Below are 111,240 nucleotides of genomic sequence, written 5' to 3'. Positions count from 1 at the left end.
GAAGGACCGGGGCACCACGGGTTCTGCATGCGGGCTCAGCCGGACCAGCGCCTCCACCGCGTCGGCCACGTTCCGGTTCTTCAGCCTCACATACCTGTGCCGCCCCTGGCGGACGTCCTCGACCAACCCCGCGTCAGTGAGTTTGTTAAGGTGCACCGTGGCGGTCCCGCGGGTGATGCCGGCGCTCTCCGCCAGTTCCGCCGCGGTCCATGCCCGCGCGTCCATGAGGGAGATCAGCATCCTGGCCCTCGACTCCTCAGCCATGGCCCGTGCCGTCAAAGCCAAGTCATCTGCCCAGAGTGGTGCCATGCTCCAATAGTTCCACGGAGATGGTTTGACCGGCACCAAACTGTTGAGGGGCGACTATTGGGGCATGTTCACCGCCATCACCCCGGGCGCCCACTACTTTGGCTCCCTCGTTGTCCTTTTGACCACCGCGAACCCCGATGGCAGCACGAACATCACACCCATATCCTCTGCATGGTCCCTGGGGGACCACTACGTCCTGGGGCTCGGCACCGCCAACCAGGGCCACGCGAATTTGATGCGGAGCCGCGAAGTTGTACTCAACCTTCCGGAGGCGCGCCTGGCCGGGAAAATAGAGCAGATTGCCATGACTACTGGAATGGACCCGGTACCGCCCCAGAAGAAGCGGCTGTACCGGTACGTACCCGACAAATGGGCCCTTACCGGCTGGACGAGCCTTCCGAGCATGGAAGTTTCGCCGCTCCGGATCGCCGAATGCCCCGTCCACATTGAGGCAACGCTGGAAAACAGTCTGGCCCTGGACACGGATATGGAGGCCATGCACGTCCGGGTGCGCAAAGTCCACGTCAGGGAGGACCTTGCCCTCGACGCACGACATGTGGACGTCGGCGCATGGCAACCGCTGTTCTATACGTTCCGCCACTATTTCGGGCAGGGCCACCACTTTGGATCCAACACCAGGGCGGAGCAGCGGCTGCCGGAGCCGGCCGGACGTCCAGGGCAGCGCCCTGCGGCCGCCCTTACCAGGTACTAGGCAAGGCCAAGCTCGTCCTTGCCAAACGCGAACAGGTAGGGAACACCCGTTTCAGCCTCGATCTTCTCCTTGGCGCCGGTGTCGCGGTCAACGATCACGGCAACGGCCACTACGTTCCCCCCAGCCTTCCGCACGCCTTCCACTGCCGTCAGCGCCGACCCTCCGGTGGTGGACGTATCCTCCAGGACCAGCACCTTCCGACCTTCGACGGACGGGCCCTCCACCTGGCGGCCCATGCCGTAAGACTTCTGGGCTTTGCGGACCACGAAAGCGTCAACGGACCGGCCTGCGTCAACCGCGGCGTGCATCACCGCGGTACCGACCGGGTCTGCGCCCATAGTGAGCCCGCCTGCGCACTCAAAGTCGATCCCGGCGTCGTCAGCCAGGGCCAACATCACCTGGCCCACCAGCTTGGAGGCTTCGTGGTGCAGGGTGATCCTGCGCAGGTCGATGTAGTAGTCGGCCTCGGCCCCGCTGGAAAGGATCACCTTGCCGCGGACAACCGCGAGTTCCTTGATCAGTTCGAGCAGTCGGGCGCGGGCAGCGGCAGCGTCAGGCGCAGCGTGAGTGGGCGAAGTCATGGGCTCCAGTTTAGTGGGTGAGCGGGCGGGCAAAGCCTGGCGCGTGCTCCGGAAGCGGACCGAAAGCGATGACCCGGGGCAGGATCCGCCTCAAGACCGGGTTGTGCCTGATAGCGAACAGCAGCGCCTGGCGGAGCCTGGACGTGTTTCCGGCTGCATCGGCTGAAGGAAATTTCCCGGCGAACAACGGAACGAACACGGCCCGGTGCATGATCCGCTGCACGGTTTGCACCACCACGGTGGGCATCCAGCGGCGGCGCTGGACCGCAGCAAGGGTGGCGGTGCGCACCTGTCCGCGGCGCAGGTCCGGCGCCAGCCGCTTCGCCGCTGCCACCGCGTCCTGGATGGCCAGGTTGATTCCTACGCCCCCGGCCGGGGACATGGCATGCGCGGCATCCCCGATGCAGAGGAAACCGCCGGCATACCACCGGCGCAGGCGGTTCAGCCTGACATCGAGCCAGTGCAGGTCTTCCACACTGCTGATCGAACCGACGGTGTCCGCCAGGTCGGGTCGGAGTGCGGCCACCCGTCGGCGGAACCGCTCCACACCTTCGGCCCGGATCCTGGCGTCCGCGCCCTTCGGGGCGAGGTAGCCCATCTGGTAGTAGTCAGTGCGGTTCAGTGCAATCATCGCTTCCCGGTCACCTATGGCCGGGACCACCCCGGCCGCCCCAGTCCTTCCTGGCGTCCGGCGCGGAAGTTTGAACCACCACACATCAAACGGCACCGGATACTCCTTCGGGGACAACCCCGCGGCCCGGCGCAGCACCGACTGCCGGCCATCAGCCGCCACCACTACGTCGGCGTGAAGCACCTGCTCCCCGCCGGCCGCGGTATCGCCGGCGGACCGGTAGCGCACCGCGGTGACGCGTCCGCCGTCGTCGAACTCCAATCCCGTGGCTTCGCATTCCATCAGGAGGGTGAATCTCGGTTCAGCCTTGGCGGCGGATGCAAGGAAATCCAGGAAGTCCCACTGCGGCATCATGGCCACATAGTTGTACGGGGGTTTCAAGGAGTCGAAGTCAGCCAGGGTAACCAGGCCGGCGCCCGGCACCGGGAATGCCACATTTTGCAGGCGGCTCTGCGGCAGGGCACGGAATCCGGGGCCAAGGCCCAGCTCGTCCATCAGCCGGATCGTGGAAGCATGCACCGTGTCGCCGCGGAAATCCCGCAGGAAGTCGCCGTGTTTTTCCAGGACAACCACGTCCACCCCGGCCCTGGCCAGCAACAGGCCGAGCATCATTCCCGCCGGGCCACCGCCTACCACTGCACACCCCGTCCGTTCCATGCAGTTACGCTACGCCGGGCGCCGCGCGTCCGGAACAGTTGAGGGTTGTTGACAGCGCTGGCTAGGCTGGACCACATGCGCGAACTCCAGGCCAAGATCATTGAAGAAATGGGCGTTCTGCCCCGGATCGACCCCGCAGGGGAGGTGCGCAAGCGCGTCACATTCCTGAAGGAATACCTGAAGGCAACGCATACCAAGGGCTTCGTCCTGGGCATTTCCGGCGGGCTGGATTCCTCCTTGGCCGGGCGCCTTGCGCAGCTGGCGGTGGAGGAACTCCAGGCCGAGGGCGTGGAAGCGAACTTCGTGGCTGTACGGCTGCCGTACGGCGTGCAGCATGATGAGGATGACGCGCAGGCAGCCCTGGACTTCATCAAGGCCAAGACCGAGTGGACCTTCAACATCTCCGCAGCGGTTGACGGTTTCGAGGACGAGTTCGAAAAAACGGTGGGCTCGGAGATTTCCGATTTCCACAAGGGCAACACGAAGGCCCGCACCCGCATGATCGCCCAGTACGCACTGGCTGGGGAATTCAACTACCTGGTGATCGGCACAGACCACGGCGCCGAATCCGTGACCGGCTTCTTCACCAAGTACGGCGACGGCGGCGCGGACATCCTGCCCCTGTTCGGCCTCAACAAGCGGCAGAACAGGGCCCTGTTGGCCGAACTGGGAGCGCCGGCCCGCATCTGGGAGAAGGTGCCCACCGCCGACCTCCTCGATGACCGTCCTGGCCGTACTGACGAAGACGAACTCGGCATCAGCTACGACCAGATCGACGACTACCTCGAAGGCCGCGACGTTCCGGAAACAGTGGCCGAATCGATCGAACAGAAGTTCCTCCGCACCCGGCACAAGCGCACGGTTCCGGTGACCATCTTTGACACCTGGTGGAAGGACCAGGGCCCGGAGGAGCCCCGCGCCGGACTCTAGCGGGTACGCCGCCTGTCCGCGCCGCCCAGCTGCTGCGTAATCCGGTGCGCCTCCGCCATCAGCAGGCCACCAAGTTCCTCCTGCCGTTCGGGTTTGAAGCGCGGCTCGATGCCGGTCAACGACAAAGCCCAGGCCGGCTTGCCGGATCGGTCGAACACCGCCGCACCCATCCCCCAGCTTCCCTCCAGGACCAGCCCGGGGTTTACCGAGTAGCCGGCCAGCCGTGTGCGGGCAAGGTTTTTCCGGACCAAGGCGGCGGTGTGGTTTGCCGCGAATGCCCCCGCGTGGTCAGTCCACCGGTCCAGCAGTTCCTCCTGCTCGCTTTCCGGCAGGAAGGCCAGGATGGCCGTGCCGGCCGACGCAACACCCAGCGGGAACCGCACGCCCTCGTGCAGGACGAAGGAACGCACGGGGAAACTTCCTTCCTCGCGCAGCAGGCAGACCGTCTCAGCGCCGCGCCGGATCGAAAAGAAGGCGCTCTCTCCCGTGGCCTCGGCAAGTCGTCGAAGGCTGGGGCGGGCAATGTCCTCCATCGGAAAGCGTGCCGCGGCCACGGACCCCATGAGCAGCACCTCCGGGCCGAGCACCCAGTTGCCGGTGGTGGGATCGTGGTCCAGCAGGCCTTCAGCGGCAAGGGAGGAAAGGAGTCGGTGGACCGTGGGGCGGGTGAGTCCTGATTCGCGCACCAGCCCGGCCAGCGGCATGCCCTCCGCGCTTCGACCTACCAGCCGCAGCAGCCCGGCAATCCGCGTCACCACCTGGGCGCCCTGCACCGGCGTCATGGTCACAAACCCTCCTAATGTCCACAATATGGATACGTTTGAGCATATCGTCCACACTGTAATTCCCTGGCATTGTTTCCTTGACAGGTTCAATGAGCCGCCCGTAGTCTCCGGAAGCAGATCCTGCGTCCACTAAGTGGACGTTTACTGCTCTCAACGAGGAGACGTCATGAACAAACTCCAGCCTTCTGCCATCGCAGCCCTGGCGGGCGCGCTTCGGGACGGGATGACCCTCGCCGTGGGCGGCTTTGGCCTCAGCGGCATCCCCACTGACCTGATCGAAGCCGTGCGCGGCTCCGGCGTCAAGGACCTCACCGTCGTCTCGAACAACATGGGCGTGGACGGCAAGGGCCTGGGCATCCTGATCGAAGCCGGCCAGGTCCGCAAGGTCATCGCCTCCTACGTTGGCGAGAACAAGCTCTTCGCGGAGCAGTACCTCGCAGGGAAACTCGAGGTTGAGTTCACCCCGCAGGGAACACTGGCGGAACGCCTCCGCGCCGCCGGCGCCGGCATTTCGGCGTTCTACACCAAAACAGGTGTGGGCACCCTGGTGGCCGAGGGCAAGCCGCATGAGGTGTTCGACGGCGAGACTTTCGTCCAGGAGCGCGCCATCAAGGCCGACGTCGCACTGGTCCACGCGCACACCGCGGACACGGACGGCAACCTCACCTACCGTTTCACTGCCCGGAACTTCAACCCGGTGGTGGCCACCGCAGCGGTCCTCACCATCGCCGAAGCGGAAGTCATCGTCTCCCCCGGCGAACTGGACCCGAACCACATCGTCACCCCCGGGGTCTTTGTCCAGCGGTTGGTCCAGGCCACGGCCCGGGTAAAGGACATCGAGCAGCGGACGGTACGCCAGCGCACTGTGGCTGCCGGCGCCGAAGCGCTGGCCGTCTGAGCCGGGGCCGGGAACTCAAGGGAGAGCACCACCTTATGACCACCACGCAACCCGATGACCTCGATATCCGCCAGAAAGGCCTGGCCCGGATGGCGGAGAGGCTGGCCGGATGGACACAGAAATGGTTCCCTGACGCGTACATCTTCGCCCTGGCAGGGGTGCTGCTCGTCGCCGTCGCAGCGTTGGCGGCAGGCGCTTCGCCCAAAGCCGTGGTGGATTCCTTCGGCAACGGATTCTGGGACCTCACCGCTTTCACCCTCCAGATGTCAATGGTTGTCCTGACCGGTTACGTCGTGGCAACCTCGCCCCCGGTGGCCCGGCTGATTGAACGCCTGGCCCAGGTTCCCGGCTCCGCGCGGACCGCCGTCAGCTTTGTTGCCGTGATGTCCATGTCGGTGTCGTTCGTGAACTGGGGTTTGAGCCTGATCTTCGGCGGCCTCCTGGCGCGTGCCGTGGCCCGCCGGGGGGACCTTCACGTCGACTACCGGGCCCTCGGCGCGGCGGCGTTCATGGGGCTGGGCGCAGTCTGGGCGCTGGGGATGTCCTCCTCCGCGGCCCAGCTCCAGGCAACCAAGGCTTCCATTCCGCCGGCGCTCCTGAAGATCACCGGCGTCCTGGACTTCGGCACCACCATCTTCACCTGGCAGTCCCTGCTGACCCTGGTCATCCTGATGCTGCTGACCACCGTCATTGCCCACTTCTCCGCCCCCACGGGCGGCGCCGTCAAAACCGCGGCCGACCTCGGCGTCGACCTTGATGACCAGCCCGAACCGCCGGCCGAAAAGTCGCGCCCCGGCGAGTGGCTCGAATACAGCAGGGTCCTGCCCATCCTGGCGGGGGTGCTCACCCTCGGCTGGCTGGTGTCCCAGCTCCTGACCCTGCCCATCCTGAGCGTGGTCAGTTCACTGAACGGCTACCTGCTGGTCTTCCTGATGCTGGGGCTGGTGCTGCACGGAACCCCGCGCAAATTCCTCCAGTCCGTGACCAAGGCCGTGCCCGCAACCGCAGGCATTTTGGTCCAGTTTCCGCTCTATGCGGCAATGGCGGCCATCCTCACCAAAGCGACGGGCGCGGGCGGCCTCTCGGTGTCCGAGCATCTGGCCCATTTCTTCACCAGCATCGGCGGCAACGGGGCGTTCGCGGTCATCATCGCCCTTTACACGGCCTTCCTGGGGATGTTCGTCCCTTCCGGCGGAGGCAAGTGGCTGGTCGAGGCACCCTACGTCATGCAATCCGCGACGGACGTAAACATGAACCTTGGCTGGACCGTGCAGATCTACAACATGGCCGAGGCCCTGCCCAACCTCATCAACCCGTTCTTCATGCTGCCGCTGCTGGCCGTCTTGGGCCTGCGCGCCCGGGACCTGGTGGGCTTCACGTTCCAGCAGTTCCTGTTCCACCTGCCGGTTGTGCTGCTGTTGGCCTGGCTGCTGGGAATGACATTCGAATTCGTGCCGCCGGTAATACCCAACTGACTACAGACACCCGAATACTGCGAGAAGGAAAAAGGAGTTTCGCCATGGCCTGGACCAGGGATGAGATGGCTGCGATTGCGGCCGGGGAACTGAATGACGGCGACTACGTCAACCTGGGGATCGGCATCCCCACACTGGTGGCCAACAACCTGCCCGAGGGCGTGCGGGTGGTGCTGCAGAGCGAGAACGGGCTGCTGGGCATGGGGCCGTTCCCGCTCGAGGGCGAAGAGGACGCGGACCTGATCAACGCCGGCAAGCAGACCGTCACGGTGTTGCCCGGCGGCAGCATCTTCGATTCCGCCACTTCGTTCGGCATGATCCGCGGGGGCCATGTCAAGGTGGCGATCCTGGGCGCCATGCAGGTCTCCGGCGATGGTGACCTGGCCAACTGGACCATCCCGGGCAAGATGGTCAAAGGCATGGGCGGCGCCATGGACCTGGTGGCCGGAACACCGCGCGTGGTGGTCCTGACCGAACACAACGCCAAGGACGGCAGCGCCAAGATCGTCAGCCAATGCACCCTCCCGCTGACGGGGCTCAGCTGCGTGGACCGGATCATCAGCGACCTCGCCGTGTTTGACCTTTACAAAACGGACGACGGCGGACGGCAGCTCACGCTGACCCGGCTGGCGCCAGGCGTCACCGAAGAGGAGATCCGGGAAAAGACCGACGCCGGCTTCGATGTCCGGCTTGAGAACGAGGAAGTGGCAGCGTGAGCCTGAAAGACCAGTTCGGCAAGGATGTCCTGATCACCGGCTGGGGGCACAGCAGGTTTGGCAAGCTGGCGGACGAGACCCTCGAATCGCTGATTGTCCAGGTGGCCACGGACGCCATCAGCACCGCAGGCGTCGAACCGTCGCAGATCGACGAGGTCTACGTGGGCCAGTTCAACGCCGGCATGATGCCGCTGGCCTTCCCCTCGTCACTGGCCCTGCAGGTTTCCCCGGACCTGGCCAACGTCCCGGCCACCCGTGTGGAGAACGCGTGCGCTTCCGGCTCGGCCGCCTTCCAGCAGGGCACCAAGTCGCTGCTGGCCGGTACCGCAAAAACGGTCCTGGTGATCGGCGCGGAAAAGATGACCCACGCCGGGGCAGACGTGGTGGGCGCCGCGCTTCTCGGGGCGGACTACGACATGGCCGGGAAACAGTCCACCACAGGTTTCACCGGGCTCTTCGCCGAGGTGGCAAAACACTACGCCAAGCGCTACGACGCCGCCGGCAGCCTGGGAGACATACTGGGCAGCATCGCAGCGAAGAACCACCGCAACGGCGTGGACAACCCCTACGCCCAGCTCCGCAAGGACCTTGGCGAGGAGTTCTGCCGGACCGTCTCAGACAAGAACCCGATGGTGGCCGACCCGCTGCGCCGCACCGACTGCTCCCCCGTCTCGGACGGTGCAGCCGCCGTCGTGCTGTCTGTCTCCCCCACCGGCGGTGCCACGGCTCCGGTACGGCTTGCCGGCTTCGGCCAAGCCAACGACTTCTTCCCCACCGACCGCCGCGACCCCACGGCGTTCGAGGCCACCCGGGCCTCCTGGCAGCGCGCCCTGGCGATGGCCGGCGTCGGGCTCGAAGACCTGGACCTGGCCGAAGTCCATGACTGCTTCACCATCGCGGAACTGCTCATGTACGAAGCCATGGGCCTGACAGCCCCCGGCGAAGGCGCCCGGGCTCTTGAGGAAGGCTGGGTGTACAAGGACGGCAAGCTGCCGGTCAACGTCTCCGGCGGACTCAAGGCCAAGGGCCATCCGGTGGGCGCCACGGGAGTCTCGCAGCATGTGCTCGCTGCGATGCAGCTCACCGGGACCGCCGGCGATATGCAGCTGGCGGCCCCGCGCAGGGCTGCGGTGCAGAACATGGGCGGCGTCGGCATCGCCAACTACGTCAGCATCCTTGAGGCTGCCTGACATAGCGCACGGGGGCAGCCCCGTCCTGCTTACTTCGCGGCACCCGCAACAGCATCGGCGCCGGCGGTGGCACAAGCTTCATCCAGGGCGCCATCAGGTGCCCCGCCCACGCCGATGCCGGCAACAGAAACGCCATTGACCTTCAACGGGACACCGCCTGCCAGGAACAGCGTGCCCGGCAGGTCGGCGATCGAGGGACCATTGCCATTGACGCGCTTGGCGAGTTCGCTGGTGGGTGCACCGAAGGCTGCGGCCGTGTAGGCCTTCTGCTTGGCGGCCTCAATGGTGTGGGCGGCGGCGTTGTCTCCCCGGAGCACAGCCTGGACCGTGCCGAAGCGGTCAACGACGGCCACCGTGACGAAGGGCAGCTTGTCTGCCTGGCATTTGGCGAGCGCCGCAGTCACGGCCTGGGCCGACGCTCCGGCAGTGATCCGGTTCTGCTGCACCACTGTTTCCGGAGCCGGCCGGACATCAACGGCCGGTACGACGGCGGGAGCTTCCGCGCCGTTCGCCCGGCCGGTACCGGCGTTCGCGGCCACCGTCGCTCCGGCCGTGGCCAGGATCGCTGCGGCTGCTGCGGCGGTGAGTGCTTTGTGCGACGTCTTCATAATGCTTCCTTCGGTTGGGGTGCTGCTTCCGGGTTCCATCCTTCCGGCCGCGTCCTGGGGTGGCATCGGTTGATGGGCTGTTCCTGGCTACCCCGAAAGGCCGGCCATATCAGCCAAAAGGCTGAGGGCAGCCAGGGCAGGGACGCCTAGCATGGAGTGCAGAGCCACCCATCAGAACCGGATCCCGCATGCCCACCAGAGATGCCCTACCAGCCACAGGTCCGGCGGCCGGCGCCGCCCAGGGTCCCGACGCCCGCCGGTCGCTTCGTGCGCCGGCAGCGAACGGCCGCCTGGGCGGGATCGAGGCCGCGGTCCATCTTGGCTTCGCGGTGCTCCTGGTGGCCTCCGTGGTGCGGTACGTTCTGCGGCACTCACCGGCCGACAACATGCTGGTGCTGGGACTCGCTGCCGCCGCCAGCCTGCTGTACGCCGTCGTAGCCCTGCTGTCGGCTCGGGACCGGCACAGCGTCGCCTGGGTGGTGGCGCTGGTTGGCGTGTGGGCGGTCCTTGTGGTGGCGGCGCCAAGCTTCGCGTGGTGTTCCTTTGCCCTGTTCTTCCTGTGCAGGAGTGCTTTGCGGGGCGCTGCCGCCTACATCCTGGCGGCCGTCATCACCCTGGCAACAGCCGCCGGCCTGTTCCGGCTCGGCAACGGCACCGACATCGCCATGCTGCTGGGTCCACTGGCTGTCGGGACCATGCTGACGCTCATCTATGACAGGATCCAGAACGACGCCGCAGAGCAGCGCCGCCTGAACGCGCAGGTTTCCCTGGCCCAAGGGCAGCTCGCGGCCAGTGAGCGCCGGGCCGGCACCATCGCCGAACGGGACCGGGTATCCCGGGAAATCCACGACACCGTCACCCAAGGGCTCGCCAGCAGCCTGCTCCTGCTCGAAGCAGCGGGCCGCGGGTGGCCGGATGCGACAGCCCGGGACGGTCTGCGCCAGGCCACCGACCTGCTCCGCGCGAACCTGGCGGACACCCGGAGCCTGGTCCACGAGCTCGCCTCCCCCGGGTTGGAATCGACGCCGTTGCCGGACTCGCTGCTGCTTGCCGCCCGGCGGTACATGCCGGCGGCCACCCTGGCGGTGACGGGCGAACCGGGCCCCGTTCCCCCGGAGGTGCGGCACGCCCTGCTGCGGGTTGTGCAGAGTGCCTCCTCCAACATCGCGCTGCATGCTTCGGCTTCGATGGCCGCGCTGACGTTGGGTTTCCTGCAGGACACCGTCACCTTGGACATTTACGACGACGGTGCGGGCTTTGACCCGGCGGCGGCAGCCCCGCCGTCGGCCTCGGGTGGGTACGGCCTGCGGGCAATGCGGCAACGGGTGGAGCAGCTGGGCGGGAGCTTCTCGGTGCAGAGCACCCCGGGCGAGGGCACCATCGTGGCCGCGCAACTTCCTTTGGAGGGGCCATAGATGGGCGGCATTACGGTCCTTCTGGTGGACGACCACCTGGTGGTTCGCAGCGGCCTGCGTGCGTTGCTTGCGACCCAGCCTGATATGGATGTCGTCGCGGAGGCGTCGTCGGGTGAAGAGGCGTTGCAGCTGGTCCGTTCGCACGCCCCGGCGGTGGTGGTGATGGACCTTGCCATGGGCCCGGGCATGGATGGTATTGAAGCCATCAGGCAGATTCGAAACCTCGGCACCGGGCAAGCGGTCCTGGTTTTCACCACGTACGACTCCGACGCGGATATTGTCCGCGCTGTTGATTCCGGGGCCATGGGCTACCTGTTGAAAGATGCGGCACCGGAGGAGATCTTCGCCGCCATCCGGGGCGCGGTGCAGGGCAGGAGCGTGATGAGCCCGCCGGTGGCCTCCAGGTTGTTCCAGCAGATGCGCAACCCCGACGAGGTCCTCACTCCCCGCGAGGCGGAGCTGCTCAGCCTGCTCACTGAGGGCCTCAGCAACCGCGAGCTCGGCCGGCGGCTGTTCATTTCCGAAGCCACGGTGAAAACCCACCTGGCACACATCTATGCCAAGCTCGGAGTGGATACCCGGGCGGCCGCTATTGCCACCGCCATCCGCCGCGAAGGCATGCGTTAACCGCACATTATGGCCGCTACCCTTGCACCCGGGGCCCGCGCCCCGTACGTTGGGGACTGTGGGGGACTAACTCCCGCGCACCCCGGGACGGTTCCGGGGAGAGAATCAGAGTCACATGAAGGAATGCAGCCATGGCAACAGGCACAGTTAAATGGTTCAACGCCGAAAAGGGTTTTGGCTTCATTGCCCCCGATGACGGGTCCGCTGACGTATTCGCCCACTACTCGGCAATCGCCACCAGCGGCTACCGCTCACTGGACGAAAACCAGAAGGTCGAATTCGATGTGACCCAGGGCCCCAAGGGTCCGCAGGCAGAGAACATCCGCCCGCTCTAAGTCTTCGGCGGCTCCGGCAACTGCCGGGACCCCCGTCCAGCGGCCCCTCCAACGAACGTTGGAGGGGCCGCTGTTTTTTGCCGGCGTTGTTTCGTCGGCGCTTGTTTTCGCCGGTGCTTGTTTTCGGCGGCGCTTGTTTTCGTCGGCGCTGTGTTTCACGGCATTGCGGGTTGGGGATAATTGAGCCATGACCGGAAAGGACCAGGACCAGGATCCGTGGGTCGAGTTCGACGCACTCGGGCCCGCCGCACCCGACCGCGTCCCGGGCCAGCCCGGCGGCGAACCCCACGGCTTCGGATTCCGCACCGGCGTACGCAGCGCCCGGGTCGCCGTCGGCTTTGCCGTCTACGCCCTGGCCCTGGGCACCATCCTGGCCCTGACGGGTTGCATCGTGTTCATCGCCCGGCAGCAGTGGCTGCTGGTGGGGCTCATGCTGATGTTCGAGTCCATCTTTGTCTTTGCCTTCACGCGGCTCGTCGCCCAGGCGCGGCACCGGACACCGCGAAACGGTCAGGCCAAGTAAGCCGACAAGCACCCTTGACCTTGACGCAGCGTCAACCCCTAGGCTCAAGGGCATGGAAGAAATCCGTGGCAACGGCTCGAGGGATTGGCCCATCCAGGATGTGGCCAGGATGGCCGGCACCACCAGCCGCACGCTCAGGCATTACGACGACATCGGGCTCTTGAAGCCCAGCCGGGTGGGCGGGAACGGCTACCGCTATTACGACGGTGCCGCCCTCCTTCAGCTGCAGCGGATCCTTTTGCTGCGGGAGCTGGGCCTGGGGCTGCAGGCCATCGCCGAAGTCTTCCAGCGCCAGGCCGACCCCGTCGCGGAGCTCTCCCGCCACCTTGAGTGGCTGGCGCAGGAGCAACAACGGCTGGCCCGGCAGGCGCAGTCCGTGCAGCAAACCATCGAAACAGTGAAGGCAGGAGGCCAACTGATGGCTGAGAACATGTTTGACGGCTTCGACCATACCCAGTACCGGGAGGAGGTCGAGGAACGCTGGGGCAAGGACGCCTACGCCGCATCTGATGCGTGGTGGCGGGGGATGGACGCCGCGGAAAAGCGGGCGTGGAAGTCCAGGGTGGAGGAGCTGGGCAGGGACTGGATCGCGGCCGGCGCTTCAGGGGTGACGGCGGATGGACCGGAGGCCCAGGACCTGGCACGCAGGCACGTGGCCTGGCTCCAGTCCATTCCCGGAACTCCCGCTGCGGCCGCCGGCGGCGACATCAAGGGATATGTCACCGGACTCGCTGACATGTATGTTGCGGATCCGCGTTTTGCCGCCAACTACGGGGGCATGGACGGGGCCGCCTTCGTGCGGAGCGCCCTGCGCATTTTTGCGGAGAAGCACCTCTGAGGGCACCTGTCAGCGGTTGGCGTTGACCCGCCTGGCCCTCTTGACCCGCCGGACGATGAGCAGGACCACGGCCACGGCGAGCGCAGCGTAGACAGCGTAGTTCAGGACGTGTGAATACTTCTCGATGAGCTGGTACTGGGTGCCCAGCAGGTAGCCGAGGCCAATGAGGGCTCCATTCCACAGCCCGCTGCCGGCGAGGGTGAAGAGGCTGAAGGTGGCCGGTGGCATCGCCGCGGCCCCGGCCGGCAGCGAGATCAGGCTGCGGATGCCTGGGAGGAGGCGGCCGAAGAAAATGGACGATCTTCCGTGGCGGCGGAACCAGGCCGCTGCCTGTTCAAAGTCCTCCCGGTCCACCAAGGGCAGTTTGGACAGCCAGCGGATTGAACGTTCCAGGCCCAGTTTTGCGCCGAGCCAATAGAGCAGCAGGGCACCCAGGTAGGCGCCCAGGGTGCTGGTGGCGAAGACAAGGAGCAGGTTGAGGGAACCTTGCTTGGCAAGGTAGCCCGCCAGGGGAAGGATCACCTCGCTGGGGATGGGAGGCACCACCGTCTCCGCGAGCGTGAAGGCACCCACGCCCCACTCGCCCAGGGTGTCGATAGCCCTCGCCGCGAAGCCCACGATGCCCGTGAGTCCGTCGGTGGGGCTGGCTGCACCGGTCATGGTTGTCCACATACGTCTGTCCCCGTTCGCTGGCATGGCCGTCCGTTACCCGTCATGTCCACAATACGGGCCGCGGAATTCGTCGAGCGCCCCAAGGTCCCCGGAAGCGCGTCCCGGGGTCACCGGTGCTTGAACTGCGGCTCACGCTTTTCTGCGAACGCCGCCATCCCTTCCTTTTGGTCCTCGGTGGCGAACAGCGAGTGGAAGAGCCTCCGTTCAAACAGGACCCCTTGGGCCAGCCCGGTTTCGAAGGCTGCATTCACGGCTTCCTTTGCCGCCATGGCAGCGGGCTTCGACTTGGCGGCGATCAGCCCGGCTGCCTTGAGGGCCTCGGACACCACTTCCTCCGCCGGTACGACCCGGGAGACAAGTCCGCACCGGTCCGCTTCCTCGGCACCGATGAACCTGCCGGTGAGGATCAGGTCCATGGCCTTGGCCTTGCCGATCGCGCGGGTGAGCCGTTGCGAACCCCCCATCCCGGGAAGTACGGCAAGGTTGATTTCCGGCTGGCCGAACTTGGCGTTGTCCCCCGCAATAATGAGGTCGCACATCATCGCGAGCTCGCAGCCGCCGCCCAGGGCAAACCCGGACACCGCCGCGATGGTGGGGATCCGCAGCCGGGTGAAGTCCTCCCAGCCGCGGAACCAGTCCGCGGTGTACATGTCCATGTAGCCCTGATCGGCCATTTCCTTGATGTCGGCGCCCGCCGCGAACGCCTTGGCCGAGCCGGTGATCACCACGGCGCCTACGTTCGGATCGGAGTCCATCGCGGTCACGGCGGCGACCAGTTCCTCCATGGTGGCCTTGTTGAGCGCATTCAACGCCGATGGCCGGTTGAGGGTCACCAGCCCAACCCTGCCTTGTTGCTCCACCAGGATGTTGGCGTATTCAGTCATTCGGGGCTCCCGTCGTCGTGTGCTGCCGTGGTCCGGCTCCGGCCCGTTGCGTCCGTTCCTGTTGCCGCCGCCGTGGTGTCCGCGGCAGCCGGTTCCGCGCTGCCGCGGATATCAGTAATGATGGCGGAGAAGTCGCGGCCGGCGCCGCCCTCCGCGGCAAACGTATCGTAGATGCGGGCGGCGAGCGCCCCCATCTGTCCTGCCACTCCCGTGCTGTTGAGGGCATTGACCGCCAGGTTGAGGTCCTTGGCCATCAGCGCCGCCGCAAAACCCGGCTGGTAGTCCCTGTTGGCCGGGCTGGCGGGGACGGGTCCGGGTACCGGGCAGTTGGTGGTGAGCGCCCAGCATTGGCCCGAGGCGGCGGAGGCGACGTCGAACAGGGCCTGGTGGCTCAGGCCCAGCTTTTCGCCGAGGACAAACGCCTCGCTGACCGCGATCATGGAAACGCCCAGGATGAGGTTGTTGCAGATCTTGGCAGCCTGGCCCGCACCGTGGCCGCCGCAATGGACCACGCGTTTGCCCATCACCTCCAGGAGCGGCCGCACCGACTCGAAGTCCTGCGCTTCGCCGCCGGCCATGAATGTCAACGTCGCTGCTTCGGCGCCCACCACGCCGCCCGAAACGGGCGCGTCGACCGAACGGTGGCCTGCTTCACCGGCCAGGCGCGCGGCCTCCCGTGCCTCATCGACGTTGATGGTGGAGCAGTCAAGGAACATGGTGCCCGGCGGAGCCGCAGCCAGCAATCCGGGTTGTCCGGCGTTGCCGCGGTAGGCGTCCAGGACGTGTCCACCGCTGGGGAACATGGTCAGCACGACGTCGGCCTCCGCTACGGCGCCAGCCGCGCTGGCCGCGACCGGCACACCATGTTCCCGTGCCGCTTGGACGGCGACAGGCACCACATCGAAAGCAACCACCGCATAGCCGGCCCGGACCAGGTTCAGGGCCATGGGACCGCCCATGTGTCCCAGGCCGAGGAAAGCCACGGTTCCCGTCTCAGGCATGGTCCGCCTCCTCGGGTGCGCGTTCCGGGTGCAGGTCCAGCTCCCGGCCCTCCAGCGGTTCGAAGAACCTGTCCACCTGTCCTGGAAGCACGTCAGCCAGTGTTGCCGGTTTCCACTGCGGATTCCTGTCCTTGTCCACGACTTGGGCGCGGATGCCTTCGCGGAAGTCGGGACCGGCCAGGAACCGGATTCCGGCACGGTACTCCTGGGCAAGCGCTTCATCCAGGGTCAGTCCAGCGGCCCGGCGCAGCGACGCCAGGGTGACCTTGACAGAGGTGGGTGACTTGGCTTCGATCGTGTCGGCCGCCTCCACCGCAGCCTCCCTCCCGGGCCCCGCCCACTCCCGGAGGCGCCGGACGATCCGGGCTGCGTCATCCGAGGCGTAGCAGGCGTCGATCCAGTCACGGTGCCCGGCGAGCAGCGAGTCCGGGGCCGGCCGGGTATACCGTTCGACGACGTCTTCCGCGTCATGGTCCACAAGGGCGGCCGCCAGGTCCGTCAGCGATCCTGACGGTACGTAGTGGTCCGCAAGGCCAAGGAACACCGCGTCGCCGGCGCCAAGATGCGCGCCGGTCAGGGCAGCGTGCGTTCCGGCCTCGCCGGGTGCGTGCGAGAGCAGGTAGGTGCCACCAACGTCCGGGGCGAATCCGATGGTGGTTTCCGGCATGCCCGTCCTGGTCCGCTCCGTGACCACCCGGACACTCCCGTGCGCGGAGATCCCCACCCCGCCGCCGAGGACCAGGCCATCCATGAGGGCCACGTACGGCTTGGGATACCGGGCGATCAGGGAGTTCAGCCGGTATTCTGCCTGCCAGAAACCTGCCGTCCGGTGTCCGCCGTGCAACATGTCCTCGTATATGGCCACAATGTCGCCGCCGGCGCAGAGGCCGCGTTCCCCGGCGCCCTGCACCAGGACGGTGGCGACGTCATCGTCCCCGGCCCACGCGGTGAGCTGCCGGAGCATCAGGTCCACCATTCCGGCGGTGAGTGCGTTCACGGCTTTAGGCCTGTTGAGCGTGACCAGGCCCAGCCGGCCGCGGCGCTCAAACAGTACTTCCGGGTGCCCGTTGCCGGCGGCACCATCCATTCCCTTGGCTGCGGTCATCGGCTGGCTGCTCCTTCGCATGGTGGCCGGACGAGTGATCCAGGTCATTCTGGTTGCGAATATACCCGCCGCGTCATGCTGGGGACCAACCGCGTGCGGTGCCGCCCGGACTGGCGGGAGGCTTTACCCGGCGCGCAGCTGCCAAGGTAAGTTAGGAACCGTGAAGATAGCTACCTGGAATGTGAATTCGCTCCGTGCCCGCGCCGACCGTGTTGAAGCCTGGCTCCAGCGCAGCGACTGCGACGTCCTGGCCATCCAGGAGACCAAGTGCAAGGACGAGAACTTTCCGTGGGAGCTCTTTGAACGGATGGGCTACGAGGTTGCCCACTTCGGCGTAAACCAGTGGAACGGCGTGGCCATCGCCTCCCGTGTTGGACTTGAGGACGTGGAGCGGACGTTCCTGGACCAGCCCTCGTTCGGCAAGGCCGGCAAGGACCCCGTCCAGGAGGCCCGCGCCATGGCTGCCACCTGCGGCGGCGTCAGGGTCTGGAGCCTGTATGTCCCCAACGGGCGTTCCCTGGACGACGAACACATGCCTTACAAGCTCAAGTGGCTGGAAAGCCTGAAAACGCACGCCCAGGGCCTGGTTACGGACAACCCGCAGGCGCAGGTCGCATTGATGGGCGACTGGAACATCGCCCCGTTCGACGACGACGTCTGGGACATCGACTTGTTCGTCAACAACCGCTACACCCATGTCAGTCCGCCGGAGCGTGCGGCGTTCCATGCCTTCGAGTCCGCCGGCTTCACCGACGTTGTGCGCCCCTATACCCCCGGCCCGGGCGTCTACACGTACTGGGACTACACCCAGCTCCGGTTTCCCAAGAAGGAAGGCATGCGGATCGACTTCATCCTGGCCTCCCCCGCCTTGGCAGCCCGGGTCACCGGCGCCTCGATCGACCGCGAGGAACGGAAAGGCAAAGGCGCCTCGGACCACGCTCCCGTGCTGGTGGAGCTGGCGGACTGATGACAGCCCCCTGCGCCCATCCAAGGAGACCGTCATGACGGGAAACCTCTACCGGGGCCAGGCAGGCCTGCCATTTTCCTCCACGCTGCGCGTCTACGAACCCTTGGACGCCTTTCCGGCGGAACAACGACCCGCCCTCCAGGCCGCCGGCGAGCGCGCCGCGTCCCGTGCCGCCGTCGAAAACGCTGAACTGCTGGCCTCGCTGGGGCGGATCACCCGCTCCGGCGGTGATCCGTTTCCCACCGGGCGCACCGATCTGGTGCGCGTCACCACCGCGCCGGCACCGGACGGCGGAACGGCCGACGACGGCGCTGCCGCTGGCACCGCGCCAGTGTTGCTGTACTGCCCCAGCCAGCTCGTCCTGCGCGCCGGGTTGGCCGCCAACGCCCTGATGGAAGGGATCCACGGCCCGCTGGCGGAGCTGCTGATCCCTGAGGAACAGCGCGACCGGCACCAGGAGCGGATCGACCTGGTGAAGGCACGGGACGGATCCGTCCGCGTGCACACGCGGGCCTCCACCTGGGGCATCCCGTTCAGTTGGTTCTCGCTGTTCATGGAGTCCGACCGCAAGGACGTCGTGGAAGCCGCCGGCCGCATCCTTACGGTCCGCGTCTGGGCCCCGATCACAGACGCCTTGGAGCGGGCCCGCTACGCCGTGGCCAACCTGGCGCTGGCCGCCCCGGACCTTGACATGCTTGACGACCTGGCACAGCTGACCGAATGGCTGGAGCTGTTCCACGTGAACTCCATGGTGGAGCTGGACTATGGTGCCGTCGCAGACAAGGTGTACCCGGACGAATCACCCATGGACATCAGGCTGGGCATCGAGTGCCTGGCTGAGGGCGACATGACCGGCGCCGCGGCCGCCTATCGCAGGCTCGCCTCGCGCTGGATCCCTATCCGGCAGCTTGCCCGCGCTTCTTGAGGCCGTTTCACGCCTTGGGCGGCGCGGTGGTGCGCCGGATAATCAGTTCATGCGGAGCAACGGCGGACCGGACGGACCCGATGTCCCCGTCCAGTTCGTCCAGGAGCATCTTGGTGGCCAGTTCGGCCTGCTCATCCGGGCGTTGCCCAACGGTGGTGAGGCCCATGGCCTCCGCGAAGTCGTGGTTGTCGATCCCCACCACTGACAGTTCGCCGGGGATGTTAACGCCGAGGCGGTTGGCTTCGAAGATGACCCCCATGGCCATTTCGTCAGACGCGCAGAAGATTGCTGTGGGCTTCGGCCCGGAACCGGACCAAAGGCGGCGGAAGGCTTCCTGGCCGCTGCGCACCGTGAAGTCGCCCCATTCGTCCCACTCCGGCCGGGTGGCAAGGCCTGCGGCGGCCATGACGTCCTTGAACGCCAGGATGCGCACCCTCGGGACGTCGAAGTTGAGGTCGGTCTCGTCGTCGCCGTGCAGCAACGCGATGTCCCGGTGGCCCAGGTCGATCAAGTGCCGGACCGCCGTTGAGGCTGCCGCGTAGTCGTCAATGCCGATGTAGGGGCACTCTTCGACGTGGCCGCCCACCACCACCAGCGGGATGTCGATTTTTTGCAGGTGTTCGATTTCTTCGTGGCTGAGCGCCATGCAGAGCACCAGCAGGGCATCGATCTGCTTGTAGACCATGGTCTTGCTGAAGAGCCGCTCGCGGTTGCTGCCGTGGCCGCCGAGGTTGAACAGGGAGAGGTTGTAATGCCGGGCGTGCAGCTCGCGGTCCGCACCCTCAATGGCCTTGGAGAAGAACCAGCGGCTCACGAACGGCGCCAGGACGCCAATGGTCTTGGTGCGCCCCGTGGCCAGTCCGGAAGCAGAGGACGATGCCACGTAGCCCAGGTTTCCCGCGACTTCGAGGATTTTCTCCCTGGTGGCCGGCGAGACGCGGGGCAACCCACGGACGGCGCGGGAGACGGTTGCGGTTGAGACTCCGGCGGCCGCTGCCACGTCCTCGATGCTGACGCCATTATGGCCGCCCCGTTGGGACCTTTCCGTTGTCCGTGCCACCGTGTCCCCTCATAACTCCTGCGCGGCGCAGAGCCGGCTGGCCCTGCGTCTACCCCCAAGCCTCGTATTTTTCCATTCCGCGGCCGGGCAGTGGTAACTGTGGCGGGGACCGCTGTTTTTAAGTGCGCCTACTTGCGGGCCGGCAGCCTACGCCGCAGGCGCACCATTCCGTACAGGGCCAGCAGGGTTGCCAGCAGGCCCAAGGCCCAGCCAATGGCCGGCTGCGCGGTAATTTCCATCCACACAGTGACCACCAGGAGGACCACTGCCCAAAAACCAAGGAAACCGATGATGATGTCGAAATCCTCGCCCGACCTGACCAGCCGGCTGCGGTTGCCCGCCCCCGCTGGTGTGCGGGGGCGGGCACCGTGATCCGTCACTTGACCGCACCTGCGGTGAGGCCGGCGACGATCTTGCGCTGGAAGACCAGGACCAGGATCACCAGCGGAATGGTGACAATGGTGCCGGCGGCCATGATGGCCGTGTACGGGATCTGGTTGGGCTGTGCACCGGCGAAGTTGGCGATTGCCACCGTGACCGGCTGGGTTGCGTCGCTGGACAGCTGGCTGGCAATCAGGAACTCATTCCAGGATGAAATGAACGCCAGGATTGCCGTGGTGAAGATTGCCGGCGCCGCCAGGGGCATGATGACCTTGCGGAATGCCTGCCCCTGGGTGCAGCCGTCAACGCGGGCCGATTCCTCCAGCTCCCACGGCATTTCCCGGAAGAACGAGGTCATGGTGTAGACCGTCAGCGGGAGCACGAAGGAGATGTTGGGGATAATCAGCGCCTGGTAGGTGCCCATCCAGCCGATGTTGGTGAACAGCTGGAAAAGCGGGGTGATCAGGGCAACGCCCGGGAACATGGAAGCACCCAGGATGAAACCGAGCACCAGGTACTTGAACCGGAAATTCAACCGGGCCAGGGCGTAGGCAGCAAACACGCCGATCACCAGCGATACGACCGTCACCACGCCGCCAATGAACACGCTGTTCAGCAGTGCCTGTCCGAACCTGTTGCCGAAGGACGTATCGAAGGCGGTGATGAAGTTGTCCATGGTGACATGGGTGGGCAGGATCGAGGTGTCGTACGTGAACCCGACCTCGCGGAAGGCGGTGACCACCATCCAGTAGGCCGGTGCGAGGCACCAGATCAGGACGACGACGGCACTGATGTAGGTCCTGCCCTGGGCCCACTTCTCCCGGTTCTGGGCAGTTTTGCGACCCTTGTCCTGGCGTGCCCGCAAGGCGGTGGCGTCTGCTGTTGCCGTGGTCATTTCTTCCCCTTTCCGGTTGCGCCGCTCTGCTCAACCACATTTGCCCCGAGGAAGCGGACAAAGATGAAAGCGACCAGGAAGATGATGATGAACGTGATGGTGGACAACGCCGCCGCGGAATTGAAGCCCTGCCTGATCTGGTTGATGACCAGGATGGACAGCGTGGTGGTGTTGTTCGCGCCGCCGGTAAGAATGTACGGCAGGTCGAACATGCGCAGTGCATCCAAGGTACGGAACAGGATCGCCACCATCAGCGCCGGTTTGACCAGCGGCAAGGTGATGAGCCGGAACCGCTGCCACGCGGACGCACCGTCCACCTTGGCCGCCTCATAGACTTCGGCCGGAATCATCTGCAGGCCCGCAAGGATCAGCAGTGCCATGAACGGCGTCGTCTTCCAGACGTCGGCAATGATGACGGCCCACTTGGCCGGCCACTCGCTGCCGGTCCACAGGATGGTGGTGTTGAACAGCTTGTTGGCGATGCCCTCGAAAGCGAAGATGAAGAACCAGAGCTTTGCCGTCACAGCCGTGGGGATGGCCCACGGCACCAGGACGGCCGCGCGGACGAGGCTCCGGCCCCGGAAGGTGCGGGCCATGATCACAGCCATCCAGAAACCCAGCACCGTTTCCAGCGTCACCGTCACGATTGTGAAGAAGAACGTGGTGGCAGTGGCGGACCAGAATTGGCCGCCCAAGGTGCCCGGCGGGCAGGCGACGGTACCGCCGGCGGGCGCGGAACACTGTTGCGCCAGCCAGTTGACGTAGTTTTGGATGCCGGCCGAGCCGCCTGCCGTGAACAGGCCGGTGGCGGGATCGAGGCCGGCGTCCTTCTGGAAGGACATCACGATCGCGCTGATGATGGGGTACACGATCACAATGCCCAAGGCCACGATGGTCGGGGCGAGCAGCCAGGACGCCCAGCGACCCTGGCTTGCGATCCTGTTGTCTTCCCCTACGCCCTTGGGCGCGTGATGGACAGGGGCAGCGCCCGACGCCGGTGACTTAACCGGCGTCGGGCCTAGTTCGGTTGCCATGGCAGGACTACGATCCTGCACCGGCGGATTGGATGGCGTTCTGCATGTCGGAAAGTGCAGCGTCCACTGTCTTTTCTCCCTTGATAGCGGAGTAGGCATTATCTTGGATTGCCTTGGTGACAGCCGGGTAGAAAGGCGTTACGGGACGCGGTACGGCGTTCTCGATGGACGTCTTCAGGACCGGCAGGTAGGGCAGCTTGGCAACCAGTTCCTGGTCTTCATAGAGCGAGCCGAGGACCGGAGCCAGGGAACCCTGGGTGGCGTAGAACTTCTCGGTCTCCGCGGAGGTCATGAACTTCATGAAGTCCAGTGCGGTGGCTTTGTTCTTGGAGTACACGCTGGTGGCGAGGTTGTGGCCGCCCAGCGAGGACGCACCAGGGCCGCTCTTGCCGGGCAGTGCCGCAAGGCCGGTCTTGTCCTTCACAGCCGAAGATCCTTCGGTGGTGATCAGGTTGAAGGCGTAGGGCCAGTTGCGCAGGAACAGGAGCTTTCCGCTCTGGAATGCCTGGCGGCTGTCCTCTTCCTTGTAGGTGATGGCTTCCTTGGGGATGTTCCCGTCAGCGTAGGCCTTGGCCAGGTTGCCCAGGCCGGCCTTCGCTTCCGCCGTGTTTACGCTGGGCTTGCCGTCCTTGTCCAGGACTGAGCCGCCGGCGGAGTTGATGGCCTCGGATGCGTTGACGGTCAGGCCTTCATACTTGCTGAACTGGCCGGCGTAGCAACCAATGTTGTTCTGCTTGGCGATGGAGCACATGCTCATCATCTCGTCCCAGGTCTTGGGAGGCGTGGGAACCAGGTCCTTGCGGTAGTACAGGATGCCGCCGTCAGAGGTTTGCGGGGCCGCGTAAAGGGTGCCCTTGTAGGTGGCGCTGTCCACGGTGGGCTTCAGCATGGCGCTGGTGTCGATCGCCATCTTGTCCTTCAACGGCTGCAACCAGCCCTTGGCCGCGAACTCCGCGGTCCAGACAACGTCGACGTCAACAACGTCGTAGTCGGACTGCTTGGCCTGGAAGTGCTGGACCAGGTCGTCGTGCTGCTGGTCGGCCTGGTCGGTCTGCTCCTTGAAGGTGACCTTTTCATTCGGGTGCGCGGCATTCCACTTGTCAATGAGCGGACGGACGACGTTGCTGTTGTCCTTGCCCTGGACATACGTGATGGGGCCGCGGCCGTCGAGGTTGGCATCAGCATCGCTGCCTCCCCCGCCGGTGGTGCCCCCTCCGCCGCCGCCGCAGGCGGACAACGTCAGGGCCAGAATGCCGGCCGCGGCGGCCGGAAGCAGGAATCTCGGGGTTTTCATTAGCTTGAAGCTCCTCGCTGAGTGACAAGTAAGTCGACAGTGCGCTTGTAGGTGAGGTTGATGTGGTGACCATCACACTAGTAAGGTTGCTGTCGCGAATGCAAGCGTTTACATCAAAAAGTTATCTTAGGGGAACCAAATGCCCAACCCGTCCGTTCCGGTACCCCGTCCCGTACCCTCCGCATGGTGGGCGGACGCGGTGGTCTACCAGATTTACCCCCGGTCCTTCGCCGATGGGAATGGCGATGGAATGGGCGATTTGCGGGGCGTCCTGCAGCGGCTCCCCTACCTGGAAAAGCTGGGCGTGGACGCTGTCTGGCTCTCCCCCTTCTACAAGTCGCCCCAGGCCGACGGCGGTTACGACGTCGCCGACTACCGCCAGGTGGATCCGCTCTTCGGCACCTTGGCGGACTTCGACGCGATGTTGCAGGAAGCTCACCGCCGCGGCCTGAAGGTCATCGTGGACCTGGTCCCCAACCACACTTCCGACGAACACACCTGGTTCCAGGCGGCGCTGCGGGCAGCCCCGGGAAGCCCGGAACGGGAACGGTACATCTTCCGTGACGGCAAGGACGAAGTGCCGGGATCGGGGGATGGCCGGCTGGCGCCCAACAATTGGAAATCCATCTTCGGCGGACCGGCATGGACCCGCCTTACCAACGCTGACGGCTCACCCGGCCAGTGGTATTTGCACCTGTTCGACACCAGGCAACCCGACCTGAACTGGGAAAACCCGGAAGTACAGGAGGAGATGCGCTCCGTGCTGCGCTTCTGGCTGGACCGGGGTGCGGACGGCTTCAGGGTGGACGTGGCCCATGGGCTGGTCAAAGAGGCAGGCCTTCCTGACTGGGACGGAGCCGCGGCCATGGTGGAAGGAACAACGGGTCCGCGCAGGGAAAGCCACCTGCCCGGGGACGCTCCCCACGCCCACACCGATGCCGAGGAGCCGCACCGGGCCGTCTCGCCGATGTACCCGCCATCCCCCTTCTTCGACCAGGATGGCGTGCATGAGATCTACCGCGACTGGAACCGGGTCCTGGCCGAATACGGAGGGGACCGGATGATGGTGGCGGAAGCCTGGGTTGAACCCGCCGAACGCCTGGCCAGGTACGTCAGGCCGGATGAGATGCAACAGGCCTTCAATTTTGATTTCCTGCTGGCCGGCTGGGATGCCGGGCGGATGGCTGACGCCATCAATGCGTCCTTGGCAGCGGCCGCGTCCGTGGGCGCTCCGTGCACGTGGGTGCTCAGCAACCACGACACCGTGCGGCACAGCACAAGGTTTGGACTCAAGGATCCGACCACGTTCCCGAAGGGCATAGGCGCCGGTGACGAACAACCGGACGCTGCCCTGGGCCTTGCCCGTGCCCGCGCCGCCACGTTGGTTGCGCTGGCATTGCCGGGTTCGGCCTACCTCTACCAGGGGGAGGAGTTGGGGCTTCCGGAGCACACCACCCTTCCCGACGCGGCCAGGCAGGATCCGACATTCTTCAGGACCCAGGGCGCCGAGATCGGCCGCGACGGGTGCCGCGTCCCGCTGCCATGGGCCCAGGGCGAACCGGGGTTCGGGTTCTCCGGCGGGGACTCCGGCCAGGCGCCCTGGCTCCCGCAGCCGGACAGCTTCGGCCCCCTGGCTGCGGACCAGCAGGACGGCGAGGAAGGTTCAACCCTTGAGCTCTACCGGGCCGCTCTTGCGTTCAGGTCGGCGCGCCACCTTGGCAGGGGAACCGTTGAATGGACAGATGAGCACGCGCCGGACAGTGGGCTGCTGGCATTCCGGAACGGAGATGTCATAGTCCTGTCCAACCTGGGCTTCGCCTCGGCACCTGTGCCCAACGGTTACACCGTAGCGCTGTCCAGCGGGCCTCAACCGGCCAGCGACCGGGCAGCGATGCGGGAAGTTCCCGTGGACTGCACCGTCTACCTCCTTGAGGACTGACCCGCAGGAGGACTGACAGTCGGGCCCGCATGCAGTTCAGCGGACCCGCTCAGCCCGGCTGAAGCGCGTCCGCGCCCCGGCACCGATGTGGATGAGGACCGGAATCTCCTTGCCCACCACGGCGTCCAAGGCGTCCAGGAGCCCCGATACCTCGGCAGCCAACAGGTGTGGCGCCACACCCTGGCGGGGCAAGAGCCGGACCTTGAGCGCGGGCGAGCCCTTCACGTCATAGGTGGTGACGGTGGAACCGGCAAGGTCTGGACGCCCCTCAAGGGCCTGCTTGAGCGCCTGTTCGGCGACGCCGCCTCCGATCCGGACATCGCCGGGAACATCACCGGGGTCGTACTCGGCCGCGAGGACGTTGGCCCGGCCCTTTCCCTGTTGCGCAATCCAGCCCACCATGAGTCCCATGAGGACCAGCAGCGCCAAGGCCACCGCGATCCACAGCCAGCTCTCCTGCTGTCCGGGGAAACGGGTGGAATTGAAGGCCTGGGTAATGCCTTCCCACGCCCCGGAGGCCCAAGCGTGCCACCACGGACCGATTGCGGGCACAACTGCCAGCAAGACCAGCAGCAGGCCCGCCGTCAGCAGGACAACGCCCAGCAGGGTGAGGAGGATCCGGTTCAGCAGGGCAGGGGTACTGGTCATGCGCCGATTACCCCGGACGGGGCCACGTTGACGCGGGCAACGGGGGCAGGTTCCAGCTGCATCTGGTCCAGTTCATCGCTGACTGCGGCAAGGACGCGGCCCTGGTCCACCGCAACACCGGAGGTGGGCCGGACGTTCACCAGGACCTGGCGCTGGGAGACCACCACCATGACTTGCTCCGGCGTGACGTTCGCCGCCAGCCGGGCACGGCGTGCGATCGAGGACGCCACGACTTCGTCGTCCACCACCGCGGCCGAGGACCCGCCACGACGGACGCCGGCCAGCTGGTGGCGCGCCCGCCGTCCCGGAAGTATCCCGTTGAGCAAGAAAATCACACCCAGCATGCCCAGCACCCCGCCGATCGCTCCCAGCAGCAGTGGCGGTACGCCGGACGGCAGATCCACGATCCGTTGGGCCGCCACCTGCGGCTCAATCAGCCAGGCAGGCTGCCCGACGGCATGGACACCGGATTCGAGGACGCCGTAACCGGCCAGCACCAGGACCAGGACGGCAGCTGCGATCGAGACCGCGGCGCGCGTCGAATGCGTCTCGCGGTAGGTGATCCGGCGCATGTCCGGCCCGTCGTTCCCCCGGGCACCAGCCCTTGCACGGCGGTTTTCCACGCTGCCGCTCATTGCACCCGCCCTCCTGTGCTGATCTTTGCCCCGCTGATGCGGATATCCACCCGGCTCAGCCTGGAACCGCTGAGCTCCGAGACCGTCTGCAGAATGGCCGCCTTCGCCTTGACCGTGCGATCCCAGATGGATCCACCGGATCCCTGGACCCGCGCGGGATCAAGCACAATCGATTCCAAAGGCGGGATGCTGATGGGCGCCACGAGGGACAAGGCCAGCAGGCCGTCGTCGTCCGTCCAATCCGCCCGCACGTCCTGCGCCTCGACGCCCAGGGCCTGTGCGGCGGCCGCCTTGGCGAGGCTGGTCAATGCCTGTGTACTGATCCGGTTGTGGCCGCTGAGCGCCTGCCCACTCGCAACGGGCGCTGGTGAACTCATGAGGATGAACGCCGGCCGATGATGGCATCGATCACGCCGCGCAGATCCAGCTTCCCCTCGGCTGCGCGGCCCAGGACGGCACCGATAGCCATGAAGAGCAGGGACGCGATGAATCCCCACAAGCCGAACTGCAATGACATGAAGGCCACGAAGGCGCCCATGGCCGTACCCGCAACGGTGAGGTTCACAGCAACGCCTCCCGGTCCACAGCCGCCGGCGCCGCCGGCTTGACCGGCGGTGGCACGTACACGTCCGTGATCTCGACATTCACTTCAATGACCTGCAGGCCGACCAGTTCTTCGACGGCGCGGTAAACGGCGGCGCGGACGTCATTGGCCAGCGAGTGCAAGGGGGTCCCGTAACTTGCCACCAGGGTGATATCCACGGCTACCTGCGTTTCGCCCACTTCCGCGTGGACTCCGGCTGCATGGTCCGAACTGCCGACGGCATCACGGATGGCACCCAGCGCACGGGACGGACCCGAGCCAAGGGAATAGACGCCGGGAACGGACCGTGCCGCGATTCCCGCCACCTTGGCCACGGCGGTTTCGGAGATTACGGTGCGCCCGGGCCCCGGACTCGTCACCGGGCTGGCGGCAGGACGGCTTGGCACCACGGGTTGTGGGTTCTGGTATTCCATCAGGCACTCCCCCTTCTGTTGATTCCACCCTATCCCCAGCCTGCGACAGATGCGCCGGAAACACTGCGGGGCGCCGCGCCCAAGCTTCTGCCCGACGGAAAAGGCCCAGGCGGGGAAGCCCCCAAGGACATCCCCGCCTGGGCGGTATACGGCCGGAATTTACCGGCGGTGGATCAAGAAAGGCCTACTTGTAGAGGCCCTCGCCGCCTACCCGCACGTTGGTAGGCAGGTAGCCGAACGGGCCAAGGCCGTTCCGGCCAAAGCTGCGGTCAACCTGCGAGACGCCGTTGCGGAAGTTGATCTTCACGGTCGGCGACAGCGAGCCGCCGCGGACGCCGTTGACGTTGTCGATGAACGACTGCACCAGGCCGCCGGGCTGCACGTAGTGCGAATAGGCCTGGAACTGCCGCCCGTTCTGCTTCGCGGAGGGGCTCTCCGGTGCGTTGGCTGCCAGGTTGAGGTCCGTCGGGGATCCCAGGGCAAGGCCGCTGTTGTTCATCGGCTGGAAGTCGGAACGGATGCCGTCGCCCGCGAAGCCGTAAACGCCGTCGGGACCGCGCATACCGGCTGCATAGGTGAACTGGTGGCTGATGGTGAAGAGGTAGTACTTGTTCTTCCCACCCTCATTCTGGATGAAGATCTGCGGCCGTTCAGTCTGGTCGTTCACGCAGTTCGCCGAAAGGATCGGCGGGAGGAAGGACCACTTGGTCAGGTCCTTGTTGTCGGCCACAGCGAGGCCAACGTTTGCGGTCTGGTAGTAGGCGCCGCTGTTCTGGACGTCGCTGACGTTTTCGGCGTGGGGATCGCCCGGCTTGTAGCCGAGGTCCTCGTCCTTGCACTTGTAATCGCCGCGGGTGCCGCCGGTGTTGCCTTCGAAGACCATATAGGTCTTGCCGGGGTGGGCCGGGTCAACGAACGTGTAGGGGTCGCGGAACGCGAAACCGGGGTTCTGCGCCTTGGTCTGGTACATCTTGCCGTCCGGTTCCAGCAGCTTGGTGTGCTGGAACCCATCGAACGTGACGCCGTTCTTGTCAGCATGGATGTTGCCCAGGGCCTTCGCGATCGCAGCATCGGGGGCAATGCCGCCGCCGCCGGCATTGCGCTGGGCGATGTCGTAGAACGTGGTGGCCGTGTAGAACACGTTGACGTGGTCACCCTGCATCAGGCGGGTGGAGCCGGACCACTCGGTGTTGCCGATGGAGGTGTTGTCCAGGAACAGGTGGCCGCCGTAGTTCCACTTGTCCTTGGCCGGGTCAGCGTTGGTCTTGCGGAAGAAGTAACCGATCCGGGCATTCCAGTGGCGCTGGTCGAAGCCGTAGCCGGCGTGGCGGTCAGCCACCAGGGAGAAGATGACATCCCAGCCCTTGTAGCTGATCTGGTTGGCATTCTCGTCGGTCAGGGACCAGGTGTCCCAGACCCAGACGTCGTCGTTCATGGTGGGGAAATCCTGGGGAATCTCCGGCATGGTGACGTCGGGGCTCATGGAGTTTTCACCCGGAGTGACCGTCGAGTCGCTCTGGGCCATGATCTGCTTGGCGTCGGCACGGGTCCACTTGGACGTGAAATCCGACGCCGGATCGAACGCCTGCTGCGTATGTCCGGTCGGGAGGGGGAAGCCCGGAGCGGGTGCCGGCATCTGCTGCACGGCGGGCGGATCGGACGGCTCGTTAGCCTGTGCCGAGGGGACGGCCAGGAAGGCCGAGGCGGCGACGGCCGCGGCCAATGCTGCGGCGGCGGGGCGCCACCGCAGCATCCGGTTTTGGGGGTGCTTGTGCATTGTTGCTCTTCTCGCGGAGTTGTAACTGTTCGTGGAAGACGGGCATGTGCCCATTGCCCCGAGAACATCCGCGGCCCCGGCAACACCCCAGGTGCCGTCGGAGACGCCTTTGTGTGTCGGGAATCAGCAGGGCCTGGGTAGGGCCCCGGGCAGATGGGAAGCATGCTTCCCCTTGCCGCGATCCACGCTATGGGGCATCCCGCAGCCATTTCAAACCCTGTTTCAGCGCTCCGAATGATCTACCGGCGGGTAAGGTGCAAGCGCTTACGCAATCCAATGCGCGCGCGTGCCACAACGGTTTGGCGCAGGTCAAATGTTTCGTGGCATGGTCGATTTTTTTGTTTCAACCTGCCCGGATGTTGCGCAGGCCACTGGCTGAGCCGAAGCCAGAGCGCCTCTGCGGCGGGCCCCTTGGGGGAGAATCGCGTGCCGGGTTCGAGGCCGGGCAGCCAGTGGGGGCAATGCCGGACATTTGGGCGCAGCGTTCGAGGCCGGGATTCCGGGCCGGCCCCATACGGGCCGCGGATATTTATCTTCGCGCCCCATATGCCCTTGGCGACGCGAAAGTGCGGGTCGCACTGATGCCCGTGGATGGCGCACGATGCCACGCCTTAAACGAAGAAAAGCACCAGTTCCGAAGAACTGATGCTTCCCAGTGGTGGCTCCGACCGGCGTCGATCCGGTGACCTTTCGATTTTCAGTCGAACGCTCTACCAACTGAGCTACAGAGCCTAGGTGACTAGTCACCATGAGAGCCGGAATCTCTTCCAACAATCAGAGCGACCCTGACGGGACTTGAACCCGCGACCTCCGCCGTGACAGGGCGGCGCGCTAACCAACTGCGCTACAGGGCCTTGCGTTTCTTGCTTTCACAGTATCTCTACCGCTTTTTTCAAGGCTTCCAGCCTACCAGACTTTTTCTGCCTGCCTGACCAGTTCCTTGCGTACCCCCAACGGGATTCGAACCCGTGCCGCCGCCGTGAAAGGGCGGTGTCCTAGGCCGCTAGACGATGGGGGCCAGAACCCGTTCGGCACAAAATAAAAGGCGTCAAGCGATGCTTTCCATCTTTGCCCTTTGCGTTTCTCCGAACTGGACTCAACAACTATAGGGCCTTCGCAGGAATTATCCAAAATCGGCCAAAAACACCGCCATTCCGCCATTGCAGGGGCCAAGATGGACGGATGGATGCCGTCGCAGCCCTCAACGAGATTGCTTTCTGGCTGGAGCGCGGGCGCGCTGCCACCTTCAAGGTGCAGGCCTTCCGCAAGGCCGCCGCCACCATCGGCGCCCTGGACCCGGACGAACTGGCGTCCCGCGCACGGTCCGGGCGGCTGAAGTCCATGAAGGGGATCGGCGACCGGACCTACGCCGTGATCCGGGAGGCCGTGGACGGACAAGTTCCCGAGTACCTGGCGGACCTCCGGGAGAAGGGAGCGCAGCCGCTGGCGCCCGGCGGCAGCGACATCCAGGAGGCGCTGCGCGGCGACCTCCACAGCCACAGCGAATGGTCCGACGGCGGCTCCCCCATCGAGTTGATGCTTGCCGCCGCGGAGGTGCTGGGCCGGGAGTACGTGGCCCTGACCGACCACTCCCCCAACCTCACGATCGCCAACGGCCTCTCGCCCGAACGCCTGCGCAACCAGCTGGACGTGGTGGCGGGCATCAACGGCAAGGGCGGACCCACCCGGCTCCTGGCAGGCATCGAGGTGGACATCCTGGAATCGGGAGAGCTGGACCAGGAACCGGAACTGCTGGACAGGCTGGACATCGTGGTGGCCAGCGTCCATTCCAAGCTGCGCGCTGACCGCAAGACCATGACCACGCGGATGCTCGGCGGAATCACCGACCCGCGGACCAACATCCTGGGCCACTGCACCGGCCGGCTGGTGGAGGGCTCGCGAGGGACCAGGCCCCCGTCGGAATTCGATGCCAAGGAAGTATTTGCCGCCTGCGCAGAGCACAACGTCGCCGTGGAGATCAACTCCCGGCCGGAGCGGCAGGACCCGCCTGACGCCCTGATCCAGCTGGCTTTGGAGGCCGGCTGCCTGTTCTCGATCGACAGCGATGCCCACGCACCCGGGCAGCTGGATTTCCTGCAGTACGGCGCCGAACGGGCGGCCCGAAACAACGTACCCGTTGAGCGGATCATCACCACCTGGCCGGCGGACAAGCTGCTGGCCTGGGCCACAGCCCCGTAGGGCCCCGCCGGGCACCGGGGAGTCCCCCACCGCCGTACCTCGTTGTCCGATTCCCGCCAGCCGGGCGCCTCCGCCGCCGCTACATTTGGTTCATGCCCTCATCCAGCCCCGGACCCCAAGCACTCACTCCCCCAGCTCCCGCAGCTGTCCCGGTGAGGGCCCTCGGCGTGGCGGCCATGGCGGTCACCGTGCTGCTGTGGGCTTCGGCATTCGTGGGAATCCGCGCGATCGGCCCGCATTTTTCCCCCGGCTCCCTGACGTTGGGCAGGCTGGCGGTTGCCGCCGTCGTCCTGGCCATCCTGGTGCTGCCGCAACTCCTCAGAAGCCGCGTGGTGCCCCGGGGGCGGGAGTGGCTGCCCATCCTTGCCTACGGAGTGATGTGGTTCGGTGGCTACAACGTGGCGCTGAACGCTGCCGAGCACATCCTGGACGCAGGCACCAGCGCCCTGCTGATCAACGTCAATCCCATCCTGGTGGCAATCATGGCCGGCATCTTCCTCAAGGAAGGTTTTCCACGCTGGCTGTTGATCGGCAGTACGGTGGCCTTTGCCGGTGTCGCGATGATTGCCATCGGTTCCGGGCAGCCGCGCACCCCGGGCGGGAGTACGACGGCGGACCTCGCCGGTGTGGCGCTGTGCCTCCTTGCCGCGGTGCTCGCCGCAGTCAGCGTCATCATCCAGAAGCCGGTGGTGCGGAAGTTTCCCGCGGCCCAGGCCACCTGGTTCGGAATCGTGGTGGGTGCCCTGTGCTGCATGCCCTTCGCCGGGCAGCTCGCGGCCGAAGTACAGGCAGCTCCGCCGCAGGCCACCTGGGGGCTGGTGTACCTGGGGGTCTTCCCCACCGCCATCGCCTTCACCACATGGGCCTACGCGTTGTCTTTGGTGGATGCCGGCAAGCTGGCCGCCACCACGTACCTGGTACCAGGAACCACCGTCCTTATCTCCTGGCTGTTGCTGGGCGAGATTCCTGCCGCCTGGGGACTGGCAGGTGGCTTGGTGTGCCTCGTGGGCGTCGGCCTGACCCGGCGCAGGACCCGGGCGCCCGGCGGGCGGCGCCGCCCGCATCGGGGCTAGAGTCGAACTATGCCAGCCAGCCTGCCACCGGGCCTGCCGATTGTCCCCTCGAGTCCGGACGGAGCAGCCCCTAACGAACCGGTTGCGGACGCGCCCTCCGGATTCGCCATGTCCCCGGACGAGTTCGAGACCGCCGTCCAGGATGCCCTGGACAGTATTCCCGACCGCCTGGCCCGCGCCATGGACAACGTGGCCGTCTTCATCGAAGACGATTATGTTCCCGGCCCCGGGGAAGATCCGGACGCCGTCCTGCTGGGCCTCTATGAAGGGGTGCCGCTGACGGAACGCGACTCGTGGTGGGATGCCGGTTCCCTGCCGGACCGCATCACCATCTTCCGCGAACCCATCCTGGAGATCTGCGGCTCCCGGGATGATGTGATCCACGAAGTGGCCGTGACCGTCGTCCATGAAATCGCCCATCACTTCGGCATCTCCGATGCCCGGCTGCACGAGCTGGGTTGGGGCTGAGCAGGCTCCGGCCTGCGACCGATTCCGCGACACGCCCTATCGGCCAACACCACGAATGACATTCTTGTGGTTTATGTTATTGCTGTGACTGCTGTTGCCAATGTGCATCGAGTCACGTAACCTCGGACTGCTGGCGAGCAGCTGAGGGGCACCGTCGTGCCGCATCCAGAACCTCACTCCCAGCCCAATTGTTGCGAGGTCTCTGCACATGGCTTTACCCGGATCCGGCCGTACAACGGCCGTGCTGTGCGCCGCCGTCGTACTCTTTGCCTCCGTTGCCACACCCGCAGCAGCCGTACCGGCGCCTTCCGCGCCGCTGTCCGTTCCGGCATCGCAGGACATCCCGTCCCCGGAAGATATTGCCGCGGCAAAAGCCAGCGAAACCGCGACGGCGGACCAGGTCACCGCGATCGAACGCATCCTCGCCGACGCATCCACGGCCCAGCAGGCGGCCTTCGCCGTGGCGATGCAGGCAAACAACTCCTACAGCGAAGCGCTGGTTGAGCTGCAGCAACGGACCCAGGCTGCGTCCGCGGCCTCCGCCCGTGCCTCGTCCGCGAAGGGGCAGCTGGACAAATCCCGGAAACAGGTGGGGCAACTCGCCGGAGACCTTTACCGCAACGGCGGATTGAACCCCACGCTCGGAACCCTGGCCAGCGGTGGGGACAGCCTGCAGCAGGCCGCCACGCTTGAAGCCCTGTCCGCCAGCCGGAGCCGCGCTTTTGAAGCTGCGGATGCCGCGGCCACCGCGTACCGCTCCCTGACGGCATCCGCCGACGATGCCACCAAGGCCGCCGACGATGCTGCGAAAACCGCCGAGCAGCGGAAGTCCCAGGCCGAAGAGGCCAACGCCGCGCAGGCCAAGGCCGTGTCCGACGCGAAGGCGCAGCGGACCATCCTGGTGGACCAGCTGGCGCAGCTCCGGAACACCACCGTTGCGCTGGAATCGGCCCGGGTTGATGCCCTGGACAAGCAGCGTGAAGAAGCGCGGCTTGCGGCGTTGTCTGCCGCTGCCGACAAAGCGGCACAGGACAAGGCAGCCCAGGACCAAGCGACACAGGACCGAGCCGCGGCGCAGAACGCCCCGGCCCGGAACACGCCGGCCCAGGACACGGCACCTGCTCCCGCCGCTCCGGCACCAGCGGCCCCGGCTCCGGTGCCGGCCCAGCCGCCTGCAGCTCCGGCACCCGCCGCACCCGCTCCCGCGGCTCCTGCCCCCGCTGTGCCTGCCCCGGCCCCTGCTCCTGCCAACCCCGCGCCGGCGCCCGCTCCCGCGCCCCCGTCAACCGGCGCTGGGACCTACGAGACGGCGATCTCCGTCGCTTTGGGGAAGGTTGGCGCGCCGTACTACTACCAGTGGGGCGGTACCGGCGTGTACGGCTTTGACTGCTCCGGCCTGGTGCAGAACGCGTTCGCCGCTGCCGGAAAGTACCTCCCGCGCACCGCGTCCCAGCAGTACGCTGCCGCCCCTGTCCACGTCCCGATCTCACAGGCGCGCCGCGGCGATCTCCTGGTGTGGGGCTCGGCTCCGAACTTCTACCACGTGGCCATCTACCTGGGAAACGGCCAGGTGGTGCAGGCGCTGAATCCGCAGGAAGGCATCACCGTCTCCAGCATCAGTTCCATGGTGGGAATGGACCTCTACCCTTACGCCGCCCGCTACTGAGCCGTACTGCGGGGCCGCCCACCAGTCAGCTCAAGACGTCCTTGGTGACAAAACGGCCGTACGCCAGCGCCCCGAACACCGCCACGTAGCCTGCTTGGAGCAGTCCATTCGCGGCAAATGAGTCCCACAGCACCGGCTGGCGCAACATGTCACCGAAACCAAGCCAGTAATGGCTGAACAACCATGGATGCAGCCATTCCAGCTGGGGAAGCTGGTCCAGGACCTCGGAAACAACCGAGACCACCACGGTGGCCGCCATCGCACCGACGGGGACCACGGTCATGGTTGACAGGAACAGCCCAATCGCTGAGAGGCCCGCCAGGGATACGGCAATGTAGGCGGCGATGAGCACTATCCGCACGGCGGCCTCAGCAGGCTGGACGACCCCGCCGGACAGCAGGGGCACCGGCCCTACTGGAAAGAGCGCCGCGCCGATGGCCGCCCCCACCAGGCCGATGGTCAACGGTGCCACGATGCAGAAGGCCACGGCGCCCGCATATTTGACCAGGAGCAGCCGCACCCTGCCCGCCGGGGCCACCAGCAAATAGCGGAGGGTTCCCAGGCTCGCTTCCCCGGCGATGGTGTCGCCGGCCACCACGCCCACGGCGAGCGGCATGAACAGCGGGACGGACACCAGCATGGCGGTGAAGGCCACGAACAGTCCGTTTTGGGTAATCCGGTCCAGGAAGGCAGGGCCGCGACCGGGCGGGACGGCGGACGAGACCTTGACCGCGACGGCGATGAGCACCGGAATGGCGGCCAGGGCCAGCAACAGCGCCCAGGTGCGTCGCCGGGTGAACAGGACCCTCAGTTCAGAGGCCAGCAAGGAAAACCCGGAACCCGGCGTCCTGGAACCGGACCGCCTGGACGTGCTCTGCGGGGTCGCGGCCCGGGCGGTTCCCGCAGGCTGTGGGATGTCGGCAGGCACGCTACTGGGCAACGTCGAATCCTTCCCCGGTAAGGGCAACGAAGCGGTCTTCGAGGCTTTCGCGTTCGACGGCGAAGCCCCGGACACGCACCCCGGCCTGGACCAGGTGCGCAACGACTTCTTCCGGGAGCGGGGCGGGTGGCTGCACTGAGGTAATCAAGGCCGCCACGATGGTCTCGCCGTCCGGCGACGGCTTGCCGGATTCCCCGTCCACAGGTGCGGGTGGCAGCCCCAGCCGCGCGAGGACCCGCCGCGCCGCGCCGCCGTCCGGGGTGACCAGCCGGAGGCGGGTGCTGCCGGCTTGCCGGAGTTCAGCCAGCGGCCCTTGCGCCACGAGCTTGCCGGCGCTCATTACTGCGGCGTGGGTACACATCTGGTCCACCTCGGCCAGCAGGTGGCTGGAGACGAACACGGTGGTGCCCTCGTGGGCCAGGGACCGGACCAGGTTGCGCACCTCACGCGTACCTTGAGGATCCAATCCATTGGTGGGCTCATCCAGCACCAGCAGGTCCCGGGGAGACAGCAGCGCGTTGGCAATGCCCAGCCGCTGCTTCATCCCCAGTGAGTACGCGTGGACCCGCTTCCGGGCCGCGTGTTCCAATCCCACGCGCTCCAGGGCCCGTTCCACCCTGGCCTTGCGGGTGGCCGGCACGGTGTGCCGGCCGGCGGCATCAAGCCGGTGGAGGTTGGCGGCCCCGGAGAGAAAGGGATAGAACGCCGGTCCTTCCACCAAGGCACCGACCCGCGGAAGCACGTCGTGGAACTCATCCGGCATCTGCCTGCCGAGCAGGTTCACGGTTCCGGCGGACGCGGCCGCCAGGCCAAGCAGCATGCGGATGGTGGTGGTCTTGCCGGACCCGTTGGGCCCAAGGAAACCGAACACCGCCCCGTGCGGGACGGCGAGGTCCACAGCATCGACGGCGGTCTGCTGGCCGAACCGCTTACTCAGGCCATGGGTCTCGATCGCAAGCCCGGCAGCCGCCGGACCAGCGCCCGCCAGGCCCGTACTCACCGAGCCGCTGCCGCTGCGGCCTGCAGTGCCTCCGGCGGCACCATGCCAGCGAACATCCGGCCGTCGTCAGTGACCAGTACGTTCACCAGGGCTGTGGAGAGAAGCCGGCCGCCCGGGACGGGGACTGCGGCCTGTGCCAGCAGCGGATCGGCCAGCAGGGACGCTGCAGCTGAACCGGAAGCGCCCGCTGCCGTGCCCACTACCGTTTCCCAGCCGGTTCCGGCCACGGAGAGGTGCGCCTTCGCTTCGAGCTGGGGAAGCAGTTGGTCCGGGTTGGCCATGGGCCCCGGATGTGGAGCATCTGCCGGCTCATGGGACTTGTCCGGAACCGGAACGTCCTTCACCGTGCTGCCCGGCGGTGGCGTGAAGCTGAACAGGGACTGATCCGGCGTGTCCAGGGAAAAGGCGGTGAAACCGGAACGAAATGCCGGTTTGTCGGCTCCGCGCGCGGTCACCTGGACGGACAGCGGCATGCCCGTTTGGCCATCGACCGCGATGGCCACCTTGCCCACCAGCGTTGCATCGGTGCGGGGCTCAATCACCAGGTTGTAAGCGCTGCGGCCGGCAACAACGACGTCCGGTCCCACGGTGACGGCGGTGGTGGGATCGACCTTGGACAGGAGCTGCTGCGCCAGGTCGTCCGGCGCGGGGACGCCGGGTGTGCCCTGCATGTCCCTCGAGGGCATCGAATCCTGGGTTTTTGCGGGCAGCGTCAGGTGCTCAGCGGTGTTGTCCTTCGACGAGTAGAACCAGACATCATTGCCATCCCGGACCACGTCCCGTTCTGCCAACTGGTCCACGACCTGCACGCGGGCGTTGTCCTTGCCGTCAACGTAGATGCGGGCGCTGTGCCGGCCGGACAGGAGCTCGATAACGGCGGCTGCGCTCCCGGCTGATGCAGGGGCGGAGGTCTTGCCGGCGGCCGGAAGCTCGGGCAGGCCCAACTCCGACACCTGCTCCAAGGTTCCCGAGAAAGAGTGCACCTGATGGGTGCCCACCAGTTCCAGGACTTGTGCGGGGGTTTTCGCGGGCAGCGGGTCTCCGGCGCTGGCGGGCAGGGACCCGGTGAGCGCGCCCACAGCGATCACCACCGGGGCTGCGGCGGCCGGCATCCACCGAAGCCATGTCCGTCGGCGCAGTGTGCTGCGCTGTTGCAATGTGCTGCGCTGCTGCAACTCTCCGCTGGAATCCAGCGTGTTGGAACCCATAGATCAAGGTTACGCCCGCGCGGCCGGGTCCGTGCCGGCATGGGTCCCGAAAACTTCGGTAGCGGCAGGACGTTCGGGCACGACGGTTCCCTGACCGCCGTCGACCGTTACTCTTTGGCCGGTGGTTATCAGCCTGGTGGCATCCGCCACCCCGACGACCGCGGGGATCCCGTATTCCCTGGCCACCACAGCGCCGTGGGAGTTGGCGCCGCCCATTTCCATCACGAGCCCTCCGGCAGTAAGGAACAACGGCGTCCACCCGGGGTCAGTTGACGGGGCAACCAGGATCTCGCCCGGTTCGAGGCGGGCGCCGACGGGGTCCAGGACCACCCGTGCCGCTGCCGTCACCGTCCCTGCCGAGGCAGGACTTCCAGCCAGCGTTCCGTCCGCCATGCCGGTGGCGGTACGGACCGCTTCGGGTTCGGTGCCGTCCGAGAGGAGCACCCGGGGTATATGCCGGCGATCAAGCTCCCGGCGGTAGTCCGCCCGCCGGCCGGCGACAAGCTGCCGGACGTCCGGCAACGTTGCTCCCGGGTCCGCTGTTACACCGGAAAGGGCCTGCCGCACCTCGGCGAAGTCCAGGAAGAAGACGTCGTCCGGGCGGTCGAGGGCTCCTGCCTCCGCGAGTTCGGCGCCCACCAGGAGCAGTTGCCTGCGGACTTCTCCAAGGCCAAGCACAAGCTGGTACTTGGGCAGTTCACGCAGGCCGGCGAAGAGCCGTGCCCTGCGCAGGGCGGCCCGCACCAACACTCCCCTGGTCCTGCCGCTCCCGGCTGCGCGGGCTACGAGCCGCTCGACCTGGGCTTCAGCGTCCTCGGCTGCTGTGCTGAACTGCCGGTCCGGCGCTAGGGCGGGATCTTCCAACCGGAGGTAATTGGCCAGGATGCCCAGGATATGTGCGGGCTCTTCCGACCACCGCGGCAGCCCGATGTCGATCTCAGCCACCGCCCGGTGCCCGTACCGCTCCAGGAACCGCCCCAGCCCGGCGTCCAGGCGCGCGGGCAGCCGCCCGGCCCTGAAGTCTTCCGCCAGCGCCGCTGGATCCGATCCCATCAGGGCGGCTGCCGATTCGCCATCATCCTTGATGGCCGAGGCGAGGCGCCACAAATCAAGGTCCATCTCGGTGGTGACGTTGTTCGGCAGGCCCCGGATCACGGGCTGGAGTTCGTCCCACGCGTCGTCGCCAAGGAGCTTTCCGGCGAGGCCCAGCATCGCAAAGCCCACCAAGGGGAGGGGAAGTATGGCCGGAACAATCGGAAAAAGGCGGGCTCCCAGGAGGGCCTCGACATGGTCCAGCCTGGCCAGAGCCCCGGGACCATCGGTGGGGGCCAAGGATCCCTCGAAGTCCCGGGTAAAACGGTCCAGCCGGCGGAGCGCCGCCCCGGGCCGGAGCAGGGCCCGAAGTACTGCCTGCGGAACCTTGGCGTGCACTGCTGCCGGGCCAGCGTGCCGGAGGAGCCCGAGGGGCGTCCTGCCGGTCACCGAAAAGGCAGGGTCCTCGAACAGTTGACGCATGACCGCTGCGGTCCGTGCCTCCATGACGTCAAAGACCCGGGGAACGATGCGGCGGCCCACGGCGCTGCGAAGGGGCGTGGTGAAGTCGATGTATATCCGCTGCCCTGCCTCGGCGTACGGGGACGGCCCCCGCCGGGGTTCGGGAACAGGGAACCGTGCGGCCGTGGCCACGGACGAGGCGACAAGGCGCAAGGCGGCCAGCCCCATGGGGGTAAGCGGCCGGGTGAGTCCCTGCGCCAGGCTGAAGCACAGGTACGCCCTGGTGCCGCCGGCGCCGGGCCCGCCGTGGCGGACGTGGGCGGCCCCGTTGCTTTCCGGGACCGGGTAGAGGGTGGTGATGGGCCGGGATTGGGTCAGCCACAAGGCCCCGGCGTTGTCGATGGCCCACTCGGTGTCCTGCGGGGCGCCGAAGTGGTCTTCGGCCTGCAGCCCAAGCCTCGCCAGGGCGGCCAGCTGGGGTTCCGTCAGGCAGGGTGTTCCGGTGCTGCCCGGCAACTTCCTCGTCTCCGTGCCGCCGCCGGGAAGGGACCTGACCTCGACGCCTTCCCCGCCAAGCCGCTGCTCCACTGCCCTGCCGGTCAGGCCATCCACCACAAAGTGGTCCGGGTTGACCGCGCCGGAGACCACTGCTTCGCCGAGGCCCCGGCCGGCATCGATGACGAGCTGCCGGCGCCGCCCGTTGAGTGGGTTCGCCGTGAACATGACTCCCGCCGTGTCTGCATCCACCATCCGCTGCACCACTACGGCGATGGCCACTCCGGCAGGGTCGATGCCCAGGCTTGCCCGGTAGGCAGTTGCACGGTCGGTCCAGAGCGATGCCCAGCAATTGCGCACTGCCTCAAGGACCGCGTCCCCTCCGATGACGTTGAGGTAGGTGTCCTGCTGGCCGGCGAAACTCGCAAACGGCAGGTCCTCGGCGGTAGCGGAGGACCGTACCGCCACCGGAACGTCCGGTCCCATCGCGGCGTACGCCTGCCGGACGGCGTCGGATACTGCTGCCGGAAGCGGCGCCGCCAGGATTGCGGCACGCGCGGTTCCGGCCGGTCCGGCCAGGTCGATTGACTCGCTGGCGGCAAAATCATGGCTTGTGGCCCGTGCTGCTCCCTGCAGGGCCGCAAAGGCATCCGCAAGTCCGGGAAGGACGGGCTCAGGGGTGCCGACCACCTGCCAATATGCCTCTGTTGTCAGGCAGAAACCTTCCGGGACGGGCAGCCCGGCGGACATCAACTCGCCGAGGTTCGCCGCCTTGCCGCCCACGAGGGCCAGCATTCCGGCGTCGAGGGCCTCCAGCGGCAGGACGGGACCGGCGCCTGCGCTGGTGCCCGATGACGGTATCCCCTGCTGCCCCATGGCGTGGCTGGCCTGCCGGCGGACTTGGTGTGCCTACGCTGCGTCGCCCAGGATGGGCCCGAACCGTGCCCGGTCTGCCAAGCGTGGGTCTTCCCGGTCCGGCACCACCATGACCGGTCCCTTGGCGTGATGGAGTACGCCGTCCGATGTTGAGCCGAGGAGCATGCCGGTGAAGCCACCGCGGCCGCGGGTGCCCACCACCACCAGCTCCACGTGCCTGCTCTCCTCCACGAGGACGTCGACAGGCGAACCGTCCTTGAGCTCGTAATCGGCCCGCAAGTGGGGATAGTGGCTGCGAAGCCAGGCCATGCCCGCGTCCAGGGTGACGCGGATGTCCTCAAACAAGGCCTTCCGGTCCATCGGGGCGGGAACCCACGCCAAGGAACCGCTGTACTGCGGCACGGCACAGACCACACGGAGCGCGGCGCCGAGCCGTTCGGCCTGGTCAGCTGCTTCCAGCACGGCCACCCTGGCCTGCTCGGAACCGTCGACGCCGACCACCACCACGTTCTCCACCGGCCGGTGGCCGGATTTGGCCTGCTCTGCCTTGATGCGCCGGTCCTCGGTGGTCTCACCGAGCCGCTCCGAGCAGAACAGCGGCACGGTCACCGTGGGGCATTTCGCGTGGGCGGGCAGCGCGCTGCTGACCGAACCCAGGAGCCGGCCCACGAAGCCACCGCGGCCGCGGGTTCCCACCACCAGGAGCTCGGCGGTTTCGGAGATCTCCAGCAGCACACCGGCGGCGTCACCGTTCTCCACCGAGGAGCTGGCCTCGACGTCGTACGTTGAAACCTTCTCGAGGGCCTGTTTGGCGATGGCCTCGGCCCCCTCCCGGATGACCGAGTCGTCCACGGTGGCGTAGCCGCCGTCCAGGCCGGAGGCGGCGAAGATCGGCACCGAGTAGGCGGTGACGATATGGAGTGGACGACGACGGCGCTGGGCCTCCCGCGCGGCCCACACCAGGGCGCACTGGCCGTGCTCGGAGCCATCGACCCCCACCACGATGCCTTCGGGAGCGGCCGGAGAACCACCGCCGTCCCGAGCGGGGTCCGGATGCAACTCTTGTGAGCCCATGGGGGCCGCCTCCTCGCGATACTGCCTGATGTTGCGGCTATTCTGCCAGAAAACGGCCCCGGGTCCGTGCACCCCGTCCCGCTGCTGCAACGGCAGGGAACAGGCCGCTTCCATTTCCCACTATTCTCCGTCCCCCGCGGCTTAGCAAGCCTGTTCAGGGGCGCGAACGAGGGTTATCCACAGGCTTTTCCGGCGCTCCCGGAAAGCGCCTTCACCACCGCGCGAATGTTTTCTCCCATGGGCTATTCACGGCCGCAATTGTTCTGTAGTCTTCAGGACATTGTTGGTCCGGGACGCCAGCTGCAACTTCCTGTGGGGGCGGCCCGGCCATGCGCTGCGACCGTGCTTGGGGGCATCGGGACGCGAGCCGGCGAGGTCGCCGGCAACCTGCCGAAGCTTCGAAGGAGGGAAACTGTAGTGTCAAGCATGCCTGGGAATGCCGGGACCGAACAGACCACCACTGTGATCATTGGCACCGGCCTGTCCGGGCTGGCCGTGGCCGCTGAACTGCGGCGGCACGGAGTGGAGTCCATCGTGGTGGACGGCCTGGATATCCTGGGCGCGGCGCAGCCGGCGAACACGTCGTCGCTGCAGCGCTGCGACGCCGCGGACAGTGACACCCTGAGGGAGCGGAACGAGATCCTGCGGCACCTGCGCAACTACGCCGCAAGCCACAGCGTCGACGTGCGGAATACCACCCGGGCTGTGCAGCTGACCATGCTTGAGGGTCCGGAGGACACCGCAGCGCCCCAGTGGCAGGTCCACACGCCCACAGGCATCCTGGTGGCAGACCACATTGTCCTGACGCGCTGCGCCCACAGCCAACTGCGGCGCATGCTCAGCGACTTCGGCATTGCCGTAGGCAATAACGTGGCAGCAGCCATGCGGGCGATCGGCATCTACCTGGTGGGGGTGGGTGAACTGATCACGCCGTCACCCAAGGAGGTGCTGCGCCAGGCCAAGACCGTAGGCCAGGCGATCTCCGCCAAGGTCAACCTTGGCAACGTCCAGCCATCGGCCGGCGCCTTCCCCGCAACGGGCAGCTTTGCGGCGCTTACCTGCTGACGGCAATCCTCTTGACCGCCGGCCTTGATCCGCCTGTTCGGCCAAGCGGCCGCTACCGCCGGCCCTCTCCAACTGTGTCCCCGTCGTCGGGCCGGTCCTCCTCGTCGGGCTGGTGCCCGTCGTCAAGCGCGTCACCGTCACCGGATAGCCGGCGCCGGGCCAGGACGCCCAGGCTGACGAGCAATCCAACGGCCACAGCCGCAAACAGCACGATGCTCCATTGGAAGGGTTCGGCTGCGCCGGCAGGTGCTGACGGTTCCTCCGTCACCCCCGGCCTCGCGGTGCCCATGCCGGGGACAGCGCCGGCCGCCGTCGAACTTTCCGACGGGGCACGGACTGAGGCCGCGGCTCCCGCTGGGGCGGATCCCGACGCCGCGGTGAACGTGAACGTCCCCTCGATCGGGTGTGAATCTGAGCTGACCACGCGCCACGCCACCGTGTACGCCCCCGCCGGGCCGCCCGATCGAAGCTTTTGGGTGGCAACGTTGTCAACGATGCGGACGGAACCGTCAGCCCACTCCTTCCCGGACGCATCCTTGACCGAGAACGAGGAACCAATGCCCAGCGGCGGGTTACTGAAGGTCACCGAAACTTCTTCAGGCGGGGCCGCCAACGCGGCTCCCTGCGCCGGGGTGGTGGATTCCGCGGCATCATGCGCGGAGGCCGGCCCCACCAGGCCAAGGGTGGCGGTTGCAAGGACGAACAAACCGAGCATTATGCTCAGCAACTGCCGGTGCACCGGGCGCATGGGCTGCTCCTCATGTTGGCTTCCTTACAGACTAGGCGAATTTGGCCGCCCCCACCGTGCAGCACCCTTAGGATGCAGGTATCCCCACACATTCCCCCGGAGGACTAATGCTTAAGCAAGGCTCTGCCCTGGACCGGTATTTCATGGTCACGGAGCGAGGCTCCAACTTTTCCCGCGAGATCCGCGGCGGGTTCGCCACCTTCTTCGCCATGAGCTACATCGTGGTGCTGAACCCCCTGATCCTGTCCGGTCCCGACTCCACCGGGGCAACGCTCGGTTTCACCGCCGTTGCCGCCGTAACCGCGCTCGTGGCCGGGGTCCTGACCATCCTCATGGGCGCATGGGGACGGCACCCCTTCGCACTGGCCACCGGCCTGGGCGTCAACGCCTTCGTAGCCGTGACGGTCGCCAGGAATCCGGGCCTCACCTGGCCGGACATGATGGGCCTGGTGGTCCTCTCCGGCATCACCATGCTGATCCTGGTCCTCACCGGTTTCCGCACCGCCGTCTTCAAGGCCGTACCCGAGGGGCTCAAGACAGCAATCGTGGTGGGCATCGGCCTGTTCATCGCCCTGATCGGCCTGGTCAATGCCGGGTTCGTGCGGCGAATCCCGGACGTGGCAGGAACCACCGTGCCCGTGGGCCTGGGCTTCGACGGCAAACTGCTGGGCTGGCCCACCGCCGTGTTCGTCTTCGGCCTGATCCTCACCATCGCCTTGGTGGTCCGGAAGGTCAAGGGCGCCATCCTGATCGGCATCATCACCTCGACCGTACTGTCCGTCATCCTTGAGATGACCCTCCACATCGGCCCCAGCTTTGACGGCAAGACCTCCAACCCGCAGGGGTGGTCCCTGGTGGCCCCCACATTCAGCGGCTGGGCCGCCCCGGACCTCTCCCTGATCGGCAAGGCCAACCCGTTCGGCGCCTTCTCCGACCTCGGCTTCGTGGCCGCCACCCTGCTGGCCTTCGTGATCCTGCTCAGCATCTTCTTCGACGCGATGGGCACCATGGTGGGCCTGGCCAACGAAGCCGGCACGGTCGACGAACACGGCAACATTCCCGACGTGGACCGCGTGCTCCAGGTGGACGCCCTCGGTGCCATCATCGGCGGCGGCGCGTCCGTCTCCTCCAACCAGATCTACGTCGAAGCCGGCGCCGGCATTGGCGAAGGCGCCCGGACCGGCATCGCCTCGATCGTCACCGGCCTGCTGTTCCTGGTGGCCATGTTCTTCACCCCGCTGATCAACCTGGTCCCGTTCGAGGCCGTAGCCCCGGCCCTGGTGGTGGTGGGCTTCATGATGGTGTCCCAGGTGGGCAAGATTGACTGGCAGGACTGGGGCATTGCCATCCCGGCGTTCCTGACCTTCACCCTCATGCCGTTCACCTACTCGATCGCCAACGGCCTGGGCGCCGGCTTTATCGCCTACGTCCTGATCCGCACGGTCCAGGGCAAGGTCAAGGACATCCACCCGCTGATGTGGGCCGTTGCCGCGGCATTCCTGCTGTTCTTCGCCATCGGCCCGATCGAGGCCGCCCTCAGCATGTAGCCACCCGCTGGACGGGAAGGGCTGGTGCGGCGCCTGCCGTACCAGCCCTTTGTCTTTACGGCTGGCTATACCGGCGTGTTGGGCGCGAGTCCTTCGTCCCCGGAGACGGCCAGCGCCCGTTTCTCGCGCAGCCGGTCCAGCCGGTTCATCAGCGGCGAGGTGGTGGCCCCGTGGATCACTATGGACAACGCCACCACCAGCCCGACAAACGACCAGAGCCAGTGCGCCTGGTCCGCGAAATGGTCCTCCCCCAGGGCAAAGGCCAAGTAGTACAGCGACCCGATACCGCGGATGCCGAAGAAGGACAGCGCCACCCGTTCGCGCGGCCCGGTCTTGCCGCCCAACAGCCCCAGCCAACCCGCCACGGGCCTGACCACCAGCAGGAACGCCAACGCGACCAGCACCTCCGCCGGCCCGATGCCGGCGAGGAGTCCACGGGCTATGGCGCCGCCGAGCAGGACCAGGATCACCACGGTCAGGAGCCGTTCGAGCTGCTCCACGTATGAGTGCAGCACCCGGTGGTAGCCATGGCTGCGCTCGGCCGCGCGGATGGTCACGGCACACACGAAGACCGCGATGAACCCGTAGCCCTCCGCCAACTGCGTCAGCCCGTACGCCAGGAAGGTGGCTGCCAGCGCCACGAAGCCCTCCGAGTGGTTGGAAAGCCGCAGGCTGTCGCGGCGCGCTGAAAAGAACAGCTTCGCCAGGAGTTTTCCGGTGAGGAAACCCACCAGCAGGCCCAACGCCAGCCGCCACAGCACGTCCACCCCGAACCATTCGGGAAACCAGGCCGACGGCGAGGCGCCTGCCACGCTGATGGCGATGGCCAGGTAGACGAACGGGAAGGCCAGCCCGTCGTTGAGGCCGGCCTCCGAGGTAAGGCCAAAACGCACCTCATCTTCCTTTTCGACACCTTCTTCCTCGTCCGCCGGTTCGCCCACCTGCACTTCCGAGGCAAGGACCGGATCCGTGGGGGCCAGGCTGGCGGCCACCAGCAGTGCCGCGCCAAGGCCCAGGCCCAGGAACCACATGCCCAGCAGCGTCAGGGCGGCGATGCACAGTGGCATCGCGATGCCCAGCAGCCGCCAGGTGGTGGACCACCGCTTGCGCCCTACCGGCCGGTCCAAGGCAAGCCCGGCGCCCATCAGCGAAATGATGACGCAGATTTCCGCCAGGTGCATCACGAAACCACTGTGCTCCACCGGGTTGGGATCCGGGAGCGAGGGAATCAGCGCAAAGGCCCCCATGCCGGCACCGAGGAAGACCATGGGCATGGACAAGGGCATGTTGCGCAGCAGTTTTGGCAAGACGGCGGCGACGAAGACGGCCGCGCCGGCGGCCGCAAAGATGATGTTAGCGGCGTCGAACATGAGCGGCCTCCGGCTTGGAAAGATGCGTGGTTCCGGCACAGGCACGTCACGCTTGGATCTGGCCGACCGATCCCACCCTACCCCTGCCCCGCCCCGCGGGGTTGGTTCTTGGATCCCGGACAGGACGACGGCGGCGTTGCTGGTTTTTCTGCCCGGCGTACGGTGAGCTTGATGCATGCCTTTCCAGTCCCCAGCCGTCGACGTCCCGCCGCAGCCCTGGACAGGGAGGTACGACGGCGACGGCCCGGCCCACCGCCGCTGGTGGCAGGCAGTGAACCGGGCGCTTGAGCCCGGTCCGTCGGACGCGGAGGGCGGCCAGGGTGCCGGGCACCCAGTGGCCTCGGGCCGGAAGCCGGTGGCCTTGCTGGGTTTCGCCAGCGACGAGGGAGTACGCCGAAACAAGGGCCGGACCGGGGCTGCCGCCGCCCCCGCAGCGCTGCGGACAGCGCTCGGACCCCTGGCCTTCCATCTGGACCGCTCCGTTTCCGATTGCGGTGACGTGGTGGTGTCCGGAGACCGGCTTGAGGCCGGCCAGGAACGGCTGGGCCATGCCCTGGCAGCCCTGCTCGACGCCGGCCACCAGACTGTCGTCCTGGGCGGCGGCCACGAAACCGCCTACGCCAGCTACCTTGGCGTCAGTGCGTCGGCCGCGGTCCGGAGCGGGCAGCGGCTGGGCGTGCTGAACCTCGACGCCCACTTCGACCTCCGCGACGAAGCGGTTCCAAGTTCGGGTACGCCGTTCCTGCAAATGGCCCGTGCGGAAACGGACGCCGGACGCGACTTCCGTTACGCCGTCGTCGGCATTTCGGAGCCAAACAACACCCGGGCCCTGTTCGACACCGCGGGAAAACTCGGCGTCCGCTACCTGCTGGACGAAGACTGCGGGGCAATACGCGTCCAGGCGTTCGTGGCGGACTTCCTGGCGGAAACCGACATCCTGTACCTGACGATCGACCTGGACGTACTTCCCGCCTCGGTGGCCCCGGGCGTCAGCGCCCCCGCAGCCTACGGCGTGCCACTTCCCGTGATCACGGCCGTATGCCGGCAGGTGGCCGCGAGCGGGAAGCTGCTGCACCTGGACGTGGCGGAACTGAACCCCGCATTCGACATTGACGGACGGACCGCGCGAACGGCCGCCCGATTGGTTGACACGCTGCTGCGCTGACAGTCCTTGGCGGCCGGGTCAGGCCGGGTCAGGCCTTCAAGACATAACGCCGTTCCGGCCGCCCCACGCCGTACTTGAGCCGTACGTCCAGGGCGCCTGCGTCATGCAGGTATTCCAGGTAGCGGCGGGCGCTGACGCGGGACGTTCCGAGCTCCTGGGCAACCTCCGCGGCGGACACGTCGCCGGCGGCAGCGTTGAGGGCGGCCTCCACCAGTTTCAGGGTCTCGATGCTGCATCCCTTGGGCAGCGGCCGTTCGCCGCGGTCCAGGCCGAATACCCGGTTGACGTCCGATTGCTCGGCCACGTCCTTGGCGGCATCCAGGCCCTGGTACGCGCTGCGGTAATGTTCCAGCCGCTCCTGCAGGTCCGATTGGGAAAACGGCTTGATCAGGTAATGCACGATGCCGCCCCGGAGCGCCTTCCGTACCGTTTCGACCTCGCGGGCGGCACTGATCACGAGGACGTCCAGTTCGGGGGCCACGCTGCGCAGCCGGTGCATGAGGTCCAGGCCGTTGACGTCGGGCAGGTGGATGTCCAGCAACACCAGGTCGGGCCGGAGCCGTTGGGTCTCGGCAACTGCCTGTGCCCCGGTGTGGGCCGCCCCCACCACGGTAAAGCCAGGCGTGCGCTGGATGAATCCGGCATGCACTTTGGCCACCATGAAGTCGTCGTCGACGATCAGGACTTTGATCATGCCTGGGTACTCCCTCGTTTCAGCACGGCCCTAAAGACCGCCCCGTGGTCATTGGCCACCGTCAGGTCCCCGCCGCCGCGGCGGCAGACAACCCGGGACATCGCCAGGCCAAAGCCGCGGCTGCCCGCCGGTCCTGGTTCTTTGGTGGTGAAGCCCTGGCGGAAAATGTGGTCGGCCGAGCCGCCCGGGACGCCGGGCCCGTTATCCCTGACTGTGACCACCACGTCTTGCCCGGCCCTGCCTTCCACCAGCACCGTGACGGCTGCCAGTGGAAGCCCGGTGACGGCGTCGAACGCGTTGTCGACGAGGTTCCCCACCACCGTGGTGAGGTCCCGGGACAGCGCGTCATCCACCTTGTCCAGCCCTGAACCCGGGTCCAGCTGCAGTGCCACGCCACGCTCGGCGGCCAGGCTGGATTTGGCGATCAGCAGGGCGGCGAGCGCGGGATCGGCGATCCGGCCGGTCACCTCGTCGTTGAGCCGGGTCCGGTCCACCGTGGCGCCGTTGACGAACTGGACCACGGACTCGTACTCGCCGATCTGGATCAGGCCGGAAATGACATGGAGCTGGTTGGCGAACTCATGGGCCTGGGCCCGAAGGGTGTCCGTGGCGGTGCGGGTGGCGCCCAGCTCCTGCTCAAGTTCAGATAGTTCCGTCCGGTCGCGGAGCGTGGCCACCGATCCGATCACCTTGCCGCGGGACCGGATGGGCACCCGGTTCATCACCACCAGGCGGTCCCCGACGAGCACCAGCTGGTCCGGTCCGGGCTGGTCCTGGGTGAGGACTTGCTTGAGGGCCGGCTCGACAGCCAGGCCGGACAACCGCTTGCCCACGCAATCCGGGGGGAGGCCCAGCAGCGCCCGTGCACTGTGGTTGGCCACCGTGATCCGTTCGTGCAGGTCGAGGGCCACCACGCCCTCCTTGAGGCCGTGCAGCATGGCTTCCCGGTTCTCCACCAGGCTGGTGATTTCGCTGGGTTCCATGCCGAGGGTCTGCCGCTTGACCCTGCGCGAAAGCAGGAGGGACCCGGCGATGCCCAGGACACTGGCAACCCCAAGGTAGGTAAGGAGATTGGGGACGGCGTCGCCCAGCCGTTCCAGGACGGTGGGATAGTTGCGGCTGATGGAGGCGATCCCGATCATGCGGCCGGAATCGTCCAGGACCGGCACATGGGCGGACAGGAGCGGTGCGGGCGTGCCGCCCACCACTCCGGTCCACGCCCGGCCTTCCATCACCCGGCTCGCGCCGAGCTCCAGCGGCCGGCCCAGCAGGCTGGGATCCGAGGATGCCACCACGGTACGGTCCAGTTTCGCCAGCGCCACCCGGGATGAGCCCGAGACAATGCGCACGGACTCCGCCACAGCGGGAAGCACGGCACCGCCACGCGGCTCTGTGTCCGGAAGCAGCTCACGCACCACCGGGTTGCCGCCGAGCGCTTCCGCTGCCGACAGGGCACGCCTGCCCTCGGTCCGTTCGAAGGCCGCCGCGGACTGGGCCAGGGAAATGGCCACCACGCCCACCAGCACCGCCAGGACAATGAGCAACTGCAGCAGAAGGTACTGCCCCGCAAGGGACATTCCTCGTCGTCGAGTCACAATGGTCTTCCTGGTGTTCCGGGGGCGATACCCGGGAACTATATCCCAAAGCCCGCGGCCGGGCCGTCGTGGGGGTTTGGAAACGTGAACGCAATGAACACAACTTTCTCTGCGTACACAAGAGTGATCCGCGTCACGGCCGCCCCTAGCATCGGAACCACAAGGCACCGGAACTGCAAGGCAGCCGGCGCCGATCAAGATTTGTTCGAGAGAAGAGGAACACATGCGCCAGATCCGCGCATTGCGAATTGCCGCCGTTGCCGCCGGCATCGCCCTGATGGCCACCGGTTGCGGTGCCACCGGCAAGAGCTCCACCGGCTCGGAGAGCTCCGGCGCCGCCGCCGGACCCATCACCGGCCTGCAGATCATGGTCCCCAACACCCCCGGCGGCGGTTACGACACCACCGCCCGTGCCGCCGCGAAGGTCCTCGACGACGAGAAGATCTCCACCAACACCGAAGTCTTCAACCTCGCCGGGGCCGGCGGCACGGTGGGCCTGGCCCGTGTGGTCAACGAGAAGGGCAACGGCGATCTTGCCATGCTCATGGGCCTGGGCGTTGTCGGCGCCAGCTACACCAACAAGTCCGAGTCCAAGCTGACCGACACCACCCCGCTGGCCCGGCTTATCGAAGAGCCTGGCGCCATCATGGTCAGCAAGGACTCCCCGTACAAGACCATCGATGACCTGGTGAAGGCCTGGAAAGCCGATCCCGGTTCCATCGCCGTGGGCGGCGGCTCCTCCCCCGGCGGCCCGGACCACCTGCTGCCCATGCAGCTGGCCGGGGCCGTGGGCATCGACGCCACCAAGGTCAACTACGTTGCCTACGACGGCGGCGGCGACCTCCTGCCCGCAATCCTGGGCAACAAGCTCGGCTTCGCCGCTTCCGGCGCCGGCGAGTACCTGAAGCAGATCGAATCCGGCGAGGTCCGGGTCCTGGCCACCAGCGGCGAGAAGCGCCTGGACGGCGTGGACTCACCCACGCTCAAGGAATCCAACATCGACCTGGTGTTCACCAACTGGCGCGGCGTGGTGGCCCCTCCGGGCATCAGCGACAAGGACAAGGCATCGCTGATCGCAGCCCTCGAAAAGATGCACGGCACGGCCGGTTGGAAGGAAGCGCTGAAGACCCACAGCTGGACCGATGCCTTCATCACCGGTGACCAGTTCAAGACCTTCCTCACCGAACAGGACAAGCGGGTGGCGGACGTCCTCACCAAGCTTGGGTTGGCGTGACCTCCCTGACCACAGGCCTCAAAGGCCGCTCCGAGCTGGGAGTTGCACTCCTGCTCGGGGCGGCCGGCGTCCTGGTCTTCCTGGATGCCAACGGCCTGGTCACCCCATATTCGAAGTCCGACCCGGTAGGCCCCAAGACCGTTCCGTTCATCGTGGCCGGAATGCTGATGGTCTGTGCCGTGCTGCTGGCCGTCAACGTCCTGCGCGGCGGCAAGGGCGAGGCTGAGGGCGGCGAGGATGTCGACCTCACGCACCCCGCCGACTGGAAGACCGTCCTGCCGCTGGCCGGCGCCTTCATCCTGAACATCCTGCTGATCGACTGGGCCGGCTGGGTGATCTCCGGAACGGTCCTGTTCTGGGGCAGCGTGCTGGCCCTCGGCAGCCGCCGCTACGTCCGGGACGGCCTGATCTCCGTGGCCCTGTCCCTGTTGACCTTCTACGGCTTCTACCTCGGCCTGGGCATCGCGCTGCCGGCCGGCCTCCTGGAAGGAATCCTCTAAATGGACGTCTGGTCCTCCCTGATGGACGGCTTCGCCACCGCCCTGACCCCCATGAATTTCCTGTACGCCGTCATCGGCGTCGTCCTGGGCACCGCCGTCGGTGTCCTCCCCGGCCTGGGCCCGGCCATGACCGTTGCCCTGCTGCTTCCCGTCACGTACGCCCTGGAACCCACCAGCGCCTTCATCATGTTCGCCGGCATCTACTACGGCGGCATGTACGGCGGTTCCACCACCTCGATCCTCCTCAACACCCCCGGCGAATCGTCCTCCGTGGTCACCGCCATCGAGGGCAACAAGATGGCCAAGGCGGGCAGGGCGGCGCAGGCGCTTGCAACGGCGGCCATCGGCTCGTTCGTCGCCGGCACCATCGGCACGGCGCTGCTGGCCGTCTGCGCGCCGATCGTGGTGAAGTTCGCCGTGAGCCTTGGTGCACCCAGCTACTTCGCCATCATGGTCTTGGCGCTGTTGGCGGTCACGGCCGTACTCGGTTCGTCCCGCCTGCGCGGTTTTGCTTCCCTGGGCCTCGGCCTGGCCATTGGCCTGGTGGGCATGGACTCCGTGACCGGCCAGCGGCGACTCACCTTCGGCCAGCCGCTCCTGGCCGACGGCCTGGACATCGTGGTGGTGGCCGTGGCCATCTTCGCCGTGGGAGAGGCCCTCTGGGTGGCCGCGCACCTGCGCCGCACCCCCCTGCATGCCATTCCCGTGGGCCAGCCCTGGATGGGCAAGTCCGACTGGAAGCGCTCATGGAAGCCCTGGCTGCGCGGGACTGCCTTTGGCTTCCCGTTCGGCGCACTGCCGGCAGGCGGCGCCGAGATCCCGACCTTCCTCTCCTACGTCACCGAAAAGCGCCTCAGTAAACACCCCGAAGAGTTCGGCAAGGGTGCTATCGAGGGCGTTGCCGGCCCGGAAGCAGCCAACAACGCGGCGGCCGCCGGCACCCTGACCCCCATGCTGGCCCTGGGCCTGCCCACCAACGCCACCGCTGCCGTCATGCTCGCCGCCTTCACGTCCTATGGCATCCAGCCGGGCCCGCAGCTCTTCGAAAGCCAAGGGCCCCTTGTGTGGGCGCTGATCGCCAGCCTCTTCATTGGCAACCTGCTGCTCCTGCTGATCAACCTGCCGCTGGCACCGATGTGGGCGAAACTCCTGCAGCTGCCCCGCCCCTACCTGTATGCCGGCATTCTGTTCTTCGCCACGCTGGGCGCCTACTCGGTGAACCTGCAGGCGTTCGACCTGGTGATCCTGCTGGTCCTGGGCGCACTCGGCTTCATGATGCGGCGCTTCGGGCTTCCCGTCCTGCCGCTGATCCTTGGCGTGATCCTGGGCCCTCGCATTGAAGGGCAGCTCCGCAAGACCCTGCAGCTGAGTGCGGGCGACCCCGCGGGTCTCCTCAGCGAGCCGATCGCGGTCGGCATCTACGTGATTATCGGCATCATCCTGCTCTGGCCGTTTGCCTACAAGCTGTTCCGCCGGAACCGTCCGGCGCACAAGCCCCTGGTTCCAGCCAATTCGGGCGCAGCGGACTACAGTGACTGAACAGCTCCCCCACCCACGCCCAGCAGAACAGGAAACAACATGACCGTCGTTGTGGGATACGTCCCGACCCCGGAGGGCGAAGCTGCCCTGACGCAGGCCATCACCGAGGCCCGAAAGGCCAACAGCACCTTGGTACTGATCAACTCCTCCAAGGGTGAAGCGGCAGTGGACAGCCGGTTTGCGCAAGAAGGCGACATCCAGGACATCGAGCAGCGGCTGGCCGGCCAGGGCATCGAGTACCTGATCAAACGGCCCGTCCGCGGCCATGATGCCGCAGCCGAGGTGCTGGACGCCGCGGAGGAGCACAACGCCGACCTGATCGTGATCGGCCTGCGCCGCCGCACGCCGGTGGGCAAGCTGATCATGGGCAGCACGTCCCAGCGCATCCTGCTGGAGGCGGACTGCCCTGTGCTGGCCGTAAAAGCGGGCCGGTAAACCTAGGCCGTTGCGGCCGCCGGGGCCCGGAACAACTCCTGGCGCTGGCGGCCCAGGCCTGCCACTTCCACCTCCACCACGTCGCCCGGCTGGAGGTAGGGGAAACGGCCGCTGAGGGCAACACCCTGCGGCGTCCCGGTGAGGATCACGTCGCCTGGTTCCAGCCGCATGTACTGGCTGCAATGATGGACCAGGGTGGCTGCGTCAAAGATGAGCTCTGAGGTCGAGGAGTCCTGGCGTGGTTCACCATTGACCCAACTGCGCAGCGGGAGGTTGTCGCCGTCGATATCCTCGGCCGGAACCAGCCACGGGCCAAGGGGCGTTGACCCGGGAAGCGACTTGCCTTTGGTCCACTGGCCCGCGGCTCCCGGCAACTGGTATTCCCGTTCGGAGAGGTCGTTGGCCGTGACGTAGCCGGCGATACACGCAGCTGCTTCTTCCGGGGAGCCCAGGTAGCAGGCCTCCCTGCCGATCACGATGCCCAGCTCCACCTCCCAGTCGTACTTTGCGGAATGCGGAGGGATCGGGGCCGGGTCGAAGGGGCCGGCGACCGTATTGCTTGGCTTGAGGAAGACCACCGGAACCGTGGGCGGTTCGGCTCCCGACTCGGCCGCGTGGGCGGCATAGTTCATCCCGATGCCCACCACTGAGCCGGACCTGGCCACTGGCGGTCCGACCCGCAGCGCTTCCGCACCCTCAAGGACCGGCAGGTCACCTGCCGCCAAGGCTTTCCGGACCTTGTCCAGGCCGCCGGCAGCGAGGAACCCGCCGTCGACGTCATCCGTCAGGGGCAGCATGCTGAAGTACCGGCCGGTGCCGTCCGCTGAGGGAACGAGCACTGCGGGCTGTTCGCTGCCGCTGTTGCCCAGGCGCATGATCTTCATACCGAATCTCCTCAAGGTGTGGGGGCGGGACTGCTGGATGGGGCCCTGGCGGTGCCCGCTTCCATGGTCGTTGATTCCGTCCGGCGCCGCGGAACGAACGCTTTGTGACCGCCTCTCCAGTGGTTCAGGAGGGCAGTCATCTGACATATATGGATACTGATCGTTAGAATAGCGGAGCCACCCGGCACGAAACACAGAAAGTTCAGTACATGATCACAAGCACTTTGGAGCGCGTCCCCGCCGCTGCCAAAACCGCCGAAGGCCCGGAACTCCGGTCCATCAGCCTCGAGTTCTCCAGCGCCAGCGAGGTCCACTCCGGGCTGGAAGAGGCGGTAGCCGAGTTGATTGAGGTGGCAGCGAAGGACGCCGCCTGCGGCATCCTGGTGACCAGGCTGCACCCGGGACGCTACACGGTGGCCCTGGACGAATCCGTCCCCTTTGGCGAGACCTACGAATCCGTCGCGGCCTGATTTCCCGGCTGCGCGGCCCCCGGGCCACCGGACGAACGCTTGGAGCCAAAGAAAGAATCCCCGCAGTGCCCTAAGGCGCTGCGGGGATTCTTTTGTCTAGCGGGTGCGGCCTTCAGGCGAGGCGGACCTGGACGCCGTCGGACTTAAGGAAGAGCTGCTTTTCCGACAAGTCTGACGGTCCGGCCGGCACCAGCCAGAGGACGTTGCCGCTCTGCGACACCTCTTCCACTTCCCCGGCTGCCACCACATGCGCATGCTTGATGATTTCGACGCGGTCCCCGGCCTTGAGGGCCTTCCAGTTGGATACCGCGGCGGAATGGGCGTTGCGCCTGGACAGGACTGCCCCACGTGCTTTCATGTGAACTTCTACCCCTTTGTATTGTTCTGCTGCCACAGCGTCGTTGATGTGACTTTCACTACACCATCAGTTCTACTACACTCCGGACCCCGCCACTGGCAGTGTCGCCGGATATTCCGCACTTCGGACCGGAGTGCAGCAGGTACTGAAGATCCTTCGGTTTTCAGGCCAGGAAGCCGACGGCGGATTCGGCCGCCCGTCGCACTTCCCCGGAGGCAACCAGCCGGTCCGCCGCCTCCAGTTCCGGAGACAGGAAACGGTCCGTCCCCGGGCCCTCCACCACGGCGCGAAGGGCGGCCACGACGGCGGTGCCCGCCGGGCCCGGCGTGAGCTCCCCATCGGAAAGCTGCGTGCGGATATCCAAGGCCCTTGCAGACGTCACCAGCTCGATGGCCAGGACCCGCCGGAGGTTCTCCACTGCCTTGCGCAGCTTCCGCGCCGCGTGCCAGCCCATGGAGACGTGGTCCTCCTGCATGGCGGAGCTTGGAATGGAATCCACCGACGCCGGCACAGCCAGCCGCTTGTTGTCCGACACCAGGCCTGCCTGGGTGTACTGGGCAATCATCAGCCCCGAGTCCACGCCGGGATCGGAGGCCAGGAACGCGGGAAGGCCGTGCGAACGGGCGGGATCAAGCATCCGGTCGGTCCGGCGTTCGGCGATGGAGCTGAGGTCCGCGACGGCAATGGCAAGGTAGTCCAGGACATAAGCCACCGGGGCGCCGTGGAAATTGCCGTTTGAGCTCACGCGGCCGTCGGGCAGGACCACCGGGTTGTCGATAGCCGCGGCCAGTTCGCGGGTTGCCACGAGTTCCGCATGGTCGACGGTGTCACGGACGGCACCGGCAACCTGCGGGGCGCAGCGCAGCGAGTAGGCATCCTGCACACGGGAGTCACCCTCCTTGTGGGACGCGACAATCGGCGAGTCCGAGAGCACGCGCAGCATGTTGTCGGCACTGGCAGCCTGGCCGGGATGCGGGCGCAGCGCGGCGTGCAGTTCGGGAACGAACACCTGGTCGGTGCCCAGCAGCGCCTCAACGCTGAGCGCGGCGGTAATGTCCGCCGTCGCCAGCAGCTGGCGGAGGTCGGCAATGGCCATCAGGAGCATGCCCAGCATGCCCTCGGTGCCGTTGACCAGCGCCAGCCCTTCCTTCTCGGCCAGGGTGACCGGCTCGATGCCGTGGTCTGCAAGCAGCTCGGCGACAGTCCGCTCTCCCCGCCCGCCGTATGTGACGCCGTCGGGCCCTTCCGCTTCGCCTTCACCCATCAGCACCAGGGCGCAGTGGGACAGCGGAGCGAGGTCGCCGGAGCAGCCGAGCGAGCCGAACTCGCGGACCACCGGGGTGATCCCGGCGTTCAGCACGTCCACCATGGTTTGCAGCACCACGGGGCGGACGCCGGTTCGGCCGGAGGCGAGGGTCTTGGCGCGCAGGAACATGATGCCGCGGACTACTTCGCGTTCCACGGCCGGGCCCATGCCGGCGGCGTGGCTGCGGATCAGGGACTTCTGCAGTTGGGTGCGCAGGTCATTGGGGATGTGGCGGTTGGCCAGGGCACCGAAGCCTGTGGAGATCCCGTAAGCCGGGATGTCGCTGGACGCGAGGCTGTCGATGTGGGCGCGGACCTGGGCCACGGCCTCCAGGGCATCCGGAGCGATGGCCACTTTGGCGTCATGGCGGGCGACGGCGAGCACGTCCTGGGCAGTGACGCCGTTGGAGCCGAGGGTGACGGTCAGCGGTGAGTGGGTTGTTAGGGTCATCGGATAGTCCTAGTTCGTTGCTGCTGCGGAGTCGGCGGACTCTTGCATGGGGATTCGGACGCCGCGTTCCTTGGCGACGTCAAGGGCTCGTTCGTAGCCGGCGTCGGCGTGGCGGATCACGCCCATGCCGGGATCGTTGGTGAGGAGGCGCTCAAGCTTTTCGGCTGCGAGGTCGGTGCCGTCGGCAACGGACACCTGCCCGGCGTGGATGGAGCGGCCGATGCCCACTCCGCCGCCATGGTGCAGTGACACCCAGGTGGCTCCGGAGGCAGTGTTGAGCAGGGCGTTCAACAGCGGCCAGTCCGCGATCGCGTCCGAGCCGTCAGCCATGGCCTCGGTCTCGCGGTACGGGGAGGCGACGGAGCCGGAATCCAGGTGGTCGCGGCCGATCACGATGGGCGCCTTGACCTTGCCCTCCTTGACCAGCTGGTTGAACAGCAGGCCGGCCTTGGCGCGTTCGCCGTAGCCGAGCCAGCAGATGCGGGCGGGGAGGCCCTCGAATTCCACCCGCTCCTGGGCGGCGTCGATCCAGCGGTGCAGGTGCTTGTTCTCGGGGAAGAGTTCCTTGATGGCCTCGTCCGTAACGCGGATGTCCTCGGGGTCGCCCGAGAGGGCCACCCAGCGGAACGGGCCCAGGCCCTCGCAGAACAGGGGCCGGATATAGGCCGGAACGAAGCCGGGGAACTCGAAGGCCCGCGCGTAGCCGCCCTTTCGGGCCTCATCACGGATGGAGTTGCCGTAGTCGAAGACCTCGGCGCCGGCGTCCTGGAATTCGACCATGGCCTGGACGTGGCGGGCCATGGAGGCCTGGGCCTTCTTGGTGAAGCCTTCCGGGTCCGCGGCTGCCTCGCGGTGCCATTCCTCGACCGTGATTCCTTCGGGCAGGTAGCTCAGGGGATCGTGCGCGGAGGTCTGGTCGGTGACGATATCGACGGTGAGCTCGCCGGCCTTGTGGCGGCGCAGGATCTCGGGGAAAACCTCGGCGGCGTTGCCAACATAGCCCACGGACCAGCCGCGGCGTTCCTCCTTGGCCTTGAGGACCTTGGCGATGGCGGTATCGAGGTCGGTTTCGACCTCGTCGAGGTAGCGCTTGCCGGCCCGCCTGCGCAGGCGGGTTTCGTCGACGTCGACAATCAGGCAGGCGCCGTCGTTCAGGGTGACGGCGAGCGGCTGGGCGCCACCCATGCCGCCGCAGCCGCCGGTGAGGGTCAGCGTGCCGGCGAGAGTTCCGTTTTCGTCCCCGGTGAGCTTGCGGGCAATCGCGGCGAACGTTTCGAACGTGCCCTGCAGGATGCCCTGGGTGCCGATGTAGATCCAGGACCCTGCCGTCATCTGGCCGTACATCATCAGGCCCTCGGCCTCGAGCCGGCGGAACTCGGGCCAGTTGGCCCAGTCGCCGACGAGGTTGGAGTTGGCCAGCAGCACTCGCGGGGCCCATTCGTGGGTGCGGAAGACGCCCACCGGCTTGCCGGACTGGACCAGGAGGGTCTCATCCTTTTCCATGGTTTCCAGCGTGCGGGTGATGGCGTCGAACGCGGCCCAGGAGCGGACGGCGCGGCCGGTGCCGCCGTAGACCACCAGGTCGTCCGGGCGCTCGGCGACCTCGGGGTCCAGGTTGTTCATGAGCATGCGCAGCGGCGCTTCGGTCTGCCATGACTTTGCGGTGAGCTCGGTGCCGCGGGCTGCTTTGACCGGGCGGGCACCGGTGGTGAAATCGGCGGGTGCCATGGTGGGCTCCTTCGGGTGGTGTCTGTTGGAGGAAAGAAGTTCTGTATCAACTAAAGCCCTTGGTGGACGGGCTTCACAGGGGTTTTGACGGGGCGATGTCCGGTATTCCAGACATGTTCGGTGATCGGTTTTCGTTGCCCGCCTGGGTTCTCAAGCGGTCTGGACGAGGGCGAACTTTTGACAGGGCGAAGTGCCCCGGTGGCGCTATTTTCCTGGCCGGCCGTGGAGGCGGAGGGACAGTTCATCGGCCACCTTCTGGACGCGCGCCGCAAGGACGGGCCATTCCGCCGCGGGCAGCTTGTCCTCGAGGAAGGTCACTGCCACGGCCGCAGTTGGCCATCCCAAGTGGTCCGTCACGGCAGCGGCAATGGAACCGAAGCCGGGCGTCACCTCGCCGTGTTCGGTGGCGTACCCCCGCTGGCGGACCTGGTCCAGGTGCGAGGACAACGCGGAGTATTTCATAATGGCCCCCACCACCTCATGCCGGGCGGTGAAGGCGGCGGCGTTCGGGTAGAGCGCGCGTACTTGCGATTTGGGCAGCGCGGCAAGGATGGCGCGCCCGCTGGCGGTGAGGTGGCTGGGAAGGCGGACGCCGACGTCGGTCACCAGCGACGGACGGTTCTTGGCCCGTTCCTCCACGATGTACAGGACATCGCGGCCGTGCAGCACTGCCAGGTGGGCGCTCTCACCGATGGCATCCACGAGGCTCGCGAGGAGGGGGCGGCCCAGCCGCGACAAAGGTTCCTGCCGTGAATAGGCGGAACTGAGTTCGAAGGCGCTGATGCCCAGCCCGTAGCGTTGCTCCTCATGCAAATGGAGGACGAAGCCGTTCGCCTCCATGACGCCCAGCAAGTGGTAAACACTCGACCGGGGAAGGTTCAGGCTGGAGGCGATCTGGGAGGCCGCCATTGGCCCGCGCCGGGAGGCCAGCAACTTGAGGATGCGGAGGGTATTTTCCGCAGCAGGGACTTTTGAGGATGCTTTGACCGCAGCGCGGGGCGCGTGGGCTTCGGCTCGTGTTTCGGCGCCCGGTCTTTCGGCGCCCCGTGATGCGGCGCTTAGTGCAGTGCTCATGGGCTCAAATGGTCTTTCTGGCTAGCTCTGTCCGGTATCCCGTACTTCAGTGTGACGGCTGCCCTTTCCGTTTACGGCACCGCCGCAATTCAATGTGTCCGGTATACCAGACGCTGGCCTGCCCAGCGCAGCTTACGGTGCCGAATCATCCACGTTTCGGTAGAGTCCGGACCATGGACGGGAAAGAAACCCTGCACACGTACCTCCGGATCCGGCGGGACAACCTGTTGGGCAAGCTGGACGGACTGGGCGATTACGACATGCGCCGGCCCCTCACGCCAACGGGCACCAACCTGTTGGGACTGGTCAAACACGTTGCCAGCGTGGAGTTGCACTACTTCGGCGAGGTCTTCGGCCGGCCCAGTGGGCGCCACCTGCCGTGGCTCGAGGACGGCGGCCGCCCGGACGCAGACATGTGGGTAACGGCTGGCGAGTCATTCGAAGACATCGTCGAACTCCACCGCTTCGCAGGAACGCACAGCGACGCGACCATCGAGGCTCTGCCGCTCGACGCTCCAGGCTCCCTGCCGTGGTGGCCGGAGGAGCGCCGCCAGGTTACCCTGCAGCAGATTCTCGTCCATATGGTTGCTGAACGTGCCCACCATCTGGGCCACGCGGACATACTCCGTGAACTGATTGACGCGACCGTGGGCCAGCGTCCAGGGGACCCGAACCTGACGTCCAGGACACCCGAAGAGTGGGCGGCGCACCGCACCGAAATCGAAGGTGCAGCGCGGGACGCAGCCGGTACCTGGCGGAATTGATGCCAGCGTGAAGAGCACAGGGTATTGAAGAGGAAGCGCCCGAAAAGTGCAGGGTCTGACCGCAACGGGTCCCGAATCTGCGGTCACGGAGGAGCGCACGGATCTCGGAGGAGGCAAGGCACGGGGCCGGTTCCAGCCTGGTCAGGGTGGAGCCTCGAGATAGCGGGACAACGCGTTTTCCCAGGGAGATCCGTGGTGGCGCACTATATCGATGGTTCCCGCCCGCGCCAACGACGTTCCCTGTGAGGGCGGACAATGGGTTGGCCAGTGGGGTGGTTCCCAGTCCTGGTGCTCGCTGCTGTAGCGGCGACCGGAGGGTGAAATCCAGCCGGGTGGTTTGTTTTTGCCGGCAGTCGTGGGTTTCCAGGCCGTGGTATGCCGGAGCCTGTGGTGTTTGGGGCAGGGCTGACCGAGGTTGCTGATCCCGGTGGCACCGCCCTTGGCCCAGCTGAGGAGATGGTCGGCGTCGTTGTCGAGGGAATGGTTGCTGCACCCGGGAAACGGGCATTTTCCGTCCCGCATCCGCAGCCAAGCCCGCATGGCCTTGGTCAGCCGATAGCTGGTCCGCCCGATTTCCAGCGGTGCACCGTCCCTCGGATCCACCAGCACCCGGTAGAACGACCCCGCCCCCTCGGCCACCAGGGCCCGTGCCATCGACGGCGGAATGGGACCGTACCCGTCCAGGACCGCCGGTTCATCGGTGAAGCCCATCAGCGAGAACACCGGGACAGTGACCAGCACCTGAGCGCGGATCCCGGAGAAAGGGCGCTCAGCGGCCTGGCATCCCCCGCTGCCTGCGGGGAAGGTAGCCAGCAGCGACGAGGCGTAGTTGTCAGCCCGCAACTGGGATAGCGTGCGACCTTCCTCAGTGCCCTGCATGCTGCGAGCCTCGGAGGTGAGCCGGTCCCAGACTGCCGAGGCTTGGCCGGCGGGCAGGTATGCGGACAGCCAGGCCATGCCGTCCCGGTCCGGCCTGTACTCCACCCGCCGTTCTGCCACTCCCTTGGAGTGACGGGCTTCGATACTCCCGGCATGGTGACGCTCCCGCCACGTGCGGGCCTTCACCCTGAACCGGTGCGCCGGCATCTCCCCGGGGGGACAGCCCCGCGCCGGATCGGGGGCGTCCGGGTCCAGGAAATGCGCCTCCAACGCCGCAGCCCCGTTCACATCCAGGCTCGCCGTCTCATCCGCCATCACCACCGCGTGGCCCCAGGACAGGGTCCCTGCCTGCAGCCCCGCAAGGGTCCGCGGCAACGAGGTAACAACGGCGTGCGAGGTAGCCAGGAATGTCGATGCCGCCCTCGGTCCAACCGCCAGGACGCAGCCAACTTCCGCCGCGACCGCCATCTCATGGGCCTGCACCGGCACGTCGGGCCCCGCAACAGCAGAAGCACTTTCCGCATAAGCGACCGCGGCCTTCGCTTTCAGCCCTGCGATCATGGCCTCCACGGCCCTGACGCCCGCCAGGATGTCGAGGCACCCATCAACAAGGGTGGCCAACGGGTGAGCACACTCCTTCGTGGCGGCAACCGATCCGCGTCCAGCTCTGTCCACCTCGGTGTCCAGCGCGGCAAGGGCAGCCTTGATCTCCTCGAATGCCCTCACCGCCGCCGCTTTCCCCATGACCCAACTATGGCAAGGGGGTACGACATTCAAACCCGGCCAGGTTTCGACTGATCACCTCCCGGACAGTCTGGAACCGAAGACAGCAACCAGCCGTGAGCCTCATCACGATGCCTGCGAAAATGGTCTGCTGGTTAGCGGCTCCCCTCCCAATGACGAGAAGGTATTTGCATGCAACCAGCTTCAACCCCAACCCGGACCGAAACCGCGGCGGAAACGCACAAGCCGGCTGCCGTCGTCGGACACGTCCTCAACCGCGGCTTGAACGTGCGGCACATCCGCTTCATGGCCCTGGGATCGGCGATCGGCACGGGCCTCTTCTACGGCTCCGCTTCCGCCATCCAGAAAGCCGGACCAGCCGTCCTGCTCGCCTACATCATCGGCGGCGCCGCGGTGTTCATGGTGATGCGCGCCCTCGGTGAGATGGCGGTGAGGCACCCTGTGTCCGGTTCCTTCAGCCAGTACGCCGGGCGGTACCTTGGCCCCCTGGCCGGCTTCGTGACCGGCTGGACGTACGTGTTCGAGATGGCCATCGTGGCCATCGCCGACGTCACTGCCTTCAGTATCTACATGGGGTTCTGGTTCCCGCAGGTGGACCGCTGGATCTGGGTCCTTGCCGTCATCTGCTTCCTGGCGGCGTTGAACCTGCTCAGCGTCAAGGTCTTCGGCGAACTCGAATTCTGGTTCTCGCTGATCAAGGTCGCCGCCATCATCTCCATGATTGCAGGCGGTGCCGCGATCATCACGTTCGGGTTCCAGGCCGCCGGTTCAACCGTGGCACCGGGCCTTGGCAACCTCGTTGACCACGGCGGACTGTTCCCGCACGGCTTCGAAGGCCTGCTGGCATCCTTTGCCGTGGTGATGTTCGCCTTCGGCGGGATCGAGACCCTTGGCATCACCGCCGGTGAAGCGGCCGACCCCAAGAAGGTCATCCCCAAGGCCGTCAACACCGTCCCGGTCCGCGTACTGCTCTTCTACGTCCTGACGCTGGGCGTCCTGATGAGCCTTTTCCCGTGGGACCAGGTGGGCAGTGACGGCAGCCCCTTCGTCCAGATCTTCAGCGGCCTGGGCATTCCCGCCGCGCCCCACATCCTCAACGCCGTGGTGATCACCGCCGCGCTCTCCGCGATCAACAGCGATATCTTTGGCGCCGGCCGCATCCTCTTCGGACTCTCCAACCAGGGCCACGCACCGGCGGCGTTCGGCAAAGTCTCCCGCCACGGCGTCCCTTGGATGACGGTGGTCATGATGGCCGGGATCCTGCTGGTGGGGGTGGTCCTCAACGCGGTCATCCCGGAGGACGTGTTCCTGGTCATCGCCTCGATCGCCACCTTCGCCACGGTGTGGGTGTGGGTGATGATCCTGGCCTCCCACGTGGCAATGAAGCGGGAAATCGCCCGGAAGGGCCTGCCGGCGTCGGAATTCCCCTCACCATGGTGGCCGGCCGCGTCAGTCCTCACCATTGCCTTCATGGCGCTGGTGATCGCCATCCTGGGCGCTTTCGAGGACACCCGGGTGGCCCTCTACGTGGGCGCCGCCTGGCTGGGCCTGCTGGTCCTGGCATACCGGCTGTGGGTGAGAGGTGACGGACGACGCCGAGCCCACCTTGAGGACGAAACCTCGCCGCTGCCCGTGGTCGGGACCGCCCGCCACAGCGGGTAGGCCCGTCATCGGCGAAAGGTGCCCGGCCCCGCCGGGGCCGGGCACCTGTCGTCGTCCGTCGCCGTACTGTCTTCCGCTGCCTTACGCCGCAGCCGCGGCGGACCGGACGGCCTGGGCGAGGGACGTCGTCGGGCGTCCAATGAGGCGCCGGAGGTCTCCGGTGCTGACCAGGAGGTCACCGCGGGCGATGCCGAGATCCGAGTCCGCCAGGACCTCGGCGAACGCCTCCGGCACCCCCACGGAGGTGAGCAGGCCGGCGTAGTCCTTGGCGGGGAGGTCGTTGTAGGTGATGGCCTTGCCAGTGGCGGCGCTGATCTCAGCAGCGAGGTCCGCCATGCTGAAGGCTTCATCTCCGCCCAGCTCGTACACCTTGCCGGCCTGGTCCTCGGCCACCAGGACCGCGGCGGCGGCGTGGGCGTAGTCCACCCGTGCAGCGCCACTGACTTTGCCGTCCCCGGCGCTGCCTGCGACCGCACCCTGGGCGAGGGTACCGGGCAACTGCTCCGTGTAGTTTTCCAGGTACCAGCCATTGCGGAGCAAGGCGAAGGGAACACCTGACTCCCGCAGCAGGGCCTCCGTGGCCTTGTGCTCCCCGGCCAGCAGCATGCCGGTGGTGTCCGCGTTGGCGATGCTGGTGTAGGCCAGCAGTTCCACGCCTTCGGCCCGGGCTGCTTCGATGACGGTGCGGTGCTGTTCGACGCGACGGCCCACTTCGCTGCCGGAGATGAGCAGCACCCGGGTTGCCCCCTTGAGCGCGGCGGCAACTGAGCCTGCGTCGGCGTAGTCCATGGCCTTGACGTTGACTCCGCGCGCGGCGAAGCCGGCCAGCTTTTCCACGGAACGTCCGGCGGCCACAATTCCGGCTGCGGGCACCCCACGTTCAAGAAGGGCTTCGATGACATGCTGGCCCAGCTGTCCGGTGGCGCCTGTAACAACAATGCTCACGATGGATCCTTTCGAGGAATTTGATCTGTCGAAGGGCACAACCGCGAGCCATGGAGAATACTTCCTCAAAGAGAGTACGCACTTTGAAGTAAGGTACTGACCTTTAGGTAAGCTAGTGACAGGGAAGCTCTTCCGCAGGCCGTACCACTGCCCCTCGCCTTCGCCGACGGCGTGTTCCCTGCCGGATGCCCCAGCAGGACCCTGCTGGACCACATCACCAGCAAGTGGGGAGTGCTGATCCTGATCGCCCTGTCCGAAGGCGAGCAGCGATGGAGTGATTTGCGGCGCCGGGCCGAGGGCATCAGCGAGAAGATGCTGGCCCAGACCCTGAAGACCCTCGAGCGGGACGGCCTTATCAGCAGGAATGCCCAACCGGTCATTCCACCCCGGGTGGACTACAGCCTCACCGAGCGTGGCTACGAGCTGAGCGGGCTGCTGGTGCCCCTGGTGGCGTGGGCCTTCGAGAACGCGGAGGACATCATTAACAGCAGCCGCTGATGCTCCGCCGGACCGCTGGGGGATGTACCGCACCCAACAGGCAAGTGGTTCCACTGGACAAAACAAGTACTTGTTACTGGTGTTGCTGATGTGAATAGCGCATAGCGTAGGCGTACGGTGCCGGCCGGAATGGGAGGACCATCCTCCGCTGGGAGCGTTCCGCCGACCAACACCGTTAGCAGGCGGCCGGCTGCCGCCTGAAGGGGAGGCTCACATGGCCAAGGGCTACATACAGGACCTTTCCGGCATGGGCCGGCCCGTCAGCCTGCGCGATGCCCTGGTGACAGTATGGCGCCGGGCCAAGGGGGCCGTCAGCCCACGATGCCCCTACCGGGTGGGCGACACCGTGATTGGCGACGACCCCTTCAGCGGCAGGCGCGAAGGGGTCGTCGTATGGCATGATCGCCGGTCAGTGGGGCTGAAGACCACCCATGGCGTCTTCTTCTACGATCACCGCGTGGTCAAACCGATGGACTAGCGGGGTAACCTACCGGGCAGACCAGCCGCCGTCCATGGTGTAGCTGGCCCCCGTGACCATAGCGGCACTGTCGGAGGCCAGCCACGCAACCAGGGACGCCACTTCCTCCGGTTCCACCAAGCGTTTGATGGCCGATTCGGTGAGCATCACCCTGGCCAGGACCTCAGACTCGTCGATCCCGTGCACCTGGGCTTGGTCCGCGATCTGCTTCTCCACCAGGGGCGTGCGGACGTAGCCCGGGTTCACGCAGTTGGAGGTAACACCGTGCTCCCCGCCCTCCAGCGCCGTCACCTTGCTCAAGCCCTCGAGGCCGTGCTTGGCGGATACGTACGCGCTCTTGAACGGGGAAGCACGGATACCGTGCACCGACGACACGTTGATGATGCGGCCAAAGCGGTTGGCGTACATGTGCGGCAGGGCGGCCCGGACCAGCAGGAACGGCGCCTCCAGCATCAGGCTGATGATCCTGCGGAAGTCCGCCGGATCAAAGTCCTCAATGGGGCTGATGCGCTGGATTCCCGCGTTGTTCACCAGGATGTCCACATCCAGGCTGAGGGTGGCCAGGGCGTCCACGTCCAGGAGGTCCACGGCCCAGGCGGTGCCGCCCACCTCGTCGGCGAGCCTGGCAGCTGCGGCGGAGTCGACGTCGGCCACCACCACTTTCGCGCCCTGGGCCGCGAGTGCGCGCACGCAGGCGGCACCGATTCCGCTGGCACCGCCGGTGACCAGTGCCTTGCGTCCATTCAACGTGTTATCCATTGCATTTCTCCTTCATGCGCCCAAACGGTCCAACGGCTCCGGCAGCCTAGCGTTGGCCGGCTGGGAGCAGTCCTTCGCGGGTGGCGTCTTCCTTGTCCACGTCCTCCAGGGCGATGCCCTTGGTTTCCTTCAGGCTCAGCACGGCCACCGCGGTAATGGCACAGGCGACGAGCAGGTAGATGGCCGTCGGCACCCACGAGCCGGTGTCCTTCAGCCACTGGGTGGCCAGGAGCGGCGCCAGCGAGCCGGCGAAGATCGACGTTACCTGCGAGCCGAGGGATGCACCGGAGTACCGCATGCGGGTGGGGAACATTTCGGCCATGATGGCAGGCTGTCCGGCGTACATCAGGCCGTGCAGGCACAGGCCGATGGTGACGGCGAGGACGATGACCACGGCGTTGCGGGTATCGAACATGGGGAAAGCGAAGAACGGCCAGGTGGCACCGAGGATGGCGCCGGCCAGGTACACGGGTTTGCGTCCGATCCGGTCCGCCAGGCGGCCGTACTGCGGGATGATCGCGAAGTGGATGACGTGTGCGATCAGCAGTGCCAGCAGCAGCGAAGAGGTGTCGTACTTGTGCACGCTCTTGAGGTAGACGATCGCGAAGCTGACCACCAGGTAGTACATGATGTTTTCGGCGAACCGCAGGCCCATGGCCTGGAAGATGCCCTTGGGGTACTTGCGGACAACCTCGAACACGCCGTAGCTGACGGCCTGTTCCTTCTCCACCAGTTCCTTGGCTTCGAGGAAGATGGGTGATTCGCTGACGTTGGTGCGGATGTAGTAGCCCACGAACACGATCACCGCGGAGAGCCAGAAGGCCACGCGCCAGCCCCAGCCGAGGAATGCCTCGCTGCTGAGGGTGGTGGACATGATGTAGAGGACCAGGGTGGCCAGCAGGTTGCCCACGGGGACGGCCGCCTGGGGCCAGCTGGACCAGAAGGCGCGGGTTTTGTTCGGGCTGTGTTCAGCCACCAGCAGGACGGCACCGCCCCATTCACCGCCGAGCGCGAAGCCCTGGATGAACCGCAGCGCCACCAGCAGGGCTGGAGCCAAATATCCGATGTCGGCGAAGCCGGGGAGGCAGCCCATCAGGAAGGTGGACACGCCGATGATGACGATGGTCAACTGCAGCGTGGGCTTGCGGCCGAGCTTGTCGCCGATCTGGCCGAAGACGATGCCACCCAGCGGCCGGGCAATGAAGCCCACCGCGTAGGTCAGGAAGGCTTGGATGATTCCGTCCAGGTCATTGCCGGTGGACGGAAAGAAGTACTTGCCAAAGACCAGGGTGGCGGCGGTGGCGTACAAGAAGAACTCGTACCATTCCACCACCGTGCCCACCATGGAGGCGGCAACGATCTTCTTCAGTCCGGTTCCTTTGGGTGCATACCTGGCTTCGTTTGCCTGGCTGTGCTCAACGCTCATGGTTCTCCTCAGTGTCCACATTGACACGTGCTGTGATCTCCAGCACAAGTGACTCAGATGAGTATTGCTGCACAAACTTTGCAGTTCAATGCCCAAAGAGGCACCTGGCATGTGCACAATTGCAGATATGAACGCCAATCCTGACGACCTGCTGGTCCTCCTGGCGGTGTCCCGCTCGGCAAAATTCACGACGGCGGCCCAAGCCCTGGGCTTGAACCACACCACCGTCTCGCGCAGGATCGCCGCGCTCGAGAAGGCGCTTGGTGGCCGGGTACTGTCCCGGGCCGCCGGCGGCTGGGAACTCACGGAGCTGGGCGAGCGTGCCGTGCAGGTGGCCGAACAGGTCGAAGCGGTGCTGGGCACGCTGGGACCGGCCGGCCAGGCACCCGACCCGATTACCGGCGTCGTACGCATGACGGCGACCGACGGCTTCAGCGCCTACATCGCAGCCCCCGCCGTGGCGCGGCTGCGCCGGCACCATCCCGGCCTGAGTGTTGAGGTGGTGACCATGACCCGGCGGGCACTGCAGCAGCGCTCCGGGCTGGACATCGAGGTGGTGGTGGGCGAGCCGCAGGTGCACCGTGCGGAGGCCATCCGGCTGGGCGAATACCGGCTGGGAATGTACGCCTCCCGCACCTACCTCGCCGAGCACGGAACTCCGGCCACCGTGGCCGAACTCAATGAGCATCCCTTGGTCTACTTCGTGGATTCGATGCTCCAGGTGGACGATCTCGATGCGCCGCGGCGGCTGGTGCCGGCCATGCGCGAGGGCCTGACATCAACTAACGTGTTCGTCCATGTGGAGGCCACCCGGGCAGGTGCCGGGGTCGGCTTCCTGCCATGCTTCATGGGCGATCTCCATGACGACCTGGTCCGGTTGTTGCCCGGCGAAATCGGTGAGCTGCTCCCCTACTGGATGGTGCTGCGCCCGGACTCGCTCCGCCGCCCCGCGGTGGCCGCCGTCGTGCAGGCCCTGCGGGAACGGATGGCCGAGCACCGCGGCGCGCTCCTGGGCCGCGGGTAAGTCACCGGATGATTGGCTCAACCGGCTCGTCATGCCGGACCAGCGCGCCGGCCGCGAAGGCCCGGACCTGGGCATCGTCCCAAAGATGGGCGGGGACGGCGCCGCCAAGGAGCCGGCGCCGAAGTTGGGGATCGTCGCCGAACGGGACGTCGCTGCCGGCCATCACCATGTTGCCGTAGCGCCTGCCCTTCAGCATGGCAGGGTCGGCGATGATCACCGTGTGCTTGAAGGCAGCGGCGATGGTGGCGGCGTCCTCACGCGCGTTCTTGAGGTCCGGGGCGTCCCCCGAGTTGGCCACGAACAAGCCGCCCGGCGCCAGGACCCGCTTGGCGTGGGTGGTGAATTCGGCGGTGGTAAGCGGCCGCGGGGTAAAGGCCCCGGCAAAGACATCGCGGATAATGAAGTCCCTGGTGTGCTCCGTGAGGGTTTCGGTCACCGCCCGGGCCTCCCCCACGCGGATGCGGAGCAGCGGCGCCTTCGGGAGGTCGAACCAGCCGCGCACGTATTCAGCCAGCTTGCCGTCCAGTTCCACCACCACTTGCCGGGCATCGGGGTAGGCGGCGGCGAAGTAGCGTGCCATGGAGCACGCACCGCCGCCCAGGTGCAGGCCGCGGAGCTTAGCCGACGATGCGTCCGACGGCGGCCAACGGGACTCAATGAGCGCCGCCATCCACCGCATGTACTCAAAGTCCAGGAACAAGGGGTCGGCGAGGTCGATATGCGAGCTCATGACGCCGTTGATCTTCAGGAGCCAGCCCGTGGAGTTGTCCTGGTCCGCCACCAGCTCGCAGTCGCCGGTGTCAATGTAGTAGACACCCTCCACCGGACCGTCCGGCGCCGTGCCCTTGGGCACCTCCACCACGCCTGCGGACCGGCCCCGGCCTCCCGACTTTCCGCGTTTGGCCATTATTGGGGCCCGCCTTCACTCATGGTTCAACCCTAGTTGAAGCCATCGAACCCCCCGGTCAGCGGGCCTCATGGCGTGAACGCTGTCCCGTGGCCACGCCGGATCCGTTCAACTGGTGCCTGTGCAGTCGAGGCGGCCCCGGCCCGCGACGCCTGGACGGCCGGTCTTCCTGGGCCGCCGGAACGGCACCACCTGGTTGGCCGGCTGGGCCGTCCGCGCTTCCCGTTCCGTCCTCGCCTTGCGGTCCCCGACCGGACCGTCCACGCCGGCGCCTTCTTCCAGCCGGCGCTGCAATTCCGTCAGCACCTTCGCCAGGCGTCGGGAAACCTGCATTTGGGACATACCCAGCCGCTTGCCCAACTGCACCTGCGTTTCCTCGTAGAAATAGCGGCGGTACAGCAGTTCCCGATCCACGTCAGCCAGGTCCTTCATGGCGGCGCGCAGGCCGGCGAGCTCCTCAAGCCTCTCCAGAGGTGTTTCAGGACTGGCCAGCATTTCACCAATGGAGGGGGCATCCGAGTGGGGACTCACTGCGTCGAGGGAATCGGGGTGCATGCTGCTGGAGGCCGACATGGCTTCCAACACGTCCACGGGATCCGCACCCAGCTCTCCGGCCAATTCGGCCACACTGGGGATCCGGCCCAAGGACTGGGTGAGTTCCGGTTCCGCCCTGAACAGGCGGGTCCTCAAGTCCTGGACCTGGCGTGGCGGGCGGACCACCCATGTCCGGTCGCGGAGGTACCTCTTGAGCTCACCGGTGATGGTAGGCGCGGCATAGGCAGGGAAGCTGTCACCCTTGGCCTCGTTGAATCCGCGGGCGGCTTTCACCAGTCCCAGGTAGGCGACCTGGTTCAGGTCCGCCCGTTCCCTGCCGCGTGCTTCAAACCGTGCGGCCAAGGCCTCGGCAAGATCCAGGTACCTCAAAACCATGTCATTTTCGAATGCCCCCTGCGAACGCTCCGAGGCGGCCCGCGGAGATGGCGGATCAGATGTTTCGGCCTGTTGATGGGCCGGGACGGTGTTAGCGGCCAAGGCGGCAAAGGATTCGGGCATGGGTGCTGTTTTCCCTCGGTCTGGTTCCGAAAGCCTGCGGCAAGACTTAGAAGCAGGAAATCATAAGGCTGCTTATAAAACAATCCTTGTCCGCCCGCGCGGGCGTGGGAACGGAAGAAGGAACCGCCTTCCGCCCCCACCCGGAGCAATCCAGCCTAGAGGTCCGCGTGCGGGTTCTTCACGTCGCGCACATCGCGCTCCGCGTCGCTGTTATTGATCCGCCGTCCGGCCTCAGTCCGCGGATCCGCAGCCGGAGAATCAGGGCGCTCTGCGTCGATGGGCCGCGCATCACTGGACTCCGCGTCACCGCCCGCAGCGTCGCTGCCCACAGAGTCATGGTGCCGAGTATCAGAGTGCGGCAGGTCGGTGCCCACAGCGTCACGGTGCCCAGCCTCAGCCTGCGGCAGATCGTTGCCCGCGATGCCATGGCGCCCGGTTTCGCGTTGCACAGCCGGGTGATGCACAGCCGGGTCGTGCCTGCCGCCATGATTGGAAGCCTCGGCCTGCGACTGCCCGTCCCGGGCCGCCCCGTGTACGTCGCGGCCCGTGCCGTCACGACCGACGTCGGGATCCAACTCGTCCGCCTCGCGGGCATGGCCGGCAACGTCGCTGCGGAGGGACTGCGCTTCCCGGCTGCGTTCCTCGGCTTCCTGCCGCAGCCGGGCCGCGTCCACTTGGGCCTGCTCGGCGTCGGCGCGTGCACGGATGGCCTTGGCTTCCCGTTCGCGGGCGTCGAGTTCCATGTTTTCAGCCTTGCGGCGGATCTCGGCCGCTTTTTCCCGATTCTCCTGGTCCCTCTTCTCCTGCATCGCCTTGCGGCGCCGTCCGCCGGAGAGGAGCAGCACAACAATCAGTGCCACGACGACAACCGCAACCACTACCCATACCCATGGAGCTGTATCCATGTTTCCCACCACTTCCCACTTCGTTGTGACCGGGCAGGCCAGAGCCATTCCGGCTGACATTTTTACTCGAACGGTTAGAACCCAATTAGCAAGGGTACTTACCTTTCATTAGTAAACATGCTTACTATTTTACGGCCAGTACCGCTGGTTCTTGATCAGCAACCAGCCTTCTTTCTGAAAGGAAGAGCGAAGATGACAGAGAACCAATGGCCCGAGGACACCGCAAACACGGCCCCTCAGGCACATACAAGAATCCCCGGCGAGCGCCGGCCCGCAAACTTTCCGTCTCCGGCAGCCAGCTATGGCGCTGAGAGCGGAAACGGGTACGCACCCGCCGATTACGAACAAACCCAGACCATGCCGGAGAGTGCCGGCACCGGTTCTGCGTCCTCACGCACCGAAGCTGCCAAGGACGAGGCAGCAGGCGTAGCCAGGACAGCAGCGGGTTCCGCACAGAACGTGGCACAGACGGCCAAAGAAGAGGCAGCCAACGTAGCCTCGGAGGCAAAGTCCAACGCGCAGGACCTGCTGCACCAGGCCAAGTCAGGCCTCACGAGCGAGGCCGCAACGCAGCAGCAGAAGGCTGCAGAAGGCATCCGCAACATTTCCGGCCAGCTGCACAGCATGGCCAGCGCCCCGGACCAGCACGGCATGGCCAGCGACCTGGTCCGGCAGGCGGCCGAGCGGACATCATCGATCGCCACCTGGTTGGAGAACCGGGAACCCGGAGACCTCCTGAACGAGGTCCAGCGGTTTGCCCGCAACCGGCCCGGAACGTTCCTGCTCCTCGCTGCCGGAGCCGGTGTCCTCGCCGGACGCTTGACCCGTGGCCTTACGGCAGGCGCCCCGGAGTCTACCGGCTCAACCGCATCAGCTGCCGCAGGCCTTTCCGGCCAGCACGCAGGCACGACATACCCGGACCAATACGGCCAGCCGCCGGCCGCCGGTGGAGTAGTGCCTCCGCCGCCCGTCCAGCTGCCCGGTCCGGCCACCACCACGGCCGGATACGACGGCGGCGCGCCGGGCAGCAGCTACCCCGAGTCCACGTCGACTGCCAGCGGCCTCGACAGCCCGCAATTGGCGGAGGAACCGTGGTCCGGAAACCAGGTTTCCGACGACCCCCTGCGCGACCGCGAACTGGCCGATGACCCGATGGCGGCTGACCCCTTCACCCGGGACCGCGCCAGGGGCGGCCAGGCTGGCGGACTCTGATGAGCAGCCACATACCTGAGCCGCCGCCAAGCGCGGCGCACGTGAAAGCGGACAACGCCTCACTGGGGGAGTTGCTCGGCGACGTAACGCGGGACTTGTCCACCCTCATGCGCCAGGAAGTCGATCTGGCCAAGGCTGAACTGAAGCAGACCGCCACCCGCGCAGGCAAAGGATCCGGCATGCTGGCCGGCGCTGGGGTTGGCGGACACTTCGTCCTGCTGTTCCTGTCCTTGGCCCTGATGTTCGCCCTCGGCGCCGTCATGCCGCTGGGCTGGTCCGCCCTGATCACTGCCGTGGTCTGGGCCATCATTGCAGCTGTCCTGGCCTCCATGGGCCGCAAGGAACTGAAGCAAATCAAGGGCATGCCCCAGACCGGCGAAACCCTTTCTGAGATACCCCCAACCCTTAAACCAGGTGAGGTAAACCGATGAGCGAAAACCCTGACGTCATCCGCGCAGACATCGAAGCCACCCGGGCACGCCTGGGAACAAACGTGGACGCCGTGGCCGACAAAGTCACGCCGTCCAACATCGTCCACCGGCAGACCGACAAGCTCAAGGATGCGGCCACCGGGATGAAGGAGAAAATCATGGGTGCAGCAGACACCGCCACCACCAACGTCCACAACACCACGGGCGCAGGTGCGCACTCAGCGGCGGACAGCCTGCACCAGGCTGGCGACGCCGTCTCGGCAAAGCTTTCCGATGCCGGCCACGCTGTCTCCCAAACCCCGGGCCAGGTGAAGTCAAAGACCGCTGGCAACCCGCTGGCTGCAGGCCTCATCGCGTTCGGGGCCGGACTCCTGGTCTCGTCGCTGATTCCGCCAAGCCAGAAAGAGCGGGAAGCGGCCGATCAGCTCAAGACGGCAGCCCAGCCACTGGCCGCCGAACTTACTGACGCCGCTAAAAACATGGCCCAGGACCTCAAGGAGCCGGCACAGGAAGCCATGGAAAACGTCAAGGCCACGGCAACCGACGCCGCCCAGAACGTCAAAGCTGAGGGCCAGCACGCAGCCGACGACGTCAAAGACCGTGCCGCAGATGCGAAGGACACCGTCCAAAGCAGCTGACGCTCCGCTTACCGCGGCTCCCTAAAGGCAACACCTAAGACGACAGGCCGGCACCGCCACCCGCGGGGTCGGCCTGTCCTCTTGGCCCCGAGATCGAGAGGACTCCCCCAATGGCCACTCACAACACGTCCGAGACCAGTACCGCGAAGGCGGGCCAGGCCCCCGATCCGAACGATTCGCGAAAACCCGGGAGCCCCCGGGACCTGGAGAAGCCCTCCTGGAAGTACATCGCCAGGAAGACTCTGCGGGAATTCAGCAAAGACCAGTGCCCGGACCTGGCAGCGGCCCTGACCTACTACTCCGTACTTTCGATCTTTCCGGCGCTGCTGGCGCTGGTATCCCTCCTGGGAATCTTCGGCGACCCGCAGAAGACCACCTCCGCCCTGCTGGACATCGTCCAAGGTTTCGCCCCCGGGCAAACCGTGGAGACGATCCGGCCGGTGGTCCAGGACCTCGCGAGTTCCTCGGCCGCCGGCTTCACCCTTGTCCTGGGCCTCCTCACGGCACTCTGGTCCGCGTCCGGCTACGTCGGGGCCTTCGGCAGGGCCATGAACCGTGTCTACGAAGTCGATGAAGGCCGTGCCTTCGTGAAGCTGCGGGGCACCATGCTCGGCGTCACCGTCGTGAACCTGCTGATCGTCGTCGTCATTGCGGCGATGCTCGTGCTGAGCGGCCCCGTGGCAGAATCCGTCGGGAACCTGATCGGGCTTGGAGGCGCCTTCCTGACGGTGTGGAACATCGCCAAGTGGCCGGTCATGCTGGTGCTGATCACCGTGGCGATCGCCATCCTCTACTACGCCACACCAAACGTGAAACAACCGAAATTCCGGTGGATGAGCATGGGTTCGGCCATCGCCTTGGTGGTGTTCCTGCTGGCTTCGCTGGCCTTCGGCTTCTACGTGGCGTACTCCAACAGCTACAACAAGACCTACGGCGCCATTGGCGGTGTCATCGTCGCGCTGCTCTGGCTGTGGATCCTGAACATGTCCCTGTTGTTCGGCGCAGAGTTCGACGCCGAAGTGGAGCGCGGCCGCGAACTTCAAGCCGGCATCAAGGCGGAGGAAACCATTCAGTTACCGCCCCGGGACACCAAAAAGAGCGAGAAACTTCAGCAGCAGATCGAGGAAGACGTCAAGCACGGCAGGGAACTCCGGGAGAAGCACGGCCAGGAGGGCAACGGCGTGCAGAACCAGGGCGAACGGCACCGGGACAAGGTTCGCGAGAAGGTCCGGGCCCGCGCCGAAGAGGGAGAGTCCGACGGCGGGGGCCGGCCGGGCAGCAACATGTAACGGTCCGGGCCGGCCAGGGAGGAAGGGACTAGGCAGGACCTTCCAGAAAGAGGAAAATTCATGGTGAAGGTCCTGTCGAAGTTTCCCGGGCTGTGGGGTCCGGGGCGAAGCGGGGCCGGCGGTGAGATGGCCTCTTCTGAGACCGAGGCCAGTCCCCCCAGTCGCCGTCGGCCCCCCATGGGCCTGCCCTCTTTCGGCGTGACTGGACAAGCCGCGCCTCCTGCAATAGTTTCGTGAATACCTTGCCGGGGCCTTTTGGGAACCGGCGTGGCCGCTGAAGCAGACGGCGGATACAAGCTCCAACCAAATGAGCGAACATGACTGCTACACATTTTGACCAGTTCCTAGCCGAGGCAGTTGTCCCGGACAGGGAGCCCGGACTGGGCCTTGGACGGGACGAGCTCTATGGCCTTTACACCAGCTGGTGCCTCCTGAATAAGGCCGAGCCCCACACCCCGTCCTCCCTGTGGGAGGCGTTGCAGCAGGCAGGCATCGATCCCGACAGCAACAACCTTTCCATGACCGGACCGGCGGCGGCGGACTACATCGTGGCGAGCGCTCCGGACCTCGTGTGACCGCCGGACGCACGCGCCGTCAGGGTTGTGCCAGCGCCAGGAGGTAAGCGGCGAACCCGCCGGGCGCGCGGCCGCTGGTCCGCCCCGAGGTAAGGACGCGCGTGGTGTCAGTGGAAACGATTGCTGCCCCGCCCGCGCGAAGCCGCTCCACCAGGATCCTGTCTTCGTCGCGGTCAATCCCAGGGAAGCCCCCGGCCGCGAGATAGGCCGAAGCGCGGACACCCAGGTTGGCCCCATGGACGTGTGGGTGGTCCTCGGCCAAGGCATGCCGGGCGTGCCAGCGGGCCAACAGCTCGTGGTGTGTCCCATGGGCATCGGGCTCCACGGAGCCAAGGACAAGGTCGGCTCCGGCGGCTGCCAGTTCCAGCTGCCGGAGCAGCCAGTCTTCCGGTACCTGTGAATCGGCGTCGGTGTTGGCCAACCACAGGCGACGTGCCGGAATACCCGCCGCGCCGGAACCGCCCAGGCTTTCCAGCACGGCCCCGCAACCTGCCCGGCGGCTCTTTCCCACACTGTGGAAACCGACGGGCAGGACGCGGAAGCGGAGGTCACGGGCTGCGAAGCCGGCGGCTACCTCGAGCGACCGGTCCGTGCAGGCGTCGAGGACAATAACAACCTCCGCCTCAGTTCCGGGACTGTCCACGGCCAGCCGGTCCGCGGCGGTTCCGGCTGAAGTGAGCGCCCGCTCCAGGGCCTGTTCCTCGTTGTGCGCCGGGATCACGACGGCCACTTTGTCGATCTGCGTTGCCCCCATGCCGTGCCGAAACCCTGCGGCTGGTCCCCCCGGAGCCGCCAGCGTCATGCCACGCCCGTCCCGCGGGCCGGGCACACCAGGAATTCCAGGACGAAGTCCCGCTCCCGGTACAGCCCCGTGGTTGGCCAGCCCAACCGTTGGCGGGCGAGCGCGTGGACGGTGTCGCCGTCGAGCTGCCAGCCGTCGATCGGGTGCCGCCAGTGGCACAGGACCAGGACCCCGCCCGGTTCCAGTGAGGCCTCCACCCGGTCCCACAGGTCAGCGAGCTCGCCGGGGGCCAGGTAGTAGCCGACCTCGGACACCACCAGCAGGTCGAATGTTCCGCCGGGCCAGGAGCCTGGGACCACGCGCTGCTCGACGCGGACCTCGTGGTTGCCGTCAAGCCGTTGCGTGGCTCGGCGAACCGCGGCCCCACTGGCATCAACGGCCAGCAGGCTGCGGCAGCGGCCCGCGAGGTCCTCCGTGAGGGTACCGATGGAGCAGCCCACTTCCAGGCCGCGCTCATAGGTCTCATCCGGGAGGGCCGCGAGGGTGATCGCCCGCTTGCGCCGCTCATACCAGCTCGAGGCGTAGTTCCAGGGGTCGGCGGAGCCGTTATGGACGACGTCGAAGACCTCCTCGGCGTCCTGGCTGGAGTGTGCCGGGCCGGACGCGTCCCGGGGCGGTGTCCAGGCAAACACTTCGTAGCCGCGGGCGAAATGGCCAAGGAAGTCCCGGCTCAGCAGGGTTTCGTCCCCCTGGGCCGGGGACAGCGGCATGACTTGGGTGGCGTGGGCAGCCATGGCACGTTCTTTGGCCGCGCCGGACTCGCCGTCCAGCGGGAACCGGAGCCACGCCCGCCACTGCTGGTCACCGGGCGTGGCCCAATGCCAGTACCAGATGGGGTACTCCAGCAGTGCGTGGCCATTCTTCCGGGCGGTTTCCGCTGCCACGGCACCGAGTGCGTCGTGGTCGGAGTGGCCGTCGGAACGGTAGGGCGCAACCAGGACCAGCTGGTCGGCCCGCCCGGGCAGCCGCGCCGCTGCATCCCTGACGGCAGCGGCGATGGCGTCCGCGTGGGAGCCGAGGCCGCGGTCCGGAAAACCGAGGAAGCGCCACCGGTCCCCCAATCCCAGGACGGTCAGTGCCGCGGCGAATTCCGCCAACCGGGCCTGCGCCAACTCCTCGGGTGAGGTGGTGGGGGAATCCGGGTGGGATCCCTCCCCCGCCGTGCACAGGAGGACTTCCACTTGCGCGCCCAGCGCGGCCAGCCGCGCCATGAGTCCGCCCGCGCCGAGGGTCTCATCGTCAGGATGGGCGGCCAGGACCACGAAGCGCAGCGCAGCGAGTTCATCGGGGCCGAGCGGCAGTTCCGGCGCGACCGACAGTTCGCTTCCGGCCCAGGCTGCTTCGGCGGTGCCTTGGTCCGCGTGCGAGAAGGTCACCACGGGCAGTCACCCTTCAGCGTGAGGCGGCCCAGCTGGGCGTCGTCCCGTGACCCGTGATGCTGGCGCACGTACAGTCCCAGGTCCGCCGTCCGTTTGGCATAACGTTCGTCGAAGGCAAGTGGGGCGGGGCCCCGGTTGGAAAGCACCAGGTGCAGGACGCGTTCGACGGCGGAAGCAACGGTTCCGCGGACACGCTGGGCTTCGCTCCAGGAACTTTGGCCGTGGGCGCCCAGGCTGCCGTCATCGATGCGTGCCGCGGTGCGGGCGAGGTATTGCATGGCGGCAGTGAGGGTGCGGTCCACCTCGCCGAGGGCGGCGAGCGCCACTTGGTCCGGTTCCCTCCCGGCGTCGGCGCCGGCTAGCAGGCCGGCGCGGAAATCGCGGGCCACTCCCACCGCGCCGCCCAGCCAACAAGCGGCAACGCCCATGCCTCCCCAGGCGAAGCCGGGGCGGCTGTGATACCAGCCGGTTCCACCCAGGGCCAGTGCCGGAACGTGGTCGAAGCGCACGGTTCCACTGGGGATCTCCCGGAGGCCGCGCGCCACCCAGGCGGGCTCTTCGCACCGTACCCCGGGGTGGCGGAGGTCGACGGCGAAAGCCGCCCTGCCGCCGTCGTCCGTATGGGCGGTGATGACGGCACGGTCCAGGCTTGCAGCCAAGGAGCACCACGGTTTGGCCCCGTCCAGGACCACCGTGCCGCCGTCGCGGCTGGCCCGCAGGCTGACGCCGGGGGCCTCTGCCGCGAAGACGCCCCATGACGCTCCGACGCCTTCCCCGGGCGGCTGGTCAGCGGTATCCGTGCCGGCAGCTTGGGAAAGAATGGCAATGGCGTCCATATGCGGCTCTAATACCCGGGCTGCCGCCACGTCAATGGCGGCGACAGAGGCCAGGAGCTCCCATAACAGCTGCGTCCGGCCTTCTCCGGGACGCGGCCAGGTTTCGCCCGCTTCCACGGCCAGGGCCAACAGGGCAGTGACGTCGCCTGCAGCGTCCGGAACTGCGCGCAGGAATGAGCTCCATGGGGAGATGCCGGCGTCGGTGGAATCAAAGAAGACAGAAGTGGTTACCGCTTGCAAACGTTCCTCCATCGACGCTGGGGGCGCCCGGCCCCCGGGACGCATCTACACAGCTTACTTACTATTTGGCGGGAGGATGCGGGCAACGGCGAATCCGTCCCAGCCTTTGGAGCCCACGGTCTGTATTACGGTGGCGTCCAGGCGCGGGTGGTTGCCCAAGAGCGTGAGTGCGTCAATGATTCCGGGCGCATTGACCGGATCCATGCCCGGGTCCAGGACCGCACCCTCCCAGATGGTGTTGTCCACCACCACGGTGGCACCCGGCCTGCACAGCCTGACGGCCCACTCAAGGTAGTGGCTGTTGTTCTGCTTGTCAGCGTCAATGAAGATGAAGTCGAACGGTTCCCGGTCCTCTTCCTCAAGGGCGGCAAGGGTGTCGAGCGCCGGCCCCAGCCGGATCTCCACTTTCTCCCCCAGGCCGGCGGCGTCAATGTTCGCCCACGCCACCTCGGCGTGCTGGGGCAGGTATTCGCACGTGACCAGCGTGCCACTGGGCGGAAGGCCCCGGCCCAGCCAGATGGTGCTGTAGCCGGCCAGCGTTCCGATTTCCAGGATGCGGCGGGCCCCGGACATCTGGACCAGCAGCTTCAGCAGCTTCCCGGCGTTGGGTGCCACCTCGATGGCGGGCATCCCGGCATCCGCCGCCGCCCGGATGGCCTGCTGGAGGGCCGCATCCGGATGCACCACGGTTCGGGACAGGAACTCTTCGGTGGCTATCCACTCCGGACGGGGCTTGTGCTCGAACATGGGCACAGTTTGGCACGGGGCGCCGTGGGGGTCCAGATGCGTCCGGTCCTCCCGCGGGCTCAGGATTCCTGGGCCAGTGCGCCTTCCAGGCGGTCCACTTTCGCGGTGATTTCGCCCGAGTAACCCGGCCGGATATCAGCCTTGATCACCAGCGACACCCGGCTGCCGTAACGTCCCACAGCCTCGGTGGCACGCTTGACGACGTCGAACACCTCGTCCCATTCACCCTCGATGGTGGTGAACATCGAATCCGTCTGGTTGGGCAGACCCGACTCCCGGACGATCTTCACCGCGGCGGCAACGGCGTCGTGCACTGAAGCGTCGTCGGGCCTGGCGCCCTCGCTGGGAACACCTGAGGGAGCCACGGAAAATGCAAGCAACATGCCCCCAGTGTCCCACGCGGATCCCGGCCGCCGCAGGCTGGACCACCGGCAGCGGCCGTCACATAAGCGCCTACCCTGCGGTAACCATGCCGGCCGGAGCCTCCGTTGCTAACCTGTTGGCCATGAGCCTCGCAGTCGCCCGAAAGCCCCTCCGTGCGGACGCAGCGCGGAACGTGGACAAGATCATCACGGCGGCGCGCCAGTGTTTCCGGGAATTCGGTCCCGAAGTGCCGCTCCAAACCATCGCAACAACGGCCGGAGTGGGCCCGGCTACCCTGTTCCGGAACTTCGCGGACAAGGAAGAACTGGTCCTCGCTGCGCTCAACCGGCAACTCCGCCTTACCGTGGACCCCGTCATGGACGGCGCCCTGGCCGATATCGACGCCACAGCGGGGTTGCTGCGCGTACTCGAAGCACTGATGGCAGCCGCCAGCGCCGACGCCAACCTGCTGTGCGCCGTCGCCGGGCGGCGGGAACTCCTCACCGGGATCACCGGTTCGCTCATGGAGTCCATCAGTGTGCTGCTGGTCCGGGGACAAGGACAGGGCACGCTGCGTGCCGACATTTCCATGACCGACATGTTCCGGCTGCTTGCCATGCTGATCGGCGTGGTGGACACCATGGAGCCCGGCTCCGATGCGTGGCGGCGGCCCCTGGCGCTGGTGGAGGATGCCATCCGCGCCGACCGGCCGGCGCGTCCGCTTCCCGCGCACGTGCCTGTCCCGGCCCCCACAGCCTGAACCGGCGCTGGCCCACTGGCCATCCGCCGCGGCGCCGTGCCAGGTCCGGCGCCGTGCCAGGTCCATTGCCGGGTGGGGTCCATTGCCGGGCGGGATACATTGTGGGGCGGTTACATTGTGGGGGCCTTGTCCAGTGCCATAGAATCTGGAGAGGTTAAGCAGCCAGCCGCGGGAATTTCAGCTGGAGGCGACCCATGAGCAATTTTGCGCCCTTCCGCCGCGCAATGGCAGCACTGCAATGAACAGTTCACACCTTGTCCGCTACCTCACGGACCCCCGTGGCCCCGAGGAAGTCCTCCCGGCCCTGGAGCCTGCGGAACTCGCGGAGCTGCTGGACGCCCTCTACCAGAACCTTGATACGCCAGAGCCCGAGTTCGGCGCCGAGGCGTGGTACGAGATGGCAGTCGAGGAAAGCTGCCGCAGGGCCGCTTCGCCCGATGGAGCCAGCCAAAGACTGGCTTAGCCAGCGAGCCCCCGCCCGGGGCTCATCCCGGACAGCACGGAAATACAACCCGCCCCTGCTCGATACCGGGCACGGCAGTCAGGATTATTCCGGGGCCTATTCTGCAGCATCGCCTTTGCCCTCGGGCCGGCCCGGTTCGGTGTCGTGGGCATGCGGGTGGTGTTCGTGGAACTCGTTGGGGACGTGTTCTTTCGCTTCCATCAGGTGCTGCTGCAGCTTTTCTTCCGCATCCCGGCGCCGCCTGGCAGTGTCCCGCAGTTCCCGGGTTCCTTCCGAGCCGCGGGGATTAAGATAGGCGGACCGCTGCTTCGCAGGCTGCTCCGCTGGCGAACTCCCGGCGGAGTAATCTTCCGGCCTGTCTTTCCCGGCGTCCTCGGTGCCCTGGCCGTCTTCCGGCCCGGCGGGCCGTGACTGTTCGTCCATTTCGGTTCCTCCTTTGTGGCAGCGCCCGTGAGGGCCGCCTCTGTTCCAGTGCACCATACGCGGCACCCGGAAGGCTGGGGGCGTTAGGCCCTGCCGCCCTCAGCCCGCTTGCGGACCTCCCGGCGCACCAGGGCTTGCAAGGCAGGGGCGGACGACGACGGGTCCAGGTCGAGTGCCGCCTGCAGCCTCTGCGACAGGATTTCCAGGTCCTCCGGCGGCACGTCCGACAGGCCTGCAAAGCGCTTGAAGAAACGTTTGGCGGGAAGTCCCGCCCGGCGTCGAGCATTTTTTTGCCGGGGACCGCCCGCCAAGTCCCTTGCCACCTGCAGCTTGTTTTCCATGGGTGCCGTTCATCGCGAATGCCGTGGCCAGCTGCATAAGCCGATTTCATGATACAACCGGCAAACCACGCAGGGCGTGATCTATATCACTCTGTGATGCTGGTGGTCAGTTCCAGCCCAGCAGCCTCAGCAGCGCCGCGGTTCCTGCCCCGGCGATAACCACCACCAGGAAAGGCGCCCGGAACGCCAGGGCCACCGCGGCCGCGGCCAGCGCACCCAGCCGTGCGTCGGCGGCCAGCGCCTGTCCGGAGGCCACGGCGTTGACCACGGTCAGCGAGGCGAGCAGCCCGATGGTCATGGTGCCGGCAATACGCGAGGCACGAGGGTCCGCCAGGAGCTTGGCAGGAACGAAATACCCCACGAGTTTCCACGCGTAGGCAAGGGCACACGCGATCAGCAGCCAGATCCACAGGCTCATGGGGCGGCCGCCGGGCCAGTGGTGTCGCCGCGCTCCGCGGCGCCTGCCTGCGGTGCACTCCCGCGAGCGTGGCGGCCGGCCGGGTGCCCGTATGGCTCGATGTCCGGTTCGAGGCCTTCGTCACGCCGGCCGTGGCTTAGCCATCCCGCCAGCGCCGCCACCACAGCTGCCACCAGGATAGGGACCCCCGGCGGCACGAACGGCACGGCAATCACGGTGGCTACGGCGCACGCCACCGCGATCGCAACGGGCTCCCGGCCCTTTAGCCGCGGCCAGAGCAGTGCGAGGAACGCTGCCACGGCGGCGCCATCGAGTCCCCACCTCTTGGGATCGCCCAGGCCGCTCCCGGCCAGGGCGCCTACGAGCGTGAAGATGTTCCACAGCACATAAATGCCAATCCCGGCGGTCCAGAATCCGCGGCGCTGCTCGGCCGGATCCGTCTGTCCGGTGCTGGTGGCGGTGGACTCGTCGATGGTCAGCTGCGCACCCACGTACTTGCGCCAGCCGCTGGGCCTCAGCAGCGCGTTCAACTGCATGCCGTAGATGCCGTTGCGCATGCCCAACAAGGTGGCGGCGCTCATGGCCGCGATACCCGAGCCTCCTCCGGCAACGACACCGATGAACGCGAACTGCGAGCCGCCGCTGAACAGGAGCAGGCTCAGCGCCATGGTCTGCCACAGGTTGAGGCCGGACGTCACTGACAACGCCCCAAAGGAGATTCCATACAGGCCGGTAGCGATGCTGATGGAGATTCCCACTTTCACCGCGGGCGAGCCCGTCAGTTTCACGGCCGGCGTCCCGGCGGGCACCCTGGCGAGGCCGGCTTCCGCAGGCTCCAGGCCCACAGGATCAGTGGCGCCTGCAGCGGGAGCCGCAGCGAGTGGATCTTCCGGCGGGGCGAACCCTCCGGACCGTACGCCCGCACCAGGGCGTCGACGTGCCCTGCCAGGAATGCGGTGAACATTCCGGTGAGGGCGGTGGCAGTCAGCTTCCGGGTAGGCGGGAGGAGGACGCCGACGGCGGCAGCCAGTTCCAGCAGCCCGCTCACCGCGATCCATTCGTCCCGGGAAAGGAGCGCCAGCGGGTGCTGGGGCACCTGGGGCAGACCGGGTTGCGGATCCACGCGGCAGAGGTATTCCGGAACAACGTCACGGAAGAAACCAGGGTCGCGGAAATGCTTGCCGGCACTGGCCAGCAGGAGGGCACCCATGGCAGCGGCGGACAAGCCTTGGAGTGGAAGGCAGTGCAAGGGCAGGACGTGCAAGGGCAGGCCCTGGACAGCGGGGCCGGACCGGGGAAAAGACATGGAACCACTCAACCACAGCAGGAGCGGGCGCTCGCAACCGGCCGTGCCAGCTGCGGCGGTGCCGACGAGAGGCGGGGCTGCGTCTTTCGTCAGGCCCAGGTGAGCGTGGCGCTGCCGTAGCCCGGGGGCGGAGACGGATAGTCCAGGGGCAGGCCGCCGGAAAGCAGGGGCGGCCCAACGTAGCGGAGCACGCCGTAGGGGCTGTCCATGGTGCGGTACTCCGGTGCTGCCAGCTCCCCGCGGACTGCCTCGGTGTCCGGCAACGCAAAAAGTTCCTCCGCCGTCCGGGCCAGAGACAGGTGCGCAGCGGCGCCCACCCCAGACTGCCTGCGGCTGTCCACCAGGTGGATCACCGCCGCCGCCACGCCGTACCCTGTGGCGTGGTCCAGCGCCTGGACCGGAAGGGCACCCGGGCGCCACCCGTCGTCGTCGTTCCTCCCGTATGCGCGGGCAATCCCGCAGGCGGCCTGGACAATGCTGTCGAAGCCGCGCAGGCCGCTCCAGGGCCCGGTCGTGCCCCAACTGTTGAGGGTAACCACCACCAGGCCCGGGTGTGCGGCCAGCAATTCCCGGGGGTTGAGCCCAAAACGGTCCAGGGCGGCGTGCCGGTAGCCGGTGACCACTACATCCGCACCGGCCAGCAGCTGCCGCAGGCTGTACTGGTTTGCCGGGAGGCCAAGATCGGCTTCCGCGCTGCGCTTGCCGAACGCCGTGTCCACGAACTGGTCCGCGATCTCGGGGAAAGCCGGCGGGTCGATCCGGAGGACATCCGCTCCGAGCGCGGCCAGCAAACGGGTGGCGACGGGCCCTGCGATAACCCGGGTCAGGTCCAGGACGCGGACGCCACCCAGGGGCCGGCCAACAGTGTGCCGACGACCCGGGGTTGTTGCGGCGACGTCACCCAGGCCCAGGCCCGCCGTCGCACCATCGGCAAACTCCACAGCGGCCCAGGGTCCTTGGCCGGCGGCCCGGCCCATGTCCGTCGCCAGCCATTCGGTGCGGGTCCTTACGGCCGCAGCGATCCCGCCGTTGCCTTGGATGGCAGCTTCCGCCTGCAGCGACGGCATGGCGCGGAGTGCCTGATCCGCGTCATCGGCGGAGGACGCCCCCAGCGCCTGCAGCAGCCGCTGCTCATGGTGCGGGTAGTTGGCGTGCAGCCGGATCCAGCCGTCCGCGGTGCGCCGGAAGCCCGACAGCGGCGCGAAGCCCTGCGGCTGGCGCCCCTCGATCCGCAGGTGTCCGAAGGAGTCGAAGGCTGCCGCCGTCAAGGCAGCGGAGGTGCTGAACCGGCCCGCGTCACCCGTGTACCGGTTCAGCGCCTCCGCCGCTGCCCCCACCGATTGCAGGGCCAGGCCCTCCACGTCCAGCGAACCGGCCCACCACCTGCGCGGGAAGGATCCGCCGACGCCGCCCTCCGCCACGGCCGTCCTACTTCGCCTGCGGTGACGCCACGCGGAGCTGGCCCAGGACCCGGGCCGGCACGTTGGTGGTGATCTCCTGGATGCCCAGTTCCTGGCACAGGTCAACGTCCTCCGGCGCGTCGACCGTCCAGACCCTGAAGCGCCGGCCGGAGTCCAGCCAGCGGCGGACGGTGTCCCGGCGTTCGCGGACGTAGTCGATGCCGGGACCCGCCATGCCCACCAGGCAGTCGTCCAGGATTTGTTCGCCCTCGAGTTGGGTGGCCTTCATCAGGTTGGCGATCGCTCCGCCGGTAATGGGACCCACGCCCAGTCCGCCGCGTATCTCGTGGACGGTGAGATCGTCCACGAGCTGGCAAATGTAGCGGGGCGGGACGGATTCCAGGAGGTGGCGGACTGAATCGGGGCTGAAACTCATGAAGGTCACGGCCACGTTATCCAGCGTGGAGCTTTCCGGATCCCAGCCTTGGCTGCGGAGCACTTCCAGTACCCGGTCCTCCAGCTTGAGCTGGTAAGGGCTTGGATGCTTGAGCTCGATGGCCAGGCCCACGGGCCGCCCCGCACCGCGGAGGATGTCCAGGAGCTCCGGAAGGGTGAGGAACTGCTCGGAACGGGCGCCGTAGGCCTCGGGAATCCGCGCCCCCTTCCACGACGAAAAGTCCAGCTGCCGCAGTTCGTGCAGGGTCCGGTCCCCCACCGGCCCCGTGCCGTCCGAGGTACGGTCCAGGTTGGCGTCGTGGAGCAGTACCACGTGCTGGTCCCGGGTCAGGTGGACATCGCACTCCACCCCGTCGGCCCCGTCAGCCAAAGCCTGCAGGTAGGCGGCGCGGGTATGTTCAGCGTAGGTGCCGCTGGAGCCCCGGTGGGCGTAGACCAACGGCCGTTGCGGCACAGACTCGTCAGTTGTCATGCTCACACGGTAGCGGACCGGCTTCCGCCTTCGGGGCTAGGCTTGGCACATGCAGGTGAACTCTGAGGCAACTACCGGGCGCGCCGCGCAGGATGCACCAGCGGAGGCGACGCGGCAGGTGCGGCAGGGCACCTTGGCGGCAGGCGCCGTCGTCGCCCGCGATCCTGGCGCCGGTGACGCCGAAAAGGCGGCAGCGCTGCGGAAAATGAAGCTGCTGGCGCTGAGCCTGCTCATTGCCATGGCCGTGATCTTTGTCTTCGCGTTTGCCCTCCAGAGGGACTACCCGTGGCTGCAGTACGTGCGCGCAGCCGCCGAGGGGGGCATGGTGGGCGCGCTCGCCGACTGGTTTGCCGTCACTGCCCTGTTCAAATACCCCATGGGCATCAAGATTCCGCACACCGCGATCATCCCCCGCCGGAAAGACCAGATCGGCGCTTCCCTGGGCGAATTCGTGGAGACGAATTTCCTCTCCGAACAGGTGGTCCAGGACAAGCTGGCAAGCGTCAACATCGCCGGCCGTGCCGGCCAGTGGCTGGCCGCGCCGGGTGGTGCGGAGCGGGTGGCCAAGGAAGGTGCCGCCGTGATCCGCGGCGCCTTTAAGGTTTTGAATGACGACGACGTCCAGGCCGTCATCGAGGGCATGGTGCGCAAGCACCTGCTCACCCCGCCGTGGGGCCCGCCGGTGGGCAGGCTCGCCGAGCGGATCTTCCATGACGGGCACCACCACACCCTGGTGGACCTGATGGTGGACCGCGCCGCGGACTGGGTGGACGACAACCACGAGACCGTCAGCCGCCTGGTGTCCGACCGCTCCCCCACCTGGGTGCCGCAGTTCGTGGACGGGCTGGTGGGCGACAAGGTGTACGTAGAGATCCTGAAGTTCGTCCGGGCCGTCCAGGCCGACCCCAACCACCAGGTGCGGCAGTCGATCGACAAGTACCTGAACGACCTCGCGCAGGACCTTCAGCACGACCCGGCCATGATTGCCCGGGCCGAGGACATCAAGGCCCAGGTCCTGGGTGATCCCGAGGTGCGCGAACTCGCGTCCCGCACGTGGGGCACCGTCAAGAATGCGCTGCTCGGTGCCGTGGACGATCCCGACAGCGAACTCACCATCAAGTTCAAGGCAGCTGTGCGGGATTTCGGGACCAGGCTGGTGGGCGACCCCGAACTGGCGGGGAAGGTCAACGCCTGGATCGGGGACGCCGCGGCCTACTTGGTAAAGACTTATCGCTCGGACATCGCCGGGGTCATCACGGACACGGTGGCCCGTTGGGATGCCGAGGAGACCTCGCAGAAGATCGAACTGCAGGTGGGCAAGGACCTGCAGTTCATCCGCATCAACGGCACGGTGGTGGGCTCCCTGGCGGGGCTTGCGATATTCACCGTGGCGCAGCTCATCTTCGGGTAGCTTTCGCTCCCGCAGGTCCCGGGTGCGTTTGGCGCGTACGACGGCGGGATGAGGCTCGCACGCTCACGGCACCTTGGTTGCGCCACGAGGGCGTCCGGCCCGGTTTGGCTTGAGCGGGTGCTTGGCGACAGGGCCTGGGGGCAGGACTGGTCGGCAGGACTGGTCGGCAGGCATAAATGTCAGTGCCCCGTTGGATGATGTGTTTATGGGAATCGGTGCGGATCTGGCGGTGGTGATGGGTGTTTCTGCCTCTGTTGCTGCGCTCAGCGGGCTGGTTCTGGAGGATGCTGCGCTTTGTTCCGGCGCCGACGTTGGTGCTGAAGTGGACGTGCTGCAGCGGCGGTATGAGTCATGCTTGGGGCGGCTGGAGGTGGTGGCCCGGTTGGAGGCCCAGCTGGCGGCGGTGAAAGCCCAAGACGTGGCGGAGTGCGTCGGGTTCCAGCATGCTCTGCTTCCGCCGGACGCCCCGGTGGAGGAGCGCACGTATGCGGAGATGTCGGTGGTGGAGGAGATCGCCGGGATCCTCACCATCAGTTCCGGGGTTTCCGGGGCGTTGGTGGAGCAGTCCCGGCGGGTTTGTTCACTGCCACCTGTGTTTGAAGCCTTGGCTGCGGGTGGGGTGTCGTGGCAGCACGCCCGGATCGTGGCCGACGAAACCGAAGGCCTGACCTCTGCAGGGGCGGCCGGGTTGGTGGCGCATTTCTTTGACCCTGACGCGCCCCACCCGGCCCGGGGCGCGGCGCCCGGTGACCTTGTCCCGTCCCGGTTCCGGGCGAAGGTCCGGGCCTGGCGGGAACGCCACCACCCCGAAACCCTGGAGAAACGCCACGCCAAGGGGGTGGCGGACCGGCGGATGGATTACGCCCCGGACCACGACGGGATGGCCTGGCTCTCGCTCTACCTGCCCGGGGACACCGCATGCGCGATCTGGAACCGCAGCACCGCCACCGCCCGCGGCCTCCAAACCCCCGACGAGCCCCGCACCCTCACCCAGCTCCGCGCCGACGTCGCCGCATCCCTGCTCCTCGGCGCCGGAAACGCGACAGCCCCGGGTGAAGCTGCCGCAGATGCCGGTGCTATCGGCAAGATCCCCACGCCGCGGGCGGACGTCCTGGTCACGGTCCCGGTGTTCTCACTGCTCGGCCTCACCGAGGAGCCCGCGGTACTGGACGGGTTCGGGCCGATCCCGGCATCCATGGCGCGGAAGCTCGTCGCCGGCGGCGCGGAATCGTTCTACCGGGTCCTGGTCGACCCCCGCGACGGGGCACCCCTGGAAATCGGCCGCACCCGCTACCGGCTCCCGGCGACCATCAAACAATGGCTCCGGCTGCGGGACACCACATGCACCTTCCCCGGCTGCACCAACCACACCCCCGACAACGACACCGACCACCTCAACCCCTGGCACCACGGCGGCACCACCGGAACCCACAACCTGGCCCAACTCTGCCCCCGACACCACCGCCTCAAACACCACAGCACCTGGACCCCCGACCCAGCCACCAAAAACAAACCACCCGGCTGGACCTCACCCACCGGCCGACACTACAAACCCGAACAACACGACCCCCAACCAACCCACTGGCCACCAGGAACCCCGCCGGCCAGAACTAAAGCAATGCCCGTCCAATTCCACGGCGAACAGGCAGGCATTGAAGACCTCCCGCCATGGGAACCGGACGACGCCAACCTCATAGACCTCAACGACCTGTCACCGGAAGACCCCCTGTGGGTAGAGTTCTTCGAGACGCCGTTCGCCCTGTCGGAGTGACTCCGGATCAGCCGGAGGTGAAGCTGGGGCGACTTCGGTTCAGCCGGATGTGACGCTGGGGCGACCCCGGTTCAGCCGAAGTAACCCAGGCCCGGTCAGAGTGACTCCGGTACAGCCGGACGTGACGCTGAGGCGATTCCGGTCAGCTGCGGTGCCGCTGGAGCAGCTAAGCCGGCATGCCCTACGGCTGCAGGCTCCTAGGCGAAGGACTCCAGCCCGACGCCGGCTGCCTCAAGCCCTGCCCTGATCCGGACCGCCATCTCTACGGCGTCAGGAGTCCCACCGTGAATGCACAGGGAGTCCGGCCGGACCGCAATGACAGTTCCGTCCGCGGCCGCCACTTCGCCTCGCGTAGCCAGGCGAACAGCCCGTTCGACAACCGCATCAACGTCGTACAGGACGGCATCGTCCTCGGAAAGCGGCACCAGGCTGCCATCGGCGCGGTAGGCACGGTCGGCGAAGGCCTCGACGAACACCGGGTGCCCCGCTTCCTTGGCCTGCTTGAGCAGCTCCGAGCCGGGGAAGCCCAGGATGGGCAGGCCGGGATCGTAGGCGTTGACGGCCGCCACCACGGCGGAGGCTTGCTCGGCGTCATGGATCACCGCTTCATACAGGGCTCCGTGCGGCTTGACGTAGTCCACAGAGGCACCCACCGCATGCGCTACGCCGTCGAGCGCCCCCAGTTGGTACAGCACGTCACCGAAGAGCTCATCAAAACTCATGTCCAGCGCGCGGCGGCCGTAGCCGGCCAGATCGCGGTAGCCGAGGTGGGCCCCGACGGTGACATCCAGTTCGTAGGCGGCCCTGCAGCTGTCCAGCATGGTGATGGGGTCACCGGCGTGGAGGCCGCACGCCACGTTTACGCTGGTGGCCATCTGGAACATCGCCGGATCGCCTCCTGCCGTCCAGGAGCCGAATGATTGCCCTACGTCAGCGTTGAGATCCAAGTGTGTTGCCTTCCAGCGTCAGGTTGTCCGGCGCGGCAGCGGCGGTCAGCTCGCCGGGAATGGTGTCCGGCATCGGCCCAAAAGCCTCGCGGGCGTTCCTGGCCACTGCGCGGCCCATCATGAGGTTACCGGCTCCACCCACAACAGCCCCTATCCCGAAGGGCAGGGCGCGGCCAAATAACGCAGTGCCCTGCCGCTTCAGGAGGTTCTTCAGGAAGGCCGACTGGATCCGCTTACGGACGCTCCCGAATCCCGGCACCACCATCGACTTGGACAGAACGCTCCCCCAGGCATTGCCTGCGCTGTTGCCGGCTGCCTGGCCGCTGAGGGTCCCCAGCAGCGCAGTGCCCTCTTCGCCGAGCATGATGGCCATGACCATGGTGCCGGCTTTCTCCGGGTTGGTCAGCCTGATGCCGTGCAGTTCAGCCAGCGACGTTGCGTAAAGGGCCGTGGCTTCCAGGAAGCCAACGGTGGCGGCCGCGGAAAGTCCCAGCGACGCCACGGTTCCAACGCCGGGGACGACGGCGGTGGCACCCACCAGGGCGCCTCCTCCGGCGACAGCCCGGAGGTAGTCGCGTTCCGCGATGTCTGCCAACTGCGCGGCTGTTGCCCGCGGATGCTTCTTCTGGAGCCTCCGGATGTAGCCCACCACCAAAGGCCGCTGGATCTGCACGGCCTTCAGGATCATGTTGTGAACGCCGGGCTTGGGCTTGCCCTGGGCGTCAAACATCGCGTTATGGGCGGTTTCCTGTGCGATACGGAGTGCGGGGTTGCTGCGCCGGGCCATGGTCACCTTCATTCAAATCGACCTGCAGCGCGTGGCTGCCGTGTCATCCCATCCTAAGTGGATAAACACTAAGCATGCTTACACTTTTTGGGCCGGCTCTTCTGCGTCCGCGCGTTCGCCGCGGCGACCGGCGGCCTCGTCGGCCCGAAGCTCGGCCCGGAAGACCTCGAAGCGGGCCAGGTGCGCGGGACGGCGCCGGAGAATGGCCCACGCCACGCCGAGGATGACGAACCAGACGGGAGTCACCAGCAGGGCAGCGAGCGTGTCGGGCTGGGTGGTCAGGGCCCAGAGAACGAAGGCGAAGAACGCGTACACCACCCACACGGCGGGGATGCCACCGGGCATCTTGAACTTCGAGGCCGCGTGCAGGTGCGGGCGGCGACGCCGGAAAGAGATGTAGCTCGCGAGGATGATCGACCAGACAAAGACGAAGCAGACGGCCGACACGGTGGTCACCATTTCAAAGGCCATGCCAACATCCTGGCCCGCATACATGAGTACGACGCCGGACAGCAGCAGGACGCAGGACAGGAACAGCGCGTTGCTGGGCACCTTCCTCGTGGAGAGCCGGCTGAAGACACCGGGGGCGTCGCCTTCCTGGGCCAGGCCGAAGACCATGCGGGACGTGGAGTAGATGCCGGAGTTCGCAGAGGACATCGCCGAAGTGAGGACCACCAGGTTGACCACCGTGGCCGCGGCGCCGAGGCCGGCCAGGGAGAACATCCCGATGAAGGGGCTGTGGCCGGCGGCGAACTGGGTCCACGGGGTGACTGCCATGAGGATGACCAGCGCGCCGACATAGAAGAGCAGCACGCGGACGGGGATGGCGTTGATGGCCCTGGGCAGCGTGCGCTCGGGATTCTTGGCCTCGGCGGCGGTGGTGCCCACCAGTTCGATGCCCACGAAGGCGAATACTGCAATCTGGAATCCGGCCACAAAGCCCATGAACTCATTGGGGAAGAACCCGCCATGGCTCCACAGGTTGGTGAAGCTAGCCGTGCCCGCGTCGCTCTGGAAACCGGTGAAGATCATGAAAAGTCCCACGATGATCAGGGCCGCGATGGCGACGATCTTGATGAGGGCGAACCAGAACTCTGTCTCGCCGAACGCCTTGACCGTGGCGAGGTTCAGCAGCAGCAGGATGCCCACCGTGGCCAGGCCCGGGATCCAAAGCGGCAGCGCCGGCCAAAGTTCTTTTGAGTACCCGGCGATGGCGATGACGTCCGCGATTCCGGTGATCACCCAGCAGAACCAGTACGTCCACCCGGTGAAGAAGCCTGCCCACGGACCCAGGAGGTCGGCGGCGAAATCACTGAAGGACTTGTAGTTCAGGTTGCTCAGCAGCAACTCGCCCATGGCCCGCATGACGAAGAAAAGCATGAAGCCGATGATCATGTACACGAAGATCACGGAAGGTCCGGCGGCGGAAATGGTCTTGCCGGAACCCATGAACAGGCCTGTGCCGATCGCGCCACCAATGGCGATGAGCTGGATATGCCGGTTGGTGAGTTGCCGTTCCAGGTGGGGAGGCCCGCTGCGGGCCGCCGTGGCAGCACCCTGGCCGCGGGCTGGTTCGCTGTTGGACGTGGGGGGATGAATCGCCATGAGGAACTCCATCGATAAAGCGGCTTTTGGAGCCGCAAAGATTTGGTTCCTCCCCGCTCTGTTGTGGACCTGAGAGTTTCCGCAGCCAAAGCCGCTTGCACCGTCGGTGAGCCAAGGTCATGCCCGGCTGCTTTCCAGAGTTGCCTGTCCGCGGCGGTACGTGGGCCTGAGAGTTTCCTGGGGAGGGTTTGCTCCTACGGCGCCTGCTGGGTGTACCCGGCAGGACTCTCCCGCCGCAGGTCGAAGGCGTATTCAGTTGGAGGTCGGCGGCTTTTTGGGCCGCCGCCGGGCATGCACGGGACAGGCGCCGACTGGTAGGCCGCTCCGGATACGCTGAGCCAGCCACCGGCGGCGCCAATCCCGGGTTCAGTGTGGTGTCCGTCACGATCGAATGTCAAACCCCTTCCGACACAAGCGGGGAACGAAGGCGTCACGCGCCCAGTCAAGCCCCTCACCGCACCTGGCCGATTTGCCAATGACGGGTTCGTCCCGATACCTTGTGAGCCGAATCACCCACATTTGAATAAGCCTTTCGAGCTGTGACGGGAGAGTCCTCCCGGCGAATCACCGGGCAGGCGCCGTAGGAGCAAATCCTCCCCAGGAATCTCTCAGGCCCATGTACCGTCACGGCGAGGCGACTCTGGAAAGCAACCAGGCTCCGGCCTGGTTCACCGACGGTGCAAGCGGTCCCCTGCCACCAGCAGGCAACGCGGAATCTCTCAGGTCCAATACAGAGCGGGGAGGAACCCATCCCACGCCGTGCCACCCTGGCCGGCCAGACCTGGAGTTTCTCATGACGATTCAGTCGCTTCCAACATCCTTCGTGGACCGCCATATCGGCGCGCGCCGCCAGGCCGACGTCGACACCATGCTCAAGGCCGTGGGATACGACAGCGTGGACGGCCTGGTTGACGTGGCCGTCCCCGCGTCCATCCGGCAGGAAACTGCGCTCAAGCTGACCGACGCCCTCAGCGAGGTTGAAGTCCTCACGGAACTGCGGAAGCTTGCCGCGAAGAACAAGACTGCCGTCCAGATGATCGGCCAGGGCTACTACGACACCGTGACGCCGCCGGTGATCCGCCGCAACATCCTGGAATCCCCGGCCTGGTACACCGCCTACACCCCGTACCAGCCGGAAATCTCGCAGGGCCGGCTTGAGGCGCTGCTGAACTTCCAGACCATGGTGCAGGACCTGACGGCGCTCCCGATAGCCAACGCTTCCTTGCTGGATGAAGCCACCGCCGTGGCCGAGGCCGTGCTCCTGATGCGCCGCGCCAACAAGTCCGCGGCAGCCAAGGACGGCAAGACGGTCCTGGACATCGACGTACTTCCGCAGACCATCGCTATTGTCAGGGGCCGTGCGGAGGCGCTGGGCTTCGAGGTGGAGGTCGCGGACCTGTCCAAGGGCCTGCCCGAGGGCGACATCAATGGCGTCGTGCTGCAGCAGCCCGGGGTCTCCGGCCGGGTGTGGGACCAGTCCGCCGTGATCACCGCTGCCAAGGACCGGGGCGCGCTGGTCACGGTGGCTGCGGACCTGCTGGCCCTGACCCTGATTACCCCTCCGGGCGAGCAGGGCGCGGACATTGCTGTCGGCTCGGCCCAGCGTTTTGGTGTGCCGTTGTTCTTTGGGGGGCCGCACGCCGCCTACATGGCCGTCCGAAAGGGCCTGGAACGTTCCCTGCCCGGCCGCCTGGTTGGGGTGTCCAAGGACGATGCCGGCGTTCCCGCTTACCGCCTGGCTTTGCAGACCCGCGAGCAGCACATCCGCCGCGAGAAGGCCACATCCAACATCTGCACCGCCCAGGCGCTGCTGGCCATCGTGTCCTCCTTCTACGCCGTTTACCACGGCCCCGACGGCCTGAAGGCGATCGCAGAGACCGTCCACCACAAGGCCAGGGTCCTGGCAACAGCACTCACGTCACTGGGCCGCGAACTGGTCACGGACTCCTTCTTCGACACCCTCACCGTCCGCGTTCCGGGCAAGGCCGCCAAGGTGATCACCGCCGCTGAAGCCCGCGGCATCAACCTGCGCTTCATCGATCCGGACACGGTGGGCGTCTCCGTTGATGAGACGACGACGGCGGCAACACTTTCCGCCGTCGCCGTCGCCTTTGGCGCCGGTCCGGTGGGTGACGCCCAGGGATTCGAACTGCCCGACACTATTTTGCGTTCCTCGGCCTACCTGCAGCACCCGGTCTTCAACACGCACCGGTCCGAAACCCAGCTGCTGCGTTACATCCGCAAGCTCTCGGACCGCGACCTGGCGCTGGACCGCACCATGATCCCGCTGGGTTCATGCACCATGAAGCTGAACGCCACGGCCGAGATGGAAGCCATTTCCTGGCCGGAGTTCGCCTCGATCCACCCGTTCGCCCCGGACTCCCAGACCGAAGGCTGGCGCGAACTCATCGCCGGCCTGGAAGCGGACCTCGCCGAGATCACCGGGTATGACCAGGTGTCCATCCAGCCCAACGCGGGCTCGCAGGGCGAACTCGCCGGGCTGCTCGCGATCCGCGGCTACCACCATTCCCGGGGCGAGCAGCAGCGCAACGTCTGCCTGATCCCGGCCTCGGCGCACGGCACCAACGCCGCCTCCGCCGTGCTCGCGGGCATGAAGGTGGTCGTGGTTGCCACGGCTGCCGACGGCACCATCGACCACGACGACCTGACGGCCAAGATCGAGGCCAACAAGGACGTCCTCTCGGCCATCATGATCACGTACCCGTCCACGCACGGCGTGTACGACTCCGATGTCCGCGAAGTCTGTGACGCTGTGCATGCTGCCGGCGGCCAGGTCTACGTTGACGGCGCCAACCTCAACGCACTTGTAGGGCTGGCCCAGCCGGGCCAGTTCGGCGGGGACGTGTCCCACCTGAACCTGCACAAGACCTTCTGCATCCCGCACGGCGGCGGGGGACCCGGCGTCGGGCCCGTTGCCGCCAAGGCGCACCTGGCACCGTTCATGCCGGGCGACGCGAACAAGGCGGCGCACGAAGCCGGGCACGGTGTGGCGATCTCGGCGTCCCGGTTCGGTTCGGCCGGCGTGCTGCCGATTTCGTGGGCGTACGTGAAGCTGATGGGCGGTGAGGGCCTGACCGAGGCCACCAAGTCCGCGCTGCTGGCGGCCAACTACGTCGCGTCCCGCCTGAACGAGTACTTCCCGGTCCTCTACACCGGTGAAGGCGGGCTGGTGGCGCACGAGTGCATCCTGGACCTGCGCGAACTCACGGCGAAGACGGGAGTCACGGCCGAGGACGTGGCCAAGCGGCTGATCGACTTCGGTTTCCACGCCCCCACCCTTTCGTTCCCTGTCGCGGGCACGCTGATGGTGGAGCCCACCGAGTCCGAGGACCTGGCCGAGATCGACCGCTTCATCGAGGCCATGATCACCATTCATGGCGAGATCCAGCAGGTGGCCAACGGCGACATCACCCTGGAGGCATCCCCGGTGCGCAACGCACCCCACACTGCGGCCGCCGTCGTCAGCTCTGACTGGGACCGCGCCTACCCGCGGGAGCAGGCGGCCTTCCCCGTTGCCTCGCTCCGCCAGGACAAGTACTTCCCACCCGTCGGCCGGATCGACGGCGCCGCCGGCGACCGGAACCTGGTCTGCTCCTGCCCGCCCCTCGAAGCGTTCGAGACTTCGACAAGCTCAATCACCGGATTGGAAGACTGATTCCCATGACCGAGAACTACACCGCTCTTTTCGAGCAGCACAAGAAGGCCGGGGCCTCGTTCACGGACTTCGGCGGCTGGCAGATGCCGCTCAAGTACGAGTCTGAACTCGCGGAACACCACGCTGTCCGCAAGGCCGCCGGGCTGTTCGACCTCTCCCACATGGGAGAAGTCTGGGTCACCGGCCCCGACGCCGCCGCGTTCCTGGACTACGCCCTGGTGGGCAAGATCTCCGCGGTCGCCATCGGCAAGGCAAAGTACTCGCTGATCTGCAACGAAGACGGCGGCATCATCGACGACCTCATCACCTACCGCCGGCCATCCCCCGAAGAGGGCGTTGACAGGTACCTGGTGGTGCCCAACGCGGGCAACGCCGCAGTGGTGGCCAAGGAACTCCTGGAACGCTCCGCCGCCTTCGACGTCACTGTGGAGGACGCCTCCGCCAACACCTCGCTGATCGCCGTCCAGGGACCGAATTCCGAAGCGATCCTCCTGACGCTGGTCCCGGCCGAACAGCACGCACTGCTCACCGGGCTCAAGTACTACGCCGCCGTGGAGGTGGGCATCGCCGTCAACGGCACGGTCCAAGACCTGCTCGTGGCCCGGACCGGCTACACCGGCGAGGACGGGTTCGAGATCTACGTTCCCAACCTGGACGCGCCCGCGCTGTGGGAGGCACTGCTCCAGGCCGGCGAAGGCTCCGGCCTGGTGCCCGCCGGCCTCGCCGCCCGCGACTCGCTACGCCTCGAAGCCGGGATGCCGCTCTACGGCAACGAACTCTCCCGCTACGTCAACGCTTACGCGGCAGGCCTGGGCCCCGTGGTGTCGCTGGCCAAGGAAGGCGACTTCGTGGGCAAGGACGCCCTGGCAGCCATCAAGGCCGCCGGAGTCGGATCAACCATCGGGCAGAAGTTGGTGGGCCTCAAGGGTGCCGGACGCCGCGCCGGCCGCGCCCATTACCCCGTCCTTAAGGACGGCACCCTGGTGGGCGAAGTAACCTCCGGCCAGCCCTCCCCCACCCTCGGATACCCCATCGCCATGGCCTACGTCGAGGTCGAATTTGCTGAAGTCGGCACCGTCCTTGACATCGACCTCCGCGGAAAGCCCGAGCGCTTCGAAGTGGTCCCCCTCCCGTTTTACAGGCGCCAGAAGTAGCTTCCGGGGCTGGGTTCGGCCCGGGGGGCCGCACCCGCAGGACCCAACGCCCGCTCACTTGTTGCGGGAATCAACCCAACGCCCGCTCACTTCTTGCGGGAATCAACCCAACGCCCGCTCACTTCTTGCGGGAATCAACCCAACGCCCGCTCACTTGTTGCGGGAATCAACCCAACGCCCGCTCACTTGTTGCGGGAATCAACCCAACGCTTTCTCACTTTCTCAACACGAACCCAAGGAAACACACATGGCAAAAGTTGTAGCTGAACTGAAATACTCCGCCGAGCACGAATGGGTTGCTGTGGACGGATCCGGGCCTGCGGGGATCGGGATTTCCGCCGTGGCGGCCGACGCCCTGGGCGACATCGTGTACGTGGACCTGCCTGAGGTCGGCTCCATCGTCACGGCCGGCGAAACCTGCGGCGAGGTGGAATCCACCAAGTCCGTCTCCGACCTCTACGCCCCGGTCACCGGCGAGGTCACCGAGATCAACGACGGCGTGGTCTCGGACCCCGCCCTGATCAACAGCGATCCCTACGGTGCAGGCTGGCTCTTCAAGGTGTCCGTCACCGAGGAAGGCCCGCTCATGTCCGCCGAGGAATACGCCGCAGCAAACGGCGGCGAGCTGTGAGCGCCCCGGCAGAAGTGGGCGCCTTCGAGCAGGTGGCCTCCCCCAGCCTGAACGCCGACCTGTCCGTCCTGGACCCTGAGGTTGCCGCCAGGATCGACGACGAGCTTGGCCGCCAGCGCGACGGCCTGGAAATGATCGCCTCCGAGAACCACACGGCCGCCGCCGTCATGCAGGCCCAAGGCTCAGTCCTGACCAACAAGTACGCTGAGGGCTACCCGGGCAAGCGCTACTACGGCGGCTGCGAACACGTCGACGTGATCGAGCAACTGGCGATCGACCGGGTGAAGGCCCTGTTCGGCGCGGAATACGCCAACGTCCAGCCGCACTCCGGAGCCCAAGCCAACGCCTCCGTGATGCACGCCCTGATCAAGCCCGGCGACACCATCATGGGCCTGAACCTGGCGCACGGCGGCCACCTCACGCACGGCATGCGCATCAACTTCTCCGGCAAGCTCTACAACGTGGTGCCGTACCAGGTCCGGGAGGACACCCACACCATCGACATGGCCGAGGTGGAACGCCTGGCCCGGGAGCACAAGCCGCAGCTCATCGTGGCCGGCTGGTCCGCCTACGCCCGCCAGCTGGATTTCGCCGAGTTCCGCCGGATCGCCGATTCCGTGGGCGCGTACCTGATGGTGGACATGGCGCACTTCGCCGGGCTGGTCGCAGCAGGCCTTCACCCGAGCCCGGTGCCGCACGCGCACGTCACCACCTCCACCACGCACAAGACCCTCGCCGGTCCGCGCGGCGGGATCATCCTGAGCAACGACGCCGACATCGCCAAGAAGATCAACTCGGCAGTGTTCCCGGGACAGCAGGGCGGCCCGCTGGAACACGTCATCGCCGGCAAGGCGGTGGCCTTCAAGATCGCCGCCACCGAAGAGTTCCGCGAACGCCAGGAACGTGTGCTCGCCGGCGCGCGCCTGCTGGCAGAACGCCTGGTCCAGCCGGACGTCACCGCAAAGGGCATCAGTGTGGTCTCCGGCGGCACCGACGTGCACCTGGTCCTCGTCGACCTGCGCAACTGCGAACTTGACGGACAGCAGGCCGAGGACCGGCTCGCCGCGATCGACATCACCGTCAACCGCAACGCCGTGCCCTTCGACCCGCGCCCGCCCATGGTCACCTCAGGCCTGCGCATCGGCACCCCGGCGCTGGCCACCCGCGGGTTCGACGAGGACGCCTTCCGGGAGGTTGCGGACATCATCGCCGAGGCATTGACGGCCGACGCCGGCGCGGACCTTTCCGGGCTCCGTCACCGCGTCGAGGCCCTGGCCAAAGCCCACCCGCTCTACCCAGGCATCGCACCCCTGTCCTGACCCTGGTTCCGACAGGCTCAGCAAACGGTCGTTGAGCCTGTCGGCCCCCCTTCGAGCAAACAAAGGAACAACGATGACATTGGCACCTGAAGGCCGGAAGATGCTGCGGATCGAGCAGCGCAATGCTGCCGTTCCGGTGGAGCGGAAGCCGGAATGGATCAAAGCCAAGGTCCAGATGGGCCCGGAGTTCGTCGGGCTGAAGAACCTGGTCAAAAAGGAAGGCCTGCACACCGTCTGTGAAGAGGCCGGCTGCCCGAACATCTTCGAATGCTGGGAAGACAAGGAAGCGACCTTCCTGATCGGCGGGTCCGAATGCACCCGCCGCTGCGACTTCTGCCAGATCGACACCGGCAAACCCTCCCCCGTGGACATGTTCGAACCCACCAAGGTGGCCCGCTCCGTCCAGTCCATGCAACTGCGCTACGCCACCGTCACCGGGGTGGCCCGCGACGACCTCGAAGACGAAGGCGTCTGGCTCTACGCCGAAACCGTCCGCAAGATCCACGAACTGAACCCCGGCACCGGCGTGGAACTGCTCATCCCCGACTTCTCCGGCAACCCCGACCACATCAAAGCGATCTGCGACTCCGCCCCCGAAGTCTTCGCCCACAACGTCGAAACCGTGCCCCGGATCTTCAAACGCATCCGGCCCGCGTTCCGCTACGACCGCTCCCTGGACGTCATCACCCAGGGCCGCAACCTGGGCATGGTCACCAAATCCAACCTCATCCTGGGCATGGGAGAAACCCGCGAGGAAATCTCCGAAGCCCTCCGCGACCTGCACGAGGCCGGCTGCGACCTGATCACCATCACCCAATACCTCCGCCCCTCAGAACGCCACCTCCCCGTGGACCGCTGGGTCAAACCCCAGGAATTCGTCGACCTCCAGCACGAAGCCCAGGACATCGGCTTCCTCGGCGTCATGTCCGGCCCCCTGGTCCGCTCCTCCTACCGCGCCGGCCGCCTCTGGGCCACCGCCATGCGCAAAAAAGGCCGCGACATCCCCGCCGAACTCGCCCACATCGCCGACGGCATCCAAGACTCCGGCACCACCCGCCAGGAAGCCAGCACCCTCCTGGCCGGATAATCCGGAACGGGGTTCCGGCCGGGCCGCCCAGGGTGGTCGTGCCGGCCGGAAGGCCCCTAAACTTGGCCTATGCCCACGCCCAAAGCTTTGCGGCCGTTTGCCCATCGCGAGTACCGTGTGCTGATTGCGGCCCTGGCCATCTCGATTTTCGGGTCCGGGATGTGGGCCGTGGCCATGGTCTACCAGGTGATCCACCTGGGTGGCGGCCCATTGGACCTCTCCCTGGTGGCAGCGGCGGGCAGCGTTGGCCTGGTGGCCTTCGTCCTGGCCGGCGGGATCGCGGCCGACCGGGTCCCCCAGCGCCGCCTCATCATCGCCGTGGAAGGCGCCAACCTTGCCGTGATCGCCGCCATCAGCGGGCTGGCGATCGCCGGTTGGCTGGAATTGTGGCACGTGGCGGTGGGCGCGTTCGTGCTGGGGGTGGGTGCGGCGTTCTTCTTCCCGGCGTACTCGGCCATCCTGCCGCGCATCCTGCCACCGGAAGACCTGCTGGCGGCCAACGGCATGGAAGGGTCCATGCGGCCGGTTTTGCAACAGGCGGCCGGGCCCGCGGCGGCAGGCGTCCTGGTGGCAGCGCTCTCGCCGTCGCACGCAGTAACCGCGGTTGCCGGTTGCCACTTCGCGGCTTTCGTCATCCTGAACTTCCTGCGCCCCCAGGAACGCCCGGACACCCGCGGCGAAGGCGGGGAAGCGGCGGAAGGCGCGGAACGCCGTCGGCAATCCTTCATCCGGGACTTGCGTGAGGGCGTCAGCTACACCGTGCGCACCCCTTGGCTCCTGTGGACACTCCTGTGGGCCTGCATCTCGGTGCTGTTCCTGATCGGCCCCATCGAGGTGCTGCTCCCGTTTGTGGTCCGCGACCAGCTCGGCGGGGATTCAAGCGCGTTCGGGTTCCTGCTCGCCATCATGGGCGTCGGCGCTGCCCTGGGCTCGCTGCTCACCGCGTCCTTCCGGCTGCCGCGGCGGTACCTCACGGTCATGATGGTGTCCTGGGGTGCCGGCAGCCTCCCCCTGGCCGCGATCGGCGTGATGGACAACTTCTGGGCGGTCGGGGCGGCCCTCTTCGTGTTCGGTGCCACCGGCAGCGTCGGCATGGTCATCTGGGGCACCCTGCTCCAGAGACGCGTGCCGCCGCACCTGCTGGGAAGGATTTCCAGCCTGGACTTTTTTGTGTCGCTGGCCCTGATGCCGGTCTCCATGGCGCTGGCAGGACCGGCGGCGGAGGTACTGCCCATCTGGCTGATCTTCCTCGTGGCCGGCGGCGTGTGCCCCGTCGTGGCGGTGGTGGCCATGGCAGCCGCCAACATGTCCCGCGATGAACGCGCGCATCCGCTGGACGCGGCACTCCAGGTGGAACGGGCGACGACGGCAGGAGACTAGGGCGGCGGGCGCACCACCGTCTCCTCCCGCCGTCGGACCCACCCGGGTGCCCGGCAGGGGCCTAGCTGTGGCCGCGGACCACCGGGATGCTCGCCGTCGGAAGGCCGCTGGGGAAGACCGTCGGTTCAGGAATGGCCACCGGCTCCAGCGGGACCTGCACGCCCTGCGCCGCTGCGAGGACCCGCTGGCCCCGGACGTCAATTTCCAGGGGTTCACCTTCCTGCACGGTGAGAGTGATGGAACCGGACGCGAGCTGGACCAGCAACAGCCGGCCTCTGACCTTCAGGTGGAAGGCCAGCGAATCCCACTCCGCGGGCAGGCGCGGATCGAAGAACGGGACCGGCCCTTGGTCCCGCAAGCCTGCGAAGCCGCACACCAGGGAGGACCACACGCCGCCGGTGGAGGCGATGTGGACGCCGTCGATCGTATTGCCGTGGGTGTCGTCCAGGTCGATGAACGCGGCACTGGTGAAGTGGTCCAGGGCTTCCTTTGAATACCCCACCTCGGCCGCCATGATCCCCTGCACGCAGGCGGACAGGGTGGAGTCGCCGGTTGTGATGGGATCGTAGAAGTCGAAGGCCCGCTGCTTCTCCCGTGCCGTGAAGTCCTGCCACTGGAGGAACATGGCCAGGACCGTGTCCGCCTGCTTGAGGACCTGGTGGCGGTAGATCACCAGCGGGTGGAAGTGCAGCAGCAGGGGGTACTTGGACCGCGGGGTGGTCCAGTCCCAGGCTTCCAGGGTCATGAAGTCGTTGTCCTGGGAGTGCACCTGCAGGTCCTCATCGAAGGGCAGCTGCATCCGGTTGGCGGCCTGCTCCCAGAGCTCCCGCTCGGCGTCGTCGATCCCGGGGTGGTCCAGCGCCGCGGCGACCCGCAGGTTGAAGCGGGCCATCACGTTCGTATAGAGGTTGTCATTCACCACGGCCGTGTATTCGTCGGGGCCGGTGACGCCATGGATGTGGAAAAGGCCGTCCTTGCCGAAGAAGCCCAGGGAGATCCACATCCGGGCCGTCTCGATGAGCAGTTGGGCACCCATTCCGTCCCGGAAGGCGGCATCGCCGGTGGCCCAGAGGTACCTGTTGGTGGCGAAGGCGATCGCGGCCGCGATGTGGAACTGGGCCGTTCCGGCAGCGTAATAGGCACTTGCTTCGAGTCCGTTGATGGTGCGCCACGGGAAGAGTGCACCGTCAACGCTCAGTTCCTTGGCGCGGATCTTGGCCTCTGGCAGCATGCCGTGGCGGAACTCCAGGACCTGCCGCGCGCCGTCGGGGTTGGTGTAGGTGAGGTAGGGCAGCAGGTATACCTCCTGGTCCCAGAAGTAGTGCCCCTCGTAGCCGGAGCCGGTTACTCCCTTGGCGGGAATGCCGGCAACATCGGCGCGGGCCGTCGCCTGGGCCAGCTGGAAGAGGTTCCACCGGATGGCCTGCTGAAGCCCCGGGCTGCCGCCGCCCACCACAATGTCGGACGTGGCCCAGTAGCCGCGGTAGTGGGCCATGCTCTCGGCGAAGATTTCGTTCACCGGGCGAAGGGCTTCCTCGGCCACCGCGGCTGCATCGACGTTCGGGTCCTGGACGCGGCGGCCGGCGGCGTAGCTGACGCTCTTTTCCAGCCGGAAGGGTTCGTCCGGCTCCACTGCCAGGACATACCGGACGCTGCTGTCATCCTGGTCCACCAGGGTTTCGAAAGGCTGGTGCCCCGCAGAGGTCCAGTGGTCCACGGCCAGGCCCACCCGTTGCTTTGATTCTGCGGCCTCCCACGAGAGGCGCAGCGAACCGTCGCCGCCGTCAAGGTTTACGGGCAGCAGTACCCGTCCGGCGTGGCGGCCGGACCGGCGCGGATCGTGCACGGAGTGGTCCTCCACCGGCTGGTCCTGGCGGTTGATCACCTGGGAGGTGACGTCCAGCGAAACCAGCCGGTCCGTGGCCACTTCCAGCGAGATGCCGAGGCAGCCGCGGGACTCGAAGCCGACGGCGCGCCGTTCAGTGGTGGTCACGGCGGCCCCGGACCGGCACTGCCAGGTGATGCGGCATTCGTAGATTCCGGTGGAAAAGTCCACGGCGCGCCGGTATTCCAGGACCTCGGACTCGGCGAGGCTGAGGCTTTCGCCGTCCACCACCACCGCGAAGTTGTTGGCATCCGGAACGTAGATGATGCGTTGCCCGGTCCGGGCAAAGCCAAAGGCGTTTTCCGCGTGCTTGATGTCCCAAATTTCATGCAGCCCGTTGATGAAGCTGCCGGGCAGGCCGCCATCCGCCGCCGCCCAGTGGGCGCCGCGGATACCCAGGTGCCCGTTTCCCAGGGCAAAGAGTGTTTCGAGGGTGCCTGCGCCACCAGCCTCGTGGCGGGTTTCGACGAGTTGCCAGGGGGTGTCGGGGAACCGTTCGCGGTCCGCGGTAATGACTGCCATGGTGGGGATCCTTTTGGCCTTGCTGGGTGCCGCCGGGGGGCGGGCACGAGGTATTCGGGGAGAATGCGCTGCTCGGATGGGTGCCACTTGGGGGGTAGCGGCACCGGTAGCCCGGGGGAACGGGCATCACCGGCTTAGGGGATGAGTTCCTGAAGGTCATTGACCACCAAGGTGGCACCGGCGTCCAGGAGCGTCTGCCGGCCGGCGCCCCGGTCCACCCCAATGACGGAGTGGAACGACCCGGCCCGTCCGGCCTGCACCCCGGACACGGCGTCTTCAACCACCACGCACTCGGCGCTGGAGAGGTCCAGCAGTTTCGCGGCGTATTCGTAGGTGGCAGGGCTCGGCTTGCCGGGCAGGCCCTGTTCCGCGGCAACCACCCCGTCCACCACGACCGGGAAGTGGTGGCTGAGCCCGGCCGCCTGCAGGACGGCGGGCGCGTTCCGGGAGGACGAGACGACGGCGACTTTGAGTCCCTGCGCCAGCACCGCTTCGAGGAACCGCACCGAGCCGTCGAAAGGTTCGACGCCGGCGCTGACGATGTCGTTGAAGATCCCGTTCTTCCGGTTGCCCAGGCCCTGGACCGTTTCGTGGGCGGGGTCGTCGTCGAGCGGGCCTTCGGGCAGGGTGATACCGCGGGACGAAAGGAAGTCCCGCACCCCGTCGAAGCGGGGTTTGCCGTCAATATGGTCGAAGTAGTCGCTTTCGCGGTACCCGGGAACGTCCGGATGCGAGGCCAGGTAGCCGTCGAAGAGTTCCTGCCACGCGCGCTCATGCACTGTGGCTGTGGGCGTCAGTACTCCGTCGAGGTCGAACAGGATTGCGGCGGCGCCGGTCCAGTCGGTAGTCCCGGGTGACGTGAGGTGTGTCATCAGCGGTGCGGTGTCCTTTCAGTCTGCGGACAGCCGGCCCCGCCGGTGCGGCCACAGGAGGCTCCCGTGCGCACGCGCACAGCAGCATCTCCGTGTCCGCCCACTGCAGGACCGATCATGGCCACAGACGAGTGTAAGCGCTTGCAAATTTGACTGGCAACTGTTTTTTCCCGGCCCGGCAGCACCGGGCGGAGTTCAGCGCAGCACGTAGTGGCCCAGGAATGCGCTGATGTCCACCATCTCGGCTTTGGACATGGCGTGCCCCATGCCCGGGTAGGTCCGGGCCGTCAGCAATGTGTTGGCAGCCAGCCACTCGGCGGTGTAGGCAGTGGCGTCCTCATTGATCACCAGGTCCGCCTTGTCCCGCCCCCAGAAGAACGGCGGTTTGGTGTCGAAGGAGTCCATCGTGGACAGGAGTTCGTTGTTGAGCACGAAGCCGGACAGCCCCACCACGGCCTTGTAGTCATCGGGGTGCAGCCGCATGAGCGTGCTTGCCATCGCCATCCCCTGGGAGTACCCCATCAGGGTGACGCTGCTGTGCTGGTCCTTGACCGATCCGATCCAGGCCCGCACGGAGGTGGCCGCGGAGATAACGTCCGCAAAGTCGTTGGCCAGGAAGTAGTCCAGCAGGAACCATCCCCAGTGGTCCCCGATGGGCATGGGAGCACGCAGCGCGGCGAACGTGAACTCCTGGGGCAGGTACTCGAAGAGGCGCACCATCCGGGACTCGTCCGTGCCGTAGCCGTGCATCATCACCAGCAAGGGGGTGCCGGCGCGCAACTCTTCCGGCTTGGACCACACAACTGTTTCCACCGGACCAGCCTAGCGAGGCGTGCACGCCGCCCCGGCGCGGTGATTGAATCCGGAATCGCCGGGAGGTAGCGTGTCGCCTGACAGACAGCATGCTTAGCAGTGGCACCATACGCACCACCATCACCGCAATGCCCTACCAGCGCCGCGCAGGACGCGGCTATAAGGAGCACGTCATGAGAATTGGCTCGTCTATCTTCCTCATCGCCCTCGGCGCCATCCTTGCCTGGGCCGTGGCTCCAGGGCTGATCCCGTTCGTGGACCAGCAGCTGGTGGGCTACATCCTGATCGCCGTGGGCGTGATTGGGTTGATCGCCTCGCTGATCCTGGCCTCCCCCGGCCGGAGCCGCCGCGTCAGCGAGTCCCGTTCGGTCATCGATCCCAACACTGGCGAGCGCATCACCCGGCACGAAACCCGCGACGGCGGCATCTAGCCACAGCGAATCCCGGAACGAGAGTCCGGAGTAAGCCATGAACCCGGAGAGCCGGGCTGGACCATCCCAGGTCCGGCCCGGCTTTCCTGCGTCCACAGGGGTCCCTCCCCAAACCGATTTTGTTTCGTGTGGGTTTCCATTGACAAACCAACATAAGCAAAGATAAAGTCAAGTAACTCAACATCAATGTGATGCCAGTCACGCAGGAACCTACGCAACGGAGGGTACGTGTTCGCCGAAGAGCGCCAGCAAAAGATTGCCGAGCTTGTCGCCGGCAACGGCCGGGTCAGCGTGACCCTGCTGGCAGAGCGCTTCCGCATCACCACCGAAACCGTGCGCAGGGACCTTGCCGCCCTGGAGAACGCGGGCACCGTCCGCCGGGTCCACGGCGGCGCCGTGGCTGCCGACCGCTTCAGCACCACCGAAGAAAGCGTCACCGAGCGTGCCATCCAGCGGCCGGACCAGAAGATCCGCATCGCGGAGGCCGCACTCGCGCTCATTCCACGGAACTCGCCGGCCAGCGTCCTCATGGACGGCGGCACCACCACCGAGGTCCTGGCGGACCTGCTGGCGCGCCGTACCGCCATCGAACCGACCGACGGAACCGGGCCGCACCACGAACTGGTGGTCATTACCCACGCCGTCCCTATCGCCAGCAAGCTCTCCAACGTTCCCGGCGTAGCCCTGCAGATCCTGGGCGGGCGCGTCCGCGGCATTACCCAGGTGGCCGTGGGGCAGGCGACGGTGGACGCCGCCGCCCGCATCCGCCCGGACATAGCGTTCATCGGCACCAACGGCATCCACGCCACCTTCGGCGTCAGCACTCCCGATCCTGAAGAAGCGGCCGTCAAGGCAGCCTTCGTCCAGTCGGCACGCCGCATTGTGGTGTTGGCCGACTCCTCCAAGCTGGACACGGAAACCCTGGTCCAGTTCGCCTCCCTGAAAGACCTGGACACCTTGATCACAGACAGTGAACCCGGGCCCGAACTCGCGGCCGCCCTGGAAGACGCCGGCGTCGACGTGGTGATCGCATGATCGTCACCTTCACGGCCAACCCCAGCCTTGACCGGACCGTTGCCCTGCCCGGCCCGCTGGCCCGCGGTGAGGTGCAGCGTGCCGTCTCCGTCCGCCAGGAGTCCGGCGGCAAAGGAGTCAACGTCTCCCGCGCCCTGGTGGCGTCCGGCCTCGATTCCCTGGCGGTCCTGCCCGGAGCGGACGGCGATCCCGTCCTGGCCGGACTGCGCGAGCAGGGGGTGCCTTTCGTCTCCCTGCCCATCGACGAGCCGCTGCGGACCAATGTGGCGCTCACCGAACCCGGCGGCGTCACCACGAAGATCAACGAACCCGGGCCGGTCCTGGCCGCAGACCAGCAGGAAGCGCTCATCAAGTTGCTGCTGGAAAGCTCACGCGGCGCCAGCTGGGTGGTCCTGGCCGGCTCGCTGCCACCCGGGTTCCCGGACAACTTCTACGCCATGGTGGCCCGGCGGATCCGGGAGGCGGGCAATGGCACAGCGCCGCTGATCGCCGTCGACTCCTCCGGGGCGCCCCTGGCCGCCTCCCTGACCGACGCCGGAAGCTCCGACGACGGTACGGGCAGCGGCGCAACAACCCCAGGTTCCGGGAAACCGGACCTCCTCAAACCCAACGCCGAAGAACTGGCTGAGCTGGCCGCAGCCGCCGGTTTTGCCCCGGCCACCGGAGACGAGCTGGAAGCGGACCCGGCTGCAGCCGCAGCCGCCGCGGCCGCCGTCGTTCGTTCCGGTGTGGGTGCTGTGCTGGCAACTCTCGGTTCCAAGGGAGCTGTCCTTGTAACGGCCGACGGCGCGTGGCTGGCCACGCACCCGCCGGTCGCCGCAGTGAGCACGGTGGGTGCGGGCGACTCCGCGCTGGCCGGCTACCTGCTCGCCCACGGCCGGGGATCCGCCCCGGCCGACTGCCTTCGTCAGGCGGTGGCCCACGGTGCCGCCGCCGCCTCCCTGCCGGGTTCCACTGTTCCGGCAGTACACCAAACAACCCCGGATGCCGTAACCATCACGGCCCTTCGAAAGGATTGACAGTGACTCAGCTCATCACCACGGAACTGGTCGAGCTCGACCAGAACCTGGGTAACGCGCCCGAAGCGGTGATCCGGCATCTGGCAAGCAAGGTAGCTGCCACCGGACGTGCCTCAGAAGTCGAGGGCCTCTTCGCCGACGCCTTTGCCCGCGAGCAGAAGACCGCCACCGGCATCCCCGGCGGCATCGCCATCCCGCACTGCCGCTCGGCCGCCGTCACGGTACCCACCCTGGCCATGGCCCGCCTGAACCCCAAGGTGGACTTCGGCGCCAAGGACGGCCCGGCGGACCTGGTCTTCTTCATCGCCGCCCCGGACGGCGCGGACCAGGAACACCTGAAGCTGCTCTCCAAACTGGCCCGCTCCCTGATCAAGAAGGACTTCACCGCAGCGCTGCGCAACGCCTCCTCCGAGGCCGAGATCGTGGAACTCGTTGAAGGGGCCTTGGCGGACAAGCCCGCCGCGCACGCTGCCACCGCCCCCGCGGACGCGGTACCGGTTGGTGCCAGCGTTGGCGCAGGTGCCGCCGGCTCCGCCGCCGGTGCCCCGGCCGCCGGTGCGGCCGGGTCCGGCGGACGCGGCCCCAAGCGCCTGGTAGCCGTCACGGCCTGCCCCACCGGGATCGCACACACCTACATGGCGGCCGATTCCCTCGTGGCAGCCGCCCGGGAAATGGGCGTGGACCTCCAGGTGGAAACCCAAGGCTCGTCCGGTGCCAAGGCACTGGACCCCGCCGTCATCGCCGCCGCGGACGCCGTCATCTTCGCGGTGGACGTGGACGTGCGCGGCAAGGAGCGCTTTGCCGGCAAGCCCGTGATCAACGCCCCCGTGAAGCGCGGCATCGACGAGCCGGACAAGATGGTCCAGGAAGCACTCGCCGCAGCCGACAACCCCCACGCCCGCCGCGTCCCGCACTTCGGTGCCGAGGAGCAGGCCGAGCACGAGGCTGAGGAGAAGGGCGAGCACATCGGGCAGAAGCTGAAGAAGGCCCTGCTCACCGGTGTCAGCTACATGATTCCGTTCGTGGCAGGTGGCGGCCTCCTGATCGCCCTCGGCTTCCTCATGGGCGGCTACCTGATCACCAAGTACGCGGACAACATCGTTGTCCAGAACAGCCTGTTCAACCTGCCCACCGAGTTCCCTGACAACGCGTGGGGTCCGCTGGGCGCCTACCTGGGTGCGGTGCTCTTCAAGATCGGCGCGCTCTCGCTGGGCTTCCTGGTCCCGGCGCTGGCCGGCTACATCGCCTACGCGATCGCCGACCGTCCGGGCATCGCCCCCGGCTTCGTCGCCGGTGCCGTGGCCGGATTCATGGGAGCCGGCTTCCTCGGCGGCATCGTCGGCGGCCTGCTCGCCGGTTACATCGCCCACGTGGTGGGCCGCCTGCAGGTAGCCCGCTGGCTGCGTGGCCTGATGCCCGTGGTGATCATCCCGCTGCTTGCATCGCTGGTGGCCTCCGGCCTGATGTTCCTGATCCTGGGCGGCCCGATCGTGGCCATCACCAAGGGCCTGAATGCCTGGCTGTCCGGCCTGACCGGTGCCGGCGCCATCGCGCTCGGCGTGATCCTGGGCCTGATGATGTGCTTCGACCTCGGCGGTCCCGTCAACAAGGTTGCCTACTCCTTCGCCGTCGCCGGCCTGGGGGCAGCAACCATCGACAACCAGGCACCCTGGCAGATCATGGCCGCGGTCATGGCCTCCGGCATGGTTCCCCCGCTGGCCATGGCGTTGGCCTCCACCGTCCTGAACAAGAAGCTGTTCAGCCTCGCGGAGCAGGAAAACGGCAAGGCCGCCTGGCTGCTGGGGGCGTCCTTCATCTCCGAAGGCGCCATCCCGTTCGCCGCTGCAGACCCCCTGCGCGTCATCCCCGCCAGCATGCTGGGCGGCGCGGTGACCGGCGCCATCTCGATGGCGGCGGGCGTCGGATCCAAGGCGCCGCACGGCGGCATCTTCGTCTTCTTCGCCATCGACAACTTCCTGATGTTCGTCGTCTCGATCGTGGTCGGTACGGTAGTTACGGCCCTGTCCGTGATCGCCCTCAAACGCTGGGCAGTCAAGAAGACCGTTGATACGGTTGAACCGGTTCCCGTAACCGTCTAAGCCGGCCCCGACCCACCTATCCTCCCGGCGCTGAACCATCAGCACGCCGAACGACTAAGGAGCAACAATGCCAGAACGCACC

At 66.8% G+C, this 111,240-nt stretch carries 110 protein-coding genes, 3 tRNA genes and 3 riboswitches (2 of these 116 only partly in view); of the genes, 51 read left to right on the top strand and 62 right to left on the bottom strand.

Features of this window, described 5'->3' with window-relative positions; translation table 11 throughout:
* Window positions 1–309, bottom strand: the 5' end (the start) of a protein-coding gene (locus AC4EEV_RS14060; protein WP_109045855.1) for an ArsR/SmtB family transcription factor. 402 nt of this gene lie to the left of the window's left edge; 309 of the gene's 711 nt are visible here — the first part of the coding sequence; its start codon is at window positions 307–309; the stop codon falls past the left edge of the window.
* A 25-nt stretch (window positions 310–334) separates the two neighbouring features.
* On the opposite strand from AC4EEV_RS14060, the gene AC4EEV_RS14055 reads away from it, so the two are divergent.
* A complete protein-coding gene (locus AC4EEV_RS14055; RefSeq protein ID WP_491329235.1) occupies window positions 335–1,021 on the top strand; it encodes a flavin reductase family protein in 687 nt (228 codons plus the stop codon).
* On the opposite strand, the gene pyrE is transcribed toward AC4EEV_RS14055, so the two are convergent.
* Window positions 1,018–1,602: an orotate phosphoribosyltransferase gene (gene pyrE / locus AC4EEV_RS14050; protein ID WP_018763120.1), complete on the bottom strand. Its 585-nt coding sequence runs from the start codon at window positions 1,600–1,602 to the stop codon at window positions 1,018–1,020. The two genes, AC4EEV_RS14055 and pyrE, sit on opposite strands and share 4 nt — an antisense overlap.
* Before the next feature lie 10 nt (window positions 1,603–1,612).
* Complete coding sequence (locus AC4EEV_RS14045; protein WP_491329234.1) at window positions 1,613–2,890, bottom strand: FAD-dependent oxidoreductase; 1,278 nt, start codon at window positions 2,888–2,890, stop codon at window positions 1,613–1,615.
* 75 nt (window positions 2,891–2,965) lie between these two features.
* Here AC4EEV_RS14045 and nadE point away from each other — a divergent pair, with 75 nt between their 5' ends.
* The gene (nadE, locus tag AC4EEV_RS14040) at window positions 2,966–3,820 is read left to right on the top strand and encodes an NAD(+) synthase (protein ID WP_018763118.1); all 855 of its coding nucleotides are present in this window, start codon (window positions 2,966–2,968) and stop codon (window positions 3,818–3,820) included.
* Here nadE and AC4EEV_RS14035 read toward each other — a convergent pair.
* Entirely contained in the window at window positions 3,817–4,602 is a 786-nt protein-coding gene (locus AC4EEV_RS14035; RefSeq protein ID WP_043424350.1) for an IclR family transcriptional regulator, read from the bottom strand. The genes nadE and AC4EEV_RS14035 overlap by 4 nt on opposite strands.
* Before the next feature lie 169 nt (window positions 4,603–4,771).
* Between AC4EEV_RS14035 and AC4EEV_RS14030 the strand changes: the two genes are divergently transcribed.
* Genes AC4EEV_RS14030 through AC4EEV_RS14015 form a run of 4 tightly spaced genes read left to right on the top strand, consistent with a single transcriptional unit; the run spans window position 4,772 to window position 8,884 of the window.
* On the top strand, window positions 4,772–5,503 hold the full coding sequence (locus AC4EEV_RS14030; protein WP_491329233.1) for a CoA transferase subunit A: 732 nt from the start codon (window positions 4,772–4,774) through the stop codon (window positions 5,501–5,503).
* Between the two features lie 35 nt (window positions 5,504–5,538).
* Window positions 5,539–6,978, top strand: a complete 1,440-nt coding sequence (locus AC4EEV_RS14025) for a short-chain fatty acid transporter (protein ID WP_109045851.1) — start codon at window positions 5,539–5,541, stop codon at window positions 6,976–6,978.
* Window positions 6,979–7,022: 44 nt separating this feature from the next.
* Window positions 7,023–7,694: a CoA transferase subunit B gene (locus AC4EEV_RS14020; protein ID WP_109045850.1), complete on the top strand. Its 672-nt coding sequence runs from the start codon at window positions 7,023–7,025 to the stop codon at window positions 7,692–7,694.
* Window positions 7,691–8,884, top strand: coding sequence for an acetyl-CoA acetyltransferase (locus AC4EEV_RS14015; protein ID WP_109045849.1), 1,194 nt, complete (start codon window positions 7,691–7,693; stop codon window positions 8,882–8,884). The genes AC4EEV_RS14020 and AC4EEV_RS14015 overlap by 4 nt, the downstream gene beginning before the upstream one ends.
* A gap of 29 nt (window positions 8,885–8,913) precedes the next feature.
* Here the strand turns inward: AC4EEV_RS14015 and AC4EEV_RS14010 are convergent, their stop codons facing one another.
* The gene (locus tag AC4EEV_RS14010; RefSeq protein ID WP_285320449.1) at window positions 8,914–9,492 is read right to left on the bottom strand and encodes a GlcG/HbpS family heme-binding protein; all 579 of its coding nucleotides are present in this window, start codon (window positions 9,490–9,492) and stop codon (window positions 8,914–8,916) included.
* Window positions 9,493–9,680: 188 nt separating this feature from the next.
* On the opposite strand from AC4EEV_RS14010, the gene AC4EEV_RS14005 reads away from it, so the two are divergent.
* The 5 genes from AC4EEV_RS14005 (at window position 9,681) to AC4EEV_RS13985 (ending at window position 13,230) form a co-directional block, all read left to right on the top strand.
* Entirely contained in the window at window positions 9,681–10,907 is a 1,227-nt protein-coding gene (locus tag AC4EEV_RS14005; RefSeq protein ID WP_018763111.1) for a sensor histidine kinase, read from the top strand.
* Window positions 10,908–11,534 (top strand): response regulator, encoded by a 627-nt coding sequence (locus AC4EEV_RS14000; RefSeq protein ID WP_285320451.1) that lies wholly within the window; start codon window positions 10,908–10,910, stop codon window positions 11,532–11,534. It begins immediately after the preceding gene.
* Window positions 11,535–11,665: 131 nt separating this feature from the next.
* Window positions 11,666–11,869, top strand: a complete 204-nt coding sequence (locus tag AC4EEV_RS13995) for a cold-shock protein (protein WP_009357211.1) — start codon at window positions 11,666–11,668, stop codon at window positions 11,867–11,869.
* Between the two features lie 187 nt (window positions 11,870–12,056).
* Window positions 12,057–12,392, top strand: coding sequence for a hypothetical protein (locus AC4EEV_RS13990; RefSeq protein WP_285320452.1), 336 nt, complete (start codon window positions 12,057–12,059; stop codon window positions 12,390–12,392).
* 52 nt (window positions 12,393–12,444) lie between these two features.
* Window positions 12,445–13,230 (top strand): MerR family transcriptional regulator, encoded by a 786-nt coding sequence (locus AC4EEV_RS13985; RefSeq protein WP_491329232.1) that lies wholly within the window; start codon window positions 12,445–12,447, stop codon window positions 13,228–13,230.
* A 9-nt stretch (window positions 13,231–13,239) separates the two neighbouring features.
* Here the strand turns inward: AC4EEV_RS13985 and AC4EEV_RS13980 are convergent, their stop codons facing one another.
* The 4 genes from AC4EEV_RS13980 to AC4EEV_RS13965 all read right to left on the bottom strand — a co-directional run bounded on the left by AC4EEV_RS13980 (window position 13,240) and on the right by AC4EEV_RS13965 (window position 16,892).
* A complete protein-coding gene (locus AC4EEV_RS13980) occupies window positions 13,240–13,902 on the bottom strand; it encodes a DedA family protein (protein WP_133831143.1) in 663 nt (220 codons plus the stop codon).
* A 107-nt stretch (window positions 13,903–14,009) separates the two neighbouring features.
* Window positions 14,010–14,786, bottom strand: coding sequence for an enoyl-CoA hydratase (locus tag AC4EEV_RS13975; protein WP_109045845.1), 777 nt, complete (start codon window positions 14,784–14,786; stop codon window positions 14,010–14,012).
* Window positions 14,783–15,787 (bottom strand): 3-hydroxyisobutyrate dehydrogenase, encoded by a 1,005-nt coding sequence (gene mmsB / locus AC4EEV_RS13970; protein WP_491329231.1) that lies wholly within the window; start codon window positions 15,785–15,787, stop codon window positions 14,783–14,785. The genes AC4EEV_RS13975 and mmsB overlap by 4 nt, the downstream gene beginning before the upstream one ends.
* Window positions 15,780–16,892: an enoyl-CoA hydratase/isomerase family protein gene (locus AC4EEV_RS13965; protein WP_491329230.1), complete on the bottom strand. Its 1,113-nt coding sequence runs from the start codon at window positions 16,890–16,892 to the stop codon at window positions 15,780–15,782. The genes mmsB and AC4EEV_RS13965 overlap by 8 nt, the downstream gene beginning before the upstream one ends.
* A 160-nt stretch (window positions 16,893–17,052) precedes the next feature.
* Here AC4EEV_RS13965 and AC4EEV_RS13960 point away from each other — a divergent pair, with 160 nt between their 5' ends.
* A complete protein-coding gene (locus AC4EEV_RS13960; RefSeq protein WP_026264965.1) occupies window positions 17,053–17,859 on the top strand; it encodes an exodeoxyribonuclease III in 807 nt (268 codons plus the stop codon).
* Window positions 17,860–17,893: 34 nt separating this feature from the next.
* Window positions 17,894–18,784: a DUF8083 family protein gene (locus AC4EEV_RS13955; RefSeq protein WP_018763102.1), complete on the top strand. Its 891-nt coding sequence runs from the start codon at window positions 17,894–17,896 to the stop codon at window positions 18,782–18,784.
* Between the two features lie 7 nt (window positions 18,785–18,791).
* On the opposite strand, the gene AC4EEV_RS13950 is transcribed toward AC4EEV_RS13955, so the two are convergent.
* The 5 genes from AC4EEV_RS13950 to AC4EEV_RS13930 form a co-directional block, all read right to left on the bottom strand.
* Window positions 18,792–19,844, bottom strand: a complete 1,053-nt coding sequence (locus AC4EEV_RS13950; protein ID WP_018763101.1) for a LacI family DNA-binding transcriptional regulator — start codon at window positions 19,842–19,844, stop codon at window positions 18,792–18,794.
* A 128-nt stretch (window positions 19,845–19,972) separates the two neighbouring features.
* Window positions 19,973–20,224 carry a hypothetical protein gene (locus tag AC4EEV_RS13945; RefSeq protein WP_018763100.1) on the bottom strand — a complete coding sequence of 84 codons (252 nt, stop codon included), beginning with the start codon at window positions 20,222–20,224 and terminating at the stop codon, window positions 19,973–19,975.
* A complete protein-coding gene (locus AC4EEV_RS13940) occupies window positions 20,221–21,120 on the bottom strand; it encodes a carbohydrate ABC transporter permease (protein ID WP_018763099.1) in 900 nt (299 codons plus the stop codon). Before AC4EEV_RS13940 ends, AC4EEV_RS13945 begins: the two co-directional genes overlap by 4 nt.
* Complete coding sequence (locus AC4EEV_RS13935; protein WP_018763098.1) at window positions 21,117–22,154, bottom strand: carbohydrate ABC transporter permease; 1,038 nt, start codon at window positions 22,152–22,154, stop codon at window positions 21,117–21,119. The genes AC4EEV_RS13940 and AC4EEV_RS13935 overlap by 4 nt, the downstream gene beginning before the upstream one ends.
* A gap of 7 nt (window positions 22,155–22,161) precedes the next feature.
* Entirely contained in the window at window positions 22,162–23,448 is a 1,287-nt protein-coding gene (locus tag AC4EEV_RS13930; RefSeq protein ID WP_491329229.1) for an ABC transporter substrate-binding protein, read from the bottom strand.
* 139 nt (window positions 23,449–23,587) lie between these two features.
* Here AC4EEV_RS13930 and AC4EEV_RS13925 point away from each other — a divergent pair, with 139 nt between their 5' ends.
* On the top strand, window positions 23,588–25,387 hold the full coding sequence (locus AC4EEV_RS13925) for a glycoside hydrolase family 13 protein (protein ID WP_491329228.1): 1,800 nt from the start codon (window positions 23,588–23,590) through the stop codon (window positions 25,385–25,387).
* 36 nt (window positions 25,388–25,423) lie between these two features.
* On the opposite strand, the gene AC4EEV_RS13920 is transcribed toward AC4EEV_RS13925, so the two are convergent.
* The 9 genes from AC4EEV_RS13920 to AC4EEV_RS13880 all read right to left on the bottom strand — a co-directional run bounded on the left by AC4EEV_RS13920 (window position 25,424) and on the right by AC4EEV_RS13880 (window position 30,482).
* Window positions 25,424–26,035 carry a hypothetical protein gene (locus tag AC4EEV_RS13920; RefSeq protein ID WP_018763095.1) on the bottom strand — a complete coding sequence of 204 codons (612 nt, stop codon included), beginning with the start codon at window positions 26,033–26,035 and terminating at the stop codon, window positions 25,424–25,426.
* Window positions 26,032–26,670 (bottom strand): hypothetical protein, encoded by a 639-nt coding sequence (locus AC4EEV_RS13915; RefSeq protein ID WP_109045840.1) that lies wholly within the window; start codon window positions 26,668–26,670, stop codon window positions 26,032–26,034. Before AC4EEV_RS13915 ends, AC4EEV_RS13920 begins: the two co-directional genes overlap by 4 nt.
* Entirely contained in the window at window positions 26,667–27,047 is a 381-nt protein-coding gene (locus AC4EEV_RS13910; protein ID WP_109045839.1) for a hypothetical protein, read from the bottom strand. The genes AC4EEV_RS13915 and AC4EEV_RS13910 overlap by 4 nt, the downstream gene beginning before the upstream one ends.
* On the bottom strand, window positions 27,044–27,235 hold the full coding sequence (locus tag AC4EEV_RS13905; RefSeq protein WP_018763092.1) for a membrane protein: 192 nt from the start codon (window positions 27,233–27,235) through the stop codon (window positions 27,044–27,046). Before AC4EEV_RS13905 ends, AC4EEV_RS13910 begins: the two co-directional genes overlap by 4 nt.
* The gene (locus AC4EEV_RS13900) at window positions 27,232–27,687 is read right to left on the bottom strand and encodes an Asp23/Gls24 family envelope stress response protein (RefSeq protein ID WP_018763091.1); all 456 of its coding nucleotides are present in this window, start codon (window positions 27,685–27,687) and stop codon (window positions 27,232–27,234) included. The genes AC4EEV_RS13905 and AC4EEV_RS13900 overlap by 4 nt, the downstream gene beginning before the upstream one ends.
* 184 nt (window positions 27,688–27,871) lie before the next feature.
* The gene (locus AC4EEV_RS13895) at window positions 27,872–29,464 is read right to left on the bottom strand and encodes a glycoside hydrolase family 68 protein (RefSeq protein ID WP_018763090.1); all 1,593 of its coding nucleotides are present in this window, start codon (window positions 29,462–29,464) and stop codon (window positions 27,872–27,874) included.
* Window positions 29,465–30,120: 656 nt separating this feature from the next.
* Window positions 30,121–30,196 (bottom strand) — tRNA-Phe (locus tag AC4EEV_RS13890).
* A gap of 48 nt (window positions 30,197–30,244) precedes the next feature.
* Window positions 30,245–30,318: transfer RNA gene (locus tag AC4EEV_RS13885), tRNA-Asp, on the bottom strand.
* Between the two features lie 91 nt (window positions 30,319–30,409).
* Window positions 30,410–30,482: transfer RNA gene (locus AC4EEV_RS13880), tRNA-Glu, on the bottom strand.
* Between the two features lie 164 nt (window positions 30,483–30,646).
* On the opposite strand from AC4EEV_RS13880, the gene AC4EEV_RS13875 reads away from it, so the two are divergent.
* From AC4EEV_RS13875 to AC4EEV_RS13860, 4 genes are all read left to right on the top strand, one after another.
* Window positions 30,647–31,663 carry a PHP domain-containing protein gene (locus AC4EEV_RS13875; protein ID WP_491329227.1) on the top strand — a complete coding sequence of 339 codons (1,017 nt, stop codon included), beginning with the start codon at window positions 30,647–30,649 and terminating at the stop codon, window positions 31,661–31,663.
* A 92-nt stretch (window positions 31,664–31,755) separates the two neighbouring features.
* Complete coding sequence (locus AC4EEV_RS13870; protein ID WP_491329226.1) at window positions 31,756–32,736, top strand: DMT family transporter; 981 nt, start codon at window positions 31,756–31,758, stop codon at window positions 32,734–32,736.
* A gap of 9 nt (window positions 32,737–32,745) precedes the next feature.
* Window positions 32,746–33,204 (top strand): metallopeptidase family protein, encoded by a 459-nt coding sequence (locus AC4EEV_RS13865; RefSeq protein ID WP_026264962.1) that lies wholly within the window; start codon window positions 32,746–32,748, stop codon window positions 33,202–33,204.
* A 208-nt stretch (window positions 33,205–33,412) separates the two neighbouring features.
* Window positions 33,413–34,870: a C40 family peptidase gene (locus AC4EEV_RS13860; protein WP_491329225.1), complete on the top strand. Its 1,458-nt coding sequence runs from the start codon at window positions 33,413–33,415 to the stop codon at window positions 34,868–34,870.
* Window positions 34,871–34,895: 25 nt separating this feature from the next.
* Here AC4EEV_RS13860 and AC4EEV_RS13855 read toward each other — a convergent pair whose 3' ends face one another.
* The 5 genes from AC4EEV_RS13855 to AC4EEV_RS13835 all read right to left on the bottom strand — a co-directional run bounded on the left by AC4EEV_RS13855 (window position 34,896) and on the right by AC4EEV_RS13835 (window position 41,957).
* Complete coding sequence (locus tag AC4EEV_RS13855; RefSeq protein WP_491329224.1) at window positions 34,896–35,810, bottom strand: ABC transporter permease; 915 nt, start codon at window positions 35,808–35,810, stop codon at window positions 34,896–34,898.
* Entirely contained in the window at window positions 35,800–36,810 is a 1,011-nt protein-coding gene (locus AC4EEV_RS13850; RefSeq protein ID WP_491329223.1) for an ABC transporter ATP-binding protein, read from the bottom strand. Before AC4EEV_RS13850 ends, AC4EEV_RS13855 begins: the two co-directional genes overlap by 11 nt.
* Window positions 36,807–37,922 carry a LolA family protein gene (locus AC4EEV_RS13845; RefSeq protein ID WP_018763083.1) on the bottom strand — a complete coding sequence of 372 codons (1,116 nt, stop codon included), beginning with the start codon at window positions 37,920–37,922 and terminating at the stop codon, window positions 36,807–36,809. Before AC4EEV_RS13845 ends, AC4EEV_RS13850 begins: the two co-directional genes overlap by 4 nt.
* A 105-nt stretch (window positions 37,923–38,027) precedes the next feature.
* Complete coding sequence (locus AC4EEV_RS13840) at window positions 38,028–40,883, bottom strand: PEP/pyruvate-binding domain-containing protein (RefSeq protein ID WP_491329222.1); 2,856 nt, start codon at window positions 40,881–40,883, stop codon at window positions 38,028–38,030.
* A gap of 33 nt (window positions 40,884–40,916) precedes the next feature.
* Window positions 40,917–41,957, bottom strand: a complete 1,041-nt coding sequence (locus tag AC4EEV_RS13835) for a universal stress protein (RefSeq protein ID WP_491329221.1) — start codon at window positions 41,955–41,957, stop codon at window positions 40,917–40,919.
* Window positions 41,958–42,383: 426 nt separating this feature from the next.
* Here AC4EEV_RS13835 and AC4EEV_RS13830 point away from each other — a divergent pair, with 426 nt between their 5' ends.
* Window positions 42,384–43,022 (top strand): NAD(P)-binding protein, encoded by a 639-nt coding sequence (locus AC4EEV_RS13830; RefSeq protein WP_491330890.1) that lies wholly within the window; start codon window positions 42,384–42,386, stop codon window positions 43,020–43,022.
* A gap of 52 nt (window positions 43,023–43,074) precedes the next feature.
* On the opposite strand, the gene AC4EEV_RS13825 is transcribed toward AC4EEV_RS13830, so the two are convergent.
* Window positions 43,075–43,770, bottom strand: a complete 696-nt coding sequence (locus AC4EEV_RS13825) for a copper resistance CopC family protein (RefSeq protein WP_491329220.1) — start codon at window positions 43,768–43,770, stop codon at window positions 43,075–43,077.
* Between the two features lie 107 nt (window positions 43,771–43,877).
* Here AC4EEV_RS13825 and AC4EEV_RS13820 point away from each other — a divergent pair, with 107 nt between their 5' ends.
* Window positions 43,878–45,317, top strand: coding sequence for an NCS2 family permease (locus AC4EEV_RS13820; RefSeq protein WP_018763078.1), 1,440 nt, complete (start codon window positions 43,878–43,880; stop codon window positions 45,315–45,317).
* A 65-nt stretch (window positions 45,318–45,382) separates the two neighbouring features.
* Here the strand turns inward: AC4EEV_RS13820 and AC4EEV_RS13815 are convergent, their stop codons facing one another.
* Window positions 45,383–46,687 carry a cation:proton antiporter gene (locus AC4EEV_RS13815; protein ID WP_018763077.1) on the bottom strand — a complete coding sequence of 435 codons (1,305 nt, stop codon included), beginning with the start codon at window positions 46,685–46,687 and terminating at the stop codon, window positions 45,383–45,385.
* Window positions 46,688–46,862: 175 nt separating this feature from the next.
* On the opposite strand from AC4EEV_RS13815, the gene hutG reads away from it, so the two are divergent.
* The gene (hutG, locus tag AC4EEV_RS13810; protein ID WP_018763076.1) at window positions 46,863–47,852 is read left to right on the top strand and encodes a formimidoylglutamase; all 990 of its coding nucleotides are present in this window, start codon (window positions 46,863–46,865) and stop codon (window positions 47,850–47,852) included.
* Window positions 47,853–47,880: 28 nt separating this feature from the next.
* Here the strand turns inward: hutG and AC4EEV_RS13805 are convergent, their stop codons facing one another.
* A complete protein-coding gene (locus tag AC4EEV_RS13805; RefSeq protein WP_018763075.1) occupies window positions 47,881–48,546 on the bottom strand; it encodes a response regulator in 666 nt (221 codons plus the stop codon).
* Window positions 48,543–50,123 carry a sensor histidine kinase gene (locus tag AC4EEV_RS13800; protein ID WP_491330889.1) on the bottom strand — a complete coding sequence of 527 codons (1,581 nt, stop codon included), beginning with the start codon at window positions 50,121–50,123 and terminating at the stop codon, window positions 48,543–48,545. Before AC4EEV_RS13800 ends, AC4EEV_RS13805 begins: the two co-directional genes overlap by 4 nt.
* A 241-nt stretch (window positions 50,124–50,364) precedes the next feature.
* On the opposite strand from AC4EEV_RS13800, the gene AC4EEV_RS13795 reads away from it, so the two are divergent.
* Genes AC4EEV_RS13795 through AC4EEV_RS13780 form a run of 4 tightly spaced genes read left to right on the top strand, consistent with a single transcriptional unit; the run spans window position 50,365 to window position 53,849 of the window.
* Window positions 50,365–51,375, top strand: a complete 1,011-nt coding sequence (locus AC4EEV_RS13795; protein WP_491329219.1) for a Bug family tripartite tricarboxylate transporter substrate binding protein — start codon at window positions 50,365–50,367, stop codon at window positions 51,373–51,375.
* Window positions 51,372–51,875, top strand: coding sequence for a tripartite tricarboxylate transporter TctB family protein (locus AC4EEV_RS13790; RefSeq protein ID WP_491329218.1), 504 nt, complete (start codon window positions 51,372–51,374; stop codon window positions 51,873–51,875). Before AC4EEV_RS13795 ends, AC4EEV_RS13790 begins: the two co-directional genes overlap by 4 nt.
* Window positions 51,876–53,414 carry a tripartite tricarboxylate transporter permease gene (locus tag AC4EEV_RS13785; protein WP_109045826.1) on the top strand — a complete coding sequence of 513 codons (1,539 nt, stop codon included), beginning with the start codon at window positions 51,876–51,878 and terminating at the stop codon, window positions 53,412–53,414.
* 39 nt (window positions 53,415–53,453) lie between these two features.
* Complete coding sequence (locus AC4EEV_RS13780) at window positions 53,454–53,849, top strand: universal stress protein (protein WP_018763069.1); 396 nt, start codon at window positions 53,454–53,456, stop codon at window positions 53,847–53,849.
* 2 nt (window positions 53,850–53,851) lie between these two features.
* On the opposite strand, the gene AC4EEV_RS13775 is transcribed toward AC4EEV_RS13780, so the two are convergent.
* Window positions 53,852–54,733, bottom strand: coding sequence for a fumarylacetoacetate hydrolase family protein (locus tag AC4EEV_RS13775; RefSeq protein ID WP_491329217.1), 882 nt, complete (start codon window positions 54,731–54,733; stop codon window positions 53,852–53,854).
* 209 nt (window positions 54,734–54,942) lie between these two features.
* On the opposite strand from AC4EEV_RS13775, the gene AC4EEV_RS13770 reads away from it, so the two are divergent.
* Complete coding sequence (locus AC4EEV_RS13770) at window positions 54,943–55,203, top strand: hypothetical protein (RefSeq protein ID WP_018763067.1); 261 nt, start codon at window positions 54,943–54,945, stop codon at window positions 55,201–55,203.
* 112 nt (window positions 55,204–55,315) lie between these two features.
* Here the strand turns inward: AC4EEV_RS13770 and AC4EEV_RS13765 are convergent, their stop codons facing one another.
* The 4 genes from AC4EEV_RS13765 to AC4EEV_RS13750 form a co-directional block, all read right to left on the bottom strand.
* On the bottom strand, window positions 55,316–55,561 hold the full coding sequence (locus tag AC4EEV_RS13765) for a hypothetical protein (protein WP_018763066.1): 246 nt from the start codon (window positions 55,559–55,561) through the stop codon (window positions 55,316–55,318).
* Window positions 55,562–55,724: 163 nt separating this feature from the next.
* Window positions 55,725–57,317, bottom strand: a complete 1,593-nt coding sequence (gene hutH, locus AC4EEV_RS13760; protein ID WP_491329216.1) for a histidine ammonia-lyase — start codon at window positions 57,315–57,317, stop codon at window positions 55,725–55,727.
* A gap of 9 nt (window positions 57,318–57,326) precedes the next feature.
* Complete coding sequence (hutU, locus tag AC4EEV_RS13755) at window positions 57,327–59,045, bottom strand: urocanate hydratase (RefSeq protein ID WP_491329215.1); 1,719 nt, start codon at window positions 59,043–59,045, stop codon at window positions 57,327–57,329.
* A gap of 204 nt (window positions 59,046–59,249) precedes the next feature.
* Window positions 59,250–60,119, bottom strand: a complete 870-nt coding sequence (locus tag AC4EEV_RS13750) for an IclR family transcriptional regulator (RefSeq protein ID WP_491329214.1) — start codon at window positions 60,117–60,119, stop codon at window positions 59,250–59,252.
* 173 nt (window positions 60,120–60,292) lie between these two features.
* Between AC4EEV_RS13750 and AC4EEV_RS13745 the strand changes: the two genes are divergently transcribed.
* Complete coding sequence (locus AC4EEV_RS13745; protein ID WP_491329213.1) at window positions 60,293–60,883, top strand: DinB family protein; 591 nt, start codon at window positions 60,293–60,295, stop codon at window positions 60,881–60,883.
* A gap of 141 nt (window positions 60,884–61,024) precedes the next feature.
* On the opposite strand, the gene AC4EEV_RS13740 is transcribed toward AC4EEV_RS13745, so the two are convergent.
* Window positions 61,025–62,506 (bottom strand): HNH endonuclease signature motif containing protein, encoded by a 1,482-nt coding sequence (locus tag AC4EEV_RS13740; RefSeq protein ID WP_491329212.1) that lies wholly within the window; start codon window positions 62,504–62,506, stop codon window positions 61,025–61,027.
* A gap of 171 nt (window positions 62,507–62,677) precedes the next feature.
* Here AC4EEV_RS13740 and AC4EEV_RS13735 point away from each other — a divergent pair, with 171 nt between their 5' ends.
* Entirely contained in the window at window positions 62,678–64,168 is a 1,491-nt protein-coding gene (locus AC4EEV_RS13735) for an amino acid permease (RefSeq protein WP_491329211.1), read from the top strand.
* A gap of 81 nt (window positions 64,169–64,249) precedes the next feature.
* On the opposite strand, the gene AC4EEV_RS13730 is transcribed toward AC4EEV_RS13735, so the two are convergent.
* Window positions 64,250–65,113, bottom strand: coding sequence for an SDR family oxidoreductase (locus AC4EEV_RS13730; protein ID WP_018763059.1), 864 nt, complete (start codon window positions 65,111–65,113; stop codon window positions 64,250–64,252).
* 171 nt (window positions 65,114–65,284) lie between these two features.
* Between AC4EEV_RS13730 and AC4EEV_RS13725 the strand changes: the two genes are divergently transcribed.
* Window positions 65,285–65,611: a winged helix-turn-helix transcriptional regulator gene (locus AC4EEV_RS13725; RefSeq protein WP_491329210.1), complete on the top strand. Its 327-nt coding sequence runs from the start codon at window positions 65,285–65,287 to the stop codon at window positions 65,609–65,611.
* Between the two features lie 214 nt (window positions 65,612–65,825).
* Complete coding sequence (locus AC4EEV_RS13720; protein ID WP_491329209.1) at window positions 65,826–66,089, top strand: hypothetical protein; 264 nt, start codon at window positions 65,826–65,828, stop codon at window positions 66,087–66,089.
* Between the two features lie 9 nt (window positions 66,090–66,098).
* Here AC4EEV_RS13720 and AC4EEV_RS13715 read toward each other — a convergent pair whose 3' ends face one another.
* Both AC4EEV_RS13715 and AC4EEV_RS13710 read right to left on the bottom strand, forming a co-directional pair.
* A complete protein-coding gene (locus AC4EEV_RS13715; RefSeq protein ID WP_285320473.1) occupies window positions 66,099–66,848 on the bottom strand; it encodes a 3-hydroxybutyrate dehydrogenase in 750 nt (249 codons plus the stop codon).
* Between the two features lie 46 nt (window positions 66,849–66,894).
* A complete protein-coding gene (locus AC4EEV_RS13710) occupies window positions 66,895–68,274 on the bottom strand; it encodes an MFS transporter (protein WP_109045808.1) in 1,380 nt (459 codons plus the stop codon).
* Window positions 68,275–68,401: 127 nt separating this feature from the next.
* Here AC4EEV_RS13710 and AC4EEV_RS13705 point away from each other — a divergent pair, with 127 nt between their 5' ends.
* On the top strand, window positions 68,402–69,298 hold the full coding sequence (locus tag AC4EEV_RS13705) for a LysR family transcriptional regulator (RefSeq protein WP_109045809.1): 897 nt from the start codon (window positions 68,402–68,404) through the stop codon (window positions 69,296–69,298).
* A 1-nt stretch (window position 69,299) separates the two neighbouring features.
* Here AC4EEV_RS13705 and AC4EEV_RS13700 read toward each other — a convergent pair whose 3' ends face one another.
* The 3 genes from AC4EEV_RS13700 to ccmD all read right to left on the bottom strand — a co-directional run bounded on the left by AC4EEV_RS13700 (window position 69,300) and on the right by ccmD (window position 72,163).
* Entirely contained in the window at window positions 69,300–70,205 is a 906-nt protein-coding gene (locus tag AC4EEV_RS13700) for a spermidine synthase (protein ID WP_018763053.1), read from the bottom strand.
* Window positions 70,206–70,313: 108 nt separating this feature from the next.
* Entirely contained in the window at window positions 70,314–71,258 is a 945-nt protein-coding gene (locus AC4EEV_RS13695) for a sigma-70 family RNA polymerase sigma factor (protein ID WP_491329208.1), read from the bottom strand.
* Between the two features lie 155 nt (window positions 71,259–71,413).
* A complete protein-coding gene (ccmD, locus tag AC4EEV_RS13690) occupies window positions 71,414–72,163 on the bottom strand; it encodes a heme exporter protein CcmD (RefSeq protein ID WP_491329207.1) in 750 nt (249 codons plus the stop codon).
* Window positions 72,164–72,355: 192 nt separating this feature from the next.
* On the opposite strand from ccmD, the gene AC4EEV_RS13685 reads away from it, so the two are divergent.
* The 5 genes from AC4EEV_RS13685 to AC4EEV_RS13665 all read left to right on the top strand — a co-directional run bounded on the left by AC4EEV_RS13685 (window position 72,356) and on the right by AC4EEV_RS13665 (window position 76,308).
* Window positions 72,356–73,375, top strand: a complete 1,020-nt coding sequence (locus AC4EEV_RS13685) for a hypothetical protein (RefSeq protein ID WP_491329206.1) — start codon at window positions 72,356–72,358, stop codon at window positions 73,373–73,375.
* The gene (locus AC4EEV_RS13680) at window positions 73,375–73,806 is read left to right on the top strand and encodes a phage holin family protein (RefSeq protein WP_026264948.1); all 432 of its coding nucleotides are present in this window, start codon (window positions 73,375–73,377) and stop codon (window positions 73,804–73,806) included. Before AC4EEV_RS13685 ends, AC4EEV_RS13680 begins: the two co-directional genes overlap by 1 nt.
* Window positions 73,803–74,444, top strand: a complete 642-nt coding sequence (locus tag AC4EEV_RS13675; protein WP_018763048.1) for a DUF3618 domain-containing protein — start codon at window positions 73,803–73,805, stop codon at window positions 74,442–74,444. The genes AC4EEV_RS13680 and AC4EEV_RS13675 overlap by 4 nt, the downstream gene beginning before the upstream one ends.
* Window positions 74,445–74,554: 110 nt before the next feature.
* A complete protein-coding gene (locus AC4EEV_RS13670) occupies window positions 74,555–75,733 on the top strand; it encodes a YihY/virulence factor BrkB family protein (RefSeq protein ID WP_018763047.1) in 1,179 nt (392 codons plus the stop codon).
* Between the two features lie 317 nt (window positions 75,734–76,050).
* A complete protein-coding gene (locus AC4EEV_RS13665) occupies window positions 76,051–76,308 on the top strand; it encodes a hypothetical protein (RefSeq protein ID WP_018763046.1) in 258 nt (85 codons plus the stop codon).
* A gap of 19 nt (window positions 76,309–76,327) precedes the next feature.
* On the opposite strand, the gene AC4EEV_RS13660 is transcribed toward AC4EEV_RS13665, so the two are convergent.
* The 5 genes from AC4EEV_RS13660 to AC4EEV_RS13640 are packed head-to-tail and all read right to left on the bottom strand — an operon-like array spanning window position 76,328 to window position 80,695.
* The gene (locus AC4EEV_RS13660; protein WP_491329205.1) at window positions 76,328–77,062 is read right to left on the bottom strand and encodes a glycosyltransferase family 2 protein; all 735 of its coding nucleotides are present in this window, start codon (window positions 77,060–77,062) and stop codon (window positions 76,328–76,330) included.
* 44 nt (window positions 77,063–77,106) lie between these two features.
* Complete coding sequence (locus AC4EEV_RS13655) at window positions 77,107–78,489, bottom strand: PIG-L family deacetylase (RefSeq protein WP_491329204.1); 1,383 nt, start codon at window positions 78,487–78,489, stop codon at window positions 77,107–77,109.
* Entirely contained in the window at window positions 78,483–79,565 is a 1,083-nt protein-coding gene (locus AC4EEV_RS13650) for an acyl-CoA dehydrogenase family protein (protein WP_491329203.1), read from the bottom strand. Before AC4EEV_RS13650 ends, AC4EEV_RS13655 begins: the two co-directional genes overlap by 7 nt.
* Before the next feature lie 54 nt (window positions 79,566–79,619).
* Window positions 79,620–80,312: an O-methyltransferase gene (locus AC4EEV_RS13645; protein ID WP_018763042.1), complete on the bottom strand. Its 693-nt coding sequence runs from the start codon at window positions 80,310–80,312 to the stop codon at window positions 79,620–79,622.
* 59 nt (window positions 80,313–80,371) lie between these two features.
* On the bottom strand, window positions 80,372–80,695 hold the full coding sequence (locus AC4EEV_RS13640; RefSeq protein ID WP_018763041.1) for a thiamine-binding protein: 324 nt from the start codon (window positions 80,693–80,695) through the stop codon (window positions 80,372–80,374).
* Window positions 80,696–80,817: 122 nt separating this feature from the next.
* On the opposite strand from AC4EEV_RS13640, the gene AC4EEV_RS13635 reads away from it, so the two are divergent.
* Entirely contained in the window at window positions 80,818–81,435 is a 618-nt protein-coding gene (locus AC4EEV_RS13635; RefSeq protein WP_026264947.1) for a TetR/AcrR family transcriptional regulator, read from the top strand.
* Between the two features lie 238 nt (window positions 81,436–81,673).
* On the top strand, window positions 81,674–81,898 hold the full coding sequence (locus AC4EEV_RS13630) for a hypothetical protein (RefSeq protein WP_018763039.1): 225 nt from the start codon (window positions 81,674–81,676) through the stop codon (window positions 81,896–81,898).
* Window positions 81,899–81,994: 96 nt separating this feature from the next.
* Here AC4EEV_RS13630 and AC4EEV_RS13625 read toward each other — a convergent pair whose 3' ends face one another.
* The 7 genes from AC4EEV_RS13625 to AC4EEV_RS13595 all read right to left on the bottom strand — a co-directional run bounded on the left by AC4EEV_RS13625 (window position 81,995) and on the right by AC4EEV_RS13595 (window position 86,714).
* Entirely contained in the window at window positions 81,995–82,321 is a 327-nt protein-coding gene (locus AC4EEV_RS13625; RefSeq protein ID WP_491329202.1) for a hypothetical protein, read from the bottom strand.
* Between the two features lie 83 nt (window positions 82,322–82,404).
* Complete coding sequence (locus AC4EEV_RS13620) at window positions 82,405–82,662, bottom strand: hypothetical protein (RefSeq protein ID WP_018763037.1); 258 nt, start codon at window positions 82,660–82,662, stop codon at window positions 82,405–82,407.
* Between the two features lie 106 nt (window positions 82,663–82,768).
* On the bottom strand, window positions 82,769–83,080 hold the full coding sequence (locus AC4EEV_RS13615; protein WP_018763036.1) for an AzlD domain-containing protein: 312 nt from the start codon (window positions 83,078–83,080) through the stop codon (window positions 82,769–82,771).
* The gene (locus tag AC4EEV_RS13610) at window positions 83,077–83,868 is read right to left on the bottom strand and encodes an AzlC family ABC transporter permease (protein WP_240617796.1); all 792 of its coding nucleotides are present in this window, start codon (window positions 83,866–83,868) and stop codon (window positions 83,077–83,079) included. Before AC4EEV_RS13610 ends, AC4EEV_RS13615 begins: the two co-directional genes overlap by 4 nt.
* Window positions 83,865–84,386, bottom strand: coding sequence for a DoxX family protein (locus AC4EEV_RS13605; protein WP_491329201.1), 522 nt, complete (start codon window positions 84,384–84,386; stop codon window positions 83,865–83,867). The genes AC4EEV_RS13610 and AC4EEV_RS13605 overlap by 4 nt, the downstream gene beginning before the upstream one ends.
* 89 nt (window positions 84,387–84,475) lie before the next feature.
* Entirely contained in the window at window positions 84,476–85,807 is a 1,332-nt protein-coding gene (locus AC4EEV_RS13600; RefSeq protein WP_491329200.1) for a CoA transferase, read from the bottom strand.
* Window positions 85,808–85,814: 7 nt separating this feature from the next.
* On the bottom strand, window positions 85,815–86,714 hold the full coding sequence (locus AC4EEV_RS13595; protein WP_491329199.1) for a glycerophosphodiester phosphodiesterase: 900 nt from the start codon (window positions 86,712–86,714) through the stop codon (window positions 85,815–85,817).
* A gap of 205 nt (window positions 86,715–86,919) precedes the next feature.
* Here AC4EEV_RS13595 and AC4EEV_RS13590 point away from each other — a divergent pair, with 205 nt between their 5' ends.
* Together AC4EEV_RS13590 and AC4EEV_RS13585 are read left to right on the top strand one after the other, a co-directional pair.
* On the top strand, window positions 86,920–88,125 hold the full coding sequence (locus AC4EEV_RS13590; RefSeq protein ID WP_491330888.1) for a DUF445 domain-containing protein: 1,206 nt from the start codon (window positions 86,920–86,922) through the stop codon (window positions 88,123–88,125).
* A 205-nt stretch (window positions 88,126–88,330) separates the two neighbouring features.
* Window positions 88,331–89,896 carry an HNH endonuclease signature motif containing protein gene (locus tag AC4EEV_RS13585; RefSeq protein WP_491329198.1) on the top strand — a complete coding sequence of 522 codons (1,566 nt, stop codon included), beginning with the start codon at window positions 88,331–88,333 and terminating at the stop codon, window positions 89,894–89,896.
* A 197-nt stretch (window positions 89,897–90,093) separates the two neighbouring features.
* Here AC4EEV_RS13585 and AC4EEV_RS13580 read toward each other — a convergent pair whose 3' ends face one another.
* The 3 genes from AC4EEV_RS13580 to cycA form a co-directional block, all read right to left on the bottom strand.
* On the bottom strand, window positions 90,094–90,843 hold the full coding sequence (locus AC4EEV_RS13580; protein ID WP_491329197.1) for a LamB/YcsF family protein: 750 nt from the start codon (window positions 90,841–90,843) through the stop codon (window positions 90,094–90,096).
* Window positions 90,827–91,630 carry a hypothetical protein gene (locus AC4EEV_RS13575; RefSeq protein ID WP_491330887.1) on the bottom strand — a complete coding sequence of 268 codons (804 nt, stop codon included), beginning with the start codon at window positions 91,628–91,630 and terminating at the stop codon, window positions 90,827–90,829. The genes AC4EEV_RS13580 and AC4EEV_RS13575 overlap by 17 nt, the downstream gene beginning before the upstream one ends.
* 78 nt (window positions 91,631–91,708) lie before the next feature.
* Complete coding sequence (gene cycA, locus AC4EEV_RS13570) at window positions 91,709–93,235, bottom strand: D-serine/D-alanine/glycine transporter (RefSeq protein WP_133831185.1); 1,527 nt, start codon at window positions 93,233–93,235, stop codon at window positions 91,709–91,711.
* 48 nt (window positions 93,236–93,283) lie between these two features.
* Window positions 93,284–93,379, bottom strand: a riboswitch (glycine riboswitch).
* Window positions 93,380–93,478: riboswitch (glycine riboswitch) on the bottom strand. It lies immediately after the preceding riboswitch.
* A gap of 290 nt (window positions 93,479–93,768) precedes the next feature.
* Window positions 93,769–93,869, top strand: a riboswitch (glycine riboswitch).
* Window positions 93,870–94,028: 159 nt separating this feature from the next.
* On the opposite strand from cycA, the gene gcvP reads away from it, so the two are divergent.
* From gcvP to AC4EEV_RS13540, 6 genes are all read left to right on the top strand, one after another.
* Window positions 94,029–96,911 carry an aminomethyl-transferring glycine dehydrogenase gene (gene gcvP / locus AC4EEV_RS13565; RefSeq protein WP_491329196.1) on the top strand — a complete coding sequence of 961 codons (2,883 nt, stop codon included), beginning with the start codon at window positions 94,029–94,031 and terminating at the stop codon, window positions 96,909–96,911.
* A 5-nt stretch (window positions 96,912–96,916) separates the two neighbouring features.
* The gene (gene gcvT, locus AC4EEV_RS13560) at window positions 96,917–98,065 is read left to right on the top strand and encodes a glycine cleavage system aminomethyltransferase GcvT (RefSeq protein WP_491329195.1); all 1,149 of its coding nucleotides are present in this window, start codon (window positions 96,917–96,919) and stop codon (window positions 98,063–98,065) included.
* A gap of 247 nt (window positions 98,066–98,312) precedes the next feature.
* Window positions 98,313–98,696 (top strand): glycine cleavage system protein GcvH, encoded by a 384-nt coding sequence (gene gcvH / locus AC4EEV_RS13555; RefSeq protein WP_018763959.1) that lies wholly within the window; start codon window positions 98,313–98,315, stop codon window positions 98,694–98,696.
* On the top strand, window positions 98,693–100,015 hold the full coding sequence (gene glyA / locus AC4EEV_RS13550; RefSeq protein ID WP_491329194.1) for a serine hydroxymethyltransferase: 1,323 nt from the start codon (window positions 98,693–98,695) through the stop codon (window positions 100,013–100,015). Before gcvH ends, glyA begins: the two co-directional genes overlap by 4 nt.
* Before the next feature lie 73 nt (window positions 100,016–100,088).
* Window positions 100,089–101,102: a lipoyl synthase gene (gene lipA, locus AC4EEV_RS13545; RefSeq protein WP_461840003.1), complete on the top strand. Its 1,014-nt coding sequence runs from the start codon at window positions 100,089–100,091 to the stop codon at window positions 101,100–101,102.
* A 69-nt stretch (window positions 101,103–101,171) separates the two neighbouring features.
* Entirely contained in the window at window positions 101,172–102,482 is a 1,311-nt protein-coding gene (locus AC4EEV_RS13540; protein WP_018763708.1) for an MFS transporter, read from the top strand.
* Window positions 102,483–102,543: 61 nt separating this feature from the next.
* Here AC4EEV_RS13540 and AC4EEV_RS13535 read toward each other — a convergent pair whose 3' ends face one another.
* The 3 genes from AC4EEV_RS13535 to AC4EEV_RS13525 form a co-directional block, all read right to left on the bottom strand.
* Window positions 102,544–104,889 carry a glycoside hydrolase family 65 protein gene (locus AC4EEV_RS13535; protein ID WP_018763709.1) on the bottom strand — a complete coding sequence of 782 codons (2,346 nt, stop codon included), beginning with the start codon at window positions 104,887–104,889 and terminating at the stop codon, window positions 102,544–102,546.
* Window positions 104,890–105,023: 134 nt separating this feature from the next.
* Window positions 105,024–105,761, bottom strand: a complete 738-nt coding sequence (locus tag AC4EEV_RS13530; protein ID WP_133831191.1) for an HAD family hydrolase — start codon at window positions 105,759–105,761, stop codon at window positions 105,024–105,026.
* Between the two features lie 195 nt (window positions 105,762–105,956).
* The gene (locus AC4EEV_RS13525) at window positions 105,957–106,574 is read right to left on the bottom strand and encodes an alpha/beta hydrolase (protein WP_491329193.1); all 618 of its coding nucleotides are present in this window, start codon (window positions 106,572–106,574) and stop codon (window positions 105,957–105,959) included.
* 173 nt (window positions 106,575–106,747) lie between these two features.
* On the opposite strand from AC4EEV_RS13525, the gene AC4EEV_RS13520 reads away from it, so the two are divergent.
* The 5 genes from AC4EEV_RS13520 to AC4EEV_RS13500 all read left to right on the top strand — a co-directional run.
* Entirely contained in the window at window positions 106,748–107,005 is a 258-nt protein-coding gene (locus AC4EEV_RS13520; protein ID WP_018763712.1) for a DUF6458 family protein, read from the top strand.
* 228 nt (window positions 107,006–107,233) lie between these two features.
* A complete protein-coding gene (locus tag AC4EEV_RS13515; RefSeq protein ID WP_018763713.1) occupies window positions 107,234–108,040 on the top strand; it encodes a DeoR/GlpR family DNA-binding transcription regulator in 807 nt (268 codons plus the stop codon).
* Entirely contained in the window at window positions 108,037–109,059 is a 1,023-nt protein-coding gene (locus tag AC4EEV_RS13510) for a 1-phosphofructokinase family hexose kinase (RefSeq protein ID WP_491329192.1), read from the top strand. Before AC4EEV_RS13515 ends, AC4EEV_RS13510 begins: the two co-directional genes overlap by 4 nt.
* Window positions 109,060–109,061: 2 nt before the next feature.
* Entirely contained in the window at window positions 109,062–111,158 is a 2,097-nt protein-coding gene (locus AC4EEV_RS13505; protein WP_018763715.1) for a PTS fructose transporter subunit IIABC, read from the top strand.
* 67 nt (window positions 111,159–111,225) lie between these two features.
* Window positions 111,226–111,240, top strand: partial view of an HPr family phosphocarrier protein gene (locus AC4EEV_RS13500; protein WP_018763716.1) — the beginning only. Its footprint extends 264 nt past the window's final position; 15 of the gene's 279 nt are visible here — the first part of the coding sequence; the start codon lies at window positions 111,226–111,228; its stop codon lies beyond the right edge, outside the window.

It is taken from the genome of Pseudarthrobacter sp. MOO14 (genome assembly GCF_058267675.1).
This window is presented reverse-complemented; position numbering and strand designations above follow the sequence as displayed.

Coding starts and splice junctions, on each gene's coding strand:
- pyrE (WP_018763120.1), bottom strand. CDS start 1,602: ATGACTTCGCCCACTCACGCTGCGCCTGACGCTGCCGCTGCCCGCGCC.
- AC4EEV_RS14045 (WP_491329234.1), bottom strand. CDS start 2,890: ATGGAACGGACGGGGTGTGCAGTGGTAGGCGGTGGCCCGGCGGGAATG.
- nadE (WP_018763118.1), top strand. CDS start 2,966: ATGCGCGAACTCCAGGCCAAGATCATTGAAGAAATGGGCGTTCTGCCC.
- AC4EEV_RS14035 (WP_043424350.1), bottom strand. CDS start 4,602: ATGACGCCGGTGCAGGGCGCCCAGGTGGTGACGCGGATTGCCGGGCTG.
- AC4EEV_RS14030 (WP_491329233.1), top strand. CDS start 4,772: ATGAACAAACTCCAGCCTTCTGCCATCGCAGCCCTGGCGGGCGCGCTT.
- AC4EEV_RS14025 (WP_109045851.1), top strand. CDS start 5,539: ATGACCACCACGCAACCCGATGACCTCGATATCCGCCAGAAAGGCCTG.
- AC4EEV_RS14020 (WP_109045850.1), top strand. CDS start 7,023: ATGGCCTGGACCAGGGATGAGATGGCTGCGATTGCGGCCGGGGAACTG.
- AC4EEV_RS14010 (WP_285320449.1), bottom strand. CDS start 9,492: ATGAAGACGTCGCACAAAGCACTCACCGCCGCAGCAGCCGCAGCGATC.
- AC4EEV_RS14005 (WP_018763111.1), top strand. CDS start 9,681: ATGCCCACCAGAGATGCCCTACCAGCCACAGGTCCGGCGGCCGGCGCC.
- AC4EEV_RS14000 (WP_285320451.1), top strand. CDS start 10,908: ATGGGCGGCATTACGGTCCTTCTGGTGGACGACCACCTGGTGGTTCGC.
- AC4EEV_RS13995 (WP_009357211.1), top strand. CDS start 11,666: ATGGCAACAGGCACAGTTAAATGGTTCAACGCCGAAAAGGGTTTTGGC.
- AC4EEV_RS13990 (WP_285320452.1), top strand. CDS start 12,057: ATGACCGGAAAGGACCAGGACCAGGATCCGTGGGTCGAGTTCGACGCA.
- AC4EEV_RS13985 (WP_491329232.1), top strand. CDS start 12,445: ATGGAAGAAATCCGTGGCAACGGCTCGAGGGATTGGCCCATCCAGGAT.
- AC4EEV_RS13980 (WP_133831143.1), bottom strand. CDS start 13,902: ATGTGGACAACCATGACCGGTGCAGCCAGCCCCACCGACGGACTCACG.
- AC4EEV_RS13975 (WP_109045845.1), bottom strand. CDS start 14,786: ATGACTGAATACGCCAACATCCTGGTGGAGCAACAAGGCAGGGTTGGG.
- mmsB (WP_491329231.1), bottom strand. CDS start 15,787: ATGCCTGAGACGGGAACCGTGGCTTTCCTCGGCCTGGGACACATGGGC.
- AC4EEV_RS13965 (WP_491329230.1), bottom strand. CDS start 16,892: ATGACCGCAGCCAAGGGAATGGATGGTGCCGCCGGCAACGGGCACCCG.
- AC4EEV_RS13955 (WP_018763102.1), top strand. CDS start 17,894: ATGACGGGAAACCTCTACCGGGGCCAGGCAGGCCTGCCATTTTCCTCC.
- AC4EEV_RS13940 (WP_018763099.1), bottom strand. CDS start 21,120: ATGACCACGGCAACAGCAGACGCCACCGCCTTGCGGGCACGCCAGGAC.
- AC4EEV_RS13935 (WP_018763098.1), bottom strand. CDS start 22,154: ATGGCAACCGAACTAGGCCCGACGCCGGTTAAGTCACCGGCGTCGGGC.
- AC4EEV_RS13930 (WP_491329229.1), bottom strand. CDS start 23,448: ATGAAAACCCCGAGATTCCTGCTTCCGGCCGCCGCGGCCGGCATTCTG.
- AC4EEV_RS13925 (WP_491329228.1), top strand. CDS start 23,588: ATGCCCAACCCGTCCGTTCCGGTACCCCGTCCCGTACCCTCCGCATGG.
- AC4EEV_RS13920 (WP_018763095.1), bottom strand. CDS start 26,035: ATGACCAGTACCCCTGCCCTGCTGAACCGGATCCTCCTCACCCTGCTG.
- AC4EEV_RS13915 (WP_109045840.1), bottom strand. CDS start 26,670: ATGAGCGGCAGCGTGGAAAACCGCCGTGCAAGGGCTGGTGCCCGGGGG.
- AC4EEV_RS13910 (WP_109045839.1), bottom strand. CDS start 27,047: ATGAGTTCACCAGCGCCCGTTGCGAGTGGGCAGGCGCTCAGCGGCCAC.
- AC4EEV_RS13900 (WP_018763091.1), bottom strand. CDS start 27,687: ATGGAATACCAGAACCCACAACCCGTGGTGCCAAGCCGTCCTGCCGCC.
- AC4EEV_RS13895 (WP_018763090.1), bottom strand. CDS start 29,464: ATGCACAAGCACCCCCAAAACCGGATGCTGCGGTGGCGCCCCGCCGCC.
- AC4EEV_RS13875 (WP_491329227.1), top strand. CDS start 30,647: ATGGATGCCGTCGCAGCCCTCAACGAGATTGCTTTCTGGCTGGAGCGC.
- AC4EEV_RS13870 (WP_491329226.1), top strand. CDS start 31,756: ATGCCCTCATCCAGCCCCGGACCCCAAGCACTCACTCCCCCAGCTCCC.
- AC4EEV_RS13865 (WP_026264962.1), top strand. CDS start 32,746: ATGCCAGCCAGCCTGCCACCGGGCCTGCCGATTGTCCCCTCGAGTCCG.
- AC4EEV_RS13860 (WP_491329225.1), top strand. CDS start 33,413: ATGGCTTTACCCGGATCCGGCCGTACAACGGCCGTGCTGTGCGCCGCC.
- AC4EEV_RS13845 (WP_018763083.1), bottom strand. CDS start 37,922: ATGCCGGCCGCCGCAGCCCCGGTGGTGATCGCTGTGGGCGCGCTCACC.
- AC4EEV_RS13840 (WP_491329222.1), bottom strand. CDS start 40,883: ATGGGGCAGCAGGGGATACCGTCATCGGGCACCAGCGCAGGCGCCGGT.
- AC4EEV_RS13835 (WP_491329221.1), bottom strand. CDS start 41,957: ATGGGCTCACAAGAGTTGCATCCGGACCCCGCTCGGGACGGCGGTGGT.
- AC4EEV_RS13830 (WP_491330890.1), top strand. CDS start 42,384: ATGCCTGGGAATGCCGGGACCGAACAGACCACCACTGTGATCATTGGC.
- AC4EEV_RS13825 (WP_491329220.1), bottom strand. CDS start 43,770: ATGCGCCCGGTGCACCGGCAGTTGCTGAGCATAATGCTCGGTTTGTTC.
- AC4EEV_RS13820 (WP_018763078.1), top strand. CDS start 43,878: ATGCTTAAGCAAGGCTCTGCCCTGGACCGGTATTTCATGGTCACGGAG.
- AC4EEV_RS13815 (WP_018763077.1), bottom strand. CDS start 46,687: ATGTTCGACGCCGCTAACATCATCTTTGCGGCCGCCGGCGCGGCCGTC.
- hutG (WP_018763076.1), top strand. CDS start 46,863: ATGCCTTTCCAGTCCCCAGCCGTCGACGTCCCGCCGCAGCCCTGGACA.
- AC4EEV_RS13805 (WP_018763075.1), bottom strand. CDS start 48,546: ATGATCAAAGTCCTGATCGTCGACGACGACTTCATGGTGGCCAAAGTG.
- AC4EEV_RS13800 (WP_491330889.1), bottom strand. CDS start 50,123: ATGTCCCTTGCGGGGCAGTACCTTCTGCTGCAGTTGCTCATTGTCCTG.
- AC4EEV_RS13795 (WP_491329219.1), top strand. CDS start 50,365: ATGCGCCAGATCCGCGCATTGCGAATTGCCGCCGTTGCCGCCGGCATC.
- AC4EEV_RS13785 (WP_109045826.1), top strand. CDS start 51,876: ATGGACGTCTGGTCCTCCCTGATGGACGGCTTCGCCACCGCCCTGACC.
- AC4EEV_RS13780 (WP_018763069.1), top strand. CDS start 53,454: ATGACCGTCGTTGTGGGATACGTCCCGACCCCGGAGGGCGAAGCTGCC.
- AC4EEV_RS13775 (WP_491329217.1), bottom strand. CDS start 54,733: ATGAAGATCATGCGCCTGGGCAACAGCGGCAGCGAACAGCCCGCAGTG.
- AC4EEV_RS13770 (WP_018763067.1), top strand. CDS start 54,943: ATGATCACAAGCACTTTGGAGCGCGTCCCCGCCGCTGCCAAAACCGCC.
- AC4EEV_RS13765 (WP_018763066.1), bottom strand. CDS start 55,561: ATGAAAGCACGTGGGGCAGTCCTGTCCAGGCGCAACGCCCATTCCGCC.
- hutH (WP_491329216.1), bottom strand. CDS start 57,317: ATGACCCTAACAACCCACTCACCGCTGACCGTCACCCTCGGCTCCAAC.
- hutU (WP_491329215.1), bottom strand. CDS start 59,045: ATGGCACCCGCCGATTTCACCACCGGTGCCCGCCCGGTCAAAGCAGCC.
- AC4EEV_RS13750 (WP_491329214.1), bottom strand. CDS start 60,119: ATGAGCACTGCACTAAGCGCCGCATCACGGGGCGCCGAAAGACCGGGC.
- AC4EEV_RS13745 (WP_491329213.1), top strand. CDS start 60,293: ATGGACGGGAAAGAAACCCTGCACACGTACCTCCGGATCCGGCGGGAC.
- AC4EEV_RS13740 (WP_491329212.1), bottom strand. CDS start 62,506: ATGGGGAAAGCGGCGGCGGTGAGGGCATTCGAGGAGATCAAGGCTGCC.
- AC4EEV_RS13735 (WP_491329211.1), top strand. CDS start 62,678: ATGCAACCAGCTTCAACCCCAACCCGGACCGAAACCGCGGCGGAAACG.
- AC4EEV_RS13720 (WP_491329209.1), top strand. CDS start 65,826: ATGGCCAAGGGCTACATACAGGACCTTTCCGGCATGGGCCGGCCCGTC.
- AC4EEV_RS13715 (WP_285320473.1), bottom strand. CDS start 66,848: ATGGATAACACGTTGAATGGACGCAAGGCACTGGTCACCGGCGGTGCC.
- AC4EEV_RS13710 (WP_109045808.1), bottom strand. CDS start 68,274: ATGAGCGTTGAGCACAGCCAGGCAAACGAAGCCAGGTATGCACCCAAA.
- AC4EEV_RS13705 (WP_109045809.1), top strand. CDS start 68,402: ATGAACGCCAATCCTGACGACCTGCTGGTCCTCCTGGCGGTGTCCCGC.
- AC4EEV_RS13700 (WP_018763053.1), bottom strand. CDS start 70,205: ATGGCCAAACGCGGAAAGTCGGGAGGCCGGGGCCGGTCCGCAGGCGTG.
- AC4EEV_RS13695 (WP_491329208.1), bottom strand. CDS start 71,258: ATGCCCGAATCCTTTGCCGCCTTGGCCGCTAACACCGTCCCGGCCCAT.
- ccmD (WP_491329207.1), bottom strand. CDS start 72,163: ATGGATACAGCTCCATGGGTATGGGTAGTGGTTGCGGTTGTCGTCGTG.
- AC4EEV_RS13685 (WP_491329206.1), top strand. CDS start 72,356: ATGACAGAGAACCAATGGCCCGAGGACACCGCAAACACGGCCCCTCAG.
- AC4EEV_RS13680 (WP_026264948.1), top strand. CDS start 73,375: ATGAGCAGCCACATACCTGAGCCGCCGCCAAGCGCGGCGCACGTGAAA.
- AC4EEV_RS13675 (WP_018763048.1), top strand. CDS start 73,803: ATGAGCGAAAACCCTGACGTCATCCGCGCAGACATCGAAGCCACCCGG.
- AC4EEV_RS13670 (WP_018763047.1), top strand. CDS start 74,555: ATGGCCACTCACAACACGTCCGAGACCAGTACCGCGAAGGCGGGCCAG.
- AC4EEV_RS13665 (WP_018763046.1), top strand. CDS start 76,051: ATGACTGCTACACATTTTGACCAGTTCCTAGCCGAGGCAGTTGTCCCG.
- AC4EEV_RS13660 (WP_491329205.1), bottom strand. CDS start 77,062: ATGGGGGCAACGCAGATCGACAAAGTGGCCGTCGTGATCCCGGCGCAC.
- AC4EEV_RS13645 (WP_018763042.1), bottom strand. CDS start 80,312: ATGTTCGAGCACAAGCCCCGTCCGGAGTGGATAGCCACCGAAGAGTTC.
- AC4EEV_RS13640 (WP_018763041.1), bottom strand. CDS start 80,695: ATGTTGCTTGCATTTTCCGTGGCTCCCTCAGGTGTTCCCAGCGAGGGC.
- AC4EEV_RS13635 (WP_026264947.1), top strand. CDS start 80,818: ATGAGCCTCGCAGTCGCCCGAAAGCCCCTCCGTGCGGACGCAGCGCGG.
- AC4EEV_RS13630 (WP_018763039.1), top strand. CDS start 81,674: ATGAACAGTTCACACCTTGTCCGCTACCTCACGGACCCCCGTGGCCCC.
- AC4EEV_RS13625 (WP_491329202.1), bottom strand. CDS start 82,321: ATGGACGAACAGTCACGGCCCGCCGGGCCGGAAGACGGCCAGGGCACC.
- AC4EEV_RS13620 (WP_018763037.1), bottom strand. CDS start 82,662: ATGGAAAACAAGCTGCAGGTGGCAAGGGACTTGGCGGGCGGTCCCCGG.
- AC4EEV_RS13615 (WP_018763036.1), bottom strand. CDS start 83,080: ATGAGCCTGTGGATCTGGCTGCTGATCGCGTGTGCCCTTGCCTACGCG.
- AC4EEV_RS13605 (WP_491329201.1), bottom strand. CDS start 84,386: ATGTCTTTTCCCCGGTCCGGCCCCGCTGTCCAGGGCCTGCCCTTGCAC.
- AC4EEV_RS13595 (WP_491329199.1), bottom strand. CDS start 86,714: ATGACAACTGACGAGTCTGTGCCGCAACGGCCGTTGGTCTACGCCCAC.
- AC4EEV_RS13590 (WP_491330888.1), top strand. CDS start 86,920: ATGAAGCTGCTGGCGCTGAGCCTGCTCATTGCCATGGCCGTGATCTTT.
- AC4EEV_RS13585 (WP_491329198.1), top strand. CDS start 88,331: ATGGGAATCGGTGCGGATCTGGCGGTGGTGATGGGTGTTTCTGCCTCT.
- AC4EEV_RS13575 (WP_491330887.1), bottom strand. CDS start 91,630: ATGGCCCGGCGCAGCAACCCCGCACTCCGTATCGCACAGGAAACCGCC.
- cycA (WP_133831185.1), bottom strand. CDS start 93,235: ATGGCGATTCATCCCCCCACGTCCAACAGCGAACCAGCCCGCGGCCAG.
- gcvP (WP_491329196.1), top strand. CDS start 94,029: ATGACGATTCAGTCGCTTCCAACATCCTTCGTGGACCGCCATATCGGC.
- gcvT (WP_491329195.1), top strand. CDS start 96,917: ATGACCGAGAACTACACCGCTCTTTTCGAGCAGCACAAGAAGGCCGGG.
- gcvH (WP_018763959.1), top strand. CDS start 98,313: ATGGCAAAAGTTGTAGCTGAACTGAAATACTCCGCCGAGCACGAATGG.
- lipA (WP_461840003.1), top strand. CDS start 100,089: ATGACATTGGCACCTGAAGGCCGGAAGATGCTGCGGATCGAGCAGCGC.
- AC4EEV_RS13540 (WP_018763708.1), top strand. CDS start 101,172: ATGCCCACGCCCAAAGCTTTGCGGCCGTTTGCCCATCGCGAGTACCGT.
- AC4EEV_RS13535 (WP_018763709.1), bottom strand. CDS start 104,889: ATGGCAGTCATTACCGCGGACCGCGAACGGTTCCCCGACACCCCCTGG.
- AC4EEV_RS13530 (WP_133831191.1), bottom strand. CDS start 105,761: ATGACACACCTCACGTCACCCGGGACTACCGACTGGACCGGCGCCGCC.
- AC4EEV_RS13520 (WP_018763712.1), top strand. CDS start 106,748: ATGAGAATTGGCTCGTCTATCTTCCTCATCGCCCTCGGCGCCATCCTT.
- AC4EEV_RS13510 (WP_491329192.1), top strand. CDS start 108,037: ATGATCGTCACCTTCACGGCCAACCCCAGCCTTGACCGGACCGTTGCC.